This window comes from Streptomyces wedmorensis (genome assembly GCF_000716445.1).
Lineage (GTDB): Bacteria > Actinomycetota > Actinomycetes > Streptomycetales > Streptomycetaceae > Streptomyces > Streptomyces wedmorensis.
Genome location: NZ_JNWK01000016.1, coordinates 1 through 114,293 on the forward strand (window position 1 = coordinate 1; position 114,293 = coordinate 114,293).

Annotated in this window: 104 protein-coding genes and 2 pseudogenes (1 of these 106 running past the window's edge); 63 read left to right on the forward strand and 43 right to left on the reverse strand. The window is 73.4% G+C overall.

The window, feature by feature from the left end; all coding sequences use genetic code 11:
- From OO54_RS47375 to OO54_RS15030, 4 genes and pseudogenes are all read left to right on the forward strand, one after another.
- Window positions 1-163: pseudogene (locus tag OO54_RS47375) on the forward strand (sugar ABC transporter substrate-binding protein); the annotation flags it as partial.
- Window positions 164-551: 388 nt separating this feature from the next.
- A complete protein-coding gene (locus OO54_RS15020; protein ID WP_051786957.1) occupies window positions 552-1,595 on the forward strand; it encodes a substrate-binding domain-containing protein in 1,044 nt (347 codons plus the stop codon).
- 196 nt (window positions 1,596-1,791) lie between these two features.
- Window positions 1,792-3,384, forward strand: coding sequence for a sugar ABC transporter ATP-binding protein (locus tag OO54_RS15025; RefSeq protein WP_234439414.1), 1,593 nt, complete (start codon window positions 1,792-1,794; stop codon window positions 3,382-3,384).
- Complete coding sequence (locus OO54_RS15030; RefSeq protein ID WP_017236444.1) at window positions 3,381-4,421, forward strand: ABC transporter permease; 1,041 nt, start codon at window positions 3,381-3,383, stop codon at window positions 4,419-4,421. The genes OO54_RS15025 and OO54_RS15030 overlap by 4 nt, the downstream gene beginning before the upstream one ends.
- A gap of 85 nt (window positions 4,422-4,506) precedes the next feature.
- Here the strand turns inward: OO54_RS15030 and OO54_RS15035 are convergent, their stop codons facing one another.
- From OO54_RS15035 to OO54_RS15050, 5 genes are all read right to left on the reverse strand, one after another.
- On the reverse strand, window positions 4,507-4,947 hold the full coding sequence (locus OO54_RS15035) for an SRPBCC family protein (RefSeq protein WP_033203369.1): 441 nt from the start codon (window positions 4,945-4,947) through the stop codon (window positions 4,507-4,509).
- Between the two features lie 25 nt (window positions 4,948-4,972).
- Window positions 4,973-5,308 carry an ArsR/SmtB family transcription factor gene (locus tag OO54_RS15040; RefSeq protein WP_033203370.1) on the reverse strand — a complete coding sequence of 112 codons (336 nt, stop codon included), beginning with the start codon at window positions 5,306-5,308 and terminating at the stop codon, window positions 4,973-4,975.
- The gene (locus OO54_RS15045) at window positions 5,305-5,769 is read right to left on the reverse strand and encodes an SRPBCC family protein (protein WP_033203371.1); all 465 of its coding nucleotides are present in this window, start codon (window positions 5,767-5,769) and stop codon (window positions 5,305-5,307) included. Before OO54_RS15045 ends, OO54_RS15040 begins: the two co-directional genes overlap by 4 nt.
- 120 nt (window positions 5,770-5,889) lie before the next feature.
- Window positions 5,890-6,027, reverse strand: coding sequence for a hypothetical protein (locus OO54_RS45860; protein WP_157856485.1), 138 nt, complete (start codon window positions 6,025-6,027; stop codon window positions 5,890-5,892).
- Window positions 6,028-6,115: 88 nt separating this feature from the next.
- Window positions 6,116-7,072 carry an ankyrin repeat domain-containing protein gene (locus tag OO54_RS15050; RefSeq protein ID WP_033203372.1) on the reverse strand — a complete coding sequence of 319 codons (957 nt, stop codon included), beginning with the start codon at window positions 7,070-7,072 and terminating at the stop codon, window positions 6,116-6,118.
- 338 nt (window positions 7,073-7,410) lie between these two features.
- Here OO54_RS15050 and OO54_RS15055 point away from each other — a divergent pair, with 338 nt between their 5' ends.
- Window positions 7,411-8,577, forward strand: a complete 1,167-nt coding sequence (locus OO54_RS15055; RefSeq protein ID WP_051786958.1) for an FUSC family protein — start codon at window positions 7,411-7,413, stop codon at window positions 8,575-8,577.
- A gap of 147 nt (window positions 8,578-8,724) precedes the next feature.
- On the forward strand, window positions 8,725-9,249 hold the full coding sequence (locus tag OO54_RS15060; protein WP_033203374.1) for a GtrA domain-containing protein: 525 nt from the start codon (window positions 8,725-8,727) through the stop codon (window positions 9,247-9,249).
- Between the two features lie 81 nt (window positions 9,250-9,330).
- On the opposite strand, the gene OO54_RS47380 is transcribed toward OO54_RS15060, so the two are convergent.
- The 5 genes and pseudogenes from OO54_RS47380 to OO54_RS15080 all read right to left on the reverse strand — a co-directional run bounded on the left by OO54_RS47380 (window position 9,331) and on the right by OO54_RS15080 (window position 12,248).
- Entirely contained in the window at window positions 9,331-9,906 is a 576-nt protein-coding gene (locus tag OO54_RS47380) for a thioesterase family protein (protein ID WP_324611680.1), read from the reverse strand.
- A pseudogene (locus OO54_RS48560) lies at window positions 9,867-10,166 on the reverse strand (acyl-CoA thioesterase domain-containing protein); the annotation flags it as partial. The gene OO54_RS47380 and the pseudogene OO54_RS48560, both read right to left, overlap by 40 nt.
- Before the next feature lie 83 nt (window positions 10,167-10,249).
- Window positions 10,250-10,822 carry an antibiotic biosynthesis monooxygenase gene (locus OO54_RS15070; RefSeq protein WP_051786959.1) on the reverse strand — a complete coding sequence of 191 codons (573 nt, stop codon included), beginning with the start codon at window positions 10,820-10,822 and terminating at the stop codon, window positions 10,250-10,252.
- A gap of 118 nt (window positions 10,823-10,940) precedes the next feature.
- Complete coding sequence (locus OO54_RS47390; protein WP_033203375.1) at window positions 10,941-11,282, reverse strand: GNAT family N-acetyltransferase; 342 nt, start codon at window positions 11,280-11,282, stop codon at window positions 10,941-10,943.
- A gap of 42 nt (window positions 11,283-11,324) precedes the next feature.
- Window positions 11,325-12,248: a pirin family protein gene (locus tag OO54_RS15080; RefSeq protein WP_033203376.1), complete on the reverse strand. Its 924-nt coding sequence runs from the start codon at window positions 12,246-12,248 to the stop codon at window positions 11,325-11,327.
- A gap of 62 nt (window positions 12,249-12,310) precedes the next feature.
- Here OO54_RS15080 and OO54_RS15085 point away from each other — a divergent pair, with 62 nt between their 5' ends.
- On the forward strand, window positions 12,311-12,829 hold the full coding sequence (locus OO54_RS15085) for a carboxymuconolactone decarboxylase family protein (RefSeq protein ID WP_051786960.1): 519 nt from the start codon (window positions 12,311-12,313) through the stop codon (window positions 12,827-12,829).
- Between the two features lie 50 nt (window positions 12,830-12,879).
- On the opposite strand, the gene OO54_RS15090 is transcribed toward OO54_RS15085, so the two are convergent.
- A complete protein-coding gene (locus OO54_RS15090; RefSeq protein WP_033203378.1) occupies window positions 12,880-14,298 on the reverse strand; it encodes a CBM96 family carbohydrate-binding protein in 1,419 nt (472 codons plus the stop codon).
- Window positions 14,299-14,373: 75 nt separating this feature from the next.
- Entirely contained in the window at window positions 14,374-14,868 is a 495-nt protein-coding gene (locus OO54_RS15095) for an Lrp/AsnC family transcriptional regulator (RefSeq protein WP_033203379.1), read from the reverse strand.
- Window positions 14,869-15,024: 156 nt separating this feature from the next.
- On the opposite strand from OO54_RS15095, the gene OO54_RS15100 reads away from it, so the two are divergent.
- Window positions 15,025-16,032, forward strand: a complete 1,008-nt coding sequence (locus OO54_RS15100; protein ID WP_234439416.1) for a DMT family transporter — start codon at window positions 15,025-15,027, stop codon at window positions 16,030-16,032.
- Window positions 16,025-17,230, forward strand: coding sequence for an amino acid aminotransferase (locus OO54_RS15105; protein ID WP_033203382.1), 1,206 nt, complete (start codon window positions 16,025-16,027; stop codon window positions 17,228-17,230). The genes OO54_RS15100 and OO54_RS15105 overlap by 8 nt, the downstream gene beginning before the upstream one ends.
- A 16-nt stretch (window positions 17,231-17,246) precedes the next feature.
- Here OO54_RS15105 and OO54_RS15110 read toward each other — a convergent pair whose 3' ends face one another.
- From OO54_RS15110 to OO54_RS15120, 3 genes are read right to left on the reverse strand one after another with little or no spacing between them, the layout of a single operon-like run.
- The gene (locus OO54_RS15110) at window positions 17,247-18,113 is read right to left on the reverse strand and encodes a hypothetical protein (protein ID WP_033203383.1); all 867 of its coding nucleotides are present in this window, start codon (window positions 18,111-18,113) and stop codon (window positions 17,247-17,249) included.
- The gene (locus OO54_RS15115) at window positions 18,110-19,945 is read right to left on the reverse strand and encodes a GMC family oxidoreductase (RefSeq protein ID WP_033203384.1); all 1,836 of its coding nucleotides are present in this window, start codon (window positions 19,943-19,945) and stop codon (window positions 18,110-18,112) included. The genes OO54_RS15110 and OO54_RS15115 overlap by 4 nt, the downstream gene beginning before the upstream one ends.
- Window positions 19,942-20,316, reverse strand: coding sequence for a hypothetical protein (locus OO54_RS15120; protein WP_033203386.1), 375 nt, complete (start codon window positions 20,314-20,316; stop codon window positions 19,942-19,944). Before OO54_RS15120 ends, OO54_RS15115 begins: the two co-directional genes overlap by 4 nt.
- 186 nt (window positions 20,317-20,502) lie before the next feature.
- Between OO54_RS15120 and OO54_RS15125 the strand changes: the two genes are divergently transcribed.
- On the forward strand, window positions 20,503-21,501 hold the full coding sequence (locus OO54_RS15125) for an ArsR/SmtB family transcription factor (protein WP_033203388.1): 999 nt from the start codon (window positions 20,503-20,505) through the stop codon (window positions 21,499-21,501).
- Between the two features lie 62 nt (window positions 21,502-21,563).
- On the opposite strand, the gene OO54_RS15130 is transcribed toward OO54_RS15125, so the two are convergent.
- Together OO54_RS15130 and OO54_RS15135 are read right to left on the reverse strand one after the other, a co-directional pair.
- Window positions 21,564-22,547 (reverse strand): FG-GAP repeat domain-containing protein, encoded by a 984-nt coding sequence (locus OO54_RS15130; protein ID WP_033203391.1) that lies wholly within the window; start codon window positions 22,545-22,547, stop codon window positions 21,564-21,566.
- 251 nt (window positions 22,548-22,798) lie between these two features.
- The gene (locus OO54_RS15135) at window positions 22,799-26,173 is read right to left on the reverse strand and encodes a pyruvate carboxylase (protein WP_033203393.1); all 3,375 of its coding nucleotides are present in this window, start codon (window positions 26,171-26,173) and stop codon (window positions 22,799-22,801) included.
- 375 nt (window positions 26,174-26,548) lie between these two features.
- Here OO54_RS15135 and OO54_RS15140 point away from each other — a divergent pair, with 375 nt between their 5' ends.
- Complete coding sequence (locus OO54_RS15140; protein ID WP_033203394.1) at window positions 26,549-27,739, forward strand: serine hydrolase domain-containing protein; 1,191 nt, start codon at window positions 26,549-26,551, stop codon at window positions 27,737-27,739.
- A 31-nt stretch (window positions 27,740-27,770) separates the two neighbouring features.
- Here the strand turns inward: OO54_RS15140 and OO54_RS15145 are convergent, their stop codons facing one another.
- Window positions 27,771-27,980 (reverse strand): hypothetical protein, encoded by a 210-nt coding sequence (locus tag OO54_RS15145; protein ID WP_033203395.1) that lies wholly within the window; start codon window positions 27,978-27,980, stop codon window positions 27,771-27,773.
- A gap of 158 nt (window positions 27,981-28,138) precedes the next feature.
- Between OO54_RS15145 and OO54_RS15150 the strand changes: the two genes are divergently transcribed.
- Window positions 28,139-29,308 (forward strand): esterase-like activity of phytase family protein, encoded by a 1,170-nt coding sequence (locus OO54_RS15150; RefSeq protein ID WP_033203509.1) that lies wholly within the window; start codon window positions 28,139-28,141, stop codon window positions 29,306-29,308.
- 69 nt (window positions 29,309-29,377) lie between these two features.
- Here the strand turns inward: OO54_RS15150 and puuE are convergent, their stop codons facing one another.
- Window positions 29,378-30,289, reverse strand: coding sequence for an allantoinase PuuE (gene puuE, locus OO54_RS15155; RefSeq protein ID WP_033203396.1), 912 nt, complete (start codon window positions 30,287-30,289; stop codon window positions 29,378-29,380).
- Between the two features lie 161 nt (window positions 30,290-30,450).
- Here puuE and OO54_RS15160 point away from each other — a divergent pair, with 161 nt between their 5' ends.
- Window positions 30,451-31,641: a 4-hydroxybenzoate 3-monooxygenase gene (locus OO54_RS15160; RefSeq protein WP_234439417.1), complete on the forward strand. Its 1,191-nt coding sequence runs from the start codon at window positions 30,451-30,453 to the stop codon at window positions 31,639-31,641.
- A 142-nt stretch (window positions 31,642-31,783) separates the two neighbouring features.
- On the forward strand, window positions 31,784-33,670 hold the full coding sequence (locus OO54_RS15165) for a methyltransferase (protein WP_033203398.1): 1,887 nt from the start codon (window positions 31,784-31,786) through the stop codon (window positions 33,668-33,670).
- Between the two features lie 146 nt (window positions 33,671-33,816).
- Here the strand turns inward: OO54_RS15165 and OO54_RS15170 are convergent, their stop codons facing one another.
- On the reverse strand, window positions 33,817-34,119 hold the full coding sequence (locus OO54_RS15170) for a hypothetical protein (RefSeq protein ID WP_033203400.1): 303 nt from the start codon (window positions 34,117-34,119) through the stop codon (window positions 33,817-33,819).
- Window positions 34,120-34,592: 473 nt separating this feature from the next.
- On the opposite strand from OO54_RS15170, the gene OO54_RS15175 reads away from it, so the two are divergent.
- Together OO54_RS15175 and OO54_RS15180 are read left to right on the forward strand one after the other, a co-directional pair.
- The gene (locus tag OO54_RS15175; RefSeq protein WP_033203402.1) at window positions 34,593-35,270 is read left to right on the forward strand and encodes a class I SAM-dependent methyltransferase; all 678 of its coding nucleotides are present in this window, start codon (window positions 34,593-34,595) and stop codon (window positions 35,268-35,270) included.
- 60 nt (window positions 35,271-35,330) lie between these two features.
- Window positions 35,331-36,287 (forward strand): nucleoside hydrolase, encoded by a 957-nt coding sequence (locus tag OO54_RS15180; RefSeq protein WP_033203404.1) that lies wholly within the window; start codon window positions 35,331-35,333, stop codon window positions 36,285-36,287.
- A 269-nt stretch (window positions 36,288-36,556) separates the two neighbouring features.
- On the opposite strand, the gene OO54_RS15185 is transcribed toward OO54_RS15180, so the two are convergent.
- Entirely contained in the window at window positions 36,557-38,152 is a 1,596-nt protein-coding gene (locus OO54_RS15185; protein WP_033203406.1) for a hypothetical protein, read from the reverse strand.
- 518 nt (window positions 38,153-38,670) lie between these two features.
- Entirely contained in the window at window positions 38,671-39,351 is a 681-nt protein-coding gene (locus tag OO54_RS15190; protein ID WP_033203408.1) for a TetR/AcrR family transcriptional regulator, read from the reverse strand.
- Window positions 39,352-39,422: 71 nt separating this feature from the next.
- On the opposite strand from OO54_RS15190, the gene OO54_RS15195 reads away from it, so the two are divergent.
- A complete protein-coding gene (locus OO54_RS15195) occupies window positions 39,423-40,529 on the forward strand; it encodes an FAD-dependent oxidoreductase (RefSeq protein ID WP_033203409.1) in 1,107 nt (368 codons plus the stop codon).
- Between the two features lie 146 nt (window positions 40,530-40,675).
- Window positions 40,676-41,866 carry an aminotransferase class V-fold PLP-dependent enzyme gene (locus OO54_RS15200; protein ID WP_051786962.1) on the forward strand — a complete coding sequence of 397 codons (1,191 nt, stop codon included), beginning with the start codon at window positions 40,676-40,678 and terminating at the stop codon, window positions 41,864-41,866.
- Between the two features lie 129 nt (window positions 41,867-41,995).
- On the opposite strand, the gene OO54_RS15205 is transcribed toward OO54_RS15200, so the two are convergent.
- The 3 genes from OO54_RS15205 to OO54_RS15215 form a co-directional block, all read right to left on the reverse strand.
- On the reverse strand, window positions 41,996-43,156 hold the full coding sequence (locus tag OO54_RS15205) for a GTP-binding protein (protein ID WP_033203411.1): 1,161 nt from the start codon (window positions 43,154-43,156) through the stop codon (window positions 41,996-41,998).
- 6 nt (window positions 43,157-43,162) lie between these two features.
- On the reverse strand, window positions 43,163-43,333 hold the full coding sequence (rpmF, locus tag OO54_RS15210) for a 50S ribosomal protein L32 (RefSeq protein ID WP_033203412.1): 171 nt from the start codon (window positions 43,331-43,333) through the stop codon (window positions 43,163-43,165).
- 221 nt (window positions 43,334-43,554) lie between these two features.
- Window positions 43,555-44,103 carry a GNAT family N-acetyltransferase gene (locus OO54_RS15215; protein ID WP_033203413.1) on the reverse strand — a complete coding sequence of 183 codons (549 nt, stop codon included), beginning with the start codon at window positions 44,101-44,103 and terminating at the stop codon, window positions 43,555-43,557.
- A 206-nt stretch (window positions 44,104-44,309) separates the two neighbouring features.
- On the opposite strand from OO54_RS15215, the gene OO54_RS15220 reads away from it, so the two are divergent.
- From OO54_RS15220 to OO54_RS15265, 10 genes are all read left to right on the forward strand, one after another.
- Window positions 44,310-45,566, forward strand: coding sequence for an ATP-grasp domain-containing protein (locus OO54_RS15220; protein ID WP_033203414.1), 1,257 nt, complete (start codon window positions 44,310-44,312; stop codon window positions 45,564-45,566).
- Window positions 45,563-46,396, forward strand: coding sequence for a Rossmann-like domain-containing protein (locus OO54_RS15225; RefSeq protein ID WP_033203416.1), 834 nt, complete (start codon window positions 45,563-45,565; stop codon window positions 46,394-46,396). Before OO54_RS15220 ends, OO54_RS15225 begins: the two co-directional genes overlap by 4 nt.
- Window positions 46,393-47,499, forward strand: coding sequence for a PLP-dependent cysteine synthase family protein (locus OO54_RS15230; RefSeq protein ID WP_033203417.1), 1,107 nt, complete (start codon window positions 46,393-46,395; stop codon window positions 47,497-47,499). Before OO54_RS15225 ends, OO54_RS15230 begins: the two co-directional genes overlap by 4 nt.
- Complete coding sequence (locus tag OO54_RS15235; protein WP_033203418.1) at window positions 47,496-48,554, forward strand: dipeptide epimerase; 1,059 nt, start codon at window positions 47,496-47,498, stop codon at window positions 48,552-48,554. Before OO54_RS15230 ends, OO54_RS15235 begins: the two co-directional genes overlap by 4 nt.
- Complete coding sequence (locus tag OO54_RS15240; protein ID WP_033203419.1) at window positions 48,551-49,810, forward strand: MFS transporter; 1,260 nt, start codon at window positions 48,551-48,553, stop codon at window positions 49,808-49,810. The genes OO54_RS15235 and OO54_RS15240 overlap by 4 nt, the downstream gene beginning before the upstream one ends.
- Window positions 49,807-50,649, forward strand: a complete 843-nt coding sequence (locus OO54_RS15245; RefSeq protein ID WP_051786963.1) for a class I SAM-dependent DNA methyltransferase — start codon at window positions 49,807-49,809, stop codon at window positions 50,647-50,649. The genes OO54_RS15240 and OO54_RS15245 overlap by 4 nt, the downstream gene beginning before the upstream one ends.
- A 64-nt stretch (window positions 50,650-50,713) precedes the next feature.
- Entirely contained in the window at window positions 50,714-52,336 is a 1,623-nt protein-coding gene (locus tag OO54_RS15250; RefSeq protein ID WP_033203423.1) for an ABC transporter substrate-binding protein, read from the forward strand.
- A complete protein-coding gene (locus OO54_RS15255; protein WP_033203424.1) occupies window positions 52,333-53,286 on the forward strand; it encodes an ABC transporter permease in 954 nt (317 codons plus the stop codon). The genes OO54_RS15250 and OO54_RS15255 overlap by 4 nt, the downstream gene beginning before the upstream one ends.
- Window positions 53,283-54,077 (forward strand): ABC transporter permease, encoded by a 795-nt coding sequence (locus OO54_RS47395; protein ID WP_106970025.1) that lies wholly within the window; start codon window positions 53,283-53,285, stop codon window positions 54,075-54,077. Before OO54_RS15255 ends, OO54_RS47395 begins: the two co-directional genes overlap by 4 nt.
- Complete coding sequence (locus OO54_RS15265) at window positions 54,074-55,540, forward strand: ABC transporter ATP-binding protein (protein WP_051786970.1); 1,467 nt, start codon at window positions 54,074-54,076, stop codon at window positions 55,538-55,540. Before OO54_RS47395 ends, OO54_RS15265 begins: the two co-directional genes overlap by 4 nt.
- 78 nt (window positions 55,541-55,618) lie before the next feature.
- On the opposite strand, the gene OO54_RS15270 is transcribed toward OO54_RS15265, so the two are convergent.
- Genes OO54_RS15270 through OO54_RS15285 form a run of 4 tightly spaced genes read right to left on the reverse strand, consistent with a single transcriptional unit; the run spans window position 55,619 to window position 59,735 of the window.
- Window positions 55,619-56,692 (reverse strand): acyl-CoA dehydrogenase family protein, encoded by a 1,074-nt coding sequence (locus tag OO54_RS15270; RefSeq protein ID WP_033203428.1) that lies wholly within the window; start codon window positions 56,690-56,692, stop codon window positions 55,619-55,621.
- A 28-nt stretch (window positions 56,693-56,720) separates the two neighbouring features.
- Window positions 56,721-57,707, reverse strand: a complete 987-nt coding sequence (locus tag OO54_RS15275; protein ID WP_033203430.1) for an acyl-CoA dehydrogenase family protein — start codon at window positions 57,705-57,707, stop codon at window positions 56,721-56,723.
- A complete protein-coding gene (locus OO54_RS15280; RefSeq protein WP_033203432.1) occupies window positions 57,707-58,876 on the reverse strand; it encodes an acyl-CoA dehydrogenase family protein in 1,170 nt (389 codons plus the stop codon). Before OO54_RS15280 ends, OO54_RS15275 begins: the two co-directional genes overlap by 1 nt.
- 1 nt (window position 58,877) lies before the next feature.
- Window positions 58,878-59,735, reverse strand: a complete 858-nt coding sequence (locus OO54_RS15285; protein ID WP_033203433.1) for an enoyl-CoA hydratase — start codon at window positions 59,733-59,735, stop codon at window positions 58,878-58,880.
- Window positions 59,736-59,780: 45 nt separating this feature from the next.
- On the opposite strand from OO54_RS15285, the gene OO54_RS15290 reads away from it, so the two are divergent.
- Genes OO54_RS15290 through OO54_RS15305 form a run of 4 tightly spaced genes read left to right on the forward strand, consistent with a single transcriptional unit; the run spans window position 59,781 to window position 63,518 of the window.
- On the forward strand, window positions 59,781-60,947 hold the full coding sequence (locus tag OO54_RS15290) for an acyl-CoA dehydrogenase family protein (protein ID WP_033203435.1): 1,167 nt from the start codon (window positions 59,781-59,783) through the stop codon (window positions 60,945-60,947).
- On the forward strand, window positions 60,944-61,738 hold the full coding sequence (locus OO54_RS15295) for an SDR family oxidoreductase (protein WP_033203436.1): 795 nt from the start codon (window positions 60,944-60,946) through the stop codon (window positions 61,736-61,738). Before OO54_RS15290 ends, OO54_RS15295 begins: the two co-directional genes overlap by 4 nt.
- Complete coding sequence (locus OO54_RS15300; protein WP_033203438.1) at window positions 61,735-62,358, forward strand: TetR/AcrR family transcriptional regulator; 624 nt, start codon at window positions 61,735-61,737, stop codon at window positions 62,356-62,358. The genes OO54_RS15295 and OO54_RS15300 overlap by 4 nt, the downstream gene beginning before the upstream one ends.
- Before the next feature lie 2 nt (window positions 62,359-62,360).
- On the forward strand, window positions 62,361-63,518 hold the full coding sequence (locus tag OO54_RS15305; RefSeq protein ID WP_033203440.1) for an acetyl-CoA C-acetyltransferase: 1,158 nt from the start codon (window positions 62,361-62,363) through the stop codon (window positions 63,516-63,518).
- Here the strand turns inward: OO54_RS15305 and OO54_RS15310 are convergent.
- From OO54_RS15310 to OO54_RS15330, 5 genes are all read right to left on the reverse strand, one after another.
- Entirely contained in the window at window positions 63,502-64,056 is a 555-nt protein-coding gene (locus OO54_RS15310; protein ID WP_033203442.1) for a VOC family protein, read from the reverse strand. The two genes, OO54_RS15305 and OO54_RS15310, sit on opposite strands and share 17 nt — an antisense overlap.
- 136 nt (window positions 64,057-64,192) lie before the next feature.
- Window positions 64,193-65,257 carry an NAD(P)H-dependent flavin oxidoreductase gene (locus tag OO54_RS15315; protein ID WP_033203444.1) on the reverse strand — a complete coding sequence of 355 codons (1,065 nt, stop codon included), beginning with the start codon at window positions 65,255-65,257 and terminating at the stop codon, window positions 64,193-64,195.
- Entirely contained in the window at window positions 65,254-66,033 is a 780-nt protein-coding gene (locus OO54_RS15320) for a CoA-transferase subunit beta (RefSeq protein ID WP_033203445.1), read from the reverse strand. The genes OO54_RS15315 and OO54_RS15320 overlap by 4 nt, the downstream gene beginning before the upstream one ends.
- Window positions 66,030-66,878, reverse strand: coding sequence for a CoA transferase subunit A (locus OO54_RS15325; RefSeq protein ID WP_033203514.1), 849 nt, complete (start codon window positions 66,876-66,878; stop codon window positions 66,030-66,032). Before OO54_RS15325 ends, OO54_RS15320 begins: the two co-directional genes overlap by 4 nt.
- Window positions 66,879-66,892: 14 nt before the next feature.
- Window positions 66,893-67,684: an enoyl-CoA hydratase family protein gene (locus OO54_RS15330; protein WP_033203447.1), complete on the reverse strand. Its 792-nt coding sequence runs from the start codon at window positions 67,682-67,684 to the stop codon at window positions 66,893-66,895.
- Window positions 67,685-67,763: 79 nt separating this feature from the next.
- On the opposite strand from OO54_RS15330, the gene OO54_RS15335 reads away from it, so the two are divergent.
- The 9 genes from OO54_RS15335 (at window position 67,764) to OO54_RS15375 (ending at window position 75,676) form a co-directional block, all read left to right on the forward strand.
- The gene (locus OO54_RS15335; protein ID WP_033203448.1) at window positions 67,764-68,540 is read left to right on the forward strand and encodes an SDR family oxidoreductase; all 777 of its coding nucleotides are present in this window, start codon (window positions 67,764-67,766) and stop codon (window positions 68,538-68,540) included.
- A gap of 25 nt (window positions 68,541-68,565) precedes the next feature.
- Entirely contained in the window at window positions 68,566-69,477 is a 912-nt protein-coding gene (locus OO54_RS15340; RefSeq protein WP_033203450.1) for an SDR family oxidoreductase, read from the forward strand.
- Window positions 69,478-69,654: 177 nt separating this feature from the next.
- Window positions 69,655-70,437 (forward strand): 2-keto-4-pentenoate hydratase, encoded by a 783-nt coding sequence (locus tag OO54_RS15345; RefSeq protein WP_033203452.1) that lies wholly within the window; start codon window positions 69,655-69,657, stop codon window positions 70,435-70,437.
- 7 nt (window positions 70,438-70,444) lie between these two features.
- Entirely contained in the window at window positions 70,445-71,356 is a 912-nt protein-coding gene (locus tag OO54_RS15350; RefSeq protein ID WP_200146671.1) for an acetaldehyde dehydrogenase (acetylating), read from the forward strand.
- Window positions 71,357-71,369: 13 nt separating this feature from the next.
- A complete protein-coding gene (dmpG, locus tag OO54_RS15355) occupies window positions 71,370-72,392 on the forward strand; it encodes a 4-hydroxy-2-oxovalerate aldolase (protein WP_033203454.1) in 1,023 nt (340 codons plus the stop codon).
- A 26-nt stretch (window positions 72,393-72,418) separates the two neighbouring features.
- Entirely contained in the window at window positions 72,419-73,573 is a 1,155-nt protein-coding gene (locus OO54_RS15360; RefSeq protein ID WP_033203455.1) for a 3-ketosteroid-9-alpha-monooxygenase, oxygenase component, read from the forward strand.
- A gap of 1 nt (window position 73,574) precedes the next feature.
- Entirely contained in the window at window positions 73,575-73,847 is a 273-nt protein-coding gene (locus tag OO54_RS15365) for a hypothetical protein (protein ID WP_051786964.1), read from the forward strand.
- Window positions 73,840-74,886: a ferredoxin--NADP reductase gene (locus tag OO54_RS15370; protein ID WP_051786965.1), complete on the forward strand. Its 1,047-nt coding sequence runs from the start codon at window positions 73,840-73,842 to the stop codon at window positions 74,884-74,886. The genes OO54_RS15365 and OO54_RS15370 overlap by 8 nt, the downstream gene beginning before the upstream one ends.
- 13 nt (window positions 74,887-74,899) lie before the next feature.
- Window positions 74,900-75,676: an SDR family oxidoreductase gene (locus tag OO54_RS15375; protein WP_033203457.1), complete on the forward strand. Its 777-nt coding sequence runs from the start codon at window positions 74,900-74,902 to the stop codon at window positions 75,674-75,676.
- A gap of 114 nt (window positions 75,677-75,790) precedes the next feature.
- Here the strand turns inward: OO54_RS15375 and OO54_RS15380 are convergent, their stop codons facing one another.
- Entirely contained in the window at window positions 75,791-76,669 is an 879-nt protein-coding gene (locus tag OO54_RS15380; protein ID WP_051786971.1) for an IclR family transcriptional regulator, read from the reverse strand.
- Window positions 76,670-76,852: 183 nt separating this feature from the next.
- Here OO54_RS15380 and hsaA (OO54_RS15385) point away from each other — a divergent pair, with 183 nt between their 5' ends.
- From hsaA (OO54_RS15385) to OO54_RS15430, 10 genes are all read left to right on the forward strand, one after another.
- Window positions 76,853-78,022 (forward strand): 3-hydroxy-9,10-secoandrosta-1,3,5(10)-triene-9,17-dione monooxygenase oxygenase subunit, encoded by a 1,170-nt coding sequence (hsaA, locus tag OO54_RS15385; protein WP_033203458.1) that lies wholly within the window; start codon window positions 76,853-76,855, stop codon window positions 78,020-78,022.
- A gap of 302 nt (window positions 78,023-78,324) precedes the next feature.
- Entirely contained in the window at window positions 78,325-79,491 is a 1,167-nt protein-coding gene (gene hsaA / locus OO54_RS15390; protein WP_033203459.1) for a 3-hydroxy-9,10-secoandrosta-1,3,5(10)-triene-9,17-dione monooxygenase oxygenase subunit, read from the forward strand.
- Between the two features lie 12 nt (window positions 79,492-79,503).
- Window positions 79,504-80,376: a 4,5:9,10-diseco-3-hydroxy-5,9,17-trioxoandrosta-1(10),2-diene-4-oate hydrolase gene (gene hsaD, locus OO54_RS15395; RefSeq protein ID WP_033203460.1), complete on the forward strand. Its 873-nt coding sequence runs from the start codon at window positions 79,504-79,506 to the stop codon at window positions 80,374-80,376.
- Window positions 80,377-80,401: 25 nt separating this feature from the next.
- Complete coding sequence (locus tag OO54_RS15400; protein ID WP_033203523.1) at window positions 80,402-81,295, forward strand: VOC family protein; 894 nt, start codon at window positions 80,402-80,404, stop codon at window positions 81,293-81,295.
- Window positions 81,283-81,771 carry a flavin reductase family protein gene (locus tag OO54_RS15405; protein ID WP_033203463.1) on the forward strand — a complete coding sequence of 163 codons (489 nt, stop codon included), beginning with the start codon at window positions 81,283-81,285 and terminating at the stop codon, window positions 81,769-81,771. Before OO54_RS15400 ends, OO54_RS15405 begins: the two co-directional genes overlap by 13 nt.
- Window positions 81,771-82,640 (forward strand): MaoC/PaaZ C-terminal domain-containing protein, encoded by an 870-nt coding sequence (locus tag OO54_RS15410; RefSeq protein WP_033203465.1) that lies wholly within the window; start codon window positions 81,771-81,773, stop codon window positions 82,638-82,640. The genes OO54_RS15405 and OO54_RS15410 overlap by 1 nt, the downstream gene beginning before the upstream one ends.
- Window positions 82,641-82,719: 79 nt before the next feature.
- The gene (locus tag OO54_RS15415) at window positions 82,720-84,399 is read left to right on the forward strand and encodes an FAD-dependent oxidoreductase (protein ID WP_033203467.1); all 1,680 of its coding nucleotides are present in this window, start codon (window positions 82,720-82,722) and stop codon (window positions 84,397-84,399) included.
- Window positions 84,400-84,407: 8 nt separating this feature from the next.
- On the forward strand, window positions 84,408-85,238 hold the full coding sequence (locus tag OO54_RS15420) for a glucose 1-dehydrogenase (protein ID WP_033203470.1): 831 nt from the start codon (window positions 84,408-84,410) through the stop codon (window positions 85,236-85,238).
- On the forward strand, window positions 85,238-86,002 hold the full coding sequence (locus OO54_RS15425; protein ID WP_033203471.1) for a glucose 1-dehydrogenase: 765 nt from the start codon (window positions 85,238-85,240) through the stop codon (window positions 86,000-86,002). Before OO54_RS15420 ends, OO54_RS15425 begins: the two co-directional genes overlap by 1 nt.
- Window positions 85,999-86,913 carry an alpha/beta hydrolase gene (locus tag OO54_RS15430; RefSeq protein ID WP_033203473.1) on the forward strand — a complete coding sequence of 305 codons (915 nt, stop codon included), beginning with the start codon at window positions 85,999-86,001 and terminating at the stop codon, window positions 86,911-86,913. The genes OO54_RS15425 and OO54_RS15430 overlap by 4 nt, the downstream gene beginning before the upstream one ends.
- A 74-nt stretch (window positions 86,914-86,987) precedes the next feature.
- On the opposite strand, the gene OO54_RS15435 is transcribed toward OO54_RS15430, so the two are convergent.
- Window positions 86,988-88,610: a flavin-containing monooxygenase gene (locus tag OO54_RS15435; protein ID WP_051786966.1), complete on the reverse strand. Its 1,623-nt coding sequence runs from the start codon at window positions 88,608-88,610 to the stop codon at window positions 86,988-86,990.
- A gap of 13 nt (window positions 88,611-88,623) precedes the next feature.
- Window positions 88,624-90,171: a FadD3 family acyl-CoA ligase gene (locus OO54_RS15440; protein WP_033203475.1), complete on the reverse strand. Its 1,548-nt coding sequence runs from the start codon at window positions 90,169-90,171 to the stop codon at window positions 88,624-88,626.
- 291 nt (window positions 90,172-90,462) lie between these two features.
- Here OO54_RS15440 and OO54_RS15445 point away from each other — a divergent pair, with 291 nt between their 5' ends.
- The 3 genes from OO54_RS15445 to OO54_RS15455 all read left to right on the forward strand — a co-directional run bounded on the left by OO54_RS15445 (window position 90,463) and on the right by OO54_RS15455 (window position 95,658).
- Window positions 90,463-93,291, forward strand: coding sequence for a helix-turn-helix transcriptional regulator (locus tag OO54_RS15445; RefSeq protein ID WP_234439418.1), 2,829 nt, complete (start codon window positions 90,463-90,465; stop codon window positions 93,289-93,291).
- Window positions 93,292-93,483: 192 nt separating this feature from the next.
- A complete protein-coding gene (locus OO54_RS42410; protein WP_051786967.1) occupies window positions 93,484-93,966 on the forward strand; it encodes an ATP-binding protein in 483 nt (160 codons plus the stop codon).
- Window positions 93,967-94,137: 171 nt separating this feature from the next.
- Window positions 94,138-95,658, forward strand: a complete 1,521-nt coding sequence (locus OO54_RS15455) for a catalase (protein ID WP_033203477.1) — start codon at window positions 94,138-94,140, stop codon at window positions 95,656-95,658.
- A 32-nt stretch (window positions 95,659-95,690) separates the two neighbouring features.
- Here the strand turns inward: OO54_RS15455 and OO54_RS15460 are convergent, their stop codons facing one another.
- Together OO54_RS15460 and OO54_RS15465 are read right to left on the reverse strand one after the other, a co-directional pair.
- Window positions 95,691-96,830, reverse strand: a complete 1,140-nt coding sequence (locus OO54_RS15460) for a mechanosensitive ion channel family protein (RefSeq protein ID WP_051786972.1) — start codon at window positions 96,828-96,830, stop codon at window positions 95,691-95,693.
- 112 nt (window positions 96,831-96,942) lie between these two features.
- Window positions 96,943-97,449 carry a flavin reductase family protein gene (locus OO54_RS15465; protein ID WP_033203479.1) on the reverse strand — a complete coding sequence of 169 codons (507 nt, stop codon included), beginning with the start codon at window positions 97,447-97,449 and terminating at the stop codon, window positions 96,943-96,945.
- 208 nt (window positions 97,450-97,657) lie between these two features.
- Here OO54_RS15465 and OO54_RS42415 point away from each other — a divergent pair, with 208 nt between their 5' ends.
- Entirely contained in the window at window positions 97,658-99,073 is a 1,416-nt protein-coding gene (locus OO54_RS42415; RefSeq protein ID WP_051786968.1) for a DUF5685 family protein, read from the forward strand.
- A 121-nt stretch (window positions 99,074-99,194) separates the two neighbouring features.
- On the opposite strand, the gene OO54_RS15475 is transcribed toward OO54_RS42415, so the two are convergent.
- Complete coding sequence (locus tag OO54_RS15475) at window positions 99,195-100,406, reverse strand: tetratricopeptide repeat protein (RefSeq protein WP_033203481.1); 1,212 nt, start codon at window positions 100,404-100,406, stop codon at window positions 99,195-99,197.
- Window positions 100,407-100,438: 32 nt separating this feature from the next.
- Window positions 100,439-103,795 (reverse strand): CHAT domain-containing protein, encoded by a 3,357-nt coding sequence (locus OO54_RS15480; protein ID WP_033203533.1) that lies wholly within the window; start codon window positions 103,793-103,795, stop codon window positions 100,439-100,441.
- A 223-nt stretch (window positions 103,796-104,018) separates the two neighbouring features.
- On the opposite strand from OO54_RS15480, the gene OO54_RS15485 reads away from it, so the two are divergent.
- The 8 genes from OO54_RS15485 (at window position 104,019) to OO54_RS15520 (ending at window position 111,445) form a co-directional block, all read left to right on the forward strand.
- Window positions 104,019-104,453: a hypothetical protein gene (locus OO54_RS15485; RefSeq protein WP_033203483.1), complete on the forward strand. Its 435-nt coding sequence runs from the start codon at window positions 104,019-104,021 to the stop codon at window positions 104,451-104,453.
- Window positions 104,450-105,361, forward strand: a complete 912-nt coding sequence (locus OO54_RS15490; protein ID WP_033203485.1) for a hypothetical protein — start codon at window positions 104,450-104,452, stop codon at window positions 105,359-105,361. The genes OO54_RS15485 and OO54_RS15490 overlap by 4 nt, the downstream gene beginning before the upstream one ends.
- Before the next feature lie 82 nt (window positions 105,362-105,443).
- Window positions 105,444-105,668, forward strand: coding sequence for a DUF6458 family protein (locus tag OO54_RS15495; RefSeq protein ID WP_033203487.1), 225 nt, complete (start codon window positions 105,444-105,446; stop codon window positions 105,666-105,668).
- Window positions 105,669-105,783: 115 nt separating this feature from the next.
- Entirely contained in the window at window positions 105,784-106,872 is a 1,089-nt protein-coding gene (locus OO54_RS15500) for a LacI family DNA-binding transcriptional regulator (RefSeq protein ID WP_033203488.1), read from the forward strand.
- Window positions 106,873-107,078: 206 nt separating this feature from the next.
- A complete protein-coding gene (locus tag OO54_RS15505) occupies window positions 107,079-109,109 on the forward strand; it encodes an outer membrane protein assembly factor BamB family protein (RefSeq protein WP_033203489.1) in 2,031 nt (676 codons plus the stop codon).
- A gap of 2 nt (window positions 109,110-109,111) precedes the next feature.
- Window positions 109,112-109,972 carry a heparin lyase I family protein gene (locus OO54_RS15510; RefSeq protein WP_033203490.1) on the forward strand — a complete coding sequence of 287 codons (861 nt, stop codon included), beginning with the start codon at window positions 109,112-109,114 and terminating at the stop codon, window positions 109,970-109,972.
- 10 nt (window positions 109,973-109,982) lie between these two features.
- Window positions 109,983-110,915 (forward strand): ROK family protein, encoded by a 933-nt coding sequence (locus tag OO54_RS15515; protein WP_033203491.1) that lies wholly within the window; start codon window positions 109,983-109,985, stop codon window positions 110,913-110,915.
- Window positions 110,916-111,073: 158 nt separating this feature from the next.
- Complete coding sequence (locus tag OO54_RS15520) at window positions 111,074-111,445, forward strand: PRC-barrel domain-containing protein (RefSeq protein ID WP_033203493.1); 372 nt, start codon at window positions 111,074-111,076, stop codon at window positions 111,443-111,445.
- Between the two features lie 67 nt (window positions 111,446-111,512).
- Here the strand turns inward: OO54_RS15520 and OO54_RS15525 are convergent, their stop codons facing one another.
- Together OO54_RS15525 and OO54_RS15530 are read right to left on the reverse strand one after the other, a co-directional pair.
- On the reverse strand, window positions 111,513-113,243 hold the full coding sequence (locus OO54_RS15525) for a thiamine pyrophosphate-dependent enzyme (protein ID WP_033203495.1): 1,731 nt from the start codon (window positions 113,241-113,243) through the stop codon (window positions 111,513-111,515).
- 31 nt (window positions 113,244-113,274) lie between these two features.
- A protein-coding gene (locus OO54_RS15530; RefSeq protein WP_033203496.1) for an FMN-binding glutamate synthase family protein crosses the window boundary here: on the reverse strand, window positions 113,275-114,293 show its 3' portion. It continues 574 nt past the right edge of the window; only the last 1,019 of its 1,593 coding nucleotides appear in the window; its start codon lies off the right edge, out of view; its stop codon occupies window positions 113,275-113,277.

A 114,293-nucleotide genomic window follows, 5' to 3' on the forward strand; every position in this document is an offset into this window, starting at 1 on the left:
CGACTGGACCTACCTCCCCTACCAGGTCTACGCCAACTCCATCTTCAACGACACCGTCGGCAAGGCCTACGTCACCCCCACCAAGCTCACCGACGGCCTGAAGGCCTGGCAGGACGCCAGCGTCAAGTACGGCAACGACCAGGGCTTCACGGTCAACAAGTAGACCCCCACGACGAGACGTGAACGAGTAGACGTGTCGTGACTCCGGCCGCCCTCTTCGGGGGCGGCCGGGGCCACTCGCTGGCGCATTCTGTGCGCTTTCCGTCTGTGAATGTCATGGACATGACAGCTTCCAACTCCCTTGGCTTTCCTCCCTGTTGTGCCTTGTGGGAGTGCAGGTCACGGAGACATCTCATCTTTGCACGGGGGTTGACGTTGGGGATCCCGTGGCGGTGTCATGGTGTTGCTCGTTTGAATCTGTTTGATTCCGAGGGATTTTGATGACCGGGTGAGGCGCCTCTGCGCCCCGCGGCCCGCCCCTCAGCCCCGCACGAACCGCACGACCCGCACGCCCGGACGCGGCGGTCGTCGCCCGCCCTAAGGAGCCCCCGATGTTCCGTTCCTCCTCTCGCCGCGTGGCCGCCGCCACGGGACTTCTCCTCTCGCTCGGCCTGAGCACGGCCTGCTCGTCCGGGAAGACCTCCACCGCCGCCGACGACCAGGTCGCCAAGGTCGACGGAAAGATCTCGATCACCTACCTCCAGAAGCAGGGCGACCAGGAGTACTTCATCGGTGAGGCCGCCGGCGCGAAGGCGAAGGCCGCCGAGCTCGGGATCGACCTCAAGGTCGTGAACCTGGGCAACGACGCCAACAAGACCGTCAGCGAGGTGCAGTCGGCGATCGCGCAGAAGACGAACGGCGTCATCATCGTCGTGCCGGACCCGGCAGTCGGTCCGCAGGTCGTGCAGACCGCCAAGGACGGCAAGGTCGCACTGCTGACCTCCGACGACCAGATCTGCACCACCGGCCCGGACCCGGCCGCCTGCGGCAAGGCCGACCTGGTGCCGCGGATCGGGTTCAGCGGCGCCCAGATGGGCGAGGAGGTCGGCAAGCGCGCCGCCGCCGAGTTCGCGAAGGCGGGGTGGACGGCCGCCGACACCCGGGTCGTCTCGGCGTGGAAGCAGGACGTGACCGTCTGCGGCGACCGGGTCGCGGCCGCGAAGAAGGCCTTCGACGCCGCCGTTCCCGGTGTGAAGACCATCGACGTCCCCACCGACAACACGCCCACCGGAGCCCAGGACAAGATCGCCGCCACGGTCACCGCCAACGCCGGCGTGAAGAACTGGGTGATCTGGGGCTGCAACGACGAGAACGTGATGGGCGGTGTCACCGCGCTCGCCAACGCCGGCGTCAAGCCCGCGAACGTCGTCGGTGTCGGCCTGGGCGCCTACCTGGCCTGCAAGGAATGGCAGTCGGACAAGCCGAGCGGCATGAAGGCCGCGCTGTTCATCAACGGCAAGGACGTCGGCGCCCTGGCCGTCCAGACGATGTACGACAAGCTCAAGAACGGCAAGGACTTCCCCGCCGAGGCCTTCGCCCCGACCACCATGGTCGACCACGCCTCCTGGAAGACCGCGGGAGTCACCTGCGGCTGAGTGCTCCCGGCCGGCGGCGCCCCAGCGGCCGCCGCCGGCCGGTGACCCACTGCTCCCGACGCGTCGGCCCCCCCACCCCCGCCCACCGACGCGTCGGCCCCCCCCGCTCCCCGGCGCGTCGGACCCTGATCCCCCCGCTGCCCGACGCGCCGGGGCCTCTCCAGCCCCGCACCCTGTCTTCGAGGTGAACCGAGACATGACCCCACACCCTCACCCGGACCCCGCTCCGGGGTCTCCCGACGGCCCGCCTCCCGCGGGCGACCACGCCCCGTCCGTCGGGGTGTCGGGCATCATCAAGCGCTTCGGCGAGGTCCAGGCGATCGGCGGCGTCACGCTCGACTTCCCCGCCGGACAGGTCACGGCCCTCATGGGGGAGAACGGCGCGGGAAAGTCCACGCTGCTCAAGATCCTCACCGGTGACCACCAGCCGACCGAGGGACACGTGGTGGTGGACGGAGAGCCCGTCACGCTCGACTCCCCGGCCCGCGCCCGAGCCGCCGGCATCCGGATCATCCCGCAGGAACCCGAGATCGTCCCGCACATCTCCGTCGCGGAGAACGTCTACGCAGGCGCGCTGCCCCGCAAGCGCGGCCGGCTGCTCGACCGGGCCGAGCTCGACCGGCGCATCAGGGCCGACCTGGAGCGCCTCGGCTTCGCCCACGTGCTCGACCCGGACCTGCTCGGCTCCCAGCTCACCCCCGCCCAGCGGCAGTTGGTGGAGATCATGCGGGCGCTGACCGGCGGCACCACCGCCCGGCTGATCGCCTTCGACGAGCCCACGTCCTCCCTGTCGGAGCACGAGGTGGACGCGCTGTTCGCCCTGATCCGGCGGCTGCGCGACGAAGGCATCGCGATCGTGTACGTCTCGCACCGCATGCAGGAGATCTTCCAGCTCGCCGACCGCATCGCGGTCCTGCGCGACGGCACCCTCGTCGGCGTCCAGGACGCCGCCACGACCGAAGAGGGCGAGCTCGTCCGCCTGATGGTGGGCCGTGACCTCTCCGCCATGTTCGTACGGCAGCGGGTCGCCACGGACCGGCTGGTACTCGACGTCCAAAACCTCACGACCGACGACGTCAGCGACATCTCGCTGCGGGTCCACGCCGGTGAGGTCGTCGGCCTCGCGGGCCTGATCGGGGCCGGACGCTCGGAGTTGGCCCTCGCCCTCGCCGGTGACCTGCCCGTCCGTGCCGGGACCGTCACCCTCGACGGCGTACGGCTGCGCAGCGGGCGGCCCGGTGACGTGATCCGCGCCGGACTCGGCCTCGCGCCCGAGGAGCGCAAGGCGCAGGCGCTGTTCCTCCAGCAGTCCATCAAGGAGAACGCCTCCCTGGTGGTACTGGACCGGCTGCGGCGCTTCCGCTTCGTGCGGCGTACGGCGGAGCGCCGGCTCGCCCAGGAGTTCTCCGACCGGCTCAGGGTGCGTACGCCGTCGATCGACCACGAGGTGCGCAAGCTGTCGGGCGGCAACCAGCAGAAGGTCGTGCTCGCCAGGTGGCTGGCTCGCAAGCCGAAGGTGCTGATCCTCGACGAGCCGACCCGGGGCATCGACGTCGGTGCGAAGGCGGAGATCTACCAGATCATCGCCGACCTCGCCGCCGAGGGCGTCGCCGTGCTCGTCATCTCCTCCGAACTCCCCGAACTCCTCGGCCTCGCCGACCGGGTCGTCGTCATGCAGGGCGGCCGGATCACCGGCGAACTGGACCGCGGGGAAGCCACCGAAGAAGCCATCCTCGAACTCGCCATGGCCGACGACATCGTCGGCGCCGCCCCTGGAGCCTCGTCATGACCCTCACCAGCACCCCCGCACCGACCGTCAAGGGCTCCGGAGGCGACGACGGCCGCGCGTCGCGCCGCCCCGCGTTCCTGTCCGGCGTCGGCGGCCAGAACATCAGCCTCATCGGCGCGCTCCTGGTCGTCCTCGCCCTGTTCGGCGTCCTCAACGACAACTACCTGAGCCTGTCCAACATGCAGGTGATCGCCGAGGCGGCGACCATCACCGGACTGCTCGCCATCGTCCAGACCGTGGTCATCATCTGCGGCGGCCTCGACATCTCCGTCGGCTCCCAGGTCGGCGTGGCGTCGGTCGTCAGCGCCATGGTGTTCACCACCACCGGGTCGGGCGCCTTCCTCGGCATGGCGGCCGCCGTCGGCGTCGGGCTCCTCGTCGGAGCCGTCAACGGCGTGGTCATCGTCTACGGACGGGTCAACCCCACCATCGCCACCCTCGCCGGCCTCGCCGCCTACAAGGGCCTCGCCCAGCTCCTCTCCGACGGCCGCGCCCAGGGCTACGTCCTCAACAACGACGTCTTCGTCTTCCTCGGCCGCGGCAAGATCGCCGGACTTCCGGTCATGGTGTGGATCCTCATCGTCGTCGCCGTCACCGTGCACCTGCTGCTCAAGTACACGGACATCGGCCGCAACCTCTACGCGATCGGCGGCAACGACACCGCCGCCCGCCTCGCCGGCATCAGCATCAACAAGTACCTGATCTGCGTGTACACCCTGATCGGTGCCGTCGCCGCGATCGCGGGCATCCTGCTCACCGCCCGCACCGGGTCAGGGCAGCCGGTCTCCGGCAGCGAGGGCCTCGAACTCAAGGCCATCACCGCCGCCGCGCTCGGCGGCGCCGCGCTCAAGGGCGGCAAGGGCGGCATCGGCGGCACGCTTCTGGCGGTGGCCCTCCTCGGCTGCCTGGAGAACGGTCTGACCGTCCAGGGCATCAACACCTTCTGGCAGAACGTCGCGCAGGGCGCCCTCCTCGTCATCGCCGTGGTCATCCAGCAGCGCCGCAGCGGCGAACGCGCCGTCGGCCTCCCGCACTGACGGCCCCGCCCCCTGGGCGGCCGGGCGCGTCGTCCGCGCGACACCGGCCGTCCACGGGGCGGGAGTCCGTCGACCCGGGCGGTTCCTAGTGCCAGTTGCCGATCCTGACGTCGTGCGGGGCGGGTTCGCCCTTGCCGGTCTCGACGAGTTTCTTGAGGCTCATCAGGAAGGTGGCCCACTTGGTGCTGCAGTGGTACATGAACTCCACGGGCTGCTGCCAGCCCGCGTGCCGGAACAGCACGATCGTGAAGCCGTCCTCCTCCTTGAGGTCGAAGTGGACCTGGGTGCCGATCCACTCCTCGGGGCCGTCCACGACCTCCCAGAGCACGCTCTCGTCGGGCTGGGCGTCGAGGACCTTCATGTCGAACCCGCCGGGCTCGAATCGGAATCGGATGGTTCCTCCGACGTCGGGGTCGCCGGTCGTGTCCTCCGTCCACCAGCTCGCCAGGCCGTCGACCGTGGTCAGGGCCGTGTAGACGGCGGCGGGGGACGAGGTGACTCCGATCCTGTGCAGGATGTCAGGCATCTCGCTGTCTCTCTCTCGTGAAGGATCAGTCTTCCTGGTTGCGCTGGATCGCTTCGGCGAGGCGCTTGATGCGCTGGAGCCGGGCGTCCCAGGCGGTGCCGACCGAGGTCAGCTGAGCCACGGCGCGGGCGAGCTGGGCCTCGTCGACCTCGTAGCGGCGCTCGCGTCCGTACGGCGTGACGTGGACGAGCCCGACCCGGTGGAGGACGCCGAGGTGCTTGGCGACGGCCTGCCGGGTGATGGGGAGGTGTTCGCTCAGCGTCGTGGCCGTCCCGCCGCCGGTCAGCAGCAGGTCGAGCATCCGCCGTCGGGTCGGGTCGCCCACCGCGGTCCAGAGCTCGTCGTCGACGGTGGCGTTCACGGCGTCGACACCAGCCGGGCGACGTACGTGACCAGCCGGGGCAGGAAGTGGTCCCAGCCGGAGACGTGCTCGCGGTACTGCTCTTCGAGCACGGCCGCCTCCCAGCCCTTCTCCCGGAACCCGGTCTCGGAGAAGCGCAGCAGCGTGCCCGCGCCCGACGGGATCAGTTCGAAGACGACCAGGAGCGAGTTGGCCGGCGTCGCGGCCTCGGCCCGGTCGTACACCCATCGGAAGGAGAACCGCCGCGGTGGGTCCGCCTCGACCACCGTGACCGGCACGACGTGCGCGTCCGGTGAGGTCCGGTCGCCGAACGTGATGACCCCGGTGCCTCCGGGGGTCGGCTCCAGCTCCGCCTCGTCCGGCCACCACTCCCGTAGGTGCTCGGGCCTGCTGACGACCTCGTAGACCACCTCGGGCCTCGCGTCGATGTGGATCTCGCGCTCGATGCTGCCGCGTTCCATGCCGCTCTCCCAGCTTCTCGCAACCTTTGGTTGCGTAACAACTGTAGAGCCGCCCTGAGGCATGTGCAACATCTGGTTGCGCCAGAAGTGTGATCCGGGTGCCTGAGCCGCGACCGCTCTTCAGCCCACCCGCCGGTAGACGAGGCACTGGTCGAGTTCCTCGGGGCTGTCGGTACCGGGACGCAGGAGCACCGCCGGGAGGCCGCGCTCACCGGCGTCGGCCGCCACGCCCTGGAGGAGGGTCGTCTTGTCCCTCACTTCGGCCCTCGGCCCCGGGGCGCCGCGTGTCAAACGCTCCGTGGCCGCACGCTGCCGCCGGGCGGGGCGACTTGCCCGGGCGGTGCTCTCAGTGGCTCCAGTAGTCCCGCTCCGGGAGCCGGACCCACAGGTCGGGCGGGCCGACGACCGGGCGGGCGTCCGCCGGGCGCAGTCCCGTGAAGGAGCACGCGTACGCCACGGGGTTGCAGCGGAAGAGGTAGCCGGCCAGGACCTCTTCGGGGGAGTGGTGCGCGTCCGGCTCGCCGCCCGGGTGCAGGTCCCAGGCGTCGAGCGAACCGTCGCGGGCGATGCTGCCCTGGTTGCCGCTCTTGGGGTTGGCGTACACGCCGTAGGCGACGGTTCCGGCGGACAGCCCGGTCAGTACGCCGGGCATCTGCGGGGCGTATCCCCACGGCTGCGTCACGACGCATCCGCCCGGCACGGAGGTGACTCCGACGATCGGCAGGATCTCGTCCATCTCGTACGCGTACGGATCGTCCACCACGTCGTCGGCGTCCTCGTCCGGCACCGGCGCCGCCTCCAGGCGCCGCACCGCCTCCGCCGCGTCGATGCCGGCCACGCAGGCGAGCCCCGCGCCCTCGTACGGGGAGACGCCCACGGCCGCGACGAGCCGCGCGGCCTCTGCGGCCACGGCCTGCTCCGATTTGCTCAGGCGCTCCCCGGCCGGCGGCGCGGCGAAGAGCCCCGGCGTCGGCCCGGCCAGGCTCAGCCGCCCCGGCGACCAGCCGCCGCGCTGCCGCCGCCACGGGTCGGCGCCGGCGGCGGCGAGGGCCGACGCGTTGTCGGGCTTCCTCGCCACGACGGCCGCCCACAGCGCCGTCACGCCGTTCTCCAGCGCGTCCACGTCCGCGACCCGCCGCGCCAGTTCCGCGACCACCTCCGGCGAGCCGAACGTCGCGGCCTGATGCAGCGGGCGCCCGCCGCTCCAGACCTCCGGATCGGCTCCCCGCCCGATCCGTCGCCGGACGTCCTCGCAGTCGCTCCAGTCCCAGCCCACGCCGACCCAACCGTCCCCGCGCGTCATGACCACGCCCCTCCCCAGTGACCGGCGGGCTCGGCGAGCCCGATCCCCACACGCTCCCACACGGGTCTGACACCCGGCTGTCGTGGGCGTGGCGGGGCCTGCGGGAAGCGGCGGCCCCGCGTGGGCTCCGTCCACCCGGGCAGGCGCACCGGGACGGGTCCGTACGCCTGGGCGGACGCCGGACCGGGCCCCGTACGGAGGGCATCGGGGAAGGTCCGGTGTGCGCGAGGGGCGGGCGAGGGAAGGGGTGACAGGTTCGGATGGAGCGGGACGTCGAAGGTGAAACGAGGCAGCGGGTGGCGCGGCGCGATGGGCGGGGCGGTCGGTACGCGGATGTCGTGGAGCGGCTGCGGCGTGATCCGTTCGTCGTGCAGACGGTCCGGTCGACGGCGGCGGCGACGCTGTCGTACGTCGTGGCGCTGGGGCTCAGCAGCGAGCCGGCGCCGCTGACCGCGCCGCTGACGGCGCTGCTCGTCGTCCAGGTCACGTTGTTCTCGACGCTCACCACGAGTCTGCGCCGGGTCAACTCGGTCGTCGTCGGGGTGCTCATCGCGATCGCGTTCAGTGCCATCGTCGGACTCTCGTGGTGGAGCCTCGCCCTGGTCATCCTGGCCTCCCTCGTCGTGGGGCGGCTGGTGAAGGTCGAGGAGTTCGTCCCGGAGGTCGCGATCAGCGCGATGCTGGTGCTGGGGGTCACCCAGGTCGCCCACACGGCGTGGGACCGGGTCCTGGAGACGCTCATCGGGGCCGTCGTCGGACTGCTGTTCAACCTGGTGCTCGCCCCGCCCGTCTGGGTGGACACGGCGGGGGACTCCATCGAGGACCTCGCGCGGAGGATGCGCAGGCTGCTGCTCGACGTGGCGGAGGAGTTCGCCGGCGCGACCCCCGTCGAGCGGGCGGTGGAACGGCTGCACGAGGCGCGGCGGCTCGACAACGACGTGGCCGACGTGGACGCCGCGCTGCGCACGGCCGAGGACAGCCTGCGCCTCAACCCGCGCGTCAAGGAGGGCCTGTTGCACCGCATGGTGCTGCGCACGGGGCTGGACACCCTGGAGATCTGCGCCGTCGTGCTGCGCGTCCTCGCCCGGACCCTGGCCGATCTGGCGAAGGAGCGGCCCGGCGTGGACCTGCTGCCGCACCGGACCGCGCTCGCCGTACAGGAGACGGCACAGCACATCGCCGACGCCTTCGTCAGCTACGCCGTGCTCGTCACGGCTTCCGGCAGCGAGGCCGCCGAGGCCGCCGAGGAGCGCCTCGCGGGCGAGCTGCGCGCGGCCCGGGCCTGCCGGGGCGGCGCCGCGGACCTGCTCCTCGCCCTCGCCCTGCGGGACCCCGACCGCTGGCAGCTCTACGGGGCCCTGCTCGCCGAGCTCGACCGGGTCCTCGACGAACTCGACCCCGAGCACCGGGGCCGGCGCCTCCTGGAGGAGCTCGACCGGCACGGCCGCGAGCGCCGGCGCCGCCTCTCGCCCCGGCGTTTCCGGCGCGCCTCGGCGCGGCCCTGAACCCGGCCGCACCACCAGGGTGCCATTAATGACTCGCCATGGCGCCATTGATGTGCCAACATGGCACCATCGATGGCGCGCCCCCTGGCTTCCGGGTGGGGCGGCGCGCCGTCCGGGTGGGGCATTCGGGGACACGGGGGGCCGGTCATGGAGACAGCACGCAGCCGACAGCGGTCGACGCCCGGCGCCTTCGGCGCCTTCGCTCGTTTCGTGCTCTGCGGCGGCGGGGTGGGGCTCGCCTCCAGTTTCGCCGTGACGGCGCTCGCCGCGTGGATGCCCTGGATCGCGGCCAACGCCCTGGTCACCGTGGTCTCCACGCTCGTCGCCACCGAGTTGCACGCCCGCTTCACCTTCGGCGCGGGCAGCCGCGCGACCGTGCGCCAGCACGCGCAGTCGGCCGGATCCGCGGCAGCCGCGTACGCGGTGACCTGCGCGGCGATGCTCGTCCTGGCGGAGCTGGTGGCGGCCCCCGGCGCGCCGCTCCAGCAGGTCGTCTACCTCTCGGCCTCCGCTGTCGCCGGTGTCGGCCGGTTCGCGGTGCTTCGCCTCGTCGTCTTCGCCCGGACCCGCTCGCGCGCGTCGGCCGCCGTCCCCGTCACCCGACCCCTGTACGCGGCCGCGGCCCGGCCCCCCGCGCCGACGGGCCCCGAGGAGCTCTGCCGAGCGGCCTGACCCTTCCCGGTGGCTCGACCGCACCCGTCGGGGACCGGTCCGGCGCGAACGGGCGCGAGGGCCGGTCCCCGGCGAGCGGGCTCAGCGGCGCGGCTGGGGGCGGACGGTGAGGATCTGTTCGGCCTGGCCGACGGGGCCGTGGACGTCGTGCAGGACGCTGCTGGTGAGGCCCTGGCCCGTCGGGCCGAAGGCGACGGTGGTGTCGAGGCCGGTCCACGGGCCTTCCTGCTGCCGGTGCAGGTGGATCGTCAGGTCGAGGTTCGGGAACATCCAGACGGTGGGGTCCTGTTGGACGGCGATGCCGTTCGCGGTGTCCACGAGCGCGATGTACGAGGCGAGGGGCTGCTCGCCTCGCCCGCGACCAGGTCGAGGGGCGAGGACGACCACGCCGTCGCGCGGCCCCTGCGGGACCGGGGAGCCCGCCGGGCGTCGATGGACGACACGTACCCGCCGTGCCACTCCGCGTCCATCGCCCAGTGGGGCAGCGTGTCGGGCGAGGGCAGCGGGGCATGCGGGCTGTCGGCCACGGCCGAGGGGTCCGGGGACGCCATCAGCCGGGCCCGGGCGCGGACCACGGCCCGGCCGCCTGTGGTGACGGTGGCCTCCAGGAGTTCGATGGTGCGGCCCGGCCGGACGGTCTCCACCGTGATCTCGCACTCGTCGAGGGCGATCCGGCCGAGGATGTCGTAGCTGATCCGCCCGAACACCAGACCGCCCGGCCGGTCCGCCGTGTGCCGGTCGAGGGCGTGCGCGACGAGCCCGGCCGGCGGGCTGAAGTGCTGTTCGTCGGCGCTCCACGCTCCGCCCGCGTGCGCCGTGGGCTTGAACCGGTGTTCGCCCGTCCGCTCGTAGTAGCTCTCGCGGGCCGTCGCGCCGGTGTTCACGGTGTCCGTCTCCTCGGGGTGGAGCCCGCGCACGCGGGCAGAAGGGTGTAGCGCTCACGCGTCCTGGGGAACGTGCGGGGCCGTCCACCATGCCCCGCCGCCCTCGGGGCCCGGCGCTACGAGGCCAGCCAGCCGCGCAGGAGTCTGCTGACGGCGGGCATCGCCGCGTACGTCATGAGCACGTTGAACACGCAGGCCATGACCGCGCTGCTGAGCAGCAGGGGGAGTGCGGTGAGGTGCGGCGTGAGGAAGAGGCCGCCGAGCACGGAGAGGGGGTAGATCGCCAGGGTCGCGCTGATCGCCATCTTCCACCGGGGCGGCGCGGGCCGCGTCGAACCCGGCTTGGCGAACCAGGTCTCCATGCCGGTCAGGGTGCGCCGGGCGATCTCGGTGTGGTGGTGCCCGTCGCAGTCGGCGAACCAGGCCGCGCGCTCGGGCGACTCCTGCCAGGTCCGGCACGCCTCCGTGTCCCGGAAGCGGTGGACGAGGAACCAGGGGGCGTCGCCGCCGGAGGAACGGAAGAACCCGTAGCCGAGATGGCCGGGGAAGGCGGCCGCGCTCTCCAGGATGCCCTCCGCCCACCGTTCGAAGGACGCTTCGTGGCCGGGCTCCACGCGACGGGCTATCAGCAGCGTCACCTCGCCCGTGTCGGCGGGGACGGTGGTGTGTTCCAGGCTGACCGCGGTCACAGGGACTCCTCGTGATCACGCCGCGCCCGTCCGCACTCTACGCGTCGTACGCCGGGGGAACCAGCGATGGACCGGTGCGGTCGGGCGGGTCTCCGCGCGGCCGTGGAGGATCGGCGCGTCAGCGCTTCAGCTGCGTGTCGAGCCAGGTCAGGACCTCGGGGGTCACGGGGTCGGTGATGTCGGCGAACTCCTCGTGCTTCTTGAGGAACTTCGCCACGTACGGGCAGACCGGGACGATCCGCATCCCGGAGGCGCGCACGTCGGTCAGGGCCTGCTCGACCAGGATCGAGGCGAGCCCCTGCCCGGCGTAGGCGTCGTCGATCTCGGTGTGGAAGAACACCCGCCGGTCGTCGCGGTCGCGGTACGCCGTCAGGCCGGCGCGCTGCTCGTCGACGAGGATCTCGTAGCGGTGGCGGGCGTCGACGCGACGGACGACGGGGGTGGTGGTCTGCTCGCTCATGGCGGTCCTTCCGGTGCGGCTTCCGTTGTCCCGGTACGGGGTTCAGCGGTGGGACGGGTTCTTGCGCGGGGTGATGACGGCGTTGGGCAGGGCGGGCGCGGGCAGCCGGTCGCCGGGGTAGCCGTCGACGGCGCCGAAGCGGTCGGAGGCCCGCTCCCACGCGTCCCGCGCCTCGACGACGTCCTGGTGGTCGCGGCCGATGAAGTTCCACCACATCACGATCTCCTCCTCGAACGGCGGACCGCCGAGCAGGACCGTCCGGGCGGGGCGGTCGGACGTGTTGACGACGGTGAGGGCGGTGCGGCCGGGCGCGGCGTAGCCGAGCTCGGCGGGGAGGAGGGAGGCGCCGTCGAGGAGGACGGCGCCCTCGTCGACGAGCAGACCGTGCTCGAAGTCCGGGTCCACGTCCAGGGTGACGGCCGCGCCGGCGTCGATCAGGAGCTCGGCACCGAGGAGCGGGGTGAAGGTGCGGACCGGGGAGGTCTCGCCGGCGAGCGTCCCCAGGAACACCCGGAGTTCCGCCCCGTCGACGCGCAGGGGCCGGGGGGCGTGGTGCTGGAAGTCGCGCGGGGCGTGACGGTGCTCGTCGGGGAGGGCGACCCAGAGCTGGACGCCGTGCAGCACGGTCGTGTCGGGGGTGGAGACCTCCGTGTGGCTGATGCCGTGCCCGCCGGTCATGAGGTTGATCTCGCCGGGGCGTACGAAGGCGTGGGTGCCCAGGCTGTCGCGGTGCTCGATCTCCCCGGCGAACAGCCAGCTGACGGTCTGCAGGCCGGTGTGCGGGTGCGGGGCGACGTCCATGCCGCCGGACTCGGCGACCCGGTCGGGGCCGTAGTGGTCGGCGAAGCACCAGGCGCCGATCAGCGTACGGGCCCGCTGCGGCAGGGTGCGGCGTACGGTCATGGCGCGCGGTCCGCCCAGGGGAACGTCCCGGGCGGTGAGGATCTCGATCTGCGTGTCAGCCATTTCCCAGCCCCTGCACCCTCATGTAGTTTCGTTTTCAACAAGTATGGACGATCATCGTCCCGATGACAACCGATGAAGGAGAGCACACGGTGAGCGCGACGGCGAAGACCACGGCGGCCGACGGCCGGATCTACCTCGACAAGCGGAGCCCCGCCGCCTACCAGGCGCTGGTGAAGACCGCCGACGCCGTACGGACGACGGCGGCCGAGGCCGGCCTCGACCGGATCCTCGTCGAGCTGGTCAACCTCCGCGTGTCCCAGCTCAACGGCTGCGCCTACTGCCTCGACGTGCACACCCGCGCCGCGCTACGGGCCGGAGAGACGACCCGGCGACTCGGCGTGCTGCCCGCCTGGCGCGACACCGAGCTCTTCACCGCCCGCGAGCGCGCGGCCCTCGCCCTCGCCGAGGCCACCACCCACCCCGCCGACGCGCTCGCCCAGGAGCGGGCGTACGACGAGGCGCGACAGGCGCTGGACGACGCCGAGATCTCCGCGGTCATCTGGGTGGCCATCACCATCAACGCCTTCAACCGCGTCTCGATCCTGAGCAAGCACCCGGTTCGCGAGACCTCCGCCGTCTGACTCCCCGCCCCTGGCCCGGCCGGAGCGTCGGACCGCCACGCGGCGGTGGTTCAGCGGCAGTCGCCCGAGCCGTGGTCGTCGTACGACTCGCCCGCCACGGGCACGAACTGCCAGTCGTAGCCGTCGGGGCGCAGGGTCAGCTTCAGGACGCCGAAGGTGTCGTCGTTGCGGGCCTCGCTGTTCGGCTGGACGGCGCCGAAGTCGTAGAGGCCCGCGCCGCCCGTGCCGACGACGAACTGCCGCAGACCGCGGGCGCTGTCCGCCCGGCCGCTCGGGTCCTGCGGGGCGAAGCGCTCGTACTGGTGGTTGTGGCCGGTGAGGATCACCTCGGCGCCGTGGTCGTACAGCGCCTGGATCAGCGGACCCGTCGCGCGATCGGGGCCGTTGCGGGAACTGGAGGTCCAGCGCGGCCTGTGCCAGTACGCCACCGTGCACGGCTTGTCGCTGGCGGCGAGGTCCGCGCGCAGCCACTTCTCCTGAGTCGACCCGGCGGACATGTCGATCTCGGAGTTCAGCGAGACCACGTGCCAGTTCCCGAGGTCGTACGAGTAGTAACCGCGGTGCGCCGGACCGGCGTTGGCACCGAAGTAACCGTAGTACCCGGCCGCTCCGGGGGTGTTGTAGTCGTGGTTGCCCGGGGTCGGCATCGTGCGCGCCTTGTGGCGGCCCCACGTCGGCTCGTAGAACGCGGCGAAGTCCGAAGCGGAGCCGTCGGGGTAGGCGTTGTCGCCGAGGGCGACGACCGTGCCGGAGACGTGGTCGAGCAGGTCGGCGGTCGCGGAGTCCGTGGCGCTCGGGGTGGCGATGTCTCCCGCACCGACCAGCACCGGCACCAGGTCGGTGGGCGGCGGGGGAGCCGTGGCGGTCCTCGACGGGGTCGGCTCGGGCGCCGGGCCCGTCTCGATCACCAGCCGTGGTGCGGTCGCACCGGTCTCGCGCGAGTCGTAGTGGACTCCGTCCGGGTTCGGTGACGTGACGCCGATGTCGAAGGTGCCGTCGCCCTTCACATACGACGTCACGTCGACGTCGTACCAGGTGTCGGAGGCGACCGCGCCCAGGGAGCCGAGCACCTCGCCGTCGACGGCGGGCCTGTCGTCGTAGGTGACGGCCGTCTCGGACCATTCGGCGCCGGGCATCGCGCGGAACGTGCCGCCGTTGACGCCTCCGGCGCCGACGGCGTCGTCGACGTGGATCCGGAGCGTCGCCCGTGTCACCGGCAGCGTGACGCCGGTGACGGCGAACCGCAACAGCGTCTCCTTCACCGGGTTGCCGTCCACGTCGAGCTGCCGTGAGGTGCCGTAGTTCGTGGCCGGGTGCTCGCTGTCGACGTACGTGTCCGCGACGGCGACGAAGGAGGTGCTCGCCGCCGAGGCGGCGGGGGCGAGGCCGGGCAGGGCCGTGGCCGCCAGGGTGGCTGTGGCGAGGGCGCCGACGAGGGCCGCCTTGGGGCCCGTTCGCAGACGCAGCATGCCGAACCTCTCGATCGCGGGGCGACGCCCGCTCGGTCCAGCTTACGACGGGGCGGGCCGGGCCTCACCCGGACTTCAGCCGCCCTTGCCGCCCGCGCGGGGGCGGGAGGGGGCTCCTGGCCGCGGGTAGACGCGGGACTGCTTGACGCTGCCGAAGGCGAAACTGGACTCGATCGAGGCGATGCCCGGGATGGCGTGGATCCGGGTGCGGACGAGGGCCTCGTAGGCCTCCAGGCTCTCGATGACGACCCTCAGCAGGTAGTCGCTGCTGCCGGCCATCAGATAGCAGTCCTGGATGTGGTCGATGAGGCCGACGTGCTGCTCGAACACGTTGACCGCCTCGGCCGTGTGGCGTTCCAGGCGGATCCGCACGAAGACGGTGATCGGCAGCCCGAAGGCGACCTGGTCGACGGTGGCCGTGTAGCCGCCGATCAGTCCCGAGTCCTCGAGGCGGCGCACCCGGCGCAGGCAGGGGGAGGGGGACAGCCGGATCCGGTCGGCGAGGTCCTGGTTCGAGAGGCGTCCGTCCGCCTGCAACTCGTGGATGATCTGGAAGTCCACGGCGTCCATGGGCTCTCCTCGGCTGAACTTGGCAGAATCTGCCCCCACGCTATGCCTGGAGGGCATAACTGGCAATCGTCTGCCCCGCCCGAAGCTCTAGTGTTGCCGGTCGGGGCAAGCCGGACGTCGGTACCGCCCGAATGCTTCGAGCGGGAGGAATGGTCGGTGGCCGCAACGCGATCGGCGGGGACGAGCACGGCGGAGGCGCCGGAAACGGGGACTCCGAGCGGCGGGCCCGGGGCGGAACCGAGCGCCATCGGGACCCGGGGCCTGTCCCCGCACGCGGTGGGCACGGTCGCGCTGCTGCTCACCGTCGCCATCTGGGCGGCGTTCGCGCTCAGCGCCCGCGCGCTGAGCAGCTCGACGCTGCTGCCGGCGGACGCGGCTCTGCTGCGCTTCGGCGTGCCCCTCGTCGTCCTCGCCCCGGCGATTTGGCGGCGCAGGCGCCGGCTGGCGGCCGTCCGGCCCGGCCCCGCAGCCAAGATCATCTGTGGCGCCGGGGTGCCGTTCTTCCTCGCCGCCATGTACGGCGGCTCCCTGACCTCGGCCGCCTTCGTCGGGGCGATCGTGCCCGGCATGGTCCCGCTGTTCGTCTCCGGCCTCATGGTCGCGAGCGGCAAGAGCGCCCCGCGCGGCACGCAGGCGGCGGGCCTCGCGCTCATCGTCGCCGGCGTCGTGGCCCTGGTGTGGCGCTACACCACGTCCCTCGACGGGGACGTCCTCCTCGGCACCGGGACGCTGCTCGTCGCCAGCGGCCTGTGGGCCCTGTACACCGTGGGCCTGCGCGAAGTGGACCTCGACCCCGTCGGGTCCATCGGCCTGCTCTGCCTGCCGTCCTTCGCCGTCATCGCGCTGCTGAGCCTGACCGGCGTCCTGCCCACCGGCCTCGCCCGGGCGGAGGGCGGCGACATCGCGCTGTTCCTCGTCGTGCAGGGCCTGGGCGTCGGCCTGTGCGCGGGACTGCTGTACGCGTTCGCGATCCGCCGGCTCGGCCCGGAGCGCAGCTCCGTCGTCGGAAGCCTCAGCCCGGTCGCCGTCGTCCTGCTCGCCGTGCCCCTCCTCCACGAGACGCCCACCCTGCCCGTCGTGGTCGGCGTCCCCCTGATCACCCTCGGCGTCGCCCTCGCCAACCGGCGCCGCAGCCCCCGAACCAAGGTGTCCGCCGATGCTTGAGCTCCTGCCCGCCCCGCCCGCCGACCCGCTGTGGGACCTGACGGCCGAGTACGCCGCCGACCCGCGCCCCGAGCGCCTCGACCTCGTCCTCGGCGTCTACCGCGACCACACCGGCATCACGCCCGTCATGGCGGCGGTCAAGGAGGCCGAGATACGCCTGGCGGAACGCTCCGGCTCCAAGGAGTACCTGGGCCTGTCGGGCAACACCGCCTTCAACCGCGCCATGCTCGGCACCGTCCTCGGCACCGAAGCCCTCACGTCGCGGGCGACCGCCGTCCAGACCGTGGCGGGCACCGGCGCCCTGCGCCTCCTCGCCGACCTCGTACGGCAGACCCGCCCCGGCACCACGGTCTGGATCAGCGACCCGGCGTACGTCAACCACCGCCCCATCCTCGAAGGCGCCGGTCTCACCGTCCGCACCTACCGGTGGCTCGGCACCACCGGACGCCCGGACGCCGCCGACATGCTGGAGGACCTCCGCGCGGCGGGGCCCGGCGACGTCGTCCTGCTCCAGGGCTGCTGCCACAACCCCACCGGCGCCGACCCCTCCTTCGCGACGTGGGAAGAGCTCGCCGGACTCGCCGCGGCCCGCGGCTGGATCCCCTTCGTCGACCTGGCCTACCACGGCCTCGGCGACGGCCTGGAGGCCGACCTCGCCCCGACCCGCATGCTGGCCGAACGCCTCCCCGAACTGCTGGTCGCCGTCAGCTGCTCCAAGAACTTCGGCCTCTACCGGGACCGCACCGGCTGCGCCATCGTCCTCGGCTCCTCCACGCGCGAGCTCCGCCACGTCGAGACCGCCCTGCAGAACGCCGCCCGCACCCTGTACTCCATGCCCCCGGACCACGGTGCCGCCGTCGTCGCCACCATCCTCGACGACGAGCGCCTCAAGTCCGCCTGGCTCGCCGAACTCGACCTCATGCGCCACCGCATCACGGCCAACCGCACCGACCTCGTCGCCCACCTCACCGCCCTCGGCCACGAGCACCAGGCCCGAGCCCTCGCCCGCCAGAAGGGCATGTTCTCGATGCTCCCCCTCACCCCGGAACAGATGCGCCACCTCCGCCACCGGTCCGCCGTCTACGGCACCGACGCCGGCCGCGTCAACATCGCCGGCGTCCCCGCCCACCGCATCCCCTTCCTCGCCCACGGCATCGCCGACGCCCTGCGGACCCCGAGCCCCCCGGGCACCGTCTGACACACCGGCGCGGCCCTCAGCGGCGCGGACCCGTCGGCAGGTAGTACGGCCGGTGGTGGGCGGCGACCGGGGCCGACTGGAACGTCCACGCGCCCGCGGCCGGCGCGCCGGCCGGGAGGACGGTGCGCAGGTCGCGGCCCAGGTCGCCGTCCGGGGCGTGCACCGCGAGCCGGGTGCGCCCGGAGTGCGCGGGGGCGGCCAGGTCGTACCAGGCGTACGGCTGGCCGACGTTCATCGGGCCGGCGAGCAGGCGCCCCTCGCGGTCGGTGCCGTAGCCGGTGACCGGGGCGGAGCCGGCGGCGACCGCGGTCAGCCCGTCCAGCTTCGCCGTGAGGTCGAGCAGCGGGGCCGTTCCCCGCTCCAGGGCGTCGTCCGGACCGATCTCGGCCGCCTTGCACCGCACGGTCCAGGTCGCGCCCGCAGGTCCGTTGAGGGACGGCAGGCCGACCTCGAACCAGCCCGGGTACTTGGGTTCCGCATACAGCTCGCGTCCGGCCCTGATCGCGAACGGGTTGTCGCACACGACGTGGAGGCGGGCGATGCCGAGCAGCTTCGTCTGGTCCCAGCCCTGCGCGTACTGGGCGTAGGTCAGCCGCGGCAGCCGGCCCGCCTCGGCCGTCGGGAACGCGACGACGTTGAACTCGATCTCCTGGGTGACGCCGCCGCCGAACGCGTACTGCGCGAAGTACAGCTGGTAGTTCAGCGAGACCAGGGCCCGCCCGTCGTCGAACGTGGCCGCGGTCAGGTCCGGGTGGTGCTTGGCGAGCAGGACGTGCACCGGGTCCGGGTCCACCAGCCAGTCGACGCCGATCTGGTGCAACGCGCCGTAGTGGAACGGCAGCCGGAACGGTTCGGGCACGGGCGGCAGGGGCAGCGAGGTCACGCGGACTCTCCTCGAGTGGTCGGGCCGGTGGACAGGGGGCGGTCGCGGTCCGTCAGGTCCGCCTCGATCCGCTCGGCGCTGCGCAGCGCCAGCGCGGCCATCGTCAGCGTCGGGTTCGACGTGGCCACCGAGGGCATGCTTCCGCAGCCCACGGCGTACAGACCGGGGTGGTCCCAGCAGCGCTGCCAGGCGTCCACCACCGACGTGGCGGGGGAGTCGCCCATGAGGTGGGTGCCGGCCGCATGGCCCGCGCCGCGGTAGCCGTACGCACGGCCACGGTGCTCGAAGCGCCCCGGCCACGCCGCCGGCGGCGCGTAGTCCGTGTGGTCCTCGGCGCCGAGCAGCGCGAAGATCTGGTCGGACACGGCGCGGGCGGCGACCATCCCCTCCTTGACGTGTTCGTCGAGGTCGTACGTGACCAGGGGGCGGGGGAGGCCCAGGGCGTCACGCTCGGACGGGTGCAGGGTGACCCGGTTCGCCGGGTCGGCCCCCTGCTCCATCTCGAACTGGAGGGCGAACTGGCGGCGGATCCGGTCCCCGACCGCCGCTCTCAACTCCCGGCCGGACAAGCCGCGTCCGGTGAGGAAGTGGTCCACGTCCGTGTCGACCGGCCCCGTCGCCCAGATCCAGCCCCACGTCCCGAACTCGACCCGGAACGGCGCCCGCAGCCGGCGCCCCGGACCCGCGCGGAAACCCTCGAACCCGGAGACGGACCCGGGCCCCCGATACGACCCGGCGTGCTCGCCCTCGGGCAACAGCCCCCAGGTCAGAAGCACCGGATGGTCCATCAGGTTGCGGCCCACCTGACCGCTGCGGCCGGCGAGCCCGGACATGAGCAGCAGACGGGCGTTCTCCACGGCGTGCGCGGCGAGCACGACGACATCGGCGTGCGCGACGGACACCTCCCCGTCGTACGAGCGGTACTCCACGCCCGTGGCCCGCCCCCGCCCGTCGACCAGGACCCGGCTCACCACGGACCGGTCCCGGAGCGTCACGGACTCGCTCCACCGCCCCTGGGTCTTGAGCGGGGTGTACTTCGCGTACGACGGGCAGTACGGGATGCAGCTCGCGTTGCCCACGCACCGGCTGTCCGGATCCCGCCGCCCGTCCTGCCCCCGCGGGACGTAACCCCGGCCGCCGTCGTACCGGGGATCCGGCACGCCGTTGCGCGCGTGCGGGGTGCCGACCACCTTCAGCTCGACCTCGCGCACGGCGACGGGGTCCTTGACGCGCCGCCCGTCGAGACGGTCCGCGAAGAGGCGGTCCAGACGCGCGGCGGGCAGCGGCCGCATGGGATACACGTAGTCGTCGGGGAACCGCAGCCCGAGGCGCGCCCGCTGCTCCCCGGCGTCCGCGGCCACCCCCAGGTGCTCCTCGGCAGCCCGGTAGTGGGGTTCGAGGTCGTCGTAGGTGAGCGGCCACCGCCGTCCGTACCCGAAGGGCTCGGTGTCGAAGTCCTCGGGCAGCATGCGGGGCGCCAGGCCGGTCCAGACCGTGCCGGTGCCGCCGTTCGCACGGACGTATCCACTGGCGTACGGGAGCGGGCCGTCCTGCCGCAGATGACCGGCGGCCCGGAAACCAGGGCTCCCGTCCGTACCGACGAGATCCGCCGTCCCGGGCGACGCGGCGGCCGGGTGGGGCCGGTCGCCCGGCAGCCGGGCGGCGGCCGTCAGATACGTCGTCAGCGGGTCGGCGTCGGCCTCGTGGGCGCCGGGGCCGGCCGCCCCCGCCTCCAGGACGAGGACCCGTCGCCGCCCGTTCCGGCCGAGCCGGTGCGCGACCAGCGAGCCCGCGACACCGGCGCCGACCACGATCACGTCGTACCGCCTCACCGGCCGACCCCCTCGGCCCAGCTCCCGTACCCTCCGGGACCGGCGGCGGGGGCGGTCAGGCCGGCCGCCTTCCACACCAGGCCCTCGGCGTAGGCGCGCGGGGACACCAGCCTCGGTGGCGAACCCGGCCAACTGCCCGTGTACCAGAGGTACGTCACCGCCCGGGCCGAGGCACCCGGCTCCCCGTCCATGCCGGCGGCCCGTTCTCCCCACTCTCGCAGCAGCCGCTCGTACCGCACGGCTCCGAGCTCCTCCTCGGCCACCGCCCGGTACACCTCCGCGAGCCCGGTGGCCGTCAGGTCCTCTCCGTCGAAGCCGGTCAGCCGCGCCGACAGGGCGGTGAATCGCTGTGTGTCGTCTGTGAGGGGCACGCGGGCATCGGTGCCCCACCACCCGCCCGGCCATGCTCCGCGCCCCGGGATCGGCCTGATCACACCGCCTGGCGCTCCCTCACACGGCTGGCGCCGTTCGCCGAGACGTTCGACAGGCGCTCACACGCGCCCGCGCTCTGCCGAAGGTGCCGCTCGGCGCGGTGGGCGGGGGGTACGCTCCGTGGCGTGATCGAGATCATCTTCGGGCCCGACGATCTGACGCGCATACGGTTCGCACGTTCGCCGCTCGAGGAGCTGGTGCACAGCGTTCCGGTGCTGGCCGGGACGCGGCGCACCGTGGTGCACAGGCCGTGGCTGGAGTTCGCGACGGGGCGGGTGCGGGGGCTGGATCTGCGGGTGCTGAGGGCGCTCGCGCAGGGGCCGCGGATCGTGCCGGACTTCCTGGCGCCGCCGCCGGAGGCGCTGACGGGCGTGTTCGGCGACGAGTTGGAGGCGATCGCCGCGACGCCCGGCGCCGTCGTGCGGACCGCGCTGGAGGAACTGGGCGAAGGGGACCGGCTTCCCGCCGTGCTGCGACCGTTGTACGAGGACCCGGAGCGGGAACTGCCCGGGGTGGTCGACACGATGGCCGCGTACTGGCGGGCCGCGGTCGAGCCGGTGTGGCCGAGGCTGCGGGCCCTGCACGACGCGGACATCGCGCACCGGGCCGGACAGCTCACCACGGGGGGCCTGGCCAAGGTGTTCGACGACCTCCACCCCGAGGCCCGCTACGAGGTGGACCGGCTGCTCGTCGACAAACCCGCGCACTCCGCCCGCCGTTCGGCGGGCGGAGCGGGGCTGCTGCTCGTCCCGTGCGTCTTCGCCTGGCCCCGGCTGCTGGTGCTGCACAACGAGCCGTACCAGCCGACGCTCACGTACTCGCCGCGCGGGATCGGACGGCTGTGGACGGAAGAGCGGTCCGGGGCGACCGCGGAGCCCCTCGGCGAGCTGGTGGGGCGCAGCCGGGCCGCGCTGCTCGCCCACCTCGACCTGCCGCTGTCGACGAGCCAGCTCGCCGCGTACCTGGACCTCACCTCGGCGGCGGTGTCCCAGCACCTGTCGGTGCTGCGGCGCTGCCGCCTGGTCACGTCACGCCGCTCGGGACGCTGGATGCTGCATCAACGGACCGCGCTGGCAGGGGAGTTGCTGGGGGCGCCGGTACAGCGCGCGGCCCCGGAGCCGTAGCCGGACTCCGGGGCCGTCCCCCGTGCTTCGCCGGGTCCCTGCGAACCCCCGTTCCGCGGGGATCAGGCGAAGTAGATGCCCTTCGGATCGGCGGCGTACCAGCCGTTGCCGGCGCCGACGGCCGCGGACCAGGACGTGTGGTTGTGGTCGGAGCCGTTGTTGGGGAAGTACCTCAGGGCGTCGCCGTACTTCTGGACGAGGTCGGCCCGGTCGTCACCGGTGATGTCGGCGAACCAGATGCCCGACGGGTCCTGGCCCGACCAGCCGGAGCCGGTGAAGTACACGGTGCCCCACGGCCAGCCGCCGGAGCCTCCGGTGGTGTTGGGGCCGACCATGAAGGCGTCCCCGAACCGCTCGATGCGCTCGGCACGGTGGTCGCCGTTGAGGTCGGCGAACCAGATCGCCCGCGGGTCGCTGCCCCCGTAGCCGTATCCGATGGTGACCGGGGCACCCCAGCTCGTACCGCCGCCGAGGTTGGGGAAGTAGCGGAGCTCGTCGCCGTACCGGTGGATGAGGTCGGCGGTGCCGTCGCCGTTGAGGTCGGCGAACCACACGGCCGACGGGTTGGCGCCGGACCACCCGCCGCCGGTGCGGAAGGGCTGCCCCGTCCACGGGTTGCCGCCGAACAGGGCCCCGTTGTGCTTCCAGACGCGGAAGCTGTCGCCTTCCAGCTGGACGAGGTCCTTGTAGTGGTCGCCGTCGAGGTCCGCGAAGTACACCGTGGCGGGGTTCACGCCGCTCCAGCCGCTGCCGTGGAGCTTCCCGGTGCTCCCCCAGGGCCACTCCCAGTCATCGCCGTCGATGTTCTGCCAGATCCGGAAGGAGTCGCCGTCCTTCGCCACCAGCTCGGCGAGCCTGTCGCCGTCGAAGGAGGAGCCGCGCGCCGCCCACGCGCTCGCGGCGGCCGGTGCCGTGGTCGCGGCGGTCCCGGTGAGCCCGAGGGCGAGCGCGGTCAGGCCGAGGGCGAGCGCCCTCAGGCCCCGGAACGTCCTGCTGGTGCGGGGGCCCGCCGGGTTCGTCCCGGCGGCGGTGTTCATGCTGGTCATGGCCGTCCTCACGAGGGAAGGTCGAGTGGGTGTCGGCGCCCGTCGCCGGGTGCCGAGGAAGACCTTCCGCCGTGCGCGCCCGCCCCGACCACCATTTCGTCACCGCTTAATCCGAGCCGCGCCGGACGGCCCGGGACACGGTCGTGGTGAGCGCCGGCGGGGACGATCCGGCGCCGCCCGGTCGCGCGACGGGGCGGCGGCCGGGACACCCGGTCGGGTGCCCCGGCCGCCGCCCTCCGGCTACCGCGGACTCACGCGATCTCGACGAGGAGGTCGCCGCCCTCCACCTGCTGGATCCTCGTGATGGCCAGGCGGGCCACCCGCCCGCCCCGGGGGGCGGTGATCGACGCCTCCATCTTCATCGCCTCGATGGTGGCCACCGTCGCACCGGCCTCGACCTCGTCGCCCTCGGCGACGGCCAGGGTGACCACGCCGGCGAACGGCGCGGCGACGTGTCCCGGGTCGGACCGGTCGGCCTTCTCGGTCACCGGGAGGTCGGCGGCGGCCGCCTCGTCGCGGACCTGGATCGGCCGGAGTTGGCCGTTCAGGGTGGACAGGACGGTGCGCATGCCGCGTTCGTCGGCCTCGCCGATGGCCTCCAGCTCGATGAGCAGCCGCACGCCGGGCCCGAAGTCGACGCTGTACTCCTTGCCGGGGCGGAGCCCGTAGAAGAAGTCCTTGCTGTCGAGGACGCTGGTGTCGCCGTACGCGTGCCGGTGTGCCTCGAACGCCTTCGTCGGGCCGGGGAAGAGGAGGCGGTTCAGCGTGGCGCGCCGGTCCTTGGCGAGGCCCTCGCGGTCCTCAGCGGTCAGGTCGCGCGGCGGCTTGGGTGCGGGGCGCCCCTCCAGGGCCTTGGTGCGGAACGGCTCCGGCCAGCCGCCGGGCGGGGTGCCCAGCTCGCCGTGCAGGAATCCGACGACCGAGTCGGGGATGTCGAAGCGGTTCGGCGCCGCCTCGAAGTCCTCGGGTGCGACACCGGCACCGACGAGGTGCAGCGCGAGGTCGCCCACCACCTTGGACGAGGGCGTCACCTTCACGAGCCGGCCCAGCATCCGGTCCGCGGCGGCGTACGTCGACTCGACGTCCTCGAAACGGTCGCCGAGGCCGAGCGCGACGGCCTGCGTGCGCAGGTTGGAGAGCTGCCCGCCGGGGATCTCGTGGTGGTACACGCGCCCCGTCGGCGAGTCGAGACCCGCCTCGAAGGGCGCGTAGATCCTGCGGACGCTCTCCCAGTACGGCTCCAGGTCGCCGACCGCCTGGAGGTCGAGGCCGGTGGGCCGCTCGGAGTGGTCGGTCGCGGCGACGATCGCCGACAGCGACGGCTGGGAGGTGGTGCCCGCCATGGACGCGACCGCGCCGTCCACGGCGTCCGCCCCGGCCTGGATCGCCGCGAGGTACGTGGCGAGCTGGCCGCCCGCCGTGTCGTGGGTGTGCAGGTGGACCGGCAGCTCGAACTCCCGGCGCAGCGCCGACACCAGCTTCGCCGCGGCGGGTGCGCGCAGCAGGCCGGCCATGTCCTTGACGGCGATGACGTGCGCCCCGGCGGCGACGATCTTCTCGGCGAGCCGCAGGTAGTAGTCGAGGGTGTAGAGCGTCTCCGCCGGGTCGGAGAGGTCGGCCGTGTAGCAGAGCGCGACCTCGGCGACCGCCGTGCCCGTCTCCCGTACGGCGTCGATGGCGGGCCGCATCCGGTCGACGTCGTTCAGCGCGTCGAAGATCCGGAAGATGTCGATGCCGGTGGCCGCGGCCTCCTGCACGAAGGCGTCGGTCACCTCGGTCGGGTAGGGGGTGTACCCGACGGTGTTGCGGCCGCGCAGCAGCATCTGCAGGCAGATGTTGGGCACGGCCTCGCGCAGGGAGGCCAGCCGCTCCCACGGGTCCTCGGCCAGGAAGCGCAGCGCGACGTCGTAGGTGGCGCCGCCCCAGCATTCGAGGGACAGCAGCTGAGGCAGGGTGTGCGCCACCGCCGGGGCGACGGCGAGCAGGTCCTTCGTCCGCACCCGGGTCGCCAGGAGCGACTGGTGGGCGTCGCGGAAGGTGGTGTCGGTGACGCCCAGCGTGGGCGACTCGCGCAGGCTCCGCGCGAAGCCCTCGGGACCGAGCGAGGCCAGCCGCTGCCGGGAACCGGCCCGCGGCTCGCCGGCGGGCAGCCGGGGCAGCTTCGTGGCCGGGGAGATCAGCGCGGGCCGGGGACCGTGCGGCTTGTTGACGGTGACGTCGGCGAGGTACGTGAGCAGCTTCGTGCCGCGGTCGGCCGAGTGGCGTGCGGTGAGCAGGTGCGGCCGCCGCTCGATGAACGCCGTCGTGACGCGGCCCGCCTGGAAGTCCGGGTCGTCGAGCACGGCCTGGAGGAAGGGGATGTTCGTGGACACGCCGCGGATGCGGAACTCGGCCACCGCGCGCCGGGCCCGGTCGACGGCGGTCCTGAAGTCCCGGCCCCGGCAGGTCAGCTTGACCAGCATCGAGTCGAAGTGGGCGCTGACCTCCGTACCGGCGTGGGTGGTGCCGCCGTCGAGCCGGATGCCCGAGCCCCCCGGGGAGCGGTACGCGCTGATCATGCCGGTGTCGGGGCGGAAGCCGTTGGCCGGGTCCTCGGTGGTGATCCGGCACTGCAGGGCGGCGCCGCGCAGGACGACGGACTCCTGGGTGAGGCCGAGGTCGAGCAGGGTCTCGCCGGCGGCGATGCGCAGCTGCGACTGCACCAGGTCGATGTCGGTGACCTCCTCGGTCACCGTGTGCTCGACCTGGATGCGCGGGTTCATCTCGATGAAGACGTGGTTGCCGTCGGGGTCGAGGAGGAACTCCACGGTGCCCGCGTTGCGGTAGCCGATCCGGCGGGCGAACCGCACGGCGTCGTCGCAGATGCGCTGCCGCACCGCCGGGTCGAGGTTCGGGGCGGGCGCGAGCTCGATCACCTTCTGGTGGCGGCGCTGGAGCGAGCAGTCGCGCTCGAACAGGTGGATGACGTTGCCCTCGCCGTCGGCGAGGATCTGCACCTCGATGTGCCGGGGGTCGACGACGGCCTTCTCCAGGAACACGGTCGCGTCGCCGAAGGCGGACTCCGCCTCGCGGGCCGCCGCCTCGATGGACTCCCGCAGCGCGGCCGGGTCCTCGACCCGCCGCATGCCCCGGCCGCCGCCACCGGCGACGGCCTTGACGAACACCGGGAACCCGATCTCCTCGGCGGCCGCCACCAGCTCGTCCACGTCCGTGGACGGCGCCGAGGAACCGAGCACGGGCACGCCCGCCTCGCGGGCGGCGGCCACGGCACGCGCCTTGTTCCCGGTCAGCTCCAGGGTCTGCGCGGACGGACCCACGAACGTGATGCCCGCCTCCTCGCACGCGCGCGCGAGCTCCGGGTTCTCCGACAGGAACCCGTAACCCGGGTAGACGGCGTCGGCACCCGCCAGACGGGCCGCCCGGATGACCTCCTCGACGGAGAGGTAGGCCCGCACCGGATGCCCGGGCTCACCGATCTCGTACGCTTCGTCGGCCTTGAGCCGGTGCAGAGAGTTGCGGTCCTCGTGCGGGAACACGGCCACCGTGCGCGCCCCCAGTTCGTAGCCTGCGCGGAACGCGCGAATCGCGATCTCCCCGCGGTTCGCTACCAGCACCTTGCGGAACATTGTGATCCCTTCACCCTGCCGGTGATGAGCCCTACGGGGGGCGCCGTACGTCTCCGAGTGCGCACCGCCCTGAGGGAGGCACCCACCCGCGTCGCGCCCGGCTCGTTGCGGCCACGCTAAGGGCTGCGCCGCGGCCTACTGAAGGTCCCACGACCGTGACATGGATCATCGCCACCACGCGGTGCGCGAAGGGGACGAAGCGGCCGCCGGACGGAGCAAGGGCCCCCGCGGACCGGCCGGGCGTCCACCGCCCGGCACACGGTCCTGGGCCGGATGGCGCATCGGACGCGCAGGTCCCGACGCCGCGTCAGATGCTGAGGCGGATCCTCCGCGCCGGGTGTCCCTCCCGCCCGGCCTCACCGTGAAGGAGTTCCCGTGTCGGCACGCCCCGAAGTCCGCACCCGCCCGCGCGCGCGTCTGCGTCTGTCCGTCGCAGGCCTGGCCGCGTCCGCCGCGCTCGCCGCCCTGGTCCAGCCCGCACAGGCCACGGGCACGCCGACGCCCCCGGACAAGGCACTGCGGAAGCAGCTGGACGACCTGGTCCGCACGGCAGGCGGGCCACCCGGGGTGATCGCGCTGCTGCGGCGGGGCGACCGGACGACGGTGTACCGGGCCGGCGTCGCCGACACGACGACCGGCCGCCCGCCGCAGGCGACCGACCACATGCGGATCGCGAGCGTCGCCAAGGCGTTCAGCGGCGCGGTCGCCCTGCGCCTGGTGGACCGGCACAAGCTGGGCCTCGACGACACCATCGGCGAGCGCCTGCCGTACCTGCCCGCAGCCTGGCACCAGGTGACCCTCCGCCAGCTGCTCAACCACACCAGCGGGCTGCCCGACTACTCCAGGGCCCCGGCCTTCATCGCCATCCTCCAGCAGGACCCCAGACACCACTTCGACTCCCGCCGGCTGCTCGACTTCATCGCCGACAAGGACCTGGACTTCGCGCCGGGATCGCAGTACGCGTACTCGAACTCCGACAACATCGCCGTCGCGCTGATGGCCGAGGCGGCCACGGGACGGCCGTACGAGCGGCTCCTCGACCACCTCGTGTACCGGCCCCTCGACCTGCGGCAGACCAGCCTGCCCCAGGGCTACCGGATGCCGCGGCCGTACCTGCACGGCTACGACGTGACCCCGCCCGCCCCGCCGGAGGACATCAGCGAACTCATCGGCGCCTCGGGCGTGTGGGCCTCCGGTGGAATCGTCTCCACGCCGAAGGACCTCAACCGCTTCATCCGCGCCTGGGCCGGCGGACCCGACTACCTGTCGAAGGAGACCCGCCACCAGCAGCGCACCTTCATCCCCGGCGCCGCCTCCGAGCCCGCCGGGCCCGGAGCCAACTCCGGCGGGCTCGCGATCTTCCGCTACCTGACGCGGTGCGGCACGGTCTACGGGCACACCGGCAACACGCCCGGCTACACCCAGTTCGCGGCCGCCACCGCGGACGGCGAGCGGTCCATCACCTTCTCGATCACCACCCAGACCAGCAAGACCGTCAAGCCGGAGCTGCTGGCCAAGGTGCGGGCCGTCCAGGAGGACTTCGTCTGCGCCCTCCTGAAGCACTGACCCCGGCGGGCCCGGGGCCCGCCCGGCCCGCTCAGTAGTCGCCGAGGCGGATGTCGTCCTGGACGTAGCGGAAGTACGGGTCGGTCACCGCCTCGGCGGCAGGGAGGTACTCGGCGGCGGCGATCCGTCGCGCGAAGCCCTGGCGCGACGCGGGGAAGGCGTCCTCCGCCGGCAGTTCCCGGGTGATGGCGACGCCCTCGTGGGCGGCCGCCGCGGAGTCGTACGGGCGCGCGGCGTGCATTCACTCTCCAGGGGCGGGCGTCCGGGCGGCGCGTCCGGTGCCCGCGGACACGTGCCCGCGTACGCCGGGGAGAGCGGTGTGATGATGTGTCAGAAGCCGCCAGGAATACCCGGTCGGGTGACTGCGGCGCCATGGCGTTCACAGGCAAGATCATCGGCATGACCTCATCCCTGGCGCGCCGGGCGTGCGCCGTAGCCCTGCTCCTGACCTCGACGCTGGCCCCCGCGGTGGCGGCCGCCGCCCCACCCGACGGGGGCGGCCGCCCGTCGGAGCGGGCCGCGCAGGCCCGTCTGCTGGGCGAGAAGATCGTCCCGTACAAGCTCGAATTCCAGGGCACCACCGTCGGCGGCTTCTCCGGCGTCGACCGCAACCGGTGCACCGGCGAGTACGTGTTCATCAGCGACGACCGCTCGTATCTGCAGCCCGCGCGCTTCTACACCGCCAAGCTGGACGTGGACGCCGCCGGCGTGCACTCCGTCGACTTCACCGGCACCCACCCGTTCCTCCAGGAGGACGGCTCGGTCTACCCGTCGCCGTCCGCCGCCGACGGCAAGGCGGTCGACCCGGAGGAGATCCGCGTCGACCCGCGCAGCTGCCACTACTGGTGGGCGCAGGAGGGCGACCGGCCCAAGGCGGTGGGCGCCGGACCGGTGATCCAGCCGTCCGTGCAGTTCGCCGGCCCCACCGGCGCCCACCTCGGGCGGTTCCGCCTGCCGTCGAACTACGAGGTCACCATGGAGGAGCGCGGCCCGCGCCGGAACCAGGCGATCGAGGCGATCACCTTCGGCGCCCAGGGCCGTATCGTGACCAGCGCGGTCGAGGGCCCGCTGATCCAGGACGGTCCGGTGCCGGACCTGGAGCACGGCGCGCTCGTCCGGGTCACCCGGCAGACCCGGGGCGGCCGGGTGCTCGGGCAGTTCGCGTACCCCCTCGAGAAGATCTTCGCCGAGTCCGACCCGACCAGCCCCTGGGCCCCGGACACCGGAGTCCCGTCCCTCCTCGCCTTCCCCGACGACCCCGACCGCTACCTCGTGCTCGAACGCACCTGGGTCGCCGGATCGGGGTACAAGATCCGCCTGTACGACGCCACCACCCGCGGCGCGACCGACGTCCAGGCGATGGACTCCCTGGCGGGACGGCCCGTCGTCCCGATGCGCAAGAAGCTCGTCGCGGACTTCCACACCCTGGGTCTCTCCACCGTCGACAACACCGAAGGCATGACGTGGGGCCCGGACCTGCCCACCGGTGAACGCTCGCTGATCCTCGTCAGCGACGACAACTTCGCCGACGACGCGGTCACCCAGATCGTCGCCCTCGCCGTGCGCTGAACCGCCGGCGGCACCCCGCTCCACCCGCGCCTCCACCTGCCCGCCGGGCAGATGGAGGCGCGGGCGCGTTCAGGAGGGTGGCGGGTGCGCGGCGAGCCAGTGCCTGGCGATCTGCTCGCGGGTGGCGACCCAGGCCCCGCCGCGCTGCGCGACGTACGCCAGGAAGCCGTCGAGAGCGCGCACGCGACCGGGCCGGCCGATGATCCGGCAGTGCAGGCCGACGCTCATCATGCGGGCGGCGCCGCCCGCGCCCTCCGCGTGCAACGTGTCGAAGGTGTCGACGAGGTAAGCGAGCATGTCGTCCGCGGTCGTGAACCCGTGGACGATCAGGAACTTGAAGTCGTTCGCGTCGAGGCTGTACGGCACCACGAGGTGAGGCCGGCCGGCGACTTCGACGTAGAACGGCAGATCGTCCGAGTAGTCGTCGGAGTCGTACAGGAACCCGCCCTGTCCGACGACGAGGCGCCGGGTCGCCGGGCTCGTCCGGCCCGTGTACCAGCCGACGGGCCGGCGTCCGACGAGCCGCTCGATCGTCGCGGCCGTACGCGCGATGTCGGCGCGCTCCACGTCCTCGGGAACGTCGCGGTGGTCGATCCAGCGCCACCCGTGCCCGGCCACCTCCCAACCCGCCGCGCCCATCGCGCGCGCCGCGTCCGGATTGCGCTCGAGGGCCTGTCCCACGGCGTGGACCGTGAGCGGCACGCCGTGCGCCCGGACCGTGCGGTGAACGCGCCAGAACCCGGCCCGCGAGCCGTAGGCGAACATCGACTCGACGTTCAGGTCCCGTCCGCCGGTCACCGGCGGCGCGCCGACCACCTCGTGCAGGAACCCCTCCGACGCCACGTCCCCGTCGAGGACGTTGTGTTCGCCGCCCTCCTCGTAGTTGAGCACGAGACTGACGGCCACCCTCGCTCCGCCGGGCCAGTCCGCACGCGGCGGCTCGGCGCCGTAACCGACGAGGTCGCGCTGGTTCTCCGACACGGGCGGCACCCTACCCCCGCCCGGCCGCCGCGCCGTGCGCCGCGCCGCGACCCACCCGCCGTGCCCGCCGGCACGGAGTGGAGAATCCTTTTCTCGTGGAACGTGGCATTCGGGTGATGTCTGACGCGCGGCCCACTTGACCGTGCTTAAGATCCACTTTCGTGACAGACAGTCAACACATCGGGAAAGGCCGCGAGTCGGCCGACATCGTCATCCTCGGGGCCGGTCCCGCCGGGCTCGTCCTGGGCAACCTCTTACTACGGAGCGGGATCGACTGCGTCGTCCTCGAACGCACGGGACGCGATCACGTCCTGAACCGGGCCCGGGCCGGTTTCCTCGCCGCCCACACCGTGCGGGTGCTGCGGCGCCACGGCCTGGACGAGGGACTGCGGCGCAGCGGACGGGAGCACGGCGTCTGCGAGTTCCGCACCGAGGACGGGCGCTTCCGGCTCGACTACCAGCGGCTCGGCAACGGCGAACCCCACACCGTCTACCCCCAGCACGAGCTGGTGGCCGACCTGCTGGCCGCGTACGTCGGCGCCGGCGGCCGGATCCACTTCGACACCGAGGCGGTGGAGGTCGGCGGTGCCGACGGCGACCGGCCGTGGGTGGCGACACGGGAGCCGGACGGGCGGACCGTACGGTGGGGTGCGAGGTACGTCGCCGCCTGCGACGGACGCCACGGCGCCGGGCGCGGTTCGCTGCCGGAAGGGGCCGTACGGCACCACCGCGACCACGGGGTGTCCTGGCTGGGCCTTCTCGCCGAGGCGCCGCCCAGCCTCGACGCCGTCGGTTACGCGACCCACCCCCGCGGCTTCGCCGGGCACATGGCCCGGACCGCCGACATCACCCGCTACTACCTCCAGTGCGACCGCGGCACCGCCGCCGGCGACTGGAGCGAGGAGCGGATCTGGGACGAGCTGGACCTGCGGATGCGCAGCGCCGACTACGGCCCCCTGCGTCGCGGGCGGATCCTCCAGCGGACCGTCGTCGACCTGGAGTCGGACGTGCTCGCATCGCTCCGGTACGGATCCCTCTTCCTGGCCGGTGACGCGGGCGGCCTCATCAGCCCCGCCGCCGCGAAGGGCGCCAACCTCGCCGTCCTGGAGGCCGAACTCCTCGCCGAGGCCTTCGCGGACGACCTCCACCGCGGCGACCCCGGGCCGCTCGCCCGCTACTCGGACCGCTGCCTGACGCACATCTGGCGAGCGCAGGAGTTCTCCCACTGGATGATCCGGCTTCTCCACGGCGCACCGCCGTTCCAGGAGGGAATGCGCCGGTCCCGCATGGAGTCGCTGCGGACGTCCCGTACCCACCAGGACTGGTTCGCCGAGCAGTACGTCGGCATCTGACCTCCGCCCCGCGCCGCGAGGTCCCGGTCCGCGGGCCGGGGCCGTTCCCCACGTCGGCGCCCGACTTCCGCCTACGCCTTCCCACATCCCGGTCACTCGGCCGGGGCCCGTTCCCCTCCCCCTTCACCGAGGATGCCCGCTGATGATCCCCCCTGCCCTGGCCACCGGCCTCGCGCCCGACGACGTCCGGCGCCTGCGCGCGACCGCCGAGTTCGTCCGGGACCAGGAGACCTCCGTCCTGCTGTCCCGCGTCCTCCCCGGCCTCGACGGTCCCGAGCTGCGAGCGGTGGCGGACCGGTGCCGGTTCGCCCACGCCGCACTGCTGGTGTTCCCTGCCGACCCGCCTGGGCTGCGGGCCGGACTCGCCGCGTGCGGGCTTTCCGACGACGTCGGGTCGCGGCCCAGCGTCGTCGTGCGCGACCGGGTCGCCGCGCGCCACGGACTCGACGCCGCCGATCTTGACGTAAGGATTCTCCGGCCCGCCGTGCACGGTCCCTCCGGGGAACGCCGCGCCGTCGAGGTGTTCGCCCTCACCGTGCCGCCCGCCTCCCCGCTGTCCGCCCTCGCCGTGCACGAACGCGACCACGACCACGAGGCCCACCTGGCCTTCGACGTGGACCGGCCCGATCCCCTCGTGCTGCGCGGGCTCCGCGCGTGCCTCGCCCGGCACGGGGCGGTCGCCGACGGAGGCGGCTACAACCCGCACGAGGACGGGACCGTCTTCTACTTCGCGACACCTCCCGGTACGAAGACCGACTACCGGCGCATGGAGCTGTACGCGAGCGGCGACCACCGCGACCTGCTCGCCGAGCACCTGGCCGAGCGGCCGAACCCGGAAAGGGACCCGGAGAGCGCCCCGGAAACCGACCAGGCCACCGCCCCGGAAACCGACCAGGCCACCGCCCTGGAAACCGACCAGGCCACCGCCCTGGAAACCGCCCCGGGAACGGTCCTGGAAACCGCCCCGGGAACGGTCCTGGAAACCGCCTCGGAGACCGACACGGAGACCGCCCCGGAATCCCGCGCGGCGGAAACGCTCCTGAGGCTGCTGACCGGTGCCTGGACCACCCAGGCCCTCGCCACCTGCGCCGCCTTGCGACTGCCGGAGGCCCTGAGCCCGGACGTGCCCTTGAGCGCGCCACAGCTGGCGCGCGAGGTCGGGGCGAGCCCGGAGGCGCTGGGGACGCTGCTGCGGTACCTCGCGATGCTGGGCGTGGTGACCGAGGACGAGGACGGGTTCCGTCCGACGGCCCTCGGCCGGCTCCTGCGCGAGGACGCCGCCGGCTCGATGCGGCCCCTGGCGCAGATGTACGGCGGCCCGTTCTACCAGTCGTTCGCGCATCTGGAGCACTCCGTTCGGACCGGTGAGCCGGGCTTCGATCACCTCTACGGCGAGAACCACTTCGTCCACTTCGCCCATGACCCCGGCCTCGCCGCCACCTTCGACCGCTCCATGGCCGCCAGTTCCCGGATGTTCGACCCGCTGCCCTCGCACCCCGTGGTCACCGCGGCCGCGGCCGCCCCGGGGCCCCGCACGGTGATCGACGTCGCCGGTGGCACCGGCGAACTCCTCGGGCGGATCCTGACCGCCCATCCTCCGCTGCGCGGGATCATCCTGGAACGTCCGCACGTCGTGGCCGCCGCCCGGGACCGGCTCGACTCCACCGGGGTCGGCGACCGGTGCGCCTACCGGGTCGGCGACTTCGCCGACGTACCACCGGCCGGAGACGTGTACCTGCTCTCCCGGGTCCTGCACGACTGGGACGACGAGCGGTGCCGCGAGATCCTGGGCCACCTGTCGCGTGCGATGCCCTCGCACGCCGATCTCCTCGTCGTCGAACGCCTGCTGCCCACCGACGCAACGCCCTCCCTCGCGACCGCCTGGGACCTGCACATGCTGTGCAACACGGGTGGCCGCGAGCGCCGGGCCGACGAGTACGCCCGGCTCTTCGAGGCGGCCGGCCTCACGCTCGTCGGCCACCGCCCGCTCCCTCTCGACGCCCACGTCCTCCACGTACGGAAACGCTGACGTCGCCCCGCCGGGGCCCGCGGACACCGCGGTCCCGGCGGGACCTCCCTACGACGCGCCCGCCGTGACCGCGACGACGACCTCCGGCGCCGCCGTGACGGAGGGCGGGCGTCGAGCGCGCCGCACCACGGACGGGGCGGTGTGGGTCACGACGACTTGCCGAAGTGGACGACGAACATGCCGTTCTCGAGGTACGGCTTGGTGACGTACAGCTCGTGCTCTCCGGTGTCGGCGTTGTGCGCGACGCCCGCGAAGACCTTCTCGCCGAGGAACGCCGCGTTGGTCATGGTGCTCTTGGCGATGACGCCGAGACAGCCCTCGACGCCCATGTCGCCGGAGATCTCGGCGGAGAAGTCGACGGCGAGGGTGGGTTCCTTGAGGACGAGGCAGATGTCGACGGTCGTACGGGACGGGAGTGCGAGGTCCGAGGGGAAGCGGACGCGCAGCACCGAGCCGCCTTCGAAGCCGCCGAGTTCGACGCGCGAGGCGGGCGCCGGCTCGAAGTCGGCGCGCGCGAGGCGGGCGTCGGCTCGAAGTCGGCGCAGTAGGTGTCCGGCGACACCTCCGTGAGCCGGAAGCCGATGCCCGCCGAGGCGACGGGCGCCCCGTTCCGGAAGACCGCCACCTCCGAAAAGGTGAGCAGGGTGTCGGCGTGGTCGACCTTCTCCGTGTGGATGTCGGTTCCCGTCCCGGGCCACATGAGGAGGTCGCCCGAGGTGGCCTTCCCCACCGGTCCGAACTCGAACGGGCCGGCAGAAACGAAAAGCCACGTCTGTTCGGTCGGTGGCACTCACGAGCGAGGACGCGCCGGGGCGCACGCGCCGGTGTTTCCCACGGCGTGGGCCCGAACTCCCCAAGCGCGCCGCCGGTTCGTGGTACGAACCCCACGTACGCACGCACTCCACGACGGAAGGGGATCGGAATGGCACACGACGGCGCGAAGGGGCGGACGATGTCGGCGGCGGAGCTGTTCGACGGGTTGGGGATCGAGTACGAGCAGGCGTTCGTGCGGTTGCCGGAGCAGGCGGCGGCGGTGGAATGGCTCGTCGCGCGGCTGGGGGAGGGGGCCAGAGTGCTCGACGTCGGCAGTGGCACCGGGCGGCCGGTGGCCGAGCTCCTCGTGCGTGCCGGGTGCCGGGTGACCGGCATCGACGTGTCCGGTGAGATGGTGGCGCTCGCGGGTGCGCAGGTGCCCGGGGCGCGTTTCGAGCAGTGTGACGTGCGGGCCTTCGAAGCGCCGGAAGGCAGCTTCGACGCGGTGTGCGCGTTCTTCCCGCTGATGATGATGAGCCGGGCGGAGGCGGCCGCCACCCTGAAGCGGATGGCCGGCTGGCTGGCTCCGGGCGGCTACCTCGTGACGGCGACCGTGCCCGCGGACGTGGAGGACGTCGAGATCGTCTGGATGGAGCGCACGGTCAAGGTCTCCAGCTTCTCGGCGGACGAGTACGTACGCCTCCAGCGGGAGGACTGCGGCCTCGACGTGCTGCACCACGCCGTGTCGGTCTTCGCCCCGGACGACGACCGCGCGGCCCCCGAGGAACACCTCTTCACCTACGCCCGCCGCCCGGCCCTCGCGGACGATACGGCTCCGGCGGCCTGACGGCCCGATGGCCGGAGCCGCGTCCTTCGCCCGGAGGGCCGGGTGTGGGACGGTGGGGGCATGCCGGTTCCCGTGATTCTCGACTGCGATCCCGGTCACGACGACGCCTTCAACATCCTGCTCGCCGCCGCGCACCCCGCCGTCGAACTGCTCGCGATCACCACGGTCGCGGGGAACCAGACGCTGGAGAAGACCACGCTGAACGCCCGGCGGGTCTGTTCGGTGGCCGGGATCAGGGGGGTGCCGATCGCGCCGGGACGCGACCGGCCGCTGCACGGACCGCGCAGGGTCGCCGAGAACATCCACGGTGACTCCGGCCTGGACGGGCCCGGCTTCGCGGAGGGCGAGCCGGAGGTGCCGCGGGACCCGCGTGACGCCCTCACCCTCATCCGGGACACCCTGCTCGCCCATCCGGCGCCGGTGACGCTCGTACCGACCGGGCCGCTGACCAACGTCGCGGCCTTCCTGCTGGCCCACCCCGAGCTCGCCGGGCGGATCGAGCGGATCGTGCTCATGGGGGGCTCGACGGAGCGCGGCAACACCACGCCCGCGGCCGAGTTCAACGTCCTGTGCGATCCGGAGGCGGCGGACATCGTCTTCCGCAGCGGTCTGCCGGTGACGATGTTCGGCCTCAACGCGACCCACCAGGTGCGGGCCACCGCCGAGGTCGTCGCCCGGATCGCCGCGCTCGGCACCCCGCTGAGCGGGCTCTGCGTGGACCTGCTCACCTACTTCGCGTCCACCTACCGTGAGGTGTACGGCTTCGACGCGCCCCCGCTGCACGATCCGCTCACCGTCGCCCACCTGATCGACCCGTCACTGGCCAAGCTGGCCCGGGCGGCCGTGGCCGTCGAGCTGAACGGCACGCACACACGCGGCGCGACGGTGGTCGACCTGCACGGGGTGACGGGCCGGCCCGCCGACGTCGAGGTGGCCGTGGAGGTCGACGCGGACGGCTTCTGGGACCTGATCGTGGAGGCCGTGCGCACGCTCGGCGGCTCCGCGAGCCGGTCCTAGGGGGTGTCTTGCCGATCAGGCCGGGCTCGCGGCGTCTGGTGCCGCGCCTCGCCGCGTTGTCGTCGGTCCACGACGCTCCGCGTCGCCTCCCTCCTCCGCCTTGCGATCCGTCCCCTCGGCCCTGGCGGGCCCGGGGAGGCCCCAGGCACCGGACGCCGCTCCCTGATCCGGCCCGATCGACAAGACACCCCCTAGGAGCGCCCGTTCGGCCGTACCCGTACCCGGAGGGAGCGGCGCTCCGTCCGGGTACGGGAGGAAGGGCCCGGCCGCTACGGCTGGCCGTCGAGCCAGCTCAGCTTGTGCCCGTAGAGCACCCGCTGGCAGTAGTCCGTGCCCACGGGGTCGGAGGCGTCACGGGTGGAGGTGCAGTCGGCCGCCGAGCCCGGACGGTGCTCGGAGAGGGACCACAGGCGGCCCGTGCCGCGCTCGACGTAGAGGTCCTCGGCGCCGCGGGCGGTCTTGACGGCCTGGCCGTTCTGGACCAACTGGCCGTTGCTCCAGCGGTAGCGCCAGAGGTTGCCGGGCTCGTCGGTGCCCTTCGACTCGTTGACGTACAGCGTGCCGCCGACGGCTGCCGCGCCCTGCGCGCCGCCGTTGGTCAACGGCAGGTAGTTGGCCCAGCCTTCGGCGGTCACGTCGGCCGAGCGTCCCTCCAGGGCGGCGACGGGGAAGGAGGCGATGCGGCCGGTGGACGGGTAGCCGCTTGCCGGACGGCAGTACTCGCCCATGAGGAGCCGGTCGGGGGTGGTGCCGCGGTCGAGCGAGATGTACGAGGCCTTCGGGGCGCCCGTGGAGACGCAGGCGTAGGAACCCACCGGATTGCTCTGCGTCGCCTTGAACTTCCACGCGGCGACCTGCGGCATGACGTAGCGGTAGCCGAAGCTGTACCAGACGTTGTCGTGCCGGCCGACCTTCGTCTTGTCCTCGACGTTGGCGGTGGTCTTCACCCCGTCCGTGTCGGAACCCATCGCGTCGTGCGTGCTCGGGATGCCGTCCGGGTCCAGGTCCATGATGTAGCGCATGTCGAAGACGCGCAGGCCGTTGCGGGTGTCGGCGACGTACAGGTAGTTGCCGTACCAGACGATGCCGCCGGCGTGGACGCCCTTCTGGATCGGGTACTCGGCGGCGTGCAGCCCGTCGAAGGAGACGTGGTCGGCCGAGTTGACGTACGTCCAGCCCAGCAGGACGTGCCGGTACTTGATCTCGGGGCTGCCGGTGGCGGGGTTGGCCCGGCTCTGGACGAAGGTGATCCGGACGCCCTTCTGGTTGCAGGCGTCGTCCGCCGCCAGCTCGGCCGCGGTGCAGTCGCCGGTCGCCGGGTTCGGGTCGGTCTCACGGCCCGGGTCCCAACCGTCGTACGAGGCGAACAGCTGGATGTTCCCGGCCTCGCCCCACAGCTCGTTGTCCTTGGCGTCGGAGACGCCGGTGAAGCCCTGCGGCACCCACTCGCGGGAGGTGGAGTCGTCGCTCTGGAGGCAGTACTTGATGTCGGGATCCGCGGCGGTGCCGAAGGGATCGCGGGAGCACCACGGATCCACCGTGCGGTTCGCCCCCGCCAGAAGGTTCTGCACTCCCGACTTGGGGAGCACCGAGTCCAGGCGCGTGACCCGCGTGGTGGTCTCGGAGTTCAGCGCGCCGGGCGACATCGTGAAGTCACCGGGCGAAGCCGCGCCACCGGGCGAGGTCCAGGCGGTGGCCGCGAACGGCGAGGACGCGGCTTCGGTGGCCAGGGGCTCCTGGACCGTGGAGTCCGGTGCGTCCTGCGGGGCGTTCTCGGCCTGCGCGGGGGCCGCGAGGCCGGTGAACGCGAGCGAGGCCGCGGCGGCCGCCGTGACCCACGCGCGACGTATTCGCCTTGAGGGCATGTGAAGTTGCCTCCGTTGCTCATGTGCCGGACAAGTCGAACGGAGGCTTCCAGAACGTCCGAGTGCGACGCAACCGAGATCGATGTATCGGCAACGCAGCTCTTCCGGACGGTGGTTGATGGTGTTTTAGGTGTATCGGGCGGTGGAGGAGTGGGGCATCCCCGGACGCCGGAGTGGCGGTGAAGGGCCGTGCGCCGGGCGGTCGGTGCAGGACCTGCCATTGATCCGCACAAGATCCACACGGCGGGCGGTGCGTGCGAGGCGGCGGTCGTCCGGCGCCTGTCCCGTCACCGCCGACGACGGGGAGGCGCCCCTGCCCGAGGCCGGCGTCAGGCGTTGAACGGGACGGGTGGCGCCCTGCCCGAGGCCGGCGTCAGGCGTTGAACGGGACGGGTGGCGCCCTGCCCGAGGTCGGTGTCAGGCGCTGAACGTAGTCGGCGCGGCGGTCCTCTGACCCGCCGTCCAGGCGCGGACCACTGCGCGTACGAACGCCGGGTGTGCGGTCCTTCGGGCGGCCGTCAGCGTGAGATGCGGGCTTCGATGCCGTCGAGCAGGCAGTCCAGGCCGATCCGGAAGGTGTCGTCGGCGTCCAGGTGGGCGGCGTCGCGCACCACCGCGGCCAGGGCGGGGAAACGGCCGGTGGCGAAGGTCCGCTCCAGGTACGGGCCGAGGGAGGCCTGCCAGCGCTTCTCGTCGAGCCCGGTGGCCCGCTCGGCACGTCGCTCGGCGATCTCCCGGCGTACGGCGCCGATCACGTACGCGTTGACCGAGGCGACCACCGGCATGACGGCGTCCAGGTCCACGTCGCCCAGGGCGGCCACCACGGTCTCTCCCGTGGCCAGCGCGTGCGGCCCGAGCTGCGGCCGGCCGCCGAGGAGATCGGCGAGCCATTCGTGCTCGTGGGCGGCCTGCCGGGTGGCTTCGGCCAGGGAGCGCAGCACGTCCCGCCAGCCGTCTCCGACCGGCCGGATCTCGGCGTGGACCGCGTCGACCATGAGGTCGAGCAGCTCCTCCTTGGACGCGATGTAGCCGTACAGCCGCATCGGCCCCACGCCCAGCACGCCGGCGACCTTGCGGAGCGATACCGCTTCCAGGCCTTCCGCGTCGGCCGACTCGATCGCCGCCCGTACGATCCGCTCCCGGTCCAGCGGGGCCGGCACGGGTCGGTTCGGCGGCTCCGGCCGCTCCCACACCAACATGCCGCTCACATTACATCGCAGTGATCGATACACTGTATCGACTCGTACGGTGTATCGAAGGGGAGGCGGCCATGACCATCGCCATCGTCGGAGCCGGACTCGGCGGCCTGGCTCTCGCCCGCGTACTGCACGTGAACGGCATGAGCGCCGTCGTGTACGAACGCGAGGCGTCACGCGACGCGCGCGGCCAGGGCGGCATGCTCGACATCCACTCCGGGCAGCGGGCGCTGCGCGAGGCCGGTCTGATCGACCGGTTCCACGCGATCGCCCGCGCCGAAGGCCAGGACATGCGCCTTCTGGAACCGGACGGCACCCTGCTGCTCCAGGAGGACACGCCCGACGACGCTCCGCTCGACCGGCCCGAGGTCGACCGCGCCGACCTGCGCGACCTGCTCCTCGACTCCCTGCCCGAGGGCACGGTGCGCTGGGGGCACGCGTTCGCCTCCGCCGAGAACGGCCTGCTCCACTTCGCCGACGGCGGCAGCGCGCCGTACGGCCTGCTCGTCGGCGCGGACGGTGCCTGGTCCCGGGTCCGCCCGCTGCTCACCGACGCCCGCCCGGCGCACATGGGCCAGAACGTCGTCGAGATCGGCATCCCCGACATCGACCGCACCCACCCCGACCTCGCGGCGATGGTCGGGCGCGGCAACTACTGGGTGCTCGGCGGCGGACGGTCCCTGGCGGCGCAGCGCAACGGCGACGGCCGCGTGCGCATCGGCCTCAGCTTCTACGGCACCGACGAGGACTGGTTCGCCACCAGCGGGATCCCGTTCGACGACCCGGCCGCCGCCCGGGCGCGCCTGATCGACCTGCTCCCCGGCTGGGACCCGCGGTTCACCGCGCTGATCGAAGCCTGCGACGACACGGTCGTGCCCCGGGCGATCAGCACGCTCCCGGTCGGCCTGACCTGGCCGTCGACCCCCGGCGTCACGCTGCTCGGCGACGCCGCGCACCTGATGCCGCCGGTGGGGGAGGGCGCCAACATGGCCCTGCTCGACGGCGCCCTGCTCGGCCTGGCGCTGGCCGGGCGGCCGGACGACTTCCCCGCCGCCGTGGAGGAGTACGAACGCGAGATGTTCGAACGCACCGGTGCTGCCGCCCGGATGTCCGCGGACCTGCAGGAAGTGCTGATGTCGCCGGACGCCGCCCGGAGAATGCTCGCGTTCTTCCAGGGGTGAGGTCCGTCCGCACCGCCGCGCCGCCGAACGGGCCGAACGGCGGCCCGGCCCCCCTCCGGTCGCCGGTTCTCGGCCGACGGAGGCGAGCGCGACGGTGACCGGGACCGAGCGTCGGCGAGGGCTCCCGCGGCGGTATCTTCCAGGGCATGGCCAGTGAAGACGAACAGAGTGACGAGTCGCTCGCCGGTGCGGGCGTGCCTGCGCCGGCAGGGGCGTTCCCCGGTGGCGGCGAACTCTTCCGGCTGGACGCGCGGGTGGCCCACCTCAACCACGGCTCCTTCGGCGCCGTGCCGGTCCCGGTCGCCCGGGCCCAGCGGCACATCGCCGCCGAGGCGGCCGCCGACCCGGACGCCTTCTTCCTCGGCGTCGGGGACCGGCTCGCCGACGCCCGCGCCAGGATCGCCGCGCGGCTCGACGCCGACCCGGAGGGGATCGCGCTCGTCACGAACGCGACCGAGGCCGCGCATCTGGCCCTCGACGCGCTCGGACTGACGCCCGACGACGAGGTGCTGGTCACCGACCACGGATACGGCACGGTGGTCGACGCCGTCGCGCGCCGGGCCCGGCCCGTCACCGTCCCGCTGGACCCGGCGCTGCCGGACGAGGACGCGGTGCGCGAAACGGTGCTCGCCGCGCTGACCCCCCGCACCCGGGTGGCGGTGCTCGACCAGATCACCTCGCCCACCGCGCGCATCGTCGCCGGGCCACGACTCCTCGCGGACCTCGCCGAACGCGGCGTGACCACCGTCGTGGACGGCGCCCACGCGCCCGGCATGCTCGCCGCGCCGCTGGAGGGCGGGCCTGACCTGTGGTTCGGCAACCTGCACAAGTGGGGTTACGCGCCACCGGGTTCCGCCGTCCTCGCCGTCGCGCCCGCCCTGCGGGGCCGGGTGCCCGCGCCCGTGCCGTCCTGGGAGGACCACCGGGGATTCCCGCGGGCCGTGGAGTACCGGGCCACCGCCGACTACACGGGCCTGCTCGCCGCCCCCGAGGGCCTGGACCTGATCGCCGCACTCGGCGCGGAGCGCGTACGGGCCCACAACAGCGCCCTCGCGGCCCACGGCGCCGAACTGCTGGCCCGACTGCCGGGCGTGACCCCGCTCCCGGGCGACGACCGGCTCGCCCTGCGGGCCCTGCGCCTGCCGTCCCGGTTCGCCCGGACCAAGCCGGAGGCCGACGCCCTCCGCGAGGAGATCATGCTCCGGCTCGGCTGCCGGGTCCTCATCTGGCCGTGGCCGGGCGGCGGCGGCATCCGCGTCTGCGGCCAGATCTACAACCACCCCGCGGAGTACGAGCGCCTCGCCCGAGGACTCGGCTCCCTGCTGGACGGCGCCTGACGTCGCGTTACGCCCCCCGTTCCGCCGGGACCCCGACGGGAACAGCAGGGCCCGCCGAGGAGAGCCGGGCCGGACGGTGCCGTGGCTGCGACCACCGCCCGGCCCGGAGTGCCGGGTGTGTTCAGGCGTTCAGGCGGCCCGCTCGTGCTCGCAGGCGTCCTCGATGCCGTACGTCTCCCAGGCCGGGAAGTCGTCGTCGGCGGGGACGGCCTCGCCGGGCGCCAGCAGGCAGGCGTCCAGCGCCGCGCGGAGGGCGTCGGCGCGGAGTCCGGTGCCGATGAAGACGAGCTCCTGCCCCTGCGTGGTGTCCGGGCCGAGGGCGCCGGACGGTTCGAAGCGGGCGACGGCGCCGGCCTGGGACCAGAGGCCCGTCACGCGGGGGCGGGTGGCGAGCCGGAAGAAGCCCTTGGAGCGCAGGACCCGTCCGAAGGCGCCGCTGTCCAGAGCCTCCGTGACGAAGGTCCACAGACGGCCGGAGTGGAAGGGCCGTTCGGAGCGGAACACGAGCGAGGAGATGCCGTACTCCTCCGTCTCCGGGACGTGATCTCCGTTGAGCTCCTTCACCCAGCCCGGTGCCTGCTGGGCCCGCTCCACGTCGAACAGGCCCGTGCCCAGAACGTGTTCGAGGGGGACGCGGCCGCGGACCGCGGGGACGATCCGCGCCTCCGGATTGAGCCGGGACAGCGTGGCGCGGAGTCGTCGCGCCTCCTCCGGTCCGACCAGGTCGAGCTTGTTGAGGACGATGACGTCCGCGAACTCGACCTGGTCCACGAGGAGATCGCTCACGGTGCGCTCGTCGTCCTCGAACGGGGCGAGTCCGCGCGCGGCGAGTTCCTCTCCGCCGTCGAGTTCCGGCAGGAACCCCGCGGCGTCCACGACGGTCACCATCGTGTCCAGCCGGGCGAGGTCGCCGAGGGTGGCCCCGTCGTCGCGGGGGAAGGAGAAGGTGGCGGCCACGGGCAGCGGTTCGGAGATGCCGCTGGACTCGATGAGCAGGTGGTCGAAGCGGCCTTCGCGCGCCAGCCGTTCGACCTCCTCCAGCAGGTCGTCGCGCAGGGTGCAGCAGATGCACCCGTTGGTCATCTCGACCAGCCGCTCCTCGGTGCGGGACAGAGCGGCCCGGCCGCCGCGGACCAGCGCGGCGTCGATGTTGACCTCGCTCATGTCGTTGACGATGACCGCGACCCGCAGTCCTTCGCGGTTGCCGAGGAGGTGGTTGAGCAGGGTGGTCTTCCCCGCCCCGAGGAAACCGGACAACACGGTCACGGGAAGCCGGTCGGTGGGCGTCATGAGCGCTCAGCCCTCCGGTCGGAGGAGGCCGCGCTCGTACGCCTTCACCAGGCGCTGCGGGACCCGGTGGACGACGCCGTCGACGGTGACCGGCACCAGGTGGGGTGTGGTCGCCTTCCACCGGGCGCGGCGGTGGCGGGTGTTGCTGCGGGACATCTTCCGCTTGGGGACGGCCATCGTGGGACTCCTCGATCGGTGGGTGACGCGCCGAGGCTATATGAAAATGGTTGCCATTATCAATTTGAGAGGGTGGGTGCCGGCGCCCTGAAGCGCGTGGCGCCGCTCCGCAACCCCTACGGGACGCGCCGTCCGCCGGTGCCTGACTCCCCGACGGAGGCCGTCCCGCCCGGTCGCGCGCGGGACGGCCTTCCGTCGGGACTCGCCGCACGGCACTGCTCCTAGGGCATGGGGATCTCGAAGTGGACGGTGCCGACGCCGGGGCCGTGTTCCCCGGTCGTGCGGGCGTCGAAGACCTCTTTGGCCATGCTCCGCCAGAAGGACTCGGCGCCCTCGATGTCGACGTTGGTGTGCAGGTAGATGCTGTCGTAGCCGGGGGTTTGGGCGACGAAGGCGCAGGCCCGGTCCACGAGGGTGCGCGCGAGGCCCCGGCGCCGGTGCTCGGGGCGCACGTAGACCCGGACGAGTTGCGCGGTGGTGCCCGAGGGGTAGCGCTCGGCGAGCCAACGCGGGTGCGGTGGGTGGGCCGGTCCCGTCGAGCGGACTCCGGTGGTGGCGACCACCTGGTCGCCGTGGGTCGCGACGAGCAGCAGGTGGCGAGGGTCGTCGAGGTAGGTGCTCTCGATCTCGACGACGTCGCGGTGCCACGCGGGCACGTAGCCGTAGCCGAAGTCGCGGTAGACGGTGTCGAGGATGACCTGGCGGGCGCCTTCCACGTCGGCGGGACCGGCGGGGCGCACGGTGTAGGGCGGGTGTGGGGCGTGGTTCATCGGAACCTCCTGGGCGGGGGTGGGGGCGGGTCCCCTGGGGTGCGTACGGCGGCGGGCGGGTGTCTCGCGAGCGGAGAAGCGCGCCTCCATAGATGACAATGAAAACGATTATCGATAAGGTCCCCTTCGGTCAAGCGAACGCGCCCTGCCCGGCGCTGCCCGCATGACCGCTTCGCACCTCAACCGCGCTGTGAAAAGGGGAAGTCGTGGCTCATCTGTTGATGGTCGAGAGCTGGGTCGGGTCCATGAGCAGGCTGCTGCCGAGAGCCATGCGCGAGGCGGGCCACGAGTTCACCTTCCTGACCCGCGACCTGCACCACTACCTGCGCTCCGCTCCCGAAGGCGCCGCCCACCCGCTCCTCGGGGCCCGCCACGTGCTCACCGCGGAGACCAACGACACCGACGGCCTGCTGCCGTTCGTCGAGCGGGCCCACGAGGCCCTGCGCTTCGACGGAGTCGTCACCTCCTGCGACTACTACCTCCGGACGGCCGCGCGGATCGCGGGACGGCTGGGACTGCCGGGCCCCACGCCCGAGGCGGTCGAGAACGCGTGCCGCAAGGACGCCACTCGCCGGGTCCTCGCCGAAGCGGGCCTCCCCGGACCGCGGTTCGCGCTCTGCGCGGACTGGGCCGAGACGGCCGCCGCGGCACGCGCCATCGGCTATCCGCTGGTCCTCAAGCCGGTGGACCTGTGCGCCGGGATGTTCGTGCGCCGCGTCGACGACGAGACCGCCCTCGCCGACGCCCACCGCGCGCTCGCCGCCTTCCCCGTCAACGCCCGCGGACAACGCCGCGACCCCGTCGTGCTGCTCGAAGAACTCCTCGACGGCCCCGAGGTGAGCGTCGAGACCGTGTCGTACGACGGCGCCGTGCACGTCGTCGGCGTCACCGACAAGAGCGTCGGCGGCGAGCCCGCGTTCATCGAGACCGGCCACATGTTCCCCGCCGCCCTGGACCCGGCGGACGCCGAAGCGGCCGCGGAGACCGCGCGGCGGGCACTGAAGGCCCTGGGCCTCGACGGGGTCGTCGCCCACACCGAGATCAAGCTGACGGCCGACGGGCCCCGGCTCGTCGAGGTCAACCCCCGACCCGCCGGCAACCGCATCACCGAACTCGTGCGCCACGTCACCGGCATCGACCTCGCCGCCGCCTGCGTGGACGTCGCCCTCGGCCGCGAACCGGACCTGCGCCGCCGCGCCACCGGACTGACCAGCGCCGCGATCGGCTTCCTCGTACCGGACGAGGACGGCGTCCTGGAGGCCGTCGACGGCGCCGACGCGGTCCGCGCGGCGGACGACCTCCTGGAACTCCGGCTCGCCGACCCCGGCAAGTCCGTCAAGGCCGCCGGCAGCAACAACGAGTACCTCGGCCACGTCATGGCCGGTGACGCGCGGGGCCCGGGCGCCCGCGACCGCGTCGCCTCCCTCCTCGCCCAGCTCCGCCCCCGGGTGGTGACCCGATGACCGCGCTCACCGAACTGCCCCCCGCGGCCGCCTCGTACGACGACCTCGTCGAGCGCGTCCTGGCCGGCGGCTACGGCCCCGACCCGCGCACCCGGCGGATCTCGGTGGCCTTCACCACCCGGCAGGCCGTACGGCACGAAGGGCGCGGCTCCGGCTACCGCAACGAGGTGCTGAGCCTGCGCCTCGCGGAGGCGGTCGGATCCTGCGCGGTCGAACCGGGCGAGCTGCCCGACGGCGCCGTCGAGGAATGCGTCGGCGCCGACGTCGCCCGCCTCCTGCGACACGAGCTGGCGCCCGTCCGGGTCGCCGCCCTCGACGCGTACCTCATGCACGCCCTGCCGCACGGCCCCGGCAACGGCGGACACCCCTGCCCACTGCCCGCCGGCACGTCACTGGAGAAGTCCCGCGCCCGGGCCGAGGCCGTCGTGGACCTCGTCGGGGCCGAGCCCGGGGCGACCGTGCTCGTCGTCGGCGTCGTCAACTCCCTCCTGGAGGCCCTGCGGACGCGCGGCCTCTCCTACGTCCCCTGCGACCTCAAGGGCGGCACGACCGAATGGGGCGAGCAGGTCCGCACCGACGCCCTGGCGGAGCTGGACCGCTGCGACGCCGTCCTCGCCTCCGGCATGACCCTCGGCAACGGCAGCTTCGAACCGCTCCGCCGGCACGCGCGCCACCACGGCATCCCCCTGGTGATGTTCGCCCAGACAGGCAGCGCGATCCTTCCGCGCCTGATCGGATCGGGCGTCACCGCGGTGTGCGCGGAGCCGTACCCCTTCTTCTGGCTGGACGGCGGTCAGGGAACCGTCCACCGCTACGGAGGCACCCTGTGACCACGGCCGTCCTCGGCTCCGCGCGCACCGCGGGAAACCGGGAGCTCCTCGCCCTGCTGGGCCGTACACCGCTCGCCCGCGTCACCGTCGACCTGCCCTGCCCACAGCCGGGCTTCTGGGCCAAGCTCGAAGGACTCGGCGTCGGCGGCATGAAGGCGCGCGCCGCCGTCTCCATGCTGCTCGGAGCCGAGGAGCGCGGCGAACTGCTGCCGGGCGCACCGGTCGTGGAATCCACCTCGGGGACGCTCGGCATCGGACTGGCCTTCGCCGGACAGGCACTCGGCCACCCGGTCGTGCTGGTCGGCGACATCGAGCTGGAGCCCTCGATGCGGCAGCTGCTGCGCGCGTACGGCGCCCGCCTGGAGCTCGTCGACCGCCCGGCGGCCGAAGGCGGCTGGCAGGCCGCCCGGCTCGCCCGACTGCGCGAACTGCTCGGGCGGCTTCCCGGCGCGTACTGGCCCGACCAGTACAACAACCCCGACAACACCGCGGGTTACGCCTCCCTCGCGGCCGAACTCGCCACCCAGCTCGACCACCTCGACGTGCTGGTGTGCAGCGTCGGCACCGGCGGCCACAGCGGCGGGATCATCGGACCGCTCCGACGCCACTGGCCCGGCCTGCGGCTCATCGGCGTGGACGCCACCGGCTCCACCATCTTCGGCCAGCCCGCCAGGCCCCGCCTCATGCGCGGCCTGGGCAGCAGCATCCATCCGCGCAACGTCGCCTACGACGCCTTCGACGAGGTCCACTGGGTCGGCCCCGCCGAGGCCGCCGACGCGTGCCGCCGGCTGGCCCGTTCCGCCTTCGTCAGCGGCGGCTGGAGCACCGGCGCCGTCGCCCTCGTCGCCGCCTGGGCCGCCCGCGTCCACCCCGGAGCCGTCGTCGCCACCGTGTTCCCCGACGGCCCCCAGCGCTACCTCGGCAGCGTCTTCGACGACGACTTCACCACCGCCCACGGCGTCGACCCGGCCACCGCCGCCACCCGACCCGTCGAGATCCCGCACCCCCGGGCCGTGGAGGCCACCGGCTGGGCCCGCTGCGGCACCGTCACCGATCCGCTCGCGCACCGGCCGAGCGCCACCACCCCGGAAGAGACCCCGTGAAGTCCCGTCAGCGCACCGTACGTCTCGAACTCGCCGAGCCGCTGCGCATCTCCCGCTCCACGATGGCCGCCCGCGACGCCGTCTGGCTGACCGTCGAGCACGACGGGCGGCGCGGCCACGGAGAGGCCGTCACCAGCGTCTACTACGGACTCGACACCGACACCCTGGAACGGCTGCTCCACGCGGAATCACAGTGGCTGGCCGGCTTCCACGACCCCGAGACCGCCCTGGAGGCCGTCCAGGACGGCACCCGCCGGGCCGCCGCCCCTCCGGCCGTCACCGCGGCCGTCGAATCCGCGCTGCTCGACCTCGTCGGCAAGCGCGCGGACCTCCCGGTCCACCGGCTCCTCGACCCCCGGGGCGCCCCGCCCCGCGCCACCACCGCCCGCACCCTCGGCATCACGCCACCGGAGCGGGCCGGGGCGCGGGCGGCCCGCCTCGTACGCGACGGGTTCACCGTCCTCAAGGTGAAGGCCGGCGCCCCGGACCCGGGCGACGACCTCGCCCGCGTACGGGCCGTCCGCACCGCCGCGCCCCACGCCCGGCTGCTCCTCGACCCGAACGGAGCGTGGACCGTACGGGAGGCCGAGCGCCTGCTCCCGCTCTTCGCGGAGCTGGGCGTCGAGGCCGTCGAACAACCCCTGGCCCCCGGCGATCCCGAGGCGCTCGCGAGGCTCGCGGAGCGCTCGCCGCTCCCCGTCGTCGCCGACGAGGACGCCGTCGACTTCGAGGACGTCCGCCGCCTCGCCGGACGCGTCCAGGGGATCAACGTCAAGCTGGCCAAGTGCGGCGGCGTCGGCGCCGCCCTCCGCATCGCCGAACTGGTGGCGGACACCGGAACCGAGCTGATGCTCGGCTGCCTCACCGCCAGCACCCTCGGCATCGCCCCCGCCGTCCACCTCGCCCACCGCGCACGCTGGGTCGACCTCGACGGCCACCTGCTGCTCGCCGACGACCCCTGGGCGGGCATCGGCGGCACCGACGGCACCGTGCGGGCGAGCCGGCACCCGGGCCTCGGCGTACGCGAGCGCGCCGCCCGGGAGGCCGGGACGTGAGGACCTGGCACGAGATACGCGGCTTCCCGATAGCCGTCCGGCTGCTCCTCCTCAACCAGCTCGGCGTCAACACCGGCTTCTACCTGCTCGTCCCGTACCTCGCCCTGCACCTGACCGGGGACCTGGGGATGTCGGCCGCCGTCGTCGGCATCGTGCTCGGCGTGCGCAACCTCAGCCAGCAAGGGCTCTTCATCATCGGCGGCACCGCGTCGGACCGGCTGGGAGCGCGCGGCGTCATCATCGCCGGATGCGCCCTGCGCACCGTCGGCTTCGGACTGTTCGCCCTCGGCGACGGACTGCCCGTGCTCCTCGCCGCGTCCGTGCTCAGCGGCCTGGCCGGAGCCCTCTTCAACCCCGCCGTGCGGGCCTACCTCGCCCTGGAGGCGGGGGAGCGCAAGGCCGAGGCGTTCGCCCTGTTCAACGTCTTCGCCACCACCGGCGCCCTGATCGGGCCCCTGCTCGGCAGCGCCCTGCTGCTCGTCGACTTCCGGGCCTCCGCGCTCACCGCGGCCGGGATCTTCGCGGTGCTCACCGCCGCCCAGGCCCTGGTGCTCCCGCCCCGCCGGGTCGCGCCGACCGGCAACAGCGTGCTCGGCGACTGGCGCGAGGTGATCGGCGACCGGGGCTTCCTCGCCTTCGCCCTGGCCATGGTCGGCATGTTCACCCTGGAGAACCAGCTGTACCTGCTGCTGCCCGACGCGGCCCGCCGTGCCACCGGCCGGGAGGGCGCCGCCGGCCTCGTCTTCCTCGTCGGCACCCTCGCCCACCTCGGGCTCCAGCTGCGCCTCACCGCAGCCCTCAAGAGACGTGGAAACAGGGCGCGTTGGATCGGCTCCGGGCTCGTGCTGATGGGACTGTCCTTCCTCCCGCCGGCGGCCGTCGCGGGACACGGCGGCACCCCCGACGGCCTCGCGGACGCCACGGCGCGCGTGCTGCCCGTCCTGGCCGGCGTCCTGCTGCTGAACCTGGGCGTGATGCTGGCCCAGCCGTTCGTGATGGAACTGATCCCCGCCTTCGGCCGGACGGAACTCACCGGCACCTACTTCGGCCTGTTCTACGTCGTCTCCGGCATCGCCGCCGCCGTCGGCAACGCGCTCGTCGGCTGGGCCATGGACGCCGGCGGCCGCGCGGACACCCCTTGGCTGCCCTGGGCCTGCTGCGCCGCCTTCGGCCTCGCCTCCGCCGCCGGCATCGCCCTGCTGCACCGCCGCCGCGTCCTGCCCGCCCACCCCGCCGCCGTACCGGCCACCGCATGAGGAGCACCCCACCCTTGACCTTCACCACCGCGAACCTGCTCACCGACCAACCGGCCCTGTACGAGGCGCGCTTCCCCGACCCCGAACGGCTCGCCGGACGCTGGGCCGAGGACCGTCTGCGCCGGTACGGCCCACCCGGGCCCCGCGTCCTGGACATCGGCTGCGGCACGGGCCGGGACGCCGCGCACCTCCACCGGGCCGGCCGCACCGTCACCGGTGCCGACCTGTCCGAGGCGATGCTCGCGCACGCCCGCGCCCGGCACCCCGGGCCCGCGTACGTCCGGGCCGACCTGCACGGCTTCGACCTGGGGGAGCGAAGCTTCGACGCGGTGGTCTGCCTGGACAGCGCACTCCTGTACTGCCACACCAACGACCAGCTCGACGGCTTCCTCACCTCCTGCCGCCGGGCCCTCGCACCCGACGGCCTGCTCGTCGCCGAGATGCGCAACGGCGCCTTCTTCCTGGGGCGTACGGAACTCCTCTCGGCCCCGGCCGTCGCCGGATTCACCTGGCAGGGCACCGCCTACCGCTCCACCACCACCCTGTCCGTGGACAGGACGGCCCAGCTGCTGCGCCGCACGCGGGTGTGGACCGCGGACGACGGTTCCCCGCCGGTCGAGCAGCGGTCCGCGTGGCGGCTGCTGTTCCCCCAGGAGCTGCGCCACGTCCTCGCGGCCCACGGCTTCGAGGTGCTCGCCCTGTACGACGGCCCGGGCCCGCGCACCGAGCCGCGGTGGCAGGAGGGCGACCTCCCCGCGGCGACGGCCGACGGCGACCGGCTGCACCTGGTCGCCCGCCTCACCGCCACCCCCGATGCCCCACCGGGCCCCCGGCCCTGACGCCGTCACCGGTCCCCGAACCCCGCGCCATCCATCAGCCCGCACCACAGCAAGGAACAAGATCATGAACCACCCTCCCGCGCACGACCACACGGCGAACGACCCGCGCTTCCCCGGACTCCGCAGACGGGGCTTCCTCACCGTGGCCGCCGGAGCCGCCGGCCTCGGCGCCCTCGCCCTGACGGGCTGCGACGCTTCGGGACCGGCCGGCGACGCGAAGGCCGGCGACAGCGCCGCGGCCGGCGGCAGGCCCCGGCGCGGCGGACGCCTGCGTGCCGCGTTCGCCGGCGGCGGGGCGAGCGAGACCCTCGATCCGCACCTCGCCAACCTCTTCGGGGACGTGGCCCGCGCCAAGGCCCTCTTCGACAAGCTCGCCGACTACGGCCCCGACCTGTCCGCCAGGCCGCGCCTCGCCGCGCGATGGGAACCGAACGCGGGCCTGGACCGCTGGAAGGTCACGCTGCGCGAGGCCGCCTTCCACGACGGGAAGCCGGTCACCGCCACCGACGTCCTGTACAGCTACCGGCGCATCACAGACCCCGAGAAGGCGTTCCGGGCCAAGGCGTCCCTGGAACCGATCGACCTGAAGGCCAGCCGCGCACTGGACGAGCGGACCGTCGAATTCGTCCTCAAGCGGCCGACCGCCGAATTCCCCAACGTGCTCGCCGCGTTCGGCGCGTACATCGTGCCCGGCAGGGAGCAGGACTTCGACCGGAACCCGGTCGGCAGCGGCCCCTTCCGCCTGGTCTCCTTCGCCCCCGGGAAGTCGGCCGTCCTCAGGCGCAACGACGGCTACTGGGACGGAGCCCCGTACCTGGACGAACTGGAACTCCTCGTCGCCAACGAGGAGTCCGCCCGGATCAACGCCCTCCTCGGCGGCCAGATCGAGTACGCCCACGAGCTCGACCCCACCACCGCCCGGGCCCACGAGGGCGGGGGCCGGGTCGAGATCATCCGCCTCCGCAACAGCACCATGCAGGCGTTCGCGATGAAGACGGACCGCCCGCCGTTCGACGACAAGCGCGTACGGGAGGCGTTCTTCCTGATCGCCGACCGCGCGGAGCTCGTCGCCGGCGCCCTGTCCGGCGCCGGAGAGATCGGCAACGACCTGTTCGGGAAGGGGTACGAGTACTACGACGCGAGCCTGCCCCAGCGGGAACAGGACCTCGACCGGGCCAAGGCGCTGCTCAAGGAGGCCGGAGCCGAGGGCCTCGAGGTCACCCTCGACACCTCGCCCGTCGCCGCCGGATTCACCGAGGCCGCCACCATCTTCCGCGACCAGGCCGCCAAGGCCGGCGTCACCGTCACCGTCAGGACCGGCAGCAAGGACAGCTACTGGAAGGACGTCCTCGACTCCGGCACCTTCTGCTCCTACCGCTCCGGCGCCATGCCCGTCGAAGCCCACATCTCCCAGCGCCTGCTCACCGAATCCACCACCAACGCCACCAAGTGGCACCACAAGGACTTCGACGCCCTCTACCGGCAGGCGCAGTCCACCAAGGACAAGGCCTCCCGCGCGGCCGTCTACGCCCGCATGCAGCGCCGGCTGCACGCCGAAGGCGGCTTCCTGGTCTGGGGCTTCGCCGACTGGATCCTCGGCACCGCCCGCCACGTCCGGGGCGTCGAGACCAAGGCGCCCGCCAACTCCCTCGACTGGGCCCGCTTCGACAAGGTGTGGCTCGCGTGACCGGACCACGGTCCTGGATCGCCCGGCGGCTGCTCCTCGGTGCGGCGCAGACGGCGGCCGTCGTGCTGCTCGTCTTCGCCCTCACCGAGGCGCTGCCGGGCGACGCCGCCGTCGCCCTCGCGGGCGACCAGCCCGACCCGGAGCGCATCGCCGCCATCCGCGAGGCGATGGACCTCGACCGGCCCGCCCTCGAACGACTGGCGGACTGGACCGCGGGACTGGCGCGCGGAGACCTCGGCACCTCCCTGGCCTCCGGGCGGCCCGTCGGCACGTACATCGCCGACGGCTTCGGCCCCACGCTGCTGCTCGCCGCCCTGACGGTCGCGCTCCTCGTCCCGACCGGCGTCGGCCTCGGCGTCCTCGCCGCCCGTCACGAGGGCCGGTTCACGGACCGGCTGGTCAGCTCGCTGACGCTCGGCGTGTACGCCGTGCCCGAGTTCGCCTTCGGCGTGCTCCTCGTCACGGTCCTCGCCCTGCGCCTGGGCTGGGTCCCCCCGACCGCCGTCGGATACGGAACCGACCTCCTGGCCCACCCCGCCGCCCTGGTCATCCCCGTACTCGTGCTGCTCTCCCGCCCGGTGTGCTCCCTCGCCCGGCTGGTGCGCGCCGGCATGATCGACGCGCTGGACTCGCCGTACGCGGCACACGCACGCCGCTACGGCGTCCCGGGCGTCCGCGTCCGGTACGGCCACGCCCTGCCCAACGCCCTCGCGCCCGCCACCCAGCAACTGGCCCGCACCGTCGACTGGCTGCTGTGCGGTGTCATCGTCGTGGAGGCGCTGTACGTGATCCCCGGCCTCGGCACCGTCCTGATGAACGCGGTCGCCGAACGGGACGTGCCCGTCGTCCAGGGCCTCGCGGTCGTCTTCGGCGTCACCACCGTCGTGCTCAACCTCGGCGCCGACCTCGTCGCGCGCCGGTTCGCCCCCAGGACGGAGGCGGCCGCGTGAAGTCCCGTTTCGCGCTCGGCGCCGTCGTCGCGGGCGTCCCCCTCGCCCTGGCCCTCGTCGGACCGTGGGTCGCCGGCGGCCCCGGGCCCCGCGCCGCCTCGTTCACGCTCGGCGGCGGACACCCGCTCGGCACCGACTTCGTCGGTCGTGACGTCTGGGACCAGGTCCTGCTGGGAGGGCGCTCGGTGGTGCTCGTGGCGCTGGCCGCGACCGCCGTCGCCTACCTCGTCGCGTTCCCCCTCGGCGTCGTCAGCGCCCTCACCCACCGCGCCTGGCTCGAAGAGCTGCTGATGAGGCCGCTCGACGTGCTCCTCGCCGTGCCGTCGCTGCTGATGATCCTGCTCGTCGCGGCCGTCCTCACCCCGGGGGCCGCCGGCCTCGCCCTCCTCGTGGCGCTCGTCAACATCCCCGACGCCGCCCGCATCGTCCGGGCCGCGGCGGCCGAGGCGGCGTCGCGCCCGGCGGTCGAAGCCCTCCGGATGCAAGGGGAGACCTGGTGGCGTACCGCCGTCGGCTACGTCGGCCGGTGCCTCACCCGCACGCTCGTCGCCGACGCGGGCGTACGGCTGACCGGTGTGCTGTACCTCGTGGCCACCGCGGCGTTCCTCGGCGTCGGCGTCGAGCCGGACGCCGCCGACTGGGCCGTGATGGTGGACCGCAACCGCACCGGGCTGTTCGTCCAGCCCTGGGCCGTGGTCGTGCCGGCCCTGCTCATCGTCGCCCTGACCATGGGCGTCAACCTGCTCGCGGACGCGGGGCTGGAGAAGAGGAGACGGACGTGGACGCCGTGACCGCGGTCGCCGAGATCAAGAACCTGCGCGTGGAGATCGACGGCCGGGCCATCGTCGACGGGGTCGACCTCCGGGTGCTCCCCGGCACCGTCACCGCGCTCGTGGGAGCGTCCGGCAGCGGCAAGACGACCACGGGCCTCGCCCTGCTCGGCGAGTACCCCGCCGGCGCCCTCGTGTCCGGCGACGTCCGCGCGCCCGACGGCCTGGTCGGCTACGTCCCCCAGCATCCGGCGGCCGTCCTCAACCCCGCCCGCCGCGTCGGCGCCCTGCTCCGGGACGTCGCCCGCGCACAGGTACGGCACCTGCCGCGGAGGGAGCGCCGTACCGCCCTCCGCGAGCGCGTCCTGCGGGCGCTGGCGCTGGCCCGGCTCCCCGACGCCGAGACGATGCTGCGGCGCTACCCCCACCAGCTGTCGGGCGGCCAGCAGCAACGTGTCGTCCTGGCGCAGGCGCTGCTGCTCGGCGCCGAGGTCGTCGTGGCGGACGAACCGACCACGGGTCAGGACCCGTCGACGAAACGGGGCATCGTCGAGCAGTTCGCCGCCCTGGCGAGGGAGGGCATCGCCGTCGTCCTCCTCAGCCACGACCTGGACGTGGTCCGCGCGCTCGCCGACGAGGTCCTCGTCATGCGCGACGGCCACGTCGTGGAGTCCGCGCCGCCCGAACGCCTGTGGCGCGCGCCCCGGCACCCGTGGACGGCCGAACTCCTGGCCTCCGGATCCGGCGCCACCCGCGTCGAGCCGGTGTCCGAGGGCGCCACGACCCTGGAGGTGGGGCCCCTCACCGCGCGCCACGGCCGTACCGCAGTGCTCCGTCTGCCCGGACTCACCCTGCACCCCGGCGCGTGCCTGGCCGTCGTCGGCCGCTCGGGCAGCGGGAAGACCACCCTGGGCCGCTGCCTGGCAGGCCTGCACCGGCACCACGACGGCGAGGTGCTCCTCGACGGCGTGCCCCTCCCGCGCAGCCTGCGGGACCGCACCCGTCAGCAGCTCGCCGCCGTCCAGTACGTCTTCCAGGACGCGCGAGCCGCGTTCGACGAACACCGCCCCGTCCTCCACCAGGTGGCCCGCACGGCCGTCCGGCTGCGCGGGGCGGCCGAGCCGGACGCCCTGGCCGAAGCGCTCACCACGCTCGCGGCCCTCGGCCTCGCCGAGGACCTCGTCCGCCGTCGCCCGGGCGCGCTGTCCGGCGGCGAACTCCAGCGCGCCGCCCTCGCCCGGGCCCTGCTCGCCAGGCCCCGCGTGCTGATCTGCGACGAGATCACCTCCGGCCTCGACACGGTCACCCGCAAGGGGATCCTCGACACGCTCGCGGCCCTCGTGCGCGACCGCGGCGACCTGTCCCTGGTGCTGATCACGCACGACCCGGCCACCGCCGCGCTCGCCGGCCGCGTCGTCGTACTGGACGCCGGCGAACCGGTCGAGGAGGAGGCGCCGGCGCGCCGGGTCATGACGGGCGCGTGACCCGTAGCCGTGCTCCTGGAGGCGGAGCTCCGGGAGACGGTCGCCCACGAGGTCGCCATGGCCGCGGACCGCGGACGGTCAGGCCGCCGGCAGGCCGAGGCCGGCCGCCAGACGGGCGCGGTGCCAGGCGGGCGGGCCGAAGAGACGGGCGGAGCCGTGGGCGCGTTTGAAGTACCGGTGGGCGTCGTGCTCCCAGGTGATGCCGATGCCGCCGTGGAGTTGGATCATCTCGCCGGCCACCGCGGAGAACGCCTCCGAGCAGGCCGACTTGGCGGCGGCGGCGAGGCGGGGCAGCTCCGGGGTGCCCTCGGCGGCGGCGAAGGACGCGCCGAGGGCGGCCGAGCGGGCGGACTCGACCAGCACGTACGCGTCGGCGAGACGGTGCTTGACCGCCTGGAAGGATCCGATGGGGCGGCCGAACTGGATCCGCTCCCCGGCGTAGGCGAGCGTGATCTCCAGACAGCGCGAGGCGGCGCCGACCTGTTCGGCGGCGAGCGCCGTGCAGGCCAGGTCCAGGACGTGCGCCAGCACCCGGTGGCCGCAGCCCTCGGCTCCGACGAGCCGGCCCTCGGCGCCGGTGAGCACGACGCGCGCCTGAGCCCGCGTGGAGTCCATCGTCACGGATGCCTCGCGGTCCACGCCCGGGCCGTCGGCGGACACCTCGAAGAGGGAGACCCCCGCTTCCGAACGGGCCGCCACGAGCAGGAGGCCGGCCTGCGCGCCGTCGAGCACGTGCTCCTTGGCACCGGTGATCCGCCAGGTCCCCCCGGGACCGGGGGCGGCCTCGGCCCGTACCTCGGACGGGTCCCAGGAGCCGTGCTCCGCCCACGCGAGGGTGCCCACCACGTCACCCGAGGCGAGTCCCGGCAGGAGGCGGGCGCACGCCGCGTCGTCGCCGGACGCGAGCAGCGTCCGCACCGCGAGCACCGCGGAGCCGAGGTACGGGACGGGGCTCAGCTCGCGGCCCAGTTCCTCCATCACCACGGCGACCTCCAGGGCCCCGCACCCGGCGCCGCCGTACTCCTCGGGGACGGCGAGCCCCGCGACGCCGATCTGCCGGGTCAGCGGCCGCCAGGCCGCGTCCCCCGGACGGCGCCCGAGCACGGCCCGCACGGCGGACCGCAGTTCTTCCTGTTCCTCCGTCGGTCTCACGCTGCTGCTCCTCTCGGGTCGGGCGGGTTCAGGAGGCGAGGACGCGGGCGCGGCAGGCCGCGGGCGTGCCCCAGGCGTCGCGGAGGGGACGCGCTTTGCGGATCCACAGGGCGAGGTCCAGCTCCTCCGTGTAGCCGACGGCTCCGTGGAGCTGCAGGGCGGTGCGGGCGGCGGCGTACGCGGCCTCGCCCGCCGTGACCTTCGCCGCGGCGATCTCGGCGGAGCGGTGGTCCGCTCCCTCCGCCAGGGCCAGGGCGGCGGAGTGGAGCAGCGGCCGGGCGAACTCCAGGGCGATGAGCGTGTCGGCGAGACGGTGCTTGACCGCCTGGAAGGAGCCGATGGCGACGCCGAACTGGCGGCGCTGTCCGACGTACTCGACGGTCCGGTCGAGGAGGGCACGGCCGAGGCCGAGGCATTGCGCGGCGGTGGCGAGGGCGGCGACCTCGGCGGCGTGCGCGGTCGCGGCGGTCACCGCCGGGCCCTTCGCCAGGACGGTTCCGCCGAGCGGGCGGGCCAGTCGGCGAGCCGGGTCGGCCGAGGGCTGTACGGGCCCGGCGGCTTCCGCCAGTCGTACGGTGTCGCCCTCGACGAGGAGCACGGCGTCGGCGGCGTCCGCGTCCAGGGCGTAGGGCCCGCCGAGCGCCGGCACGCACAGCGAGACGACCGCCTTGCCGGTGGCGATCTGCGGCAGCAGCGCGGTGGCACCGGTGTCGCCCAGCGCGTCGAGGAGCGCGGCCGCCGCGACCGTCTCCACCAGCGGCCCCGGCACGGCGTGGCGGCCCAACTCGGTGAAGGCGACGGTCGTCTCGACCGGCAGGGGGCCCAGGCCGTCGTGCCGTTCCGGTACGGCGAGGGCGAAGACGCCCGCCTCCGCCAGCCGCGTCCACAGCTCACGGCCGGGCGTGGTGTCGCCGGCCGCCCAGGCCCGTACGGCCCCGGGGGTGTCGGCCGCCGTGAGCATGCCGTCGAGGGAGCGGGCGAACTCCCGCTGCTCGTCGTCGAGGAGGAACCGCATCACCGGCGTCCCTTCGGGAGGCCGAGCAGCCGCTCGGCGATGATGTCGCGCTGGATCTCGTTGGTGCCGGCGTAGACGGGCCCGGCGAGGGAGAAGGTGTGTCCTTCGGCCCAGCCGCCGTGCGCGGGCGCGTCGGCTGCCTCGTCGGACAGTTCGCCGTACGGTCCGAGGAGGTCGAGGGCGGTCTCGTGGAGCGCGATGTCGAGCTCGGACCAGAAGACCTTGTTGAGGCTGGACTCGGCGCCGATCGTGCCTCCGGCGGCGATCCGTGAGGCGTTGGCGTAGGTGAACAGCCGGTAGGCGCGGGCTCCGACGACCGCGTCGGCGACCCGGTCGCGCAGGGCGGTGTCGGCCGGGTCGGCGTTCTCCCGCCACAGGGCGGTGAGGCGCTCGGCGGCGGCCGTGAACCGGCCCGGGCTGCGCAGGGTCAGCCCCCGCTCGTTGCCCGCGGTGCTCATCGCTACCCGCCAGCCCTGTCCCGGCGCGCCGATCACGTCCTCGTCGGGCACGAAGACGTCGTCGAGGAAGAGCTCGGCGAAGGCGGGCTTGCCGTCGAGACGTCCGATGGGGCGTACGGTCACGCCGTCGGCGCCCAGCGGGAACATCAGGTACGTCAGACCCTGGTGCGGCCTCGCGGTGTCGGGGTCGCTGCGGAACAGGCCGAAGGCACGGTCGGCGAAGGCCGCCCGGGACGACCAGGTCTTCTGGCCGTTCAGGAGCCAGCCGCCGTCGGTCCGGCGGGCGGTGGAGCGCAGCGAGGCGAGGTCGGAGCCGGACTCGGGCTCGGACCAGGCCTGGGCCCAGATGACCTCGCCGCTCGCCATGGAGGGCAGGACGCGGGCTCGCTGTTCGTCCGTGCCGTGCTCGAAGAGGGTGGGGGCGAGGAGGTTGATGCCGTTCTGGCTGACCCGGCCGGGGGCGCCGGCGGCGTAGTACTCCTCCTCGTGGATCAGCCACTGGAGGATCGACGCGCCCCGGCCGCCGTACTCCTCGGGCCAGGAGACCGCCGACCAGCGGTCGGCGAACAGGGTCCGCTCCCATTCCCGGTGGGCGGCGAAGCCCTCCTCCGTCTCCAGGGAGGGCAGGGGAGTGGCGGGCACGTGCGCGGCGAGCCAGGTGCGGGCCTCGGCCCGGAAGGCGTCCTCCGCCGCGGAGAAGTCGAGGTCCATGTCAGGCTCCTGCCGCCTTCATCGAGCGTATGTCCATGCCGCCCAGCGAGTCGGGGGCGGTCTCGGCGTTGTGCGCGTGCGCGAGGTGGTGGAGGCCGAAGACCGAGTCGATGCCGGTGTGCAGGCCCTGCAGGTCCTCGGCCTGGTTGACGGCGCGCTTGGCCAGGGCCAGGCCCATGCGGGGCATCTCGGCGATCCTGGTCGCCAACTCCATGGTCCGTTGGGTCAGTTCCGCGGTCGGGACGACCCGGTTGACCATGCCGACCTCGTACGCGCGCCGGGCGCCCATGCGGTCGCCGGTGTAGAGGAACTCCTTGGCGACGCGCGGGGGCATCACCCAGGGGTGGGCGAAGTACTCGACGCCCGGGATGCCCATGCGCACCACCGGGTCGGCGAAGAAGGCGTCCTCGGCGGCGACGATGAGGTCGCACACCCACGCGAGCATCAGGCCGCCCGCGACGCAGGCCCCCTGCACGGACGCGACCATCGGCTTGGGCAGTTCGCGCCAGCGCCGGCACATGCCGAGGTAGACCTCGGACTCGCGGGCGAAGCGGCTCTCCGCGCCGCGCTTGTCCGAGTGGTCCCACCAGAGGCCGGCCTTGCGGTCGAACGGCAGGTGCGCGTCCCGTTCGGGGGTGCCGATGTCGTGGCCGGCGGAGAAGTGCCTCCCCGCTCCGGCGAGCACGACGACCTTGACCTCGTCGTCGTCGGCCGCGCGGTAGAAGGCGCGGTCGAGGGCGTACGTCATCGCGGAGTTCTGGGCGTTGCGGTAATCGGGCCGGTCCATGGTGACCACGGCCACGGGGCCGAGGCGTTCGTAGCGGACCGGCGGCGTGGACGCGGTGCGGGCAGCGGACATCCGCCCTCCTTCCCTAACAAGTGTTTGGTAGGTTAACGTACGGCCATGAGCAACGTCGAGGAGTTCCGCAGAGAGGTCCGCAGCTGGCTGCGCTCCCACCTCACGGGCGAGTTCGCAGCCCTGCGCGGGCGCGGCGGACCCGGACGGGAACACGAGGCGCACGCCGAACGCCTCGCCTGGGAACGGCACATGGCCGCCGACGGATGGACCTGCGTCGGCTGGCCCAAGGAGTACGGCGGACGGGGCGCGACCCTCGAACAGCAGGTCGCCTTCCACGAGGAGTACGCCCTCGCCGACGCCCCCGCCCGCGTCAACCACATCGGCGAACAGCTCCTCGGCCCCACCCTCATCGCCTTCGGCACCCCCGAACAGCGCGAGCGGTTCCTCCCGCCGATCGTCGCCGCCGAGGAACTGTGGTGCCAGGGCTACTCGGAGCCGGACGCCGGCTCCGACCTGGCCAACGTCCGCACCCGCGCCGAACGGGACGGCGACCAGTGGGTGGTCACCGGACAGAAGGTGTGGACCTCGCTCGCGCACGAAGCCGACTGGTGCTTCGTCGTCGCCCGCACCGAGCCCGGATCGACCCGACACCAGGGCCTGTCCTACCTCCTCGTCCCCCTCCGCGGGCCCGGCGTCGAGATCAGGCCCATCGTCCAGCTGACCGGGACCTCGGAGTTCAACGAGGTCTTCTTCGACGGCGCCCGCACCCACGCCTCCCACCTCGTCGGCGCCCCCGGCGACGGCTGGAGGGTGGCCATGGCCACCCTCGGCTTCGAGCGGGGCGTCTCCACCCTCGGCCAGCAGGTCGGCTTCCGCCGCGAGCTGGAGTCCGTCATCGCACTCGCCCGGCGCAACGGCGCCGCCGCCGACCCGCTGATCCGCGACCGGATCGCCCGCGCCTGGATCGGCCTGGAGACCATCCGGTTCAACGCGCTCCGCATGCTCGGCGGAGTCGCCGCCGGGGCCCCCGGCCCCGAGGCGTCCATCGGGAAGATCTTCTGGGCCACCTGGCACAGGGAACTCGGCGAACTCGCCATGGACGTCTGCGGCGCCGACGGCATGCTCGCCGCCGGCGAGCCGTACGACCTCACCGACTGGCAGCGGCTGTACCTGTTCTCCCGCTCCGACACCATCTACGCCGGCTCCAACGAGATCCAGCGGAACATCATCGCCGAGCGCGTCCTCGGCCTGCCCAAGGAGGTCCGCCCGTGACCACCCCGCACACGCCTCCGCCCTACGTACCGGGCCACGGCCTGCTCGCCGGCCGCACCGCCGTCGTCACCGCCGCCGCGGGCGCCGGCATCGGCGGCGCGACCGCCCGAAGGCTCCTGGAAGAAGGCGCGAAGGTCGTCCTCTCCGACGCCCACGCCCGCCGACTGAAGGAATCCGAGGCCGAGCTGGCCGCGGAGTTCGGCGCCGGACGCGTCGCCGCCCTGCCCTGCGACGTCACCGACGAGACCCAGGTCGCCGCACTGCTCGACCTCGCCGTCGAGCGCCACGGACGCCTCGACGTCGTCGTCAACAACGCGGGCCTCGGCGGCACGGCCGACCTCGTCGACATGACCGACGAGCAGTGGGACAAGGTCCTCGACGTCACCCTCAACGGCACCTTCCGCTGTACCCGCGCCGCGCTGCGCCGCATGAAGGCCGCCGGCGCCGGGGGCGTCGTCGTCAACAACGCCTCGGTGGTGGGCTGGCGGGCCCAGAAGGGCCAGGCCCACTACGCCGCGGCCAAGGCCGGCGTGATGGCCCTCACCCGCTGCGCCGCCCTGGAGGCCGCCGAGTACGGCGTACGGGTCAACGCCGTCTCCCCGAGCCTCGCCATGCACCCGCACCTGGTGAAGGTCACCACCCCCGAACTCCTGGAGGAACTGACCTCCCGCGAGGCCTTCGGACGCCACGCCGAGCCGTGGGAGGTGGCCAACGTGATCGTCTTCCTGGCCAGCGGGTACTCCTCCTACCTGACGGGGGAGGTCCTCTCCGTCAGCAGCCAGCACCCGTGAGACCGGCGCCGGAGCGGCGCCGCGAGATCCTGGACACGGCGGCCGAGGTGTTCGCCGCGCAGGGCTACGACGCCACCACCGTCCGCCGCATCGCCGACGCGGCCGGCCTGCTCGCGGGCAGCCTCTACTACCACTTCGACTCCAAGGAGTCGATGCTCGACGAGATCCTCCGCGCCTTCCTGGACGAGCTGTGGGCCCGGTACGACGCCGTGCTCGCCGCGCTGCTCGGCCCCAGGGAGACCCTGGAGGCCCTCGTCACCGAATCGTTCCGCGAGATCGACCGGCACCGCGCCGCCGTCGCCATCTACCAGAAGGAGTCCGGGCACCTGCGCGAGCAGCCGCGCTTCGGCTACCTCGCGGGCTCGCAACGCAGATTCGAGGAGGCCTGGCTCACGACCCTGGAACGCGGCGCGGCCGCCGGGGTCTTCCGCACCGACCTCGACGTCCGGCTCACCTACCGCTTCGTGCGCGACACCGTCTGGGTCGCCGCGTCCTGGTACCGGCCGGGCGGACAGCACAGCCCGGAGGAGATCGCCCGCCAGTACCTGTCGATGGTGCTGGAGGGCGTCGCCCTCCGTGACGGACACCGGACGTACGAACGTCGCACGAAGAAGGAGTGACCATGGCCGAGGCCTACATCGTCGAAGCGGTACGCACCCCCGTCGGCAGGCGGAACGGCGGACTGTCCGCCGTCCACCCGGCCGACCTCGGCGCCCATGTGCTGAAGGCGCTCATGGAGCGCTCGGGCGCCGACCCGGCCGCCGTCGAGGACGTCGTCTTCGGCTGCCTCGACACCGTCGGCCCGCAGGCCGGCGACATAGCCCGCACCGCCTGGCTGGCCGCCGGACTGCCCGAGGAGGTGCCCGGGACGACCGTGGACCGGCAGTGCGGCTCCTCCCAGCAGGCCCTGCACTTCGCCGCGCAGGGCGTCCTGTCCGGCACCCAGGACCTCGTCGTGGCCGGCGGCGTGCAGAACATGTCGATGATCCCCATCGCCTTCGCCAGCCGCCAGGCCGCCGACCCGCTCGGCCTCACCGAGGGCCCGTACGTCGGCTCCGTCGGCTGGCGCGCCCGCTACGGCGACCAGCCCGTCAACCAGTTCCACGGCGCCGAACTCATCGCCGCCAAGTGGGGCATCTCTCGCCGCGACATGGAGGAGTTCGCCCTGCGCTCGCACCGGCGGGCCGCCCGCGCCATCGACGAGGGCCGCTTCGACCGGGAGATCGTCGCCTACGGGGACGTCACCACCGACGAGGGCCCCCGCCGCGACACCACCCTGGAGAAGATGGCCGGCCTGAAGCCCGTGGTGGAGGGCGGCCGCATCACCGCCGCCGTGTCCTCGCAGGTCTCCGACGGCGCCTCGGCGATGCTCATCGCCTCGGAACGCGCCGTACGGGAACACGGACTGACCCCGCGCGCCCGCGTCCACCACCTGTCCGTGCGCGGCGAGGACCCCATCCGCATGCTGTCCGCCCCCATCCCGGCGACGGCGTACGCCCTCAAGAAGGCCGGGATGACCCTCGACGACATCGACCTCGTCGAGATCAACGAGGCCTTCGCCCCCGTCGTCCTCGCCTGGCTGAAGGAGACCGGCGCCGACCCCGACAAGGTCAACGTCAACGGCGGCGCCATCGCCCTCGGCCACCCCCTCGGCGCGACCGGCACCAAGCTGACCACCACCCTGCTCCACGAACTGGAGCGCACCGGCGGCCGCTACGGCCTCCAGACCATGTGCGAGGGCGGCGGTCAGGCGAACGTCACCGTCATCGAGCGTCTCTGACGCCCCCGGGTCCGGCGGCGAAGACCTCGCGCCACACGCCGTGATCGGTACGGGGACCTCCCGGGGTCTCCGCACCGTAGACCGCGATCTCGGCGTCGATGTCGAGCGGGCGGGTCGGCGAGGTCATCGCGGCCGGCTCCCCGGCGACGGCGGCGTCCGGCACCAGCCAGCACACCTCGAACTCGATGCCGTCCGGGTCCCGGGCGTAGAGGGCCTTCGTGGAGGCGTGGTCGCTCGCCCCGGTCAACGCCCCGGCCCCGGCCAGCCGGGTCCGCACGCGGCCCAGCTCCGACAGGGTGTCCACCTCCCAGGCCAGGTGGTACAGGCCGACCCGCCCGGTGCGCGGTCCGGAACCCGGCTCGGGCGACCGGAACAGTCCGAGGTCGTGGTCGTTGGCGGAGCCGGCCGCCTGGAGGAAGGCCGCCCCGGGGAACGCCTGCGGCAGCGGCCGGAATCCGAGGACGTCCCGGTAGAAGGCGAGGCTGCGCTCCAGGTCGGAGACGAAGAGGACGGCGTGGTTCAGCCGCTGGATCGGCATGGCGGTTCCGTTCGGGTCGGGTCGGGTCGGTGCGGGAGGGAGCGGGAGGGAGCGGGCCGGGACAGGCGTCCGCCGGGGTGACGGCACCCCGGCGGACGTTCGTGTGTGAGGGGGCCGGGCCGTGGCCGGCCGTGGGTCAGTCCTTCGCGGACAGCGCGTCGAGCGTGGCGCGGGCCTCGGCCATGAGGCGTTCGACGAGTTCCGCGCAGGACGGCAGGTCCTCGATGACTCCCGCGACCTGACCTGAGGCCATCACGCCGAGATCGGTGCGGCCGTCCACCATGGACGCCTTGAGCAGCATCGGGGTGTTGGCGGCGAGCAGGACCTGGCTCCACGTCAGGTCCTTGCCGTGCTTCATGGCCAGGCCGTCGCGGATCATGTCCGCCCAGGTCATGCCGGACTCCCGCCGGAAGGCCGAGGCGTGCCGGACCGCCCGCAGCAGCGAGGCCGCCCGGCCCGAGCGCTCCAGCGCGTCGACGAGTTCCGTGCGCAGCATCCGGTGCGGCAGCCCGTCCACCTTCGTGGTGACGGTGACGTCCTTGACGGCCGCGGCCAGATAGCGGGCCTTCACCGCGTCGGGGACCGTGCTGTCGGAGGTGAGGAGGAAGCGGGTGCCCATGGCGACACCGGCCGCGCCGTAGGCGAGCGCCGCGACCAGGCCCCGGCCGTCGTGGAAGCCGCCGGCCGCGACGACCGGGATGTCCACGGCGTCCACGACCTGGGGGAGCAGGACGGTGGTGGCGACGCTCCCGGTGTGGCCGCCGCCCTCCCCGCCCTGCACGATCACCGCGTCGGCGCCCCACGCCGCGACCTTCTCGGCGTGCCGCCGCGCCCCGATGGAGGGGACGACGACGACGCCCGCGTCCTTGAGCCGGGTGATCAGCTCGCGGGAGGGCGCGAGGGCGAACGAGGCGACCTTCACGCCCTCGTCGATGATGATCCCCACCCGCTCGGCCGCGTCCCCGGCGTCCGCCCGCAGGTTCACGCCGAACGGCGCGTCCGTACGGGATTTGACCTCGCGCACCGCGGAGCGGAGCTGTTCGACGGACATCGTCGCCGACGCCAGGATCCCGAGGGCGCCCGCGTCGGCGGTCGCCGAGACCAGGCGGGGTCCCGCCACCCACCCCATGCCGGTCTGGACGACGGGGTGGCGCACCCCGACGAGTTCGGTGAGGCGGGTGGCGATCGTGACGCCGCTCATGAGGGGACCTCCCGGTCGCGCAGCCCCTTCGGGTCGATCTCCTCGCGGATCAGGCGCAGTTCCTCCGCGGTGGGCTCGCGGGTGTACGGCACCTCGTCGGGAACGGTCAGCGCGAAGCCGGTCGCCTCCAGGACCTGCTCGACGGTCACGCCGGGGTGCAGGGACCGCACCCGCATGGTGCGGTCCGGCGTCTCGAAGTCGAAGACGCCCAGGTCGCTGACGACATCCGGGAGGCGGTGGTAGCGGCTCACGGCCGGGCCCGCCGCGGCGGCCCGGTCGTAGCCGACGCCGCAGACCATGTCGACCCGCTCGACGAAGACGCGCGTCGAGTGCTTGGGGACCCAGTAACTGGTCGGATTGTTCAGGGTGTTGACCGGAGCTCCCCGCACGCCGAGGAGCTGCCGCTTCGGCCGCGCCCAGTCGCCGACGCAGCTGATGTTCTGGTTGCCGTACCGGTCGATCTGGCTCGCCCCCATCATCACGTGCCGGCGCCCGGTGGTGACCAGCGCCAGGTGCTGGCGGTAGGGCAGCCAGCCCTCCACCACGCGGGGCGCCGCACCGACGGCGGGCACGTCGCCGATGAGCAGCGCCTCGCCGTCGGTCAGCAGCAGGTCGGGGGAGAAGGTCAGCCTGGCGAGGCGGGCGCCGATCATCGGGACGGTGCCCATGGGGCTGGCCAGGACCTCGCCCGCGCCCCGCCACGCCTCGGCGCAGGCGACGACGCAGTACTCGGCCCGCGTCGCGGCCGGGGCCGTCGTCGTGTCGGTGCCGCTCATGCTTCCTCCTCGTGGAACGCCGCGACCGCGGCCTGGTAGGCGTCCTCGTCGCCGGACAGGAAGCGGGCGGTGAACTCCCGCCATCCCTCCGGGTCCCGGGCCGCCTTGACGTACGCGCGCTGGAAGGCCTCGTCCCGGTCGTGGTCGGGGGCGCAGGAGGTGAAGTGCGCGCCGTTCGGGGTCTCCACGACGCCGTCGACGAACGCGCGCTTGAGCAGCAGCGACTGCGGCCCCGCGTCCTTGAGCAGCTCGGAGGTCTCCACGATCCGCTCGCAGGAGACGTAGGCGGTGTCCGCGGCCTCGCAGAACAGGTCGTCGAAGTACGGGTCGGGGCCCAGGTACTGGCCGTTGCCGTGCACGTCGGCACGGTTCAGGTGGACCAGCGCGGCGTCCAGGCGCAGGGCCGGCACCGCCACGAGCTCCTCGCGGTCCTCGTACGGGGACGTGATCGTGCGCAGTCGCGGGTTGACGGTCATCACGTCGGAGGCGAGCCCGGCCCGGATGGGCATGAACGGCAGCCGGTGCACGGCGGCGGTCAGCCCCCACATGACCATGGCCTCGTCCAGCTCCACCAGCTCGAAGCCGCCGCGCTGCCGGGCCGCGACGAAGTGCGGCTCCAGGGGGATGGAGTCGAGCGTGGCGAACGCCGCGACCAGCTTGCGGATCTTCCCGGCGGCGGCGAGGAGGCCGACGTCGGGGCCTCCGTACGAGACCACGGTCAGATCGGTGAGGTCCGACCGCAGCAGTGCCCGTACCAGCGCCATCGGCTTGCGCCGGGATCCCCAGCCGCCGATGCCGATCGTCATCCCGCTGCGGAGCCGGCCCACGACCTCCTCGGCGGTCATCGTCTTGTCCCTGCTCACGACTGCTGCTCCTTGTCCGTGTCGACGGTGAGGTCCCTCGCGTCGGTGCCGGCCTTGCCGAACGCGTCGCGGACGCGGTCGGCGACGCCGCTCAGGTTGGCCTCGAAGGTGAAGCCCTGCTCGAAGCGGTAGCTGCGGCGGACGTCCACCGGGTCGATGCCGTTGATCGCCTCCTTGGCCAGCCGGATCAGCCGGCCGTCCTTGGCGGCGATCTCGCGGGCCAGCTCCAGGGCCGCGCCGAGCAGTCGCTCGCGCGGGACGACCCGCCAGACCGAGCCGTGCCGGTGCAGTTCCTCGGCGGTGACCGTGCGCGAGGTGTAGTACAGGGCCCGCATGAGCTGTTGGGGGACCAGCCGCGCGAGGTGCGTGGCCGCGCCGAGCGCGCCCCGGTCGAGCTCGGGCAGGCCGAAGGTCGCGTCCTCGGAGGCGACGATCGCGTCGGCGTTGCCGACCAGGCCGATGCCGCCGCCGAGGCAGAAGCCGTGCACGGCGGCGACCACCGGCACCTCGCAGTCGTAGACGGCGGCGAAGGCCTCGTAGCAGCCGTGGTTGGCGCCCAGGAGGGCGTCGTGTCCGGCCGTGCGCTGGATCTCCTTGATGTCGACGCCCGCGTTGAAGCCGCGGCCCTCCGCGGTGAGCACGACGCAGCGCACCTCGGGATCGGCTCCGGCGGCGCGTACGGCTGCGGCGAGGTCGTACCAGCCCCGCACGGGGAGGGCGTTGACCGGGGGGAAGTCGACGGTGACGACGGCGATGCCCTTGTCCGGGGCGGAGGTGGAGACACCCATGAGCAGATCAGCTACCTTTCCACCAAACGTTTGTTAGGTGGAAAGGTAGCAGCGGTTCGCGCGCTGCGGGAGGTGTCCATTGCCAGTCACCATCGATCTGTCGGGATCCGTCGCCGTCGTCACCGGCGGCACGCGAGGCGTCGGCGCCGGCATCGCCAGAGCCCTGCTCGAAGCCGGCGCGGAGGTCGTGACCTGCGCCCGGAGAGCCCCCGACAAGCCCGTCGAAGCGGCCGGGCGCACCGCCCGCTTCCTCCCCGTCGACCTGCGCGACCCGGCCGCCGTCGCGGACTTCTTCGACAGGGTGCGCGGCGACCACGGACGGCTGGACGTCCTGGTCAACAACGCCGGGGGAACGCCGTTCCGGATGCTCGGCGACGGGGCGGCCGAGCAGCAGGCCCGGGTCGTCGAACTGAACCTCGTCGCCCCGCTGACCGCCTCCCTCGCCGCGTACGAGGTGATGCGCCGGCAACCCACCGGCGGAACCGTCATCATGATCGGCAGCGTCAGCGGAACCCGCCCCTCACCGGGCAGCGCCGCCTACGGAGCCGCCAAGGCGGGCCTCGACAACCTCGCCCGGTCCATGGCGGTCGAATGGGCGCCACTGGTACGGGTCAACACGATCCTCCCCGGCATGGTGCGCACCGAACTCTCCCACCTGCACTACGGGGACGAGGACGGCATCGCCTCCGTCGGCCGCACCGTCCCCCTCGGCCGGCTCGCCGAGCCCTCCGACATCGGCGACGCCTGCGTCTTCCTCGCCTCCGACCGCGCCGCGTACATCAGCGGCGCCAGCCTGCTCGTGCACGGAGGCGGGGAACGTCCCGCCTTCCTGGACGCGGCCACGGCCAACCACTGAACCCACTCACCGAAAGGCACCCATCATGACCGGACTGTGCGACGGACGCGTCGTCATCGTCACCGGAGCCGGCCGCGGACTCGGCCGCGCGCACGCGCTCGCCTTCGCCGCCGAAGGCGCCAAGGTCGTCGTCAACGACCTCGGCGTCGGACTCGACGGCACCGGCGGCGGCACGGCCCCCGCCCAGCGGGTCGTCGACGAGATCACCGCCTCCGGCGGAGAAGCGGTCGCCCACGGCGGCGACATCGCCACCGCCGACGGCGCGGCCTCCCTCGTCGCCACCGCCCTGGACGCGTTCGGCCGCCTCGACACCCTCGTCAACAACGCCGGCTTCCTGCGCGACCGCATGCTGGTCAACCTCGACGAGGACGACTGGGACGCCGTCATGCGCGTCCACCTCAAGGGCCACTTCCTGCCGTTCCGACACGCCGCCGCGCACTGGCGGGCGGAGGCCAAGGCCGGGCGCGAGCCCGTGGCACGGGTCATCAACACCAGCTCCGGCGCGGGCCTGCTCGGCAGCGTCGGCCAGGGCAACTACGCCGCCGCCAAGGCCGGGATCGTCGGCCTCACCCTCGTCGCCGCCGCCGAGACGGCCCGCTACGGGGTCCAGGTCAACGCGATCGCCCCCGCCGCCCGCACCCGGATGACCGAGCAGACCTTCGCCGAGACCATGGCCGCGCCGGAAGGGACCGGCTTCGACGCCATGGCTCCGGAGAACGTCTCCCCGCTCGTCGTCTGGCTGGGCTCCGCCGCGTCGGCCGGGGTCACCGGCCGCGTCTTCGAGGCGGAGGCCGGCCGGATCACCGTCATGGAGGGCTGGCGCCCCGGCCCGACGGCCGACAAGGGCGCGCGCCGGACCCCGGCGGAGGCGGGCGAGACGGCCCTGGAACTCCTGGCGGCCTCGGAACCCCCGCACCCGGTCTACGGCACCCGCTGACCCTGCCGGACGTGCCCACCCGCCCGTTGTGGGCCATCGTCCCGCGCGGCGATCGTCCACAACGGGCGGCGGGCCCCGTCGGCCTTTCCCGCTCACCGGGAACGGGCGCTCCCAGGGCGCGGCGGCACCGGCCTAGCCTCGCCGGACAGCCCCAACCGCCCGTAGGAGGGACCCGCCATGCTCACGGACCGCCAGAGACTCGAGGCGGCCGAGCTGCTCCGCTCCGCCCAACACGGCGTCACGCCGATCGCCCCGCTGACCGAGGCGTTCCCCGGCATCGACACCGAGGACGCGTACGAGATCCAGCTCGTCAACATCCGGCACCGCCTCGCGGCCGGCGCGGAGGTGCGCGGCCACAAGGTCGGCCTGTCCTCCCCGGTCATGCAGCGGATGATGGGCGTCGACGAACCGGACTACGGCCATCTGCTCCACGACATGGAGCTGCGGTCCGGCGTCCCCGTCACCGCCGCCCGCTACTGCCGACCGCGCGTCGAGGTCGAGGTCGGCTTCGTCCTCGGCGACGACCTGCCGGGCGAGGGCTGCACCCCGGCGGACGTCCTCGCGGCCACCGAGCGCGTCGTGCCCGCGCTGGAACTGATCGACAGCAGGATCCGCGACTGGCGCATCACCATCGCCGACACCATCGCGGACAACGCCTCCTCCGCCGGATACGTCATCGGGGAGGGCCGGGACCCCCGCGAGCTCGACCTGAAGGCGATCGACGCCCGGCTGACGAGCGGCGGCGAGCTGCTCGCCGAGGGGCGCAGCGACGCCGTGCTCGGCGATCCGGCCGTGTCCGTCGCCTGGCTCGCCCGTACCGTCGCGCGTTTCGGCGTGCCCCTGAGGAAGGGGCATGTGGTGCTGCCCGGTTCGTGCACGCGGGCCGTCGACGTGGCGGCCGGGGCGACTTTCACCGCCGGGTTCTCGGGGCTCGGCTCCGTCTCCCTCTCGTTCATCTGAGGTAATCATGACCATCAAGACAAAGGCGACCGCCGCCATCGTCGGATCCGGCAACATCGGCACCGACCTGCTGTACAAGCTGCTCAGGTCCGAGCACGTCGAGCCCCGCTGGATGATCGGCGTCGACCGCGGCAGCGAGGGTCTCGCCCGGGCCGCGCGGGTGGGCCTGGAGACCAGTCACGAAGGCGTCGACTGGCTGCTCGCCCAGGACGAGAAGCCCGACATCGTCTTCGAGGCCACCAGTGCCTACGTCCACCGGGCCAACGCCCCGCGCTACGCGGAACTCGGCATCAAGGCGGTCGACCTGACGCCGGCGGCCGTGGGCCCCGCCGTCGTGCCGCCCGCGAATCTCCGCGAACACCTCGACCGGCCCAACGTCAACATGATCACCTGTGGCGGGCAGGCCACCATCCCCATGGTGCACGCGGTCTCACGGGTCGTCCCCGTGGCGTACGCCGAGATCGTCGCCTCGGTGGCGTCCGTGTCGGCCGGACCCGGAACCCGCGCGAACATCGACGAGTTCACCCGCACCACCTCGCGCGGCATCGAGACCATCGGCGGCGCGGCGCGCGGCAAGGCCATCATCATCCTGAACCCGGCCGAGCCGCCCGTCATCATGCGGGACACCGTGTTCTGCGCGATCCCCGAGGACGCCGACCGGGCCGCCATCGCCCTCTCCGTCAAGGAGGTCGCGGACCAGGTCGCCGCGTACGTGCCCGGCTACCGGCTGCGCGCCGAGCCGCAGTTCGACGACCCGAGCCCCGAGAACGGCGGGACGGCACGCGTCGCGATCTTCCTGGAGGTGGAGGGAGCGGGCGACTACCTGCCGCCCTACGCCGGAAACCTCGACATCATGACCGCCGCCGCCACCAAGGTCGGCGAGGAGTTCGCCAAGGCGCTCCTCGCCCCGGGCGCGTAAAGGAGCACACCACATGCCCTACTCGGACACCCTGGACATCCGGATCACCGACTCCTCGCTGCGCGACGGCTCGCACGCCAAGCGGCACCGGTTCACCGCCGACGACGTCCGGTCCGTCGTCGCGGCCCTCGACGACGCCGGCGTCCCTGTGATCGAGGTGACGCACGGCGACGGGCTCGGCGGATCCTCGTTCAACTACGGCTTCTCCGCAACGCCCGAACAGGAGCTGATCAGGGCCGCCGTGGAGACCGCGCGGCGGGCGCGGATCGCCTTCCTGATGCTTCCCGGCCTCGGCGTCAAGGACGACATCCGCGCCGCCCACGGCAACGGCGCGAGCATCTGCCGCATCGCCACCCACTGCACCGAGGCCGACATCGCGGTCCAGCACTTCGGACTCGCCCGGGAGATGGGTTTGGAGACCGTCGGCTTCCTGATGATGGCCCACTCCACGACCCCGGAGGACCTGGCGCGGCAGGGCCGCGTCATGGCCGACGCGGGCTGCCAGTGCGTGTACGTGGTCGACTCGGCCGGCGCCATGGTCATGGACGACGTCACCACCCGGGTGGAGGCGCTGGTCGCCGAACTCGGCGACGACGCCCAGGTCGGCTTCCACGGACACGAGAACCTGGCCCTGGGCACCGGGAACTCCATCGCCGCGATCAAGGCCGGGGCGCTGCAGATCGACGGCTCCACGCGTCGGCTGGGCGCCGGCGCGGGCAACACCGCCGTCGAGGCACTCGTCGCCGTCTGCGCCAAGATGGGCATCCGTACCGGCGTCGACGTACTGAAGATCATCGACGCGGCCGAGGACGTGGTCCGCCCCGTCATGGACGAGGAGTGCCGGCTCGACCGGCTCGCCCTCCTGATGGGCCACGCCGGCGTCTACTCCAGCTTCCTCAAGCACGCCTACCGGCAGGCCGAGCGCTACGGCGTCTCCGGCGCCGAGATCCTCCTGCGCGCGGGCGAACGCCGCCTGGTCGGCGGCCAGGAGGACCAGCTCATCGACATCGCCGTCGAACTCGCCGCGCAGAACTGAACCGACACGACACCAGGAGGGACGAGATGACTGCTCTCAACGACGAGGTCCGGGTCATCGAGGCGGGCAGGCCGCCGGCGCGCTTCGCCCGGGGCTGGCACTGCCTCGGACTCGCCGAGGGATTCAAGGACGGAAAGCCGCACGAGATCGAGGCCTTCGGCACCAAGCTGGTGGTCTTCCAGGGACAGGACGACGGACGGCTCCACGTCCTGAACGCCTACTGCCCGCACATGGGCGGCAACCTCGCCCAGGGCAGCGTCAAGGGCGACGCCGTCGCCTGCCCCTTCCACGACTGGCGCTGGTCGGGCGACGGCCGCTGCGCCGGCATCCCGTACGCCCGCCGGGTCCCGCCGCGCGCCAGGACCCGCGCCTGGACCTCCCTGGAGCGCAACAGGCAGCTCTTCGTCTGGAACGACCCCGAGGGCAACCCGCCGCCCCCGGAGGTCACCGTCCCCGAGATCGCGGGCGTCCACGGCCCGGACGCCGACCAGTGGAGCGACTGGACCTGGAAGACCCTCCGGGTCGAGGGCGCCAACTGCCGCGAGATCGTGGACAACGTCGTGGACATGGCGCACTTCTACTACGTCCACTACGCCTTCCCGGAGTACTTCAAGAACGTCTTCGACGGCCACGTCGCCACCCAGTACATGGAGAGCAGCCCCCGCGGTGACATGGAACTGGGCACCCTCAGCTCCGGCCGGCTGCGCTCCGACGCCTCCTACTTCGGCCCCTCCTACATGATCGACCACCTCTACAGCGACGTCGGCGGCGGCGCGGAGATGGAGATCGTCCTCATCAACTGCCACTACCCGATCGACGAGAACGGCTTCCTGCTCCAGTACGGGGCGATCGTCCGGCGACTGCCCGGGATGACGGACGAGCAGGCCGCCGAGGCCGCACGGCTCACCGCCGAAGGGGCCACCGTCGGCTTCGAGCAGGACGTCGAGATCTGGCGGAACAAGACCCGCATCGACAACCCCCTGCTCACCGAGGAGGACGGACCCGTCTACCAACTGCGGCGCTGGTACGAGCAGTTCTACGTCGACGTCGCCGACGTCAAGGACGAGATGACCCGCCGCTTCGAGTTCGAGATCGACACCCGGCGCGCCAACACGGCCTGGCGCGCCGAGGTCGAGGAGAACCTCGCGCGCCGCGCGGCGGAGACGGAAAGCGGAGCCTGACATGCGACCGGTGGAGTGCGCGGCCTGCGGCAACCAGGTCCTCTGCGAGAAGTTCGGCATCGCCCACACCTCCGTGCAGTGGACCGCGGACGCGGCCCTCGTCTGCGCGGAGTTCCGCGACCGGGTGGCCCACGGCGGCACCAGCGCCCGGATACGGACCTGCCGGTCGCTGCGGTCGAGCATCGACCGCGCGGTCGCGGACGGCACCCTGACGGTCGGCACCCCGGATTCCGGCACGGCGGGCACTGCAACCACGGAGGCCCACGATGCCTGAACCCGCGACGGCCCTTGGCACCCACCGGCTGCGCGTCGTCGAGGTCATCGCCGAGACGGCCGACGCGCACTCCCTGGTGCTCCAGGCGCCACCGGAGAGCGCCCACCGCTTCACGTACCGGCCGGGTCAGTTCCTCACCCTGAGACTGCCCGGCGCGGACGGCGGCCACGCCGCCCGCTGCTACTCCCTGGCCAGCTCGCCCCACACCGGCGAGCCCCTGAAGATCACCGTCAAACGGGTCGCCGGCGGATACGGCTCCAACTGGGTCTGCGACCGGCTGACGGCGGGGGACGAGCTGGAGGCGCTGCCCCCGGCGGGCACCTTCACCCCGGACTCCCTCGACGGCGACCTGCTGCTCGTCGCCGGAGGGAGCGGCATCACCCCGGTCCTGTCGATCGCCAAGTCGGCCCTGGCCGCGGGACGGGGCAGGGTGGTGCTGCTGTACGCCAACCGCGACGAGTCCTCGGTCGTCTTCCGTGACGAACTGCGGGCGCTCACCCAGGACCACCCGCACCGGCTGCTCGTGGTCCACTGGCTGGAGTCGCTCCAGGGACTGCCCTCCGTGGACCGGCTGGCCGCCGCCCTCGCGCCGTACGCCGACCGCGAGGCCTTCGTGTGCGGCCCGCAGCCGCTCATGGACGCCGTCGAACAGGCCCTGCGCACGCTGGGCGCGCCCGGCGACCGGATCCACCGGGAACGGTTCTTCTCCCTCGGCGCGGACGTCTTCGACGCGCCGGACGTCCCCGGGGACACCGCCGCGACCGGTGGCGGCACCGCCGAGGTCGAGCTCGACGGCCGGACCCACACGGTCGCCTGGCCGGCGGCGGCACCCCTGCTCGACGTGCTCCTGGCCGCGGGCGTGGACGCCCCGTACTCCTGCCGCGAGGGCGCCTGCAGCGCCTGCACCTGCCGCGTCGTGGCGGGCGAGGTCAAGATGCTTCGCAACGACGCCCTCGACGACCAGGACATCGCCGAGGGGTACGTCCTGGCCTGCCAGGCCCTGCCCCTCACCGACCTGGTCCAGATCACCTACTCCTGACGAGGAGACCGCCGTGTCACGAACCTGCCTGGTCACCGGAGCGAGCTCCGGCATCGGCCACGCCACCGCCGCCCTCCTGCGGCGGCGGGGCGACACCGTCATCGCCGCGGACCTCGCCGACGGCGACATCCGGGCCGACCTGTCCACCGCCGAAGGCCGGGCCGAACTCGTCGCCCGGGCCCGCGACCTGACCGGCGGCCGGCTCGACGTCGTCGTCGCCTGCGCCGGCGTCGCCCACTTCGACGCCCTCACGGTCGAGGTCAACCACTTCGGTGCCGTGGCCACGCTCGACGGTCTGCGCCCGCTGCTCGCGGCGGGCTCCGATCCCCGGGCCGTGGTCGTCGGATCCGTCGACTCCGTGCACCCGACCGACCCCGCGATCGTGGCCGCCGCGCTCGCCGGGGACGAGACGGCGGCGGTGGCCGCCGCGCGGGCTGCCGTCGACCGCGGCGAGGGGCACCTCGTCTACTCCTCGTCCAAGGCGGCGATATCCCGCTGGGTCCGTCGCGCGGCCGTCACCGACGACTGGGCCGGTGCGGGCGTCCCGCTCAACGCCGTGGCCCCCGGAGTGGTCGTCACCCCCCTGACGCGGCCGCTGCTCGACGACCCGGAGATGCGGGTCCTCGTCGAGCGGAGCGTGCCGATGCCCCTGCACGGCCACGCCCGCCCCGAGCAGATCGCTCCGCTGATCGCGTGGCTGGCCTCGCGCGAGAACGCCCTCGTCACCGGCCAGGTCGTCTTCGCCGACGGCGGCGCCGACGCGGTACTCCGCGGCGACACCACCTGGTGACGGCGCACGGGGCGGCGGCCCCGACCGGGCCGCCGCCCCCGACACGCACGGCCACCGCGAGCGGTGGCCGTATCACCCTCCAGGGCTCCGGACCCGCCGCCCTGCGGGAGCGCCTCACATCCAGTCGCTGAAGCGCAACCAGGTCATCATGTCGTCCATCGAGGGCTGCGGAAGCCCCGCGGCGGACGCCGCACCGACCGGCTGGGCCCGCTTCTCCGACTGCCGCCCCGGCCCGAACATCGACTGCCACACCGACCGTGCGCAGCCGCGTACGGCCGGGGCGAGCCGTTCCATCTCCCGGTGGACGCCGTGGCCGCTCACCGAGATCGCGGCGATGGCACGGCCCGCACCGCGCAGCGGAGCGGCCACGCAGAAGACTCCGCGGTACCCCTCCTCGTGGTCGAAGGCCACACCGCGCTCCCGCGTCATCGCCAGCTCACGGCGGAAGGACTCGGGGCGCGTGATCGTGCGCGGGGTGCGCGGCCGCAGTCCGTTCCGGATCACCTGTTCCACCGGCGCCGCGTCGCCGAAGGCGAGGATCGCCTTGCCCGAGGCCGTGCAGTACGCCGGCTGCCGCCCGCCCGTGCGCGAGGGCACGACGGAGTCGTCCGACCCGCCGATCCGCTCCAGATAGACCACCTCGGAGCCGTCGAGCACCGTGAGGTGCACGAGATGGCCGGTGGACTCGTGCAGCGCGTGCAGATGCGGCAGCGCCGCCCGGCGGAGCCGGTTGTGGTGCGAGGCCATGGCGCCGAGTTCCAGCATGCCCATGCCCAGCCGGTAGTCGCGCCCCTCGCGCTCCAGCCAGCGCAGCTGCACCAGTTGATCGAGGATGCGGTGCGCGGAGGACCGGCGGATGCCCGAGCGCTGCACGACCTCGGTGAGGGTGAGCCGGGGCCCCGCGCTCTCGAAGGCGCTCAGCACCTTCGCGGCCTTCTCCAGCAGGGACAGCGGCGGCCCGGCCTCGACGGCCTCGACAGCACCGGTCGTCATCGGCACCTCCCACACGGACAGCACGGCCGAACGGCCCCTGGACGGGTCCGTAATCTCCGGTATTGCGTGGAGATTGCCAGAGGATGACGGACGCTGGGAAGAGGGAGTTCCGTCTCGGAACAGTAACGCGTAGGTTTCCTGTCGTCACGGCACGACGAGGCCCGATGCCGAGAGGGGGCGCACATGCGTGACGAGGACGTCCTCACGGCGGTCCGCGCCCTCGCCCCCGTCCTGCGCGAGCGGGCGGCCGAGGCGGAGACGCTGCGCCGGGTGCCCGACGCCTCCGTCGCGGAGCTGGAGGACGCCGGCTTCTTCCGGCTGTTCCGCCCCCTCGCGTACGGCGGCCTCGCCGCCGACCCTGCCGTCTTCTACGCCGCGGTGCACGAGATCGCCAAGGCGTGCGGTTCGACCGGCTGGGCGGCGTCGGTCCTCGGCGTCCACCCCTGGTACGTGGCCCAGCTCGACCCGCGGGCCCAGGAGGAGGTCTGGGGCGCCGAAGGGCCCACCCTGATCTGCTCCTCCCACGCCCCCACCGGGGAGGTCACCTCCGTCGACGGAGGCTTCCGGCTCTCCGGCCGGTGGCACTTCTCCGCCGGCTGCGACCACGCCCGCTGGGCACTCCTCGGCGGCCTCGTCACCGACCGGGAAGGCCGGCCGGTCGACATGCGGACCTTCCTGCTGCCCCGCGCCGACTACCGGATCGACGACGTCTGGGACACCGTCGGCCTGCGCGGCAGCGGCAGCAACGACATCCTCGTCGAGGACGCCTTCGTCCCCGCCCACCGGACGCTCGGCTACGGCCCGGTCACCGCACTGCGGTGCCCCGGCCACGAGGTCAACCACGAGCCGCTCTACCGGCTGCCGTACGCCTCCGTCTTCACCACCGCCGTCTCGACCGCGATGGTCGGCATCGCCGAAGGCGCCTACGAGGACCACCTCGCGGCGGCACGCCGGAGTGTCCGCTCCTCCCGGGGCGGGCCGGCCGCCGAGGACCCGCTCGCCCAGGTGCGCCTCGCCCGCGCCGCCGGCGAGATCGACGCCGCCCGCCTCCAGCTCGGCCGCAACACGACCGAGCTGTACGCGGTCGCGCGCAGCGGCGCGGAGATCCCCGCGGAGCTCCGTGCCCGCACCCGACGCGACCAGGCGCTCGCCACCGAACGGGCCCTCACCGCCGTCGACCTGCTCATGGCGGACGCGGGCCGCGGACCCCTGCGCGTCGCCGACGACGTCCTGCAACGGGCCTGGCGCGACCTGCACACCGGCCGCGGTCAGGCGGCCAACGACGTGGAACGGGCGCTGCTCCTCTACGCCCAGGACGCCCTCGGCATGGACGTCCACGACCCCATGCTCTGAACCGGCGGACGAAGCCCCTTCCGCATCGCCGCCGGAGCGCCACCGCCCGCACGACCGCCGGAGCGCCCGCTGGAGCGCGTGCCGGAGCGCGCGCCGTCCGGATCGCCGGTGGATCGTCCTCACGTCCGCACCGCCGACGGTGCGCCCTCCGTCCGAACCACCTGCGGAGCGACCCCCGTTCCGTCCCGGTGGAGCCTCCCCGGCGGCGGGTTCCCGCTGAGTGGGAGCAGCGCATTTCGTCGTCGTACGGCACGCCGTACGGTCCTGGCATTCCCCCACCACGACCCGAAAGGGGATGCCCCATGGCCGATGACGTCCTGGCAGCGATCCGTGACCTCGCCCCCGCGCTGCGCGATCGCGCGGCCGAGGCCGAGACGCTGCGCCGGGTGCCCGACACCTCCGTCAAGGAACTCGAGGACACCGGCTTCTTCCAGCTCCTCCAGCCCAAGGCCTTCGGCGGCCGCGCGGCCGACCCGGTGGTCTTCTACGCGGCGGTCAAGGAGATCGCCAAGGCCTGCGGCTCGACGGGCTGGGTCGCCTCCGTGGTCGGCGTCCACCCCTGGCACGTCGCCCTGTTCGACCCCCGCGCCCAGCAGGAGGTGTGGGGGCAGGACCCCAAGACCCGCATCGCCTCCTCGTACGCCCCCACCGGCAAGGCCACGGCCGTCGACGGAGGTTTCCGGCTCTCCGGCCGGTGGCACTTCTCCTCCGGCTGCGACCACGCCCGCTGGGCACTCCTCGGCTGCCTCGTCACCGACGGCGAGGGCAACCCCGTCGACATGCGCACCTTCCTGATCCCCCGCTCCGACTACCGGATCGACGACGTCTGGGACACCGTCGGCCTGCGCGGCACCGGCAGCAACGACGTCCTCGTCGAGGACGTCCACGTCCCCGACCACCGCGCCCTGAGCTTCGGCCCGGTCACCGCCCTGAAGGTGCCCGGCCACGAGATCAACGCGGAGCCGCTGTACCGGCTTCCCTACGCCGGGGTGTTCACCACCACCATCTCCACCCCGATCGTCGGCATCGCCGAGGGCGCCTTCGACGCCTACACCGAGGCCACCCGGCAGCGCATCCGCGTCTCGTACGGGCAGAAGGTGGCCGAGGACCCGTTCGCGCAGGTCCGCATCGCCCGCGCCGCCAGTGACATCGACGCGAGCTGGCTGCAACTGACGCGGAACATGGGCGAGATGTACGCCCTCGCCGAGCGCGGCGAGGAGATCCCGATGGAGCTGCGCACCCGCACCCGCCGCGACCAGGTGCTGGCCACCGAACGCGCCGTCGCCGCGGTCGACCTGCTGATGGAGAACTCCGGCGGAAACGCCATGCGCACCGGCCCCGGCCCCGTCCAGCGCGCCTGGCGCGACGCCCACACCGGCCGCGGACACGCCGCCAACGACCCGGAGCGGGCCCTCGTCATGTACGGGCAGAGCGCGCTCGGCATCGACATCCAAGACACCATGGCCTGAGAGGCGCCGACGATGGCAGAGCTCACCTACGAGTCGACCTCCCGCACCGCCAAGGCGGCCGGTCTCACCCTCCACTACCACGAGGCCGCCCCCGCCGGCCGGACGGCCGGAGCCCCCGTCGTGATCATGCTCCACGGCGGCGGCCCCGGCGCCTCCGCCTGGAGCAACTTCGGCCGCAACCTCCCCGTCCTCGCCGAGCGCTTCCGCACGCTCCTCGTCGACCAGCCGTGCTTCGGCCGCTCGGACAAACCGGAGCTCGACAAGGACTACTTCAGCTTCAGCGCGGACGCCGTCGCCGCCCTCATGGACGAACTGGGCATCACCCAGGCCCACTTCATCGGCAACTCGCTCGGCGGCGGCACCGCGGTCCGCATGGCCCTGAACCACCCCGGCAAGGTCGGGAAGCTCCTCCTCATGGGCCCCGGCGGAATCTCCGTGAACCTCTTCGCCCCCGACCCGACCGAGGGCATCAAGCGGCTCCTCGAATTCAACACCGCACCCGAGCCCACCCGGGAGCAACTGCGCGGCTTCCTCAGCGTCATGGCGTACGACCAGTCCGTCGTCACCGACGAACTCGTCGAGGAACGCTGGGCGTCGGCCACCGACCCGGACACCCGGCTCGGCAGCGCCCGGATGGGGGCCTCGTTCGCCGACCCCGCCTGGGCCGAGGACGCGATGCTCTGGCGCGAGGCCCACCGGATCACCCAGCCGGTGCTCCTCACCTGGGGCCGCGAGGACCGCGTCAACCCGCTCGACGGCGCGCTGGTCGCCCTCAAGACCATCCCCGACGCCCGCCTCCACGTCTTCCCGCACTGCGGCCACTGGGCCCAGACCGAGCGGGCCGACGAGTTCAACCGTCTCGCCGTCGACTTCTTCTCCCACTGAACCCTCCACAGAAGGGGTGCACACCATGGACATCCGCGCTCTCGGCTACCTCCGCCTGGAGACCACCACCCTGGACGAGTGGCGCCACTACGCCCTCGACGTCCTCGGCATGGTGGAGGCATCCGGCACCACCGAGGACACCCTCTGCCTCCGCCTGGACGACCGCGCCCACCGCATCGTCATCCAGGCCGGCGAGAGCGACCGGCTCCTCGCGGCCGGCTGGGAGGTGGCGAACGCCGCAGCACTCGCCCGCGCCGCCGGGGAACTTGAGGCGGCCGGCGTCGCCGTCAAGGCCGCCGACCCCGCCGAACTCACCGAGCGCCGCGTCCAGGGCCTGATCCACGTCACGGACCCCGGCGGCAACCCGCTGGAGATCTACTGGGGCCAGGCACAGGACCACAGCGCGCTCGGCACCCCGTACGGCAACCGCTTCGTCACCGGAGACCTGGGCCTCGGCCACGTCGTGCTCCCCGTCCCGGACATCGAGGCCGCGCTCGACTTCTACGAGAACCTCCTCGGCTTCCAGCTGCGCGACTCGATGAAGCTGCCCCCGCAGGCCGTCCCGACCGCCACCGAGCAGCGGGACTTCCACTGGATGCACTTCCTCAGCCCCAACCGCCGCCACCACAGCCTCGGCCTCTACCCCGGCGCGCTGCCCCCCGGCATCGTGCACTTCATGGTCGAGCTGGAGACCCTCGACGACGTCGGCCGCGGCCTCGACCGCATGCACGCCGCCGGCATCCCCATCGCCTCCAGCCTCGGCCGCCACACCAACGACCGCATGGTGTCCTTCTACGCCCAGGCCCCCGGCGGCTTCCAGGTCGAGTACGGCTGGGACGGCCTCGTCGTCGACCCCGCCACCTGGGTCGCGAAGGAGATCACCGCCGACAGCTTCTGGGGCCACCAGTGGAACGGCTGATCGCACCCTCCGAGTTCAGGGACGTGCTCGGCCGCTTCGCCAGCGGCATCACGGTGGTCGCGACACTCGACGCCGACGCCATGGAGCCCGTCGGGTTCGCCTGCCAGTCCTTCGCCTCGCTCTCCCTCGACCCGCCGCTGGTCATGCTGGCCGTCGGCAAGAGCTCCACCAGCTGGCCGAGGATCGAGCGGGCCGGCCGCTTCTGCGTCAACATCCTCGCCGAGGACCAGCGGGACACCTGCGCCGCGCTCGGCCGCAGCGGCCCCGGCAAGTTCGCCGGGGTTCCCTGGAGCGTCGGGGAACACGGCACCGTACGCGTCGACGGAGCCCTCGCCCACGTGGAATGCGAGCTGGACGCCGTGTACGAGGCCGGGGACCACCACCTGGTCACCGCGCAGGTGGTGGCGCTCGACGCCGGCGAGGACGGCCGCCCGCTGCTGTTCTTCCGCAGCCGCTACGCCGTGGGCGCGTTCTGATGCCCATCGACGCCGAGAAGGCGACCTCCGCCCCGCCGGTGCTCACCGACGTCCGGTGGGACGAGCACGACGTACTGCTCTACCACCTGGCGCTCGGCGCCGGCGTCCCCGAGACCGACCCGCGCGAGCTGCGCTACACCTACGAGGGACACGAACGGGGCCTCCGGGTCCTGCCCACCTTCGGAGTCGTCGCGGGCGGCACCGGCGGCGTCGGCTTCCAGGTCTTCGACCTGCCGGGCGTCGACATCGACCTGGCGGACGTGCTGCACGGCGGCCAGGAGATCACCGCGCACCGCCCCCTGCCCATCGCGGCCCGGGCGACCGCCACCACCCGGGCCGCGGCCGTGTACGACAAGGGCAAGGCCGCCGTCATCGTCCAGGAGTCCACCCTCGTCGGCGAGGACGGCGAACCCCTGATCACCCAGCGCAACCAGGTCTTCGTCCACGGCGCGGGCGGCTTCGGCGGCGATCGCGGCCCCTCCGGGCGCCTCCCCGAGCCCGACCGCGCACCCGATCTGGTGACCGAGATCCCGACGCTCCGGCAACAGGCCCTGCTCTACCGGCTCACCGGCGACCGGAACCCGCTGCACGCCGACCCCGCCACCGCCCGCCGCGCCGGCCACGACCGTCCCGTCCTGCACGGGCTCTGCACCTTCGGGATGGCGGTCAAGGCGGTCACGGACCGCCTGCTCGACGGCGACGCCGACGCGGTCGCCGCCTGCCGCACCCGCTTCGCAGGGGTCTTCTTCCCCGGCGAGACCCTGCGGCTCCGCGTCTGGGAGACCCCCGACGGCTTCCGGCTGACGGCCACGGCCGCCGACCGCGAGGACGCGCCGGTCCTCACCGACGCGCGGATCACCGCCCGATGACCCGGCGGCCGGGGCGGGGGACGGCCCGCCCCGGCCGTCGACCACCCAAGGCCTGCCCGACGAGACCAGGGAGAACCCGATGAACGACCAGTGGGACCACACGTACGACGTGGTGGTCGTCGGCTCCGGCGCCGCCGGCATGGCCGCGGCCCTCACGGCCCGGCTGCGCGGACTGACCGCCCTGGTGCTGGAGAAGACCGACGTCTACGGCGGCTCGACCGCCCTGTCCGGCGGGGCGATCTGGGTGCCGGACAACTTCCACCTGGACGCCGCCGGGCTCGGCGACACCCCCGAGAAGGCCCGCGCCTACCTCGACGCCACGGTCGGCGACCGGGTCCCCGCCGAGCGCAAGGACGCCTACGTCGCCCACGGACCGCGGATGGTGAAGGAGTTCCACGACCGCACGGACGTGAGGTTCGTGTACACCCCCGGCTACTCCGACTACTACCCCGAGCGGCTCGGCGGCTACCCGCAGGGCCGCTCCATCGAACCTCAGGTCTTCGACTTCAGGAAGCTCGGCCCCGAGCAGCGCGCCGCCATGCGCCGCGCCGGACTGCCCACCTACGGCCTCACCATCACCTCCAAGGACTTCCGGCAGCTGAACATGGTGGGCCGCACCTGGTCCGGCCGCCGCACCGCCCTCAAGGTCGGCGCCCAAGCGGTCAAGGCCCGGCTCTCCGGCCGGGAGATGCTGTCGCTCGGCGAGGCGCTGGTCGCCCGCATGCGGCACTCCCTCGACACCCTCGGCGCCGACCTGTGGCTCTCCGCGCCGCTGACCGGACTGGTCGAGGAGGACGGCCGGGTCACCGGCGTCCGCATCACCAGGGACGGGCGCGAGCTCACCGTCCGGGCCCGGGGCGGCGTCGTCCTCGCCTCCGGAGGCTTCTCCCACGACCAGCGGCTGCGCGAGAAGCACCTGCCGACACCCACCTCCAGCGAGTGGAGCTCCGCGGCCGACGGCCAGACCGGTGACGCCCTGGAACCCGCCACGGCCCTCGGCGCCGCCACCGACCTGATGGACCGGGTCTGGGGAGCGCCGTCGGTGGTGCCACCCGACGGGAAGCCGTTCTTCCTCGTCGCCGACCGCGGCATCCCCGGCATGGTGATCGTCGACTCGGCGGGGAAGCGCTACGCCAACGAGGCGGCCCCGTACCACGAGTTCGTCGACGCGATGTACGCCCACGACGGGCCCGAGGCGACCACCGTGCCGTCCTGGCTGATCCTCGACTCCACCTCCAAGGCCCGCTACGTCTTCATGGGCCTCTTCCCGGGCCAGGCGTTCCCCAGGCCGTGGCTGGAGAGCGGCTTCGTCAAGAAGGCCGCGACCGTCGAGGAACTGGCCGCGGGGATCGGCATCGCCCCGGAGCGCCTGCGCGCCACCGTCGACCGCTTCAACGGCTTCGCCCGCACCGGCCGCGACGAGGACTTCCACCGCGGCGACAGCGTCTACGACCGCTACTACGGCGACCCGACGCTGCCCAACCCCAACCTGGCGCCCCTGGACAAGGGCCCGTACTACGCGATCCCCGTCCACCCGGGCGACATCGGCACCAAGGGCGGCCTGGTCACCGACGCCACCGCCCGCGTGCTGCGCGAGGACGGCACCCCCATCGACGGTCTGTACGCCTGTGGCAACGTCTCGTCCGCCGTCATGGGGGAGACCTACCCGGGACCCGGCGCGACCATCGGCCCCGCCATGACCTTCGGCTGGCTCGCGGCCGGCCACATCGCCCGTACGCGCTCCGCCGGGGCGCGGTGACGAGCCCGATGACGGATCTGCGAGGCAGGACGGTGATCATCACCGGTGGGGCGCGGGGGATAGGCGCGGAGGTCGGCCGGGTGGCCGTCGCGTCCGGCGCCCGGGTCGTCCTCACCGACGTACGGGAGGAGGAGGGCCGGGCGGCGGCCGAGGAGCTCGGCGGCGATGCCCTCTTCGCCCGCCACGACGTCACCTCCGAGGACGACTGGCGCGAGGTCGTCGACTTCGCCGTCGCCGCCTTCGGCCGGGTGGACGGACTGGTCGACAACGCGGGAATCTCCGGCGGTTCCCAGCACCTGGAGGAGCAGTCGGCGGAGGCGTTCCGCCGCGTCCTCGACGTCGACCTCACCGGTGTGTTCCTCGGCATGCGGGCCGTGATCCCGGGGATGCGGGCGAACGGCGGCGGCTCCATCGTCAACATCTCCTCCGCGGCGGGCCTGACGGGCCTGGCCGGGACCGCCGGCTACGGGGCGGCCAAGTGGGGCGTGCGCGGGCTCACCAAGCTCGGCGCCGTGGAGCTCGCGGGCGACCGCATCCGCGTCAACTCCGTACACCCGGGCATGATCCACACGCCCATGACCGCGCACGTGGGCATCGAGCGCGGCGAGGGGAGGTATCCGGACGCCCCGATGGGACGGGTCGGTGAGCCGCAGGAGGTCGCGCACGCGGTCGCCTTCCTGCTCTCGGACGCCGCCGCGTACGTCACCGGCGCCGAACTGGCCGTCGACGGCGGCTGGACGACCGGACCGCCCCTACGACAGACCCTCCGACCACCCCTCCGACCACCCCTACGACCGCCCCTCCGACCGCCCCTCCGACCGACCGAGGAGAACCGCTGATGCCCGTCGACCTGACAGGAAAGGTCGCGCTCGTCACCGGCGCGGCCCGCGGCGTGGGGGAGGCCGAGGCCCGTCTCTTCGCGGCCCTCGGGGCGAAGGTCGTCCTCACCGACGTCCTGGAGACGGAGGGCGCGGCGACGGCCGCCTCCCTCGGCGCCGCCGCCCGCTTCGTACGCCACGACGTGACCGACGAGCGGTCATGGGCCGCCGCCGTGGCCACCGCCCTGGACGCCTTCGGCCGGCTCGACGTCCTCGTCAACAACGCCGCGATCTACTCCACCTCGCCGATCACGGAGGAGGACCCGGCCCGCCTGGAGGCCATCATCCGGGTCAACCTGATCGGCCCGTTCCTCGGCGTCCGCGCCGTCGCCGCCGCGATGAAGGCGGGCGGCGGCGGGTCCGTCGTGAACATCTCCTCGCAGGCCGGCCTCCAGGGCATCTGGGGGCACGGGGCGTACGGAGCCGCGAAATGGGGACTGCGCGGCCTGACCAGAACGGCCGCGCTGGAACTCGGCCCGGACGGCATCCGGGTCAACTCCGTCCACCCGGGCGCCATCGCCACGGCGATGACCGCCCACCTGGGCACCAGGGAACACCCGGGCGCCCCGCTCGGACGGGTGGGGGAACCCGAGGAGGTCGCCCGCCTCGTCGCCTTCCTCGCCTCCGACGACTCCTCGTACCTGTCCGGCGCCGAACTCGCCGTCGACGGCGGCGCGTCGGCGGGCCGCATGCCGCTCCTCACCCCGAAGGGAACGGACGAGTGAACCGACCCGACCCCGAGGTCCAGGCCGTCATCGACCTGGCCACCGCGGGCTTCCCCCCACTGGCGACCGAGATGACGGACATCGCCGAGGTGCGCGCCTTCTTCGCCGCCCGCCCCCGGCCGGCCGCCCCACCGACGCCCGTCGCCCGCGTCGCGGACGAGGACGCCGACGGCGTGCCCGTCCGCGTGTACGACCCGCGGGTCCACGAGACCGCCCCCGTGATCGTGTTCTGCCACGGGGGCGGCTTCGTCCTCTGCGACCTCGACAGCCACGACGCCTTCTGCCGCTCCCTCGCCCGCGCGACGGAAGCGGTCGTCGTCTCCGTCGACTACCGCCGCGCCCCCGAACACCCCTTCCCCGCCGCTCCCGAGGACGCCTACACGGCCCTGCTGTGGACGGCGGCGACCTTCCCGGGCCGCCGGATCGCCGTCGCCGGGGACAGCGCGGGCGCCAACCTCGCCACCGTCCTCACCCTGCTCGCCCGCGACCGGGGCGGCCCCGAGATCGCCTGCCAGGCGCTCTACTACCCGATGCTCGACCCCACGCGCTCGCGTGCCTCGCACCGGGAGAACGCCCAGGGCTACTTCCTCACCGCCGACCACCTGCGGTGGTACTGGGACGGCTACCTGCCGGACCCGGCGGCGCGCACCAGCCCCTACGCGGCCCCGCTGGCCGGCGCCGACCTGTCGGGCCTCCCTCCGGCGCAGCTCGTCACCGCCGGCTTCGACCCGCTGCGGGACGACGGCCTGGCGTACGCGGACGCCCTCGCCGCGGCGGGCGTTCCGGTGGAGGCCCGCCACCACGCCGGCATGTTCCACGGCTTCCTCTCCATGGCGGGCGCCCTGCCCGCGGCGGCCGAGGCCAGGGAGGCCGCCTTCGCCGCCCTGCGCGAGGCCCTCACCCCACGTTGACCGACGTGTACGCGTGCGCCCCGCCCCCACCTGATCCGGTGGGGGCGGGCGCCTCTTCGTACCCGCGGGCCGCGTCACCCGTCCAGCAGCGCGAACCCCTTGTATCCCGAGGCCGCGACGTCCGCGATGATCTCCCCGTACACCCCGAAGCCACCGATGAACGGCATGAACACCCGGGGCTTCCCGGGGATGTTGGCGCCCAGGTACCAGGAGTTCGCCGCCGGGAACAGCGTGGCCGCCGCCCGGTCGCGGCACTCCGCGACCCACTGCTCGACGGCGTCCCCGCTCGCCTCGATCGCCCGGTGGCCGTGCTCGTCCAGATGGCGCAGGCAGTCGGCGAGCCAGTCGACGTGCTGCTCGGCGCACAGCACCACGTTGGCCATGACCGAGGGGCTGCCCGCACCGGTGAGGTGGAACAGGTTCGGGAAGCCGTCGACGCCCAGGCCCAGATAGGTGCGGGGGCCCCCGCTCCACACGTCCCTCAGCCGCCGGCCACCGCGCCCTCGGACGTCCACCCGGTCGACGGCGCCGGTCATCGCGTCGAAACCGGTCGCGAACACGATCGCGTCCAGTTCCACCCGGGTGCCGTCGGCCAGCACGATCCCGCTGCCGTCGATCCGCTCGATCGTGTTCTCCCGCAGGTTCACGAGGCGCACGTCGCCCCGGTTGAACGTCTCGTAGTAGTGCGAGTCGGTGACGATCCGCTTGGTGCCGATCGGGTGGTCCGTCGGCACGAGCAGGTCGGCGACGGCCGGATCCTCGATGAGCGCGCGGACCTTCTCCTCCCAGAACGCGCGCGCCTCGTCGTTCGCCGCACGGTCGGTGAGCTGGTCGGGGAACGTCTTGGAGTACAGGACGCCGCCGAGCTCCCACCGCTCCTCGAACGCGGCCCGCCGCTCGGCCGGGGACACGGCGAACGTCGCCGAGGGGTGAGCCGCGTGCGGCGAGCCGCCGCCGCTGAGCCGGGACAGCCGACGCCGCTCGGCGTAGCCGGCCTTCTGCCGGCGGCGCGTCTCCTCGTCCAGGGGCGTGTTGCCCGCGGGGATGCTGAAGTTGGCGCTGCGCTGGAAGACCGTGAGGTGCGCCGCCTGCTCGGCGATCAGCGGGATCGCCTGGATGCCCGAGGACCCGGTGCCGATCACGCCGACGCGCAACCCGGCGAAGTCCACGCCCTCCCGGGGCCAGGCACCGGTGTGGTACGTGGCGCCGGCGAACTCCCCGGCCCCCGCGATGTCCGGCACGTGGGTGCTGGAGAGGCAGCCGACGGCGAACACGCAGAACCGGGCCGACACCACCTCCCCGTCGTCCGTGCGGACCGTCCAGCGCAGCGTCTCCTCGTCCAGTTCCGCCGAGGTCACCGACGTCGAGAAGGTGTAGCTGCGGCGCAGGTCGAAGCGGTCGGCGACATGGCTCAGGTAGCGCCGGATCTCCGGTTGGGCGGCGTACTTCTCGCTCCAGTCCCACTCCTGCTGGAGCTCCTCGTCGAAGGAGTACGAGTAGTCCACGGACTCCACATCGCAGCGGGCGCCCGGGTAGCGGTTCCAGTACCAGACGCCGCCCACGTCGTCACCGCGCTCGAAGGCGCGCACGCGGTGGCCCAGACCGCGCAGCCTGTGCACGGCGTACAGACCCGTCACGCCCGCCCCGACGACCACGACGTCGACGACGTCGGGGGACTCGGTGATGCTGTCGTTCACGCTCGAACTCTCCTCATCGGATGGTGGTGTGTCCCGCGCGCCGCCGCAGCGCGTTCTTGTCGACCTTGCCCGCCGCGTTGTGCGGCAGCGCGGGCACGGAGCGGAAGGCGCGCGGGACCTTGAAGTTGGCGAGCCGCTCGCGGGTGTACGCGGTCAGTTCCGCCGCGTCGAACGGAGCCCCGGCCGCCGGTACGCAGTACGCCTCGCCGACCTCCCCGAGCCGCCCGTCCGGCACGCCGACGACGGCCACGTCCAGGACGGCCGGGTGGCCGCGCAGCACCTGCTCCACCTCCGCCGGGTACACGTTGAAGCCGCCGACCACGAACATGTCCTTCAGCCGGTCGGTGATCCGCAGGAAACCGCGCTCGTCCAGGACCCCCACGTCCCCCGTGCGCAGCCAGCCGTCCGCGTCGACGGCCCGCGCGGTGGCCCCGGGGTCGTCGAGATAGCCGTGCATCACGTGATGGCCGCGGGTGAGGATCTCCCCGGGCTCCCCGGGCGGCGCGTCGACGCGCAGCTCCGTGCCCTCGAGCGCCGTCCCGGAGGTGCGGGCCAGCGTCGCGGGGGACTCGTGCGGCGGGCAGATCGCGACCACGCCCGTCGCCTCGGTCAGCCCGTACGCGGTGCTGACGCTCCGCGCGCCGAGGGACGTCCTGATCTGCTCGATCAGCGCGGTGGGGATGTTCGCGGCGCCCGTGACCGCCATCCGCATCGACCCCAGGTCGTACGCCTCGCGCTCCGGATGGCGCAGGAGCGACGTGAAGACCGTCGGCGCACCGGTCAGGACGGAGATCCGCTCCTCCTGGATCCTCCCGAGGACGGCCCCGGCCTCGAACACCCGCTCCGGGACGATCGTCGCCCCGTGCAGCAGGCAGGCCAGCACCCCGGCCTTGTAGCCGAAGGTGTGGAAGAACGGGTTGACCAGCAGGTACCGGTCGCCGCGCCGCAGGGTGACCGTACGGGCCCAGGCGTCGTACACGCGCAGGTTCTGCCCGTGCGTCGCGGGCACGCCCTTCGGGCGGCCGGAGGTCCCCGAGGTGAAGAGGACGTCGGCGGTGTCGGCGGGGCGCACGGCGGCGCTCCGGGCCAGCCGCTCCTCCCCGGTGACCCGGTCCGCGCCCCTGAGGAAGCGGGCCCACTCCGCGGAGTGCAGGGTCACCGTCCCTTCGAGCAGCGGGAGCTCCTCGCCCGAGGCCGCGAGCAGCGCCCGGTAGTCGGTACCCAGGAAGTCGTGCTCGGTGAACAGCAGCCGGGCGCGGGACCTGCGCAGGATGTCGGCGGCCTCGGCCGCCCTGTAGCGGGTGTTGACCGGGACGAGCACCCCGCCCGCCGCCACCGCGCCGAGCGCCGCCACCACCCATCGGGCGCTGTTCGGCGCCCACACGGCGACCGCGTCCCCCGGGCGCACCCCGTGCGCGATCACCGCCCGCGCCACCCGGTCGACCCGGTCCGCCAGTTCCGCGAACGTCCACCGGTCCCCGCCGAAGACGAGGGCCTCCTCGTGCCCGTACCTCTCCGCGGCCCAGTCCGCGAGCCGGGCGATCGTCAGCGCGCCCCTCATGATCTGTCACGTCCTCCCTCCGGCCCGCCCCACGTGCGGGGCACGGGCGGCCGAACCACGGCGGATCGGAGCCTGACAGGAAGACCCCACCCCACGCAGGTCGCGATTCCCGCTCACCGGGAACCCGCCGCGATCGGCGTCCCGCACGGCGTCCCGCCGCCGTCCGGTCGTCCGCCGGGGTCCGCCCGCTTAGGCTGGAAGGGCCGGGGGCGTCCGAGGGGCGAGGTGGGTGAGCGCGTGGCGGGGTCACTCGGCCGGGGAGCTGCCACCGCGGTGGGCACGTTCCGTTACGTGGGACGCCGCCGTGAGCTGGACCTGCTCGTGGCCGCGGTGCGGCAGCCGCCCGCCGTGGTGCTGATCGAGGGCGAAGCGGGGATCGGGAAGTCGAGGCTGGTCGGCGAGGCCGCCGCGCTGTGGCGCGCGGAGGGCAGGCCGGTGCTCGCAGGCTTCTGCCAGCCGTTGCGCGAGCCCTTCCCGTACGGACCGGTGTCCGACGCGCTGACCAAGGCCGGCCCGTGGCTCCCGGACGGCGGCCTGCCCGACCCGGTCGGCGCTCTGGTCCCGCTCCTGCCGGGCCTCGCGGACCGGCTCCCCGCGGCGACGTACGAGCAGGGAGGGGACCAGGCCGAACGGCTCCGGCTCGTCCACGGCGTGCGGGCCCTCCTCGCCGCCCTGGGGCCGACCGTACTGATCATCGAGGACATGCACTGGGTCGACGAGGCCACCCGGGACCTGCTCCTGCTGCTCGCCCGCGACCTGCCGGAGGACCTCACCCTCGTCCTCACCTACCGCGCCGAGGACCTGCCCCCGGACACGTCGGTGCTCGGCGCCGCCTACCGCCACCCGTCGGGCGCCGGCGGCGCCGTGATCAGACTCGGACCGCTCACACAGGAGGAGGTCGGGGAACTGGCCTCCGCGGCGCTCGGCCCGGTCGCCACGCCCGCCCTCGCGGCCGCGCTGTACGAGCGGAGCGAGGGCCTGCCGCTGGTCGCCGAGGAGGACCTCCTCACGCTCGCCGAGCAGGGAGGCACGACCGACCAGCGGGACGCGGTCCGCAGCCTGCGGGACACCGACGTGCCCAAGGGCCTGCGCGAGGCCGTCACCGAGCGGCTGGCCGGTCTCTCGCCGGCCGGCGCGGCCGTCGTCGACGCCGCGGCCGTGCTCGCCGTCCCCTCGGACGAGGCACTGCTCGCCGCGGTCGCCGGTCTCGGCGCCGAGACCGGCGCCGACGGGCTGATCGAGGTGCTGCGCAGCTCGCTGCTCCGCGAGACGGAGGACCACCGGTACGCGTTCCGGCACGTCCTGGCCCAGCAGGTCGCGTACCGCCACATCCCCGCGCCGAGGCGGAGCCGGCTGCACGCGGCCGCCGTGGCGGCGCTCCAGGAGCGGACCCCCGCGCCGCTCGTGCAGATCGCCCATCACACGCTGGCGCTGGGCGACCGCGCCGCGTGGCTGCGGCGGGCCGAGGAGGCCGCCGAGCAGGCCGTCACCGTCGGGGACCAGGGCACGGCCGCCGCACTGCTCCACCGGATCCTCGACGAGCCCGGACTCGACACCGAGCGGCGCTCCCGGGCCGCCACCGCGCTCGCGCGGATCGCGTACAACGGCGTCGACTTCACCTCCGCCGCCCGGCTGCTGCGGCGCCTGGTGGAGGACCCGCACCTGCCGAGGACCGTCCGCGGGGAGATCCGCACCGGCCTCGGACTGCTCCTCCTGAACGAGTCCGCGTCACCGTCGTGGGTGCGCGAACTCGAACTCGCGGTCGAGGACCTGTCGGAGCGACCCGTGACGGCCGGCCGGGCGATGCTCGCCCTCGCGCTCAACGAGCGGGCCGGACCGGCATGGACGGCACGCTGGATGGACCGCGCCCGCCAGGCCCTCGACGACAGCGGAGACGAGGCCCTCCAGGCCGCGTACGAGGCGACGCACCTGACCCTGCTCAGCTGGCAGGGCGACCGCGCGCTCTGGGACCTCGTCGACGCCCTCCCACGGGACGCGGACGCTCCGGCCCAGCTCTGGCAGACCGCCCGGGCCCTCCACAACGTCGCCGAGGCCGCCATCGCGCTCGGGCACGACGTCCGCGCCGCCGGCCTGGTCGAGGAGAGCCGGCAGCAGGGCCGCCGGGCCGGTGCGGTGATCGTGGAGTGCTACGGGCGCGTCCTCGAACTCTGGCTGGACACCCTCGGCGGGCGCTGGGACGGCCTCGAAGACCGCTTCGACGCCCTGATCGCCGCGTATCCGGGCATCAGCGTGCCCCACGCGGAGCGCCTGCTGTCCCTCGGCGCGCTGGCGTTCGCGCGCGGGCAGCGCGACCTGGCCCTGGAGCACTTCGACCGGGCCGCGAAGCACGGAGCGCGCCAGATCGCCGTGAGCACCGAGCTGCGCGGCACCGCCGGCCTCATGTCCGTCCGGCTCGCCCAGGGAGCCGGCCAGGAGGCCTGGGCGGCGGCCGAACCCGCCCTCACCGTCCTCCGCCGCGCACAGGCCTGGACGAAGGCCACGGGACTCGTCCCCGTCGCCGTCGAAGCGGCCCTCGCGAGCTCCGACCGCCCCGCCGCCCAGCGGCTCGTCGAGGAGGCCGACCAGGGGCTGCGGGGCCGCGACGCCCCTGCGGCGCGGGCGGAGCTCCACACGGCCCGCGGACTGCTCCACCTCGACGCCGAGCCGTCCCGCGCGGCCGAGGATTTCGACGCCGCCCGCCGCGGATGGCTGGACATCGGGCGCCCCTACGAGGCCGCCCGCGCCACCGAGCGCCAGGGCCACGCGCTCGCCCTGGCCCGCGAGCCCGCCGAAGCGGCGGCACTCCTGGGCACGGCCGCCGACGCGTACTCCGCACTCGGCGCCCAGGCCGACGCGTCCCGCTCCCGGCACCTGCTCCGGGACCTCGGCCTCGCCCGGCCCGACACCCCGGGCCGCCGCGGCTACGGGGACCGGCTCTCCCCCCGCGAACGCCAGGTGGCGGAACTCCTCGCCGAAGGCGCGACCAACCAGGCCATCGCCGACACCCTGTACCTCTCGCCGCGAACCGTCGAGAACCACGTCGCCAGCGTCCTGCGCAAGCTGCGCACCACCCGCAAGGCCGTGGCGGCCGCGCTCGGGGACCCCGCCGAGGACGCCTGAGACCCTGCCGGGCCCGTGGTCGGCCGGCGGAGCGGGTGCCGGTCCCCCGGCCCGCCGCGCGGTGCTTCCCGCGCGGTACCGGGTTGGGTACCGGCTTGGGTACCCCTAAAACCCCCGACCCGGATTGTTTCCGTACCCCCGGGCCCGCACCGTGGAGAGCGGGGGGAACCGTCCGCCGTCCCGGGAGACCCGATGCACGCCATCCCGCACCTCAGTCCGGTCGCCGTCGCCGAGAACCGGCCCGGCCTCAGCCCGACGCCGTGGCCGGACCTGACGCGCGCCGAGCCGCGGACCGCCGGATGCCTGACGGCCGCGACCGCGGCCTCCGTGCCGGTGCTCCGCCGCTTCGCCCGAGGTGTGGCGGCCCGCTGGGGCCTGCCGGCCGGGATCGACGACAGCCTGCGACTCGTGGTGAGCGAGCTCGTGGGCAACGCGGTCCGTCACAGCGGCGGCCCCGACGTGGCACTGTTCCTCTCCGTCGGCCACTCGACCCTCGCCGTCGAGGTCAAGGACAACGGCCGCTGGCGACCCCACGTCGGCCGCCCCCGCCACGACGACGACCTCGCCTGCGGCGGCCGCGGCCTGGACATCGTCGCGGCCTGCGCGCTGCGCTGCACCGTCCACACCAGGCCCGACGGGACCCGCATCGTCGCCGAGCTCTCCCTCCGGGACTGACCGGACGGCAGCGCCTCGGGCGCGTCGGGGAGCGGCGTCCGCCGGTGCCCGGCGTGCCCGGCCTCCGGTGGTGGCTTGGGCCGGGTGGGGCGAGGCTGGGACACGTGTGTGCGGGGCGGCGAGGACGCGCCCCGCGGGCTCGTCCATAGCCGAGGAAAGGCAGCACGACCGATGACCGACAGCCGACCCGCCACCACGACCGATTCCGGTGCCCCGGTGGAGAGCGACGAACACTCGCTCACCGTGGGCCCGGGCGGTCCGATCCTGCTGCAGGACGCCTACCTGATCGAGCAGATGGCGCAGTTCAACCGCGAACGGATCCCCGAGCGCCAGCCGCACGCCAAGGGCAGCGGCGCGTTCGGCCGCTTCGAGGTCACGCACGACGTCAGCCGCTACACCAAGGCGGCCCTGTTCCAGCCCGGCACCCGTACCGACCTGGTCATCCGCTTCTCCACCGTCGCCGGCGAGCGCGGCAGCCCGGACACCTGGCGCGACCCGCGCGGCTTCGCGGTGAAGTTCTACACCAGCGAAGGCAACTACGACATGGTCGGCAACAACACCCCGGTGTTCTTCGTCAAGGACCCGATGAAGTTCCAGCACTTCATCAGGTCCCAGAAGCGCCGCGCCGACAACAACCTGCGCGACCACGACATGCAGTGGGACTTCTGGACCCTCTCGCCCGAGTCCGCGCACCAGGTGACCTGGCTGATGGGCGACCGGGGCATCCCGCGCACCTGGCGCCACATGAACGGCTACACGTCCCACACCTACATGTGGATCAACGAGTCCGGCGAACGGTTCTGGGTCAAGTACCACTTCAAGACCGACCAGGGCATCGAGTTCTTCACCCAGCACGAGGCCGACCAGATGGCCGCCGTCGACACCGACTACCACACGCGGGACCTCTTCGAGCACATCCGCGACGGCGACTTCCCGAGCTGGACGCTGCACGTGCAGGTCATGCCGTACGAGGAGGCCGCCGGATACCGGTTCAACCCCTTCGACCTCACCAAGGTGTGGCCGCACGGCGACTACCCGCTCATCCCGGTGGGCCGCATGACGCTGGACCGCAACCCGACCGACAACCACGCCGAGATCGAGCAGGCCGCCTTCCAGCCGAACAACCTCGTCCCCGGCATCGGACCGAGCCCCGACCGGATGCTGCTGGCCCGGCTGTTCTCGTACGCGGACGCCCACCGCCACCGCATCGGTGCCAACTACCAGCAGCTTCCCGTGAACGCGCCCGTCGTCGACGTCCACACGTACTCGAAGGACGGGGCGATGGCCTACCGAAAGACGACCGACCCGGTCTACGCACCCAATTCCAAGGGCGGCCCGGCGGCCGACACCGACCGCTACGGGTCCCCGCCCAGCTGGACGGCGGACGGCGAGATCACCCGCGCGGCCTACGTCTCCCACCCGGACGACGACGACTGGGGCCAGCCCGGCACCCTCGTGCGCGAGGTACTGGACGACGGGGCCCGCGACCGCCTGGTCGACAACGTGGTCGGCCACCTCCTCAACGGCGTCTCCGAGCCCGTCCTGGAGCGGGCCTTCGCCTACTGGACGAACATCGACAAGACGATCGGCGAGCGCATCACCCAGGGCGTGCGGGCCAAGGCCGACGAGAAGGATCCCAAGGCGGCCGAACAGGGCAACCCCGCGCGCCGCTCCATGCAGGAGAAGGCCTGACAGAACCCTTCGGCCGCCCGCCGGGCACGCGCTCATTCCGGGGGTGTGTCCGCCGGCCGGTCGGCGTTCCGGACGGCCGGACGCGAGCGTCGTTGCCGCGGGGCCCGGGAGCCTTCCCCCGGCCGGTCGAGGGCGTCGGCCGCGGGAGCGGTGACGACCTTGGGGAGGGCGCCCGGATGCTCCCTCGCGAGCCAGGCCACGAGTTCCTCCCGTACGGCGCAACGGGTCGTCCACAGGTCGTCCGCGTCCTTGGCGGTCACGATCGCCCGCACCGTGATCCCGGTCGGCGAGGTGTCGGTGACGGCGAGGTCCCAGCCCCGCCCGTCCCAGGTGCCGCACGTGGCGAGGAACTCGTGGAGGTGCGCCCGCATGAGCGCGACCGGTGTGGTGTGGTCGCAGTGGACGAAGACCGACCCCGTCATCTCCGCGCCGCCGCGCGACCAGTTCTCGAACGGCCGCGAGGTGAAGTAGGAGACGGGGAGGGTGACGCGACGCTCGTCCCAGGTCCGGACCGTGAGGAACGTGAGGGTCACCTCCTCCACGACACCCCATTCGCCGTCGACGACGACGGTGTCACCGATGCGGACCATGTCGCCGAAGGCGATCTGGAAGCCGGCGAACAGGTTGCTCAGCGTCGACTGGGCCGCCACGCCCGCCACGATGCCGATGATCCCGGCCGAGGCGAGCAGGGAGGTGCCGAGGGTGCGGAAGGAGGGGAAGGTGACGAGGGCCGCGGCAGCGGCGAGCACCCCGACGGCGACGGACACCACCCGCATGATCAGCGTGACCTGCGTACGGACCCGGCGGAGCCGTGCCGCGTCGCGTGAACGGCCGGCGTACCGCGCGTACGTCGACTCGACGACGGCCGCGACCGTCCGCACCGTCAGCCAGGCCCCGCCGCCGATCAGGCACAACAGCAGGACGTGGCGCATCGCCTCCGCGTGCTCGGCCAGCGGCGCCCGTGCCGCCGCCACGGGATAGGTCCCTCTCAGGAGGGCGGCCATCAGTACGACGTACAACGGCGTGCGGCAGCGGCGCAGCAGCCCCCAGAGCGGGGTCTCCGGATGCCGCGCGTCGGCGAACCGTGCCAGCAGGTCGGCCGCCCGGCAGACACCGAAGGCCACCAGCGCCGAGCCGCCGACGGCGATCGCCAGCCGGATGACGCTCTCCATGTACTCCTCCCAGTCGACGAGTCGGACAGACTTCCTGTACGCCTCGCCGCCCGCGGGCACGCCAAACATCCGACTTCGGACCCCCGGCGGTCCCACCACGGGACCACCCGGATCAGGCGGGGTGCCCGGGGGAGAACCGGTCCGCGTCGCTGAGCACGAACAGGCGGGGCCCGGCGTCGCCGGGACCGGTCGCTCCGTCGTGGCGGCCCTCGGCGACCGGCGAGAGCAGGAAGCCCACGTGGTCCCCACCGTCGAAGCGGGCCTCCACCGTGCCGGTGAACCAGCCGGCGGAGTCGGCGAGCACCGGACTGCCGGCGTACCCCGGCTCCCAGTCCACGCGGGCGAACTTGTCGATCTCGTCGCCGGTCTCCTCGCCGAACAGCCGCGCCGTCTCCCGGTGCTCGGTGGTCAGCAGGTGGACCGTCAGGTACGACGCCCGGCAGGCGACCCGGTAGGTGCGGTTGGCCCGGGACAGCCACACCGTGAAGCGGGCCGGGCGGATCGAACTCTGCGACGCGAACCCGATGAGACAACCGGCCCGCTCGCCGTCGTCCGCCGTCGCGGTCACGACGTACATCGGAGGGTCGAGCAACGTGGTGAACGCGTCCAAGGCCGCCACGGTCAGTCCTTCCCGACTGTCGCCCCCCCTCCAGAATAGCGAGCGGACCGGCCCCGGCCGTTCACGGAAGGGAGCATCTAGGATGTCGGCCGCGCGTCGATGTCACACACGTTGGACGTTTCGCGAGGTCGGGCTCATGCGCGGGCTCGCGTTCGTGAACCGTCCGACCGGTGCGCGCGGGTAGCTGTCTCTACGGGGGAGAACTTCGGTGTTCGGAATCATCAGGCCGTGCCGTCATCGTCTGGGCGAGGGCTTGCGTACCGAGTGGATGGCGCATCTGTGCGGGCTGTGTCTGACGCTGCGCAGCGAGTACGGGCAGTTCGCGAGGGTGGCCACCAACTACGACGGCCTGATCGTCTCGGTGCTGACCGAAGCGCAGTCGGAGCGTTCGGGGGACTGGCGACGGGGTGCCGGTCCGTGCCCGCTGCGCGGGATGCGGTCGGCGGACGTGGCGCAGGGCGAGGGCGCGCGGCTGGCGGCGACGGTGTCGCTGGTGCTGGCCGCCGCGAAGATACGCGACCACGTGGCCGACGGCGACGGCCTGGTCGGGCGCCGCCCGGTGGCGGTGGCGGCACGCCGGATCGCCCGCGGCTGGGACCGTGCGGGCGCCGCGGGCGGCGAACGGCTCGGCTTCGACACCGCGGTGCTGCTCGGGGCGGTCGAGCGTCAGCCGGACATCGAGCGGTCGACCGGCTTCGGCGGCTCGCTCCTGACGGTCACGGAACCCACGGAGACGGCGACCGCGGCCGCTTTCGCGTACACCGCGGTGCTCACGGACCGGCCGGGCAACGCCGAACCGCTGGCGGAGGCCGGCCGGCTGTTCGGCCGGCTGGCGCACCTGCTGGACGCCGTGGAGGACCTGGACGCGGACGCGGCGTCGGGCGCGTGGAACCCGATCGCCGTGACCGGCGCGACCCGTGCCGACGTGCGTCGGCTGTGCGACGACGCCGTCCACGGCATCCGACTCGCCCTGTCCGACGCCGACTTCGTCGACGGGCGACTGGTGCAGGCCCTTCTGGGCCTCGAGTTGGAGCGTGCCGTCGATCGCGTCTTCGACCCCCGGCACCGTCACCACCAGCACCGCCCCCAGACGCGGAGCCTGCGCATGCTGCCCTGGCTGGGGCGGCGAACGGCGACGGACACGCCCTCGGAGGCCGGCACGGGCGAGGCCTGCGGCGTCGGCGTGCTCGCGGGCGCGGCCCGGGAGGGCGGGCCCATGGCGTCGGGCCGCCGGCAGGAGGCGCACTGCCGGCGTTGTGGGGAGTGGCGTCGGCAGTGCCCCGATTGCGGCCTGTGCTACGAGTGCTGCCGCTGCGACGACGGGGACGACGGGGAGCCCATCGAGTTCGGGGGCGGCAACAGCGGCGGGGGTTCCCAGCGGGACGGCTCCGGCAGGGACGGCTCCGGGGGCGACGGCTGGTTCGGCGGCCAGGGCGGTGGACAGGGCGGCGGCAACTGGGGCGGCTCGTCCGGTGGTTCGGGCGGCGGTCACGGTTCCGGCGGTTCCGGTGGGTCCGGCGGTTCGGGTGGCTCCGGCGGTTCGGGTGGGTCCGGCGGTTGCGGCGGCGGCTCGGGCGACGGCTGCTGCAACCCGTGCAAGTGCTGTTGCGACTGCTGCGACTGACCGACGGACGACCGACGGACGACCGACGGACGACCGACGGACGGACCCACGGACGGACCCACGGACGGACCGATGGACCGACCAGCGGACCGTCCGACGGACCGACCACCGTGTCGGCCTGTCAGGTGTCGTCCCGTAGCCAGGCCAGCTTCTCCTCGGCCGCCCGCTGACGGGGGTGCCCCGGGCCGTGGATGCGCCGGTAGTCGCGGACACAGCGTTCGAGGAGCGCGGCGGCCTCGTCGTACCGCTCCACGTCGATCAGGACGTTGGCGAGGTTGTCCCGGGTCGACACGGTGATCGGGTGGTCCTCGCCGTTCAGGGCCACCCGTCCGGCCAGGACGTCGCGCAGGACGGGGACCGCGTCTTCGTAGCGCTCCATGGCGTGCAGGACGGCCGCCAGGTTGTTGCGCGCCGTGAAGGTGGTCTCGTGGTGCGGTCCCACGGTCGCCTCGAACGACCGGATGACGGCGCGGAGCTGCGTCTCCGCCTCGGTGTGGCGGTCCAGCCGGACCAGTACGGCACCGAGGTTGGCCCGGGCCGCCGCGGTGCGCTCGTGGTCGGGCCCGTAACGCCGCTCGAGCCGCGGCACGAGGCCGCGCAGCGCCCGCTCGCATTCCTGGTGGCGGCCGCACTTGAGCAGCGAGGCGGCGTGGGAGTTGGCGGCGGTCAGCACGTCCGGATGGTCGGGCCCGAGCAGCCGGGTGCGCCGCTCCAGCACGTCCCGTTGCAGCGGCTCGGCCTCGGGGGCGCGCCTGAGGTCCTCCAGGACTGCGGCCAGCCCGGCCGCGCTGCGCAGGGTGTCGGGGTGATCGCGTCCCAGTGTCTCCGTCTGGCCGCGGAAGGTGTCGCGCCAGGCCGATTCGGCGAGTCGCAGCTGTCCGGTCTCGTGGAGCAGGTCGGCGAGTTCGGCCGAGGTGCGCAGGGTCTCCTCGTGGTGGGGGCCCAGGACCGTCCACTGGCCTCGGGCCACCTCCTGGTAGAACGTCACCGCCTCCTCGCCGCGTCCGGGGACCGACGCGATGACCCGGGCCAGATCGCGCACCGCGTCGAGCGCGTCCGGGTGCTCGGGGCCCAGGCGTTCGACGACGCCCCGGGCGCGCATGGTGTGCCACTCCTCGGGGGAGATCTCGATCCGCGCGATCTCCTCCTGCGGCCTGCCCTCCGTCACCTCGGTGATGGTGATGTGGGCACCGCCCGGCCGCCGGGTGCGCCCCGCCTCCTGCTCCTGCTCCCGTGTCTCGCTCCGCCCGGACGGTTCCGACGCGTCGGCCCCACCGCCCGCGCCGTTCTCCGTGTCCTCCTGAGCGGCCTTGCGCCGCCACCACCGGCTCATCGTGGCTGTCTCCTCTCGTCCGTGTGAGTGCTTCAGGCGCCCGCGTGTACGTGGGCGGCCCACAGGCTCGGGCTGGCGGCGAACGCGGTACGGCACTCCAGGACCGCCCGGTGCAGAGCGGCCGCCGTCCTGCCGACGTCCAGGGCCGGCCCGCCGTCGCCGTCGGTACGCAGCCCCCTGTAGAGGAGGCGGGTGACCCGCACGGCCACGGCGTCGTGGACCGGCCAGAGCGTGCCGACGGCGTGCGGGTATCCCGCGAGCTGGAAAGCGGAGGTGATGTGGATGGACTCGTCGGCGAGGTCCCCGTCGGCGCGCGCCGTCTCGCAGGCGGACAGCACCGCGAGTCGCGCGGCCGGCAGATCCAGCCGGGCGATCTGCCGGACGGTCAGCGGCCGCGTCGGATGGTCGTGCACGAGGAGCCGGCCCGCCGAGGGGTCGGCGGGCGCACTGACCCCGTGACAGGCGAAGTGGACGCAGGGGTGATCGGGAAGGGCGGCCACGACCCGGTCGAAGGTGGCTTCCTCCCCGTACAGCACGTCGATCGGCAGCAGCGCGCGCAGCGCCTCCACCTCGCGTCGTGCCCCGCCGAGCGGCCTGGCTCCCGGAGTGTCGGGGAGCGCCACGGCGAGGAGCCGGCCGGAGGGCCACGGGGCGGCGGCCCGGTCCCGGGCGTACCTGAGGGCCGTGACGGTCGGCGTGTAGGAGGAGACCACCCGGTCCATGACGGCCTGTGGTCCCGCCCCGGCGCCGCCCTCGTGCGGCGGCACGGTTCCGGTGCCGTCGCCGTGGTGACCCGCGGCGTGCAGGGGCAGGGCGGCCAGCGCCCCGCCCGGCGACCACCACAGCCGGGGCAGTTCGCCCCCGGGCCCGGGGGCACCGGAAAGACCGAGCCGGTCGAGTACGGGACCGGTGACGTGGTCCCACGTCCAGGCCAGGACCTCGGCGACGGTCCGCTGGGCGGCCTTGTCGCGGGCGGGGTCCATCGCGTCGGCGAGCGCGCGCCGGAGCCGGTCGGCCTGTTCGCCGACCGCGTCCGGCGTGGCCCGTGGCAACGGGACGAGGAGGACGCCTCCCGGGCGCAGGACCAGGGCGTCGCTCCGGTAGCCGCTGCAGTAGGCGAGCACCACGGGGCCCTTCCCCGCGCACGCGAGCAGGGCGCGCTCGTCCGGCGCGGCGAGGAAGTCGGCGAAGCCCGGCGCCTCGCGGATCTCGGCCACCAGCTCTTCCAGGCTGCTCGCCAGGGCGTGCCGCTGGTCCGTGGCCTGCGGCAGGCGGCCCAGGGCCGTTTCGGCCGCGTCGACGGCTTCCAGCGCGTCGAGCCGGTCACGGACCGAGACGAATCGCTCGGCGAGGGCCGGATGGGCGCCGCGCAGCCGTCCGACCCCGTCCCGGGTGGCCATGGCCCGGCTCAGCAGGACTCCCCGGCCCTGCTCCAGGAGCGACACCGCGCGTTCCGGACGTCCCGCGTTGACCGCGCACGCGGCGGCCTCGGCGGCAAGTCCCCGCACGCGGGACAGGCCACGCTCCTGGTCGCTGCGGGCCAGCCGACCGGACGCGGCGAACGGCAGCAGTTCCAGGGCCGCTTCATGGCCGCGCAGTGCCTCGTCCCAGCGGAGACCGGCGGCCGCCGCGGCTCCCCAGTCCCAGGCCGCGAGCACCCGCTCGTAGGCGGGCATGGCCTTCGTGCCGGCGGCCTGCCGGTAGGCGTCCTCGGCGGCCCGCAACACGCCCGGGTCGCCGTCCCGGTGGTGCAGGGCGCGTAACGCGTCGCCGTACGACCGCAGATAGGAGCCATGGGGGGAGCCGCCCTCCGGGGCGGACCAGACGGCCCGGCCCAGGTCGCTGACCGCCCGCTCCAGCAGCCCTTCGCGCTCGCTGTGATGATGCAGGGTCAGGCGCGCGGATCCGACGTTGGAGAGTACGAGCGCCAGCGCCGGATCGCCGTACGGAACGTGCTCGGCGGCCTCCTCCAGGAGAGCGACCGCCTCGTCGAGGTCCGTCAGGTCGGCGCTCACCCCGAACCGCGTGCGCAGGGCGTTGGCCAGGTGGTTCAACCGGTCCGCCCGGACCGCTCCGCTGTGCGGCGCCAGCGCCAGGGCGCGGCGGGCCGCGCCGACCGCCTCGTCGGCGGCGGCCGTGTCACCGGTCGCGTCGTGCCAGCTCTGCAGGACGACGCCGAGGTTGGCGAGGCGCACGACCTGCGCGGCGGGGGAGGCCGGAGTCGCGTGGAGCGCGTCCCGGGCCAGCCGGGTGGCCTCCCGCAGGGAGCCCAGGTCGTCCGTCTGCAGGGCGCGTTCCCGCAAGGTGACGGCGAGGTTCGCCAGGGTGTCGGCGTACGGGCCGGTGCCCGGCCGCTGCCGGGCCAGGGCGGACCGCAGGACGGCGACCGCCTCGTCGAGCACCCCTTCGTCCCCGGTCGACTGGGCCAGCCGGTGCAGGGTGTTGCCGAGGCTGTTCATCCTGATGGCCCGCTCGGGCGCGCCGTCGGCGTACAGCGGCAGGGCCTCGCGCAGCAGGCGCGCGGATTCACGCAGCAGCGCGGGATCTCCGTCGCCCTCGGCGGCCAGGCGCAGGGCGACGCCCAGACCGGCGAGCCGCTCGGCGCGGTCCGGATGGCCGGCGCCGGTCTCGGCCAGCGCGGTGCGGTGCACCTCCAGCATCTCCGCGCGGTGCGCCTCGCCGGCGTCGTGATCGTGCCACTGGCGCAGGCCCTGGGCGAGGTTCGCCAGCACGACCGGGCGCACCCCGCCGCTGCCCGGCGGGCTCTCGCGCAGCGCGTCCCGCCACACGTCCAGGGCCTCGCGCAGAGCGGCGACGTCACCGCTGTGCAGAGCAGCGCCGTACAGCGCCGTGGCGAGGTTGTTGCGGTAGCCGGACCGGTCGGGCGAGCCGGGCGGAAGGATCTCCAGCGCGTCCCGCAAGGCGCTCGTCGCCCGCGCGAGGTCCGTCCCGTCCGCGGGACCCTCGCCGCCTCGCGCACCGCTCTTGTGCCGCTCCTGCAGGGCCTCGCCCAGCGAGGCCAGGGCCTGCGCGCCGGTCGTGGCGTCCTGCGGCAGGTCGGCCGCCCGGTCGAGCAGCTCGACCGCCCGGTCGAGATCGCTCGCCCGCCCGTGGAGGTCGAAGCGCCGCCGGTACGCCAGGGCGAGGATGGTCACGTCCTGGGGGCGTACGCGATCGACGGACACCCGCTCGTGGCCGAAGGCGATCAGCTCCTCCAGATCGCCGGAGTCCCCGGTCAGTCGCCATCGCTGGTGCAGGGCGAGCAGGAGATTGCCGGCGCGGCCCGGCACGGAGGCGTCGGCGGGCTCCGTGGCCGCGAGCTCCCGGCGGTACGACCGGATGGCCTCGTCGAGCGCCCCGCGGTCGCCCGTCCTGAGATGGTGCAGCAACAGGCCGTCGGCACCGGGCCGTCCGCCCGGTCCTCCGGCTGCCGTCGCATCCGCCGCGCTGACCACGACCACCCCCGGTTGACGCCGCCCCGGACCGCGCATCCGCCACGTGCCTTCCCTGCCCCGGCCCGTGTTCACGATAGCCAAGAAGCCCTCGGATCGACGAGCAACGGCCTTACAATCGGCGCGATGTGACAACCGGCGTCCGAGGGGGAGCGGGAGCGTGGCGGACACGGCCGACGGGGCGGACACAGGCGACGCGCGGATCGGGGAGCTCTGCCGGCGGCTCACGGACCCCGCCTCCTCGGCGGAGCTCGACGCTCTGGGCGAGCAGGGGGCGAGGCTCGTCGAGGCCATCGTCTCCGCCCTGCGCGACGGCCGTTCCCTCCCGCAACTCGGCGACCACCTGGACGCGTTGGAAGAGCTGCTGCTCGCCGCGGGACACAGCGCGGGGCTCGGCTCGTACCGCACGACGTCTCCGCCCCCCGTCCCCGGCTTCCAGAGCCTGCCGGTGGCCGGACCGGGGCATCCCGCCCTGTACGTGCTCGCCTGCCCCACGGGCCGGTGCGGGCGCGTGGAGGCACCGGACGCCGACGCCCCGGATCAGCCCGTGTGCGGCATCCTCGACCGGCCGCTGAACGCGGTGCACCTCCGGTGACCAGTGCCTTCCTCAGCGCGCTGGGGGGCCGGATCGCCGAGCGGTGGCTGACGCTGCTGGCACTGCCCGGGCTCCTGTTCATCGCCGCCGTCACCACGGCGACCGTGCTCGGCCACGAACACTGGTCCGACGCGGGGAAGTTGCGGGCCTGGCTCGACGCGCTCGCCGGTTCCCCCGCGTCCCGGAGCGCCGGCACCATCGCCCTCGTGGCCCTGGGGGTCCTCCTCGCCGCGGCCGCGATCGGCACGGCCGCCCAGACCCTCGGCGCCGGAGTGGAACTCCTCTGGTGCGCCGAACCCCGCGGACCCCTGCTGCGCCGCCTCGCCGACCGGCGGACGCGCCGGTGGCGCGCCGCCGACGCCGCCTTCCGCACCGCGCTGGTCACGGCCGGCCGGGCCCGCATCGCGGGCTCGGACGAAGCCGACCGGCTCGCCGGCCTCGCGGAGAGCCGCTTCGCCGAACGTGAGCGCATCGCCGCCGCCGCGCCACGCCACCCGTTCGGCATGGGCGACCGGCTCGCCGCACCCGGGCAACGGCTCTGGCGCGCCTACCGCCTGGACCTCGCGGCGGCCTGGCCCCACCTGTGGCTCCTCGCCGACGAGGGCATCCGTGCCGAACTGCACGCGGCCCGCGGCCGGTTCGCCGCGGCGGCGCGCCTGTGCGTGTGGGGCGCGGCCTATCTGGTGCTGGGCCTCTGGTGGTGGCCGGCCGCCCTGGTCGGGATCACCGCCCTCGCCGCGGGCCTCCGCCGCGGCCGGGCCGCCGCGGACGCCTTCGCGGAACTCACCGAAGCCCTCGCCGACCTCCACGTCCGCGACCTGGCGGCCGCCCTGGGCATCGATTCCCCCTCGGGCATGGACCGCACGCTCGGCGAGCGCCTCTCCCGGGCCCTGCGCAAGCCCGCCTGACGCCCCGTCCCTTCCCACGGTCGGGGTAAGAGCCGAAGACCGGGGTACGCGGGGGACGTCCGACCCGACAAGGGAGGAAACCATGGGTCTCGGAGTCTGCATCATCCTGATCGCCGTCGGAGCCATACTCACCTTCGCGTCCGACTGGGAGGTCGACGGGGTCAACGTCGACCTGGTCGGTCTGATCCTGATGGCCGTCGGCATCATCGGCACCGCCGTGTACACGAGCATCCTGCGCCGCCGCCGGGTGGTCGTTCCCCCGGTCGCCCCCACGATCACCGACGACGAGCGGCGCGACCTGCGCTGAGTCCCCGGTGAGTCCGCCGTTCCTCGGCACCGGCGCGTCCCCCGGCTCGGTTGATACCTTTCGTTTGTCGAGTGAAAGCACATGGCTTCGCTTGCGACGAGAGGGGGCACGTGACGTGCTGGCTGAAGAGCGGCGTGAGGTCCTCCTGCGCCTGATCGAGCGCCGGGGTGCGGTCAAGGTGAAGGACGTGGCGGAGGAGATGGGGGTCTCCGCCGTGACCGTGCGCCAGGACGTCCGGGACCTCGCGGGCCGGGGCCTCGTCGTGCGGGTTCACGGAGGCGCCCTGTCGCCGAGCGCCGCGCAGGCGGCCGACGTGGCCGGACCCGCCCCTCGGCCCGCGGCGGGCCAGGGGGATGTCTTCGGGCTGATCGTCCCGCCCGGGGGCTACTACTACCCCGAGATCATCCGGGGCGTGCAGGACGCGGCCCGCGCGCACGGAGTGCGCATCGTGCTCGCGGTGTCCGGCGAGACGCTGGCGGACAACCAGGAGCAGGTGCGGCGGCTGGTCGTGGCGGGCGTCGACGGTCTGCTGCTGATGCCGCGCGCCGGTCTCGAGCCCGCGGACCGGGCCGAGGAGTGGCTGGCCGGCCTCGACGTGCCGGTCGTCCTGGTGGACCGCCGGGCCGGCGGGCAGGCCGGGCGGCTGGAGCAGGTCGCGTCCGATCACGCCCACGGCGCGGGCCTGGCGGTGCGGCACCTCGCCGAGCGCGGGTACGAGAGGATCGCCCTGGTCGCACGGTCGGAGAGCCCCAACACGCCGCTGATCCGCGACGGTTACGCCGCGGCCTGTCAGGCCTTGGGGCTGCCGATCGGCCCGGAGTACGGCATCGATCCGGCCGACGGAGCCGCCCCGGCCGAGTGGTTCGAGGAGTTCGCGGGGGCGGTCGAGGCGGGCGAGGTCCGGGCCGCCCTGGTCCACAACGATCTTGACGCCGTCGCCCTGATCGGCCTTCTTCAGGCGCGTGACCTGCACGTTCCGGAGGACCTGGCCATCGTGACGTACGACGACGAGGTCGCCGAGCTGAGCGATGTGCCGCTCACCGCCGTGGCGCCCCCGAAGAGGGCTGTGGGGGCGTGGGCGGTCGACCTGATGAGGCGCAGGATCGCCGATCCGGCCGCGCCCCTGGCCGAGCTGCTGCTCCGCCCTGAGCTGCGCGTGCGGGACTCCAGTGGTGTCTTCCCCGCCCCGGGCGGGCGCCCGTAGAGGGGAAGGGGACAAGGGACATCACATAGCGTCGATTGCTTTCGTTTTCTTTCGAGTGAAGCGAAAGCATTGACGAAGCGCATCTGCTGTCGAATGATTCCGGTCAATGCCCCCGTGAACGACCGGTGCACATCACACGTCGCAGAACCACGGCCGGCCCCCACGTCCGGCACTCCTCCGCGCGCACACGAACAAGGGAGTTCCCCATGTCCCCCCAGCAACACTCCCCATGGACGGGCAGGCGTCAGCTGCTCATCGCAGGCGGCGCCCTCGGGCTCGGCGCCGCCACGGCCCCGCTGCTCACGGCACCGGCGCAGGCCACCTCCGAAGGACCGTCCTGCACCCGCGTCACCGATCTCGGGCCGGGAATCGAGCAGTTCGCGCTGATGAGCGCGCTCCAGGTCGGCGACACCGTCTACATAGGCTCCCGCAACCTCGAACCGACCCGGGTCATCGCCTTCCACCTGCCGACCCGCACAGTGGTGTCCCAGACCGTCCTCGGCACCGGGCACTCGATCCAGGCGCTCGCCGTGGACCCCACCGGCAGGTACCTGTACGCGGGCATCCTGACCAAGGGCGACGAAGGGAAGCCCAACCTCTTCCGCTGGGACCTGGCCACCCCGGAGAAGTCCGCCGTGGGCGTCGGCCGCACCGAGGACCGCGACATCCGCGACCTCGCCGTCGCCCCGGACGGGACCGTGTACGCGGTGGGCGGCATCCCCGGGAAGGCCCCCGCGCTGTGGATGTACGACCCCGCCACCGGCAAGGTGACCAAGCTCGGCATACCCGACCCGAAGGCCACCCTGGCGCGGGCCGTCGCCGCCACCGACACCAAGGTCTTCTTCGGAGCCGGCAGCGTCCTGGCCGGCGGGGACGGGGCGAGCAAGGCCTCGCTGTACGCGTACGACCGGGCCACCGGCACGTTCGCCGACGTCACGCCTCCGGAGATGGAGAAGGACCCCAGCCTGCGCGACCTCGCCGTCGTCGGCCACCGCCTCGTCGTCAGCACCTCGGGATCGACGGAGCCCGCCAAGCTCGCCGTCATGGACCTCGCCGACCCCTCCTCGTACACCGTGACGACGACCACCGGCAAGGTCGTCAAGAACCTCACCGCGCACGGCGACACCGTCTACTTCGCCACCGACACCGGTCTGCACTCCTACGCGACGACGACCGGCGTCATCGCACCCGTCGCGTTCGACGGCGACCTGGGAGAGGTCTGGGGCCTCGACCACGCCGACGGCACCCTGACCGTCGTCTCGGGATACGGCTTCGTCGGCGAGATCGACCTCGCCACCGGCCGGTCCGTCGTCACCGACCTCGGCCAGGCCGGCGCCCCCGTCGTCCCGCAGACGACGATGGGCATCGCCGCCGACCACCGGTACGCCTACGTCGGCGGCAACAACGGCATCGCCCGCCACGACCTGCGCACCGGCCAGGTGGTCAACCTCCGCGCGCCCGGCGAGGCGAAGGACGCCGAAGTCCTGAACGGAGTCCTCTACACCGGCCAGTACAGCTCCCAGGGCATGTGGACGTACGACCCCGCGAAGGGCGGACAGCCCCACCAGCTCGCGGACTTCCCCAGCGAACAGAACCGTCCCCTCGACGTCTGCCACGACCCGGTCAACGAACTCCTGCTGGTCGGCGTCCAGTCCGACACCGAGGGCGGCGGCTCCCTGTGGACGTACGCGCCCAGGACGGGCAGGAAGGCCGCGTACGTCAATCCCGTCGACGGGACGCAGCTCGTACGTGCCGTCGCCACCCGGGACGGCGTCGCCTACCTCGGCGGCGACAACCCCACCGCACGGGGACCGCGCGGCACCCTCGTCGCCTTCGACCCCGTCGCCGGGCGGGAGCTGTGGCGCCTCGACCTTCCCGCCTCCCTGACCACGGGAACGGCCGCGCTGGCGGTGCGCGGCCGGCACCTGTACGGCCTCACCAGGAAGGGCGGTTTCTTCGTCGTCGACCTCACGATCCGCCGGGTGGTCCACACCGCCGACCACAGGGCCGTCTGCCCCGGCTTCGCGGCCATGGTCACCAGCCGGGGCGTCGTCTACGGAGTCTCCGACACCACCCTCTTCCGCTTCGACCCGAAGACCTTCGCCGTCAGCACCGTGGTGGCCGAGATCAACGGCGCCTGGTACAGCGGTCCGCACGTGAACGCCGACCACCGCGGCCGGCTGTACACGATGCGCGGCCACCACCTCGTCCGCGTCGAAGACGGGCCGGTGATCTGATCATGGAGAACTCGACAAGGCGGTCCGTCCTGGCAACGGCCCTCGCGGGGGCGATCACCGTGGCGAGCGGTACCGCCGCGCAGGCGGGACTCGACGACGAGGACCGGTCCGTGCCGGGTCCGTGCGGGGGCGACAGCGGCCCTCCGGTCCTGCTGACCGTCGACTACGCGAACGGCACGCTGAACTCCGGCATCCCGGACCTCACCACGACACACGCGACGGCCGACGACGCCTCGTACATCGTCGCGTCCGGCGCGGACCACGCCGTCGCCCACAAGGTGACCCTGGGCGATCCCTCGTACGTCTCCGACGGCGCCCCGCGCAGCGAGAGCGCCACGAACGACGTCCACGAGGGGAAGTTCGTCGTGGGCGACGAGCAGCGGTACGAGTTCAGTCTGTTGCTGAAGGACTGGAAGCCCTTCGCACCCGGGGACTCCGAAAGCGGCGACATCGTCTTCCAGGGCAAGCACGCGGGCGGGAACCAGCCGTCCTTCTACCTGATGACCAAGCGCAACAGCATCGCCTTCCGGTCGCCCGTCCTCGGCCTCCAGGCCGGTGTGGTCGGCGACTTCCGCCCGTACGTCGACGAGTGGATGCACTTCCGCGTGGACGTCCGCTGGACGGACGACAGCACCGGCTACTACCGGGTGTCCACCCGGATGCCCGGCGAATCGCAGTTCACGCTGCGGCAGACGTACGAGGACGTGAAGACCTTCCACCCCGTCGCCCCGGCCGACTTCGGCTACCTCAAGTGGGGTCTCTACCGCCCCGGCCAGACCCTCGAACGGGGAGACGTACCGACGAGGACCGTCCATCACGACGACATCCGCGTCCTGGACCTCTCCCGGGGAAGTCACCAGTGAGAGTGGACCCGTGAGACATGTCATCGCCCTCGACGTGGGCGGCACCGGAACGAGAGCCGCCCTCGTCGGGCTCGACGGGACCCTGCTGCACGAGGAGCGTCGGGCGACCGCACGCGAACGAGGACCGGAAGCCGTCGTGGCGTCGGTCCTCGGCCTCGCCGAGGACCTGCGGGCCCGTGGACGGACGCACTACGGCACGGCGGCACTCGCCGCGGGCGTCGCCGTGCCCGGCAGCGTCGACACGGCGCGCGGCGTCGCCGTCCACGCCGCCGGCCTCGGCTGGCACGACGTCCCGCTACGGGACCTGCTCAGCCGCCGGCTCGGCGGAACGCCCGTCGCCCTCGGGAACGACGTCCGCACCGGCGGCCTCGCGGAGGCCCGCCTCGGCGCCGGCCGCGGGACCGGCCGGTTCCTCTTCGTGTCCCTCGGCTCCCGCGTCGCCGGAGCCATCGGCATCGACGACACGATCGAAACCGGCGCCCACGGCCACGCCGGCGAGATCGGCCACCTCGTCGTCCGCCCCGGCGGTCCCCCCTGCGCCTGCGGCGGCCGCGGCTGCCTGGAGGCCCTCGCCTCCGCCGAAGCGGTCGGCCGTGCCTGGGCCGTCGCGATCGGCCGCCCCTCCGCCGACGCCGCCGACTGCGCCCGGGCCGTCGAAGCGGGCGACGAGGCCGCCTCCGCCGTCTGGCGAGCAGCCGTCGCCGCCCTCGCCGACGGCCTGCTCATCGCCCTCACGATCCTCGACCCCCGCACCGTCGTCATCGGCGGCGGCCTCGGCCGGGTCGGCGCCACCCTCCTCACCCCCCTCCGCACGGCCCTCGCGGAGCGCGTCACCTTTCAGAAGCTCCCCGCGATCGTGCCCGCCGCCCTCGGAGACACCGCCGGCTGCCTCGGCGCGGGCCTGCTCGCCCACGACCTGCTCGCCACGGCGGACGCCGTCTGACCGGCAGCGGCCCGGGCTCCCGCGAGATCGGGTGCATGGGTCGCCGAGCCCGGGGCATGCGGAGCTCAAGCGGGGCAAGCCCGTGGTGAAAGGCACACGGAAGAGAAGGCCGGCCGTGATCCGACGGCCGTCCTCGTCTACCGGAGGAGTTGTTTCGCGTGACTGAGCACGTGTGGAACTACAAGTCGACGTCGGGCCACCTGGCCGGAACGGATCTGACCGGCTACAAGGTCGAAGCGACCGACGGCGGCATCGGGAAGGTGGACAAGCACTCCGACGAGGTCGACGACGCCTATCTGGTCGTGGACACCGGCGTCTGGATCTTCGGCAAGGAGGTCCTCCTTCCGGCCTCCACCGTCGTGTCGATCGATCCGGACGAGCGGAAGATCTTCGTCGACCGGACGAAGGGCCAGGTCAAGGACGCTCCCGAGTTCCACCGTGAGAAGCACCTCGGCGATCCCGAGTACCGCCGCGAGCTGGGCACGTACTACGGACTCGGAGGCCCGTTCGGAGGCGGCCCGATGATCTGAACCCTCGTGTGAAGGCGGGCCCGGACTCGACGAGTCCGGGCCCGCCCCCACGTCTGGCCGGGGCCGCTCAGGCGGTGCCCGACGGAAGGTTCTCCTTGAGCTTGGCGATGGCGAAGCCCCAGCCCTGGGTCACCGTCGGCTTTCCCGGCACCGCCACTTCGGCGGGGTTCGTCACCACGTCCAGAAGCACCGGGCCGGGGACGGCGAGAGCCAGGCGTACGGCCTCGTCGAGTTCCCCGGCCTCGGTGACGCGGATGCCGGTCAGCCCGATGGCCTCGGCCACCGCGGCGAAGTCGGGGTTGTCGAGGACCGTCCCGAACTCGGGAAGCCCGGCCTGTTCCTGTTCGAGCTTGACCATGCCGAGACGGCGGTTGTCGAAGACGACGAGCTTGACCGGGAGCCGCTCCGACCGGATGGTCATGAGGTCGCCGAGCAGCATGCCGAGGCCGCCGTCGCCGCAGAAGGCCACGACCTGGCGGTCCGGTGCCCACAGCTGGGAGCCGATGGCCTGGGGCATGGCGTTGGCCATGGAACCGAGGTTGTACGAGCCGATCAGCCGACGGCTGCCGCGCATCCTGACGAAGCGCGACAGCCAGACCGTGGCCATGCCGGTGTCCGAGGTGAAGATCGCGTCGTCCGCCGCGTGACGGTCCACCGCGGCCGCCAGCGCCTCCGGACGGATCTCCCCGGCCCGGTTGTCGAACATCGCCCGCACCCGGCCGAGGAGGCGCTTGTCGTGCCGGGGGTCGGCCAGGTCCACCTGGCCCTCCTGCCACCGGAGGAAGCGCTCGCGGGCCTCGTCGAGGTGGGACCGGGAGCCGACGGGGGTGAGCAGCGGCAGCAGGGCCCGCAGCGTCGCACCGACATCCCCGGCGAGCCCCACGTCCACGGGGACCCGGCGGCCCAGACGTTCCTCGCGGACGTCGATCTGCACGACCCGGCAGCCCTCCGGGTACCAGTCGCGGTAGGGGAAGTCCGTGCCCAGCATGATCAGCGTGTCGCACGTGTCCATGGCGTGGGCGGCGGCCGGATTGCCGATCAGGCCCGTCTGGCCGACCTCGTACGGGTTGTCCTCCTCGAAGCCCTCCTTGCCCTTGAGGGTGAGCACCATCGGCGCCGCGAGGAGCTCGGCGGCGCGCAGCACCTCCTCGCGGGCCTCCCGGGCGCCGAGCCCCACGAGCAGGGTGACCCGTGAGCCGGCGGTGACCGCCTCCGCCGCCTCGGCCAGGGCCGGGTCGTCGGGCCGGGTCACGGCCGGGCGGGGCAGCGCGAACCGCGGCGGCCGGTCGTCCTCGACCTCGCGGTCCCCGAGGTCCCCCGGGACGGTCAGCACCGCCACGCCCCGGCGGGTCACGGCCGCCCGCACCGCGGCCTCCAGCAGCCTCGGCAGCTGGTCGGGGGAGGTCACGGTGGCCCGGTACGCGGCCACGTCCCGGAACAGGAGATCGTTGTCCACCTCCTGGAAATAGTCGCCCCCCATCTCCGACAACGGGACCTGACCGCAGATCGCCAGGACCGGGGCACCGCTCTTGGCGGCGTCGTACAAGCCGTTCAGGAGGTGGACCGAGCCGGGCCCCACGGTGCCCATGCAGACCCCCAGCCCGCCCGACAGCTGGGCGAGCGCGCCGGCGGCGAAGGCCGCGGCCTCCTCGTGGCGGAAGCCGGTCCACTCGATGCCGTCCGTGGTCCGGATGGCCTCGGTGAGCGGGTTGAGGGCGTCGCCGACCACGCCGAAGACGTGGCCGACACCGATGTCCGCCAGACCGTCGACGATCACCTGGGAAACGGTACGAGTCACGGGCTCTCCTCTCGTGAAGGGCGGCGACGGGTCACCGGAGGGTGAACCGGTCCGGGTGGGCCGCCTTCCAGTCGCCTGCCCACGAAGCGGGAACGGATGCCGGGACGAGGAGCTGTCCGGGTGCGAGCGGCGCGTACAGCTCGGCATGCGACCGGACGGTGTCCGGCCCGACCCGGCGCAGCAGCATCCCCGGCTCGAGGCCGCCCGGGTCGTCGACGCCCATGGCGGCCATGATCTGCAGGGCGCTCTTGACGGTCGCCTCCTGGAAGCGCTGGACGCGGCGCGCCTTGTCCTCGACGTCCAGGGCCCGGGCGCGCCGGCGGTCCTGGGTGGCGACCCCGACGGGGCAGGTGTTGGTGTGGCAGCGCTGGGCCTGAACGCATCCGAGGGCGAACATCATGGCCCGGGCCGAGTTGGTGTAGTCGGCGCCCTGGATCAGCCGCTTGACGATGTCGCCGCCGGTGGCGACCTTGCCGGAGGCGCCGATCCGGATCCGGTCGCGCAATCCCGCGCCGACGAGGGACCGGTGGACCGTCGTCAGACCCTCGGTGAGGGGCAGCCCGACGGTGTCCGCGAACTCCAGCGGCGCGGCCCCGGTGCCGCCTTCGGCGCCGTCGACGACGATGAAGTCGGGCGTGACGTCCTCCTCCAGCATCGCCTTGCAGACGGCGAGGAACTCGCGGCGCGATCCGACGCACAGCTTGAACCCGACCGGCTTGCCCTCGGCGAGTTCCCGCATCCGGCCCATGAAGCGCACGAGTTCCCTGGGGGTGCGGTAGACGCGGTGGTACGGCGGGGAGGTCACGGTGCGGCCCTCGGGGACGCCCCGGACCTCGGCGATCTCCCGGCTGACCTTGGAGCCGGGCAGCACGCCCCCGATACCGGGCTTGGCACCCTGGCTGATCTTCAGCAGGACGCAGGCGACCTGGTCGAAGGCGGCCTTCTCCGCGAACACCCGCGGGTCGAAGCCGCCGTCCTCGGTGCGGCAGCCGAAGTACCCGGTCCCGATCTCCCACACGAGGTCCCCACCGGGGGCCAGGTGGTGCTCGG

Excerpts from the sequence above, each read along its gene's own strand:
- OO54_RS15020 (WP_051786957.1), top strand. The coding sequence starts at position 552 with ATGTTCCGTTCCTCCTCTCGCCGCGTGGCCGCCGCCACGGGACTTCTC.
- OO54_RS15025 (WP_234439414.1), top strand. The coding sequence starts at position 1,792 with ATGACCCCACACCCTCACCCGGACCCCGCTCCGGGGTCTCCCGACGGC.
- OO54_RS15030 (WP_017236444.1), top strand. The coding sequence starts at position 3,381 with ATGACCCTCACCAGCACCCCCGCACCGACCGTCAAGGGCTCCGGAGGC.
- OO54_RS15035 (WP_033203369.1), bottom strand. The coding sequence starts at position 4,947 with ATGCCTGACATCCTGCACAGGATCGGAGTCACCTCGTCCCCCGCCGCC.
- OO54_RS15045 (WP_033203371.1), bottom strand. The coding sequence starts at position 5,769 with ATGGAACGCGGCAGCATCGAGCGCGAGATCCACATCGACGCGAGGCCC.
- OO54_RS15050 (WP_033203372.1), bottom strand. The coding sequence starts at position 7,072 with ATGACGCGCGGGGACGGTTGGGTCGGCGTGGGCTGGGACTGGAGCGAC.
- OO54_RS15060 (WP_033203374.1), top strand. The coding sequence starts at position 8,725 with ATGGAGACAGCACGCAGCCGACAGCGGTCGACGCCCGGCGCCTTCGGC.
- OO54_RS47390 (WP_033203375.1), bottom strand. The coding sequence starts at position 11,282 with ATGAGCGAGCAGACCACCACCCCCGTCGTCCGTCGCGTCGACGCCCGC.
- OO54_RS15080 (WP_033203376.1), bottom strand. The coding sequence starts at position 12,248 with ATGGCTGACACGCAGATCGAGATCCTCACCGCCCGGGACGTTCCCCTG.
- OO54_RS15085 (WP_051786960.1), top strand. The coding sequence starts at position 12,311 with ATGACAACCGATGAAGGAGAGCACACGGTGAGCGCGACGGCGAAGACC.
- OO54_RS15090 (WP_033203378.1), bottom strand. The coding sequence starts at position 14,298 with ATGCTGCGTCTGCGAACGGGCCCCAAGGCGGCCCTCGTCGGCGCCCTC.
- OO54_RS15095 (WP_033203379.1), bottom strand. The coding sequence starts at position 14,868 with ATGGACGCCGTGGACTTCCAGATCATCCACGAGTTGCAGGCGGACGGA.
- OO54_RS15105 (WP_033203382.1), top strand. The coding sequence starts at position 16,025 with ATGCTTGAGCTCCTGCCCGCCCCGCCCGCCGACCCGCTGTGGGACCTG.
- OO54_RS15130 (WP_033203391.1), bottom strand. The coding sequence starts at position 22,547 with ATGACCAGCATGAACACCGCCGCCGGGACGAACCCGGCGGGCCCCCGC.
- OO54_RS15135 (WP_033203393.1), bottom strand. The coding sequence starts at position 26,173 with ATGTTCCGCAAGGTGCTGGTAGCGAACCGCGGGGAGATCGCGATTCGC.
- OO54_RS15145 (WP_033203395.1), bottom strand. The coding sequence starts at position 27,980 with ATGCACGCCGCGCGCCCGTACGACTCCGCGGCGGCCGCCCACGAGGGC.
- OO54_RS15150 (WP_033203509.1), top strand. The coding sequence starts at position 28,139 with ATGACCTCATCCCTGGCGCGCCGGGCGTGCGCCGTAGCCCTGCTCCTG.
- OO54_RS15165 (WP_033203398.1), top strand. The coding sequence starts at position 31,784 with ATGATCCCCCCTGCCCTGGCCACCGGCCTCGCGCCCGACGACGTCCGG.
- OO54_RS15175 (WP_033203402.1), top strand. The coding sequence starts at position 34,593 with ATGGCACACGACGGCGCGAAGGGGCGGACGATGTCGGCGGCGGAGCTG.
- OO54_RS15180 (WP_033203404.1), top strand. The coding sequence starts at position 35,331 with ATGCCGGTTCCCGTGATTCTCGACTGCGATCCCGGTCACGACGACGCC.
- OO54_RS15185 (WP_033203406.1), bottom strand. The coding sequence starts at position 38,152 with ATGCCCTCAAGGCGAATACGTCGCGCGTGGGTCACGGCGGCCGCCGCG.
- OO54_RS15190 (WP_033203408.1), bottom strand. The coding sequence starts at position 39,351 with ATGTTGGTGTGGGAGCGGCCGGAGCCGCCGAACCGACCCGTGCCGGCC.
- OO54_RS15195 (WP_033203409.1), top strand. The coding sequence starts at position 39,423 with ATGACCATCGCCATCGTCGGAGCCGGACTCGGCGGCCTGGCTCTCGCC.
- OO54_RS15200 (WP_051786962.1), top strand. The coding sequence starts at position 40,676 with ATGGCCAGTGAAGACGAACAGAGTGACGAGTCGCTCGCCGGTGCGGGC.
- OO54_RS15205 (WP_033203411.1), bottom strand. The coding sequence starts at position 43,156 with ATGACGCCCACCGACCGGCTTCCCGTGACCGTGTTGTCCGGTTTCCTC.
- rpmF (WP_033203412.1), bottom strand. The coding sequence starts at position 43,333 with ATGGCCGTCCCCAAGCGGAAGATGTCCCGCAGCAACACCCGCCACCGC.
- OO54_RS15215 (WP_033203413.1), bottom strand. The coding sequence starts at position 44,103 with ATGAACCACGCCCCACACCCGCCCTACACCGTGCGCCCCGCCGGTCCC.
- OO54_RS15225 (WP_033203416.1), top strand. The coding sequence starts at position 45,563 with ATGACCGCGCTCACCGAACTGCCCCCCGCGGCCGCCTCGTACGACGAC.
- OO54_RS15245 (WP_051786963.1), top strand. The coding sequence starts at position 49,807 with ATGAGGAGCACCCCACCCTTGACCTTCACCACCGCGAACCTGCTCACC.
- OO54_RS15250 (WP_033203423.1), top strand. The coding sequence starts at position 50,714 with ATGAACCACCCTCCCGCGCACGACCACACGGCGAACGACCCGCGCTTC.
- OO54_RS15275 (WP_033203430.1), bottom strand. The coding sequence starts at position 57,707 with ATGCGGTTCCTCCTCGACGACGAGCAGCGGGAGTTCGCCCGCTCCCTC.
- OO54_RS15280 (WP_033203432.1), bottom strand. The coding sequence starts at position 58,876 with ATGGACCTCGACTTCTCCGCGGCGGAGGACGCCTTCCGGGCCGAGGCC.
- OO54_RS15285 (WP_033203433.1), bottom strand. The coding sequence starts at position 59,735 with ATGTCCGCTGCCCGCACCGCGTCCACGCCGCCGGTCCGCTACGAACGC.
- OO54_RS15290 (WP_033203435.1), top strand. The coding sequence starts at position 59,781 with ATGAGCAACGTCGAGGAGTTCCGCAGAGAGGTCCGCAGCTGGCTGCGC.
- OO54_RS15305 (WP_033203440.1), top strand. The coding sequence starts at position 62,361 with ATGGCCGAGGCCTACATCGTCGAAGCGGTACGCACCCCCGTCGGCAGG.
- OO54_RS15310 (WP_033203442.1), bottom strand. The coding sequence starts at position 64,056 with ATGCCGATCCAGCGGCTGAACCACGCCGTCCTCTTCGTCTCCGACCTG.
- OO54_RS15315 (WP_033203444.1), bottom strand. The coding sequence starts at position 65,257 with ATGAGCGGCGTCACGATCGCCACCCGCCTCACCGAACTCGTCGGGGTG.
- OO54_RS15320 (WP_033203445.1), bottom strand. The coding sequence starts at position 66,033 with ATGAGCGGCACCGACACGACGACGGCCCCGGCCGCGACGCGGGCCGAG.
- OO54_RS15325 (WP_033203514.1), bottom strand. The coding sequence starts at position 66,878 with ATGACCGCCGAGGAGGTCGTGGGCCGGCTCCGCAGCGGGATGACGATC.
- OO54_RS15330 (WP_033203447.1), bottom strand. The coding sequence starts at position 67,684 with ATGGGTGTCTCCACCTCCGCCCCGGACAAGGGCATCGCCGTCGTCACC.
- OO54_RS15340 (WP_033203450.1), top strand. The coding sequence starts at position 68,566 with ATGACCGGACTGTGCGACGGACGCGTCGTCATCGTCACCGGAGCCGGC.
- OO54_RS15345 (WP_033203452.1), top strand. The coding sequence starts at position 69,655 with ATGCTCACGGACCGCCAGAGACTCGAGGCGGCCGAGCTGCTCCGCTCC.
- OO54_RS15350 (WP_200146671.1), top strand. The coding sequence starts at position 70,445 with ATGACCATCAAGACAAAGGCGACCGCCGCCATCGTCGGATCCGGCAAC.
- dmpG (WP_033203454.1), top strand. The coding sequence starts at position 71,370 with ATGCCCTACTCGGACACCCTGGACATCCGGATCACCGACTCCTCGCTG.
- OO54_RS15360 (WP_033203455.1), top strand. The coding sequence starts at position 72,419 with ATGACTGCTCTCAACGACGAGGTCCGGGTCATCGAGGCGGGCAGGCCG.
- OO54_RS15365 (WP_051786964.1), top strand. The coding sequence starts at position 73,575 with ATGCGACCGGTGGAGTGCGCGGCCTGCGGCAACCAGGTCCTCTGCGAG.
- OO54_RS15370 (WP_051786965.1), top strand. The coding sequence starts at position 73,840 with ATGCCTGAACCCGCGACGGCCCTTGGCACCCACCGGCTGCGCGTCGTC.
- OO54_RS15380 (WP_051786971.1), bottom strand. The coding sequence starts at position 76,669 with ATGACGACCGGTGCTGTCGAGGCCGTCGAGGCCGGGCCGCCGCTGTCC.
- hsaA (WP_033203458.1), top strand. The coding sequence starts at position 76,853 with ATGCGTGACGAGGACGTCCTCACGGCGGTCCGCGCCCTCGCCCCCGTC.
- hsaA (WP_033203459.1), top strand. The coding sequence starts at position 78,325 with ATGGCCGATGACGTCCTGGCAGCGATCCGTGACCTCGCCCCCGCGCTG.
- hsaD (WP_033203460.1), top strand. The coding sequence starts at position 79,504 with ATGGCAGAGCTCACCTACGAGTCGACCTCCCGCACCGCCAAGGCGGCC.
- OO54_RS15400 (WP_033203523.1), top strand. The coding sequence starts at position 80,402 with ATGGACATCCGCGCTCTCGGCTACCTCCGCCTGGAGACCACCACCCTG.
- OO54_RS15410 (WP_033203465.1), top strand. The coding sequence starts at position 81,771 with ATGCCCATCGACGCCGAGAAGGCGACCTCCGCCCCGCCGGTGCTCACC.
- OO54_RS15415 (WP_033203467.1), top strand. The coding sequence starts at position 82,720 with ATGAACGACCAGTGGGACCACACGTACGACGTGGTGGTCGTCGGCTCC.
- OO54_RS15420 (WP_033203470.1), top strand. The coding sequence starts at position 84,408 with ATGACGGATCTGCGAGGCAGGACGGTGATCATCACCGGTGGGGCGCGG.
- OO54_RS15425 (WP_033203471.1), top strand. The coding sequence starts at position 85,238 with ATGCCCGTCGACCTGACAGGAAAGGTCGCGCTCGTCACCGGCGCGGCC.
- OO54_RS15440 (WP_033203475.1), bottom strand. The coding sequence starts at position 90,171 with ATGAGGGGCGCGCTGACGATCGCCCGGCTCGCGGACTGGGCCGCGGAG.
- OO54_RS42410 (WP_051786967.1), top strand. The coding sequence starts at position 93,484 with ATGCACGCCATCCCGCACCTCAGTCCGGTCGCCGTCGCCGAGAACCGG.
- OO54_RS15455 (WP_033203477.1), top strand. The coding sequence starts at position 94,138 with ATGACCGACAGCCGACCCGCCACCACGACCGATTCCGGTGCCCCGGTG.
- OO54_RS15460 (WP_051786972.1), bottom strand. The coding sequence starts at position 96,830 with ATGGAGAGCGTCATCCGGCTGGCGATCGCCGTCGGCGGCTCGGCGCTG.
- OO54_RS15475 (WP_033203481.1), bottom strand. The coding sequence starts at position 100,406 with ATGAGCCGGTGGTGGCGGCGCAAGGCCGCTCAGGAGGACACGGAGAAC.
- OO54_RS15495 (WP_033203487.1), top strand. The coding sequence starts at position 105,444 with ATGGGTCTCGGAGTCTGCATCATCCTGATCGCCGTCGGAGCCATACTC.
- OO54_RS15505 (WP_033203489.1), top strand. The coding sequence starts at position 107,079 with ATGTCCCCCCAGCAACACTCCCCATGGACGGGCAGGCGTCAGCTGCTC.
- OO54_RS15510 (WP_033203490.1), top strand. The coding sequence starts at position 109,112 with ATGGAGAACTCGACAAGGCGGTCCGTCCTGGCAACGGCCCTCGCGGGG.